This window comes from Saccharothrix sp. S26 (genome assembly GCF_021390395.1).
Lineage (GTDB): Bacteria > Actinomycetota > Actinomycetes > Mycobacteriales > Pseudonocardiaceae > Actinosynnema.
The window spans coordinates 1-112,841 of record NZ_JAJUWT010000002.1 but is presented as its reverse complement, the minus strand read 5'-3'; the positions used below and the strand labels follow the sequence as shown (position 1 = coordinate 112,841).

Sequence of the window (112,841 nt, the reverse complement as noted above, 5' to 3'; positions counted from 1 at the left end):
CCAGCACGCCGACCGCGCCTTGGGCGACGGCCTGGGCGGCGAAGTCGTGGCCGTCGACCCGTGCGCCGGGCAGCGCCAGGAACAGGCCGCCGGGCGTGACCTTCCGGGTGTCGAACTCGACGCTGCCGGTGACGACCTCCGCACCGGTGGCGTTGTGCAGGGTGCCGCCGACGACCTCGGCGATCTCGGCGAGGCTGAGCTGGATCACCGGGTGGCTCCTCGGATCGCGTCGGTCAGTGCGTCCACGTCGGAGAAGGGGTGCACGACGCCCGCGATCTCCTGGCCGGTCTCGTGGCCCTTGCCCGCGACGACGACGACGTCGCCGGCGCGCGCCAGGGACACCGCGTGCTCGATGGCGCGACGACGGTCGCCGATCTCCACGACCTCGCCGCGTTCGCCGTCCGGCACGGCCAGCGCGCCGTCCAGCATCGCGGCCCGGATCCGCGCCGGGTCCTCGCTGCGCGGGTTGTCGTCGGTCACGACCAGGACGTCGCTGCGCCGTGCCGCCTCCTCGCCCATGAGGGGCCGCTTGGCCGTGTCGCGGTCGCCGCCGCAGCCCAGGACCGTGATGACGCGACCGGTGGCGCGGGCCCGGACGGCGTCGAGGGCGAGCGCGACGGCGGCGGGCTTGTGCGAGTAGTCCACGACGGCGGTGAAGTCCTGGCCCTCGTCCACCCGCTGCATGCGCCCCGGAACTTGCACGTCGCGCAACCCAGTGCGGATGGCGTCCAGGTCGACGCCCTGGCTGTGCAGGCACGCGATGGCCAGCAGGGCGTTGGCGACGTTGAAGTCACCGGGCAGGCTGAGCCGCACGTCGAGCGTGACGCCGTCCGGGCCGTGCGCGGTGAACGCCTGCTCGCCGGTCGCGGAGACGGTGACGCCGGTGGCGGTCCAGTGGGCGGGCTTGGTGGTCGCGACCGTGACGGTGGCGTCCTTGACCAGGCGCGGGCCCCAGTCGCCGTCCACGCAGACCACCTCGGTGCGGGCCCGGCCGTCGAACAGCTCGGCCTTGGTCCGGAAGTAGTCCTCCATGTCCGGGTGGAAGTCGAGGTGGTCCTGGGAGAGGTTGGTGAACGCGCCGACCGCGAACCCGACGCCCCCGACCCGGCCCAGGCGCAGCGCGTGGCTGGAGACCTCCATGGCCACGTCCGTGGTGCCGCACTCGACCATCACGGCGAGCAGGGCCTGGAGGTCGGGCGCCTCGGGCGTGGTGAGGGCGCTGTCGAGCCGGCGGTCCGCGAGGCGCGTCTCGACCGTGCCGATGAGCCCGGTCCGACGACCGGCCGCGCGCAACGCCGAGTCGATCATGTAGCTGGTGGTGGTCTTGCCGGACGTGCCGGTCACGCCCCACACGGCGAGCTTGGTCGAGGGGTCGCCGTAGACGCGTGACGCCAGCCGGCCCAGGACCGCGCGGGGGTCCGGGTGCACCAGCACGGGCACGCCGTGGACCTTGTCGGCCCCCTCCGCGTCGGTCAGCACGGCCACCGCGCCGTGCTCGACGGCCTGGGCGGCGAAGTCGGCGCCGTGCACCCGCGTGCCGGGCAGCGCGGCGAACAGGTCGCCGGGCCGCACGTGCTGAGCACGCAACGTCACGCCGCTGACCTGGACGTGCGCCCGGTCGGGGGCGGTCAGGTGCGCGTCGACGGTCGTGGCGAGCTCGGACACGGCAACGGGCTGGGTGCGGGAAGGGCGAGGCGGAGCGGTCGCGACCTTGCCCTCTAGCTTGGCAGGCACGCGCGGAAGGCTACCGGCGCACGGAGAGTGTTCGTCCGGCACGTCCACTCCGGACGAGTTCCCCCGGTCCCGTGACACCACGGAACCTGAATTGTTTGCGCGTTGGGGAAGGTGAGGGCGTGGATCAGCAGTCGCCTCGGTAGGCGACGGCGGTTTCCCGGGCGGCGGTCACCTGGTCGTCGGTCAGGGCCGCGATCGCCTCGGCGGCGGGCACGCCGTCCGCCAGCTTGCGCTTCGCCTCCGCCGCCGCCAGGGCGACGGTCCGGTACGTCGCGCCCATCTCGGGGTGGTCGGACAGCAGCACGCCGTGCAACGCCATGCCGTGCACGTAGACGCTCACCGTCCGCCGCTCCTCCGGCGTCTCCCCGTCGGCCAGCGCGAACCTGGCCAGGTCGAACACGGGACCGGCGGCCGCCGTGAAGGCGTACAGGTCGGAGCACACCTCGGCGGTGGACTCGCCACTGGGCGCGGGCGACGACGCCGGCACGTCGGCGGTGTCGGAGCGGGCGGTCGCGGAACCGGGAACGGAGCCGGAACCGGAACCGCACGCCGCCAACGCGACCACCGCCGCACCCGTCATCGCCGCCGACGTCACCCGGCCGAGTTTTTCCATGCCGTGGACGGTATTGCCCCGGCGCAGGCGTCCGGCCGCCGCTGGCAGCAACCGGCCGTCACTGCACCAGCGGCACGATCGGGCTCTGCTCGGCCGACATCGGGATCTGGTAGCGCTGGGTCAGGTAGGACGCGATGTCGTGGAACAGCGGCGCGGCCGACTGGGGGTTGCCGGTCGGGTTGTCGAGCATGATGCCGACCACGAACCGGGGGTTGTCGGCGGGCAGGATGCCCGCGAACGTGATCCAGTACTGGGAACTGCTGTAGCAGTCGCACTTCGGGTCGATCTGCTGCGCCGTGCCCGTCTTGCCGCTGACCTGGTAGCCCGGCAGGGCCGCGGGCGTGCCCGTGCCGCTCTGCGCGAACGAGTTCGGCCCCGGTACGTTCTGCACCACCGCGCGGAACATGTCGCGCACGGTCTTGGCCGTCTGCGGCGACACGACCCGTTCGGTCTCCGCCGGGTCGACCTCCTTGCGGCTGCCGTCGGCCGACACCTCGGCGCGCACGATCCGCGGCGCGATGCGCACGCCGTCGTTCGCGATCGCCTGGTACATCCCGGTCATCTGCAACAACGTCATGTTCAGGCCCTGGCCGATCGGCAGGTTGCCGAACGTCGAGCCGGACCACTGGTTCAGCGGCGGCACGTAGCCGGGCTCCTCGCCGGGCAGCCCGGACTGGGTCCGCTTGCCCAGCCCGAACTTGCCCAGCATCTCCGAGTACCGGTCCTGGCCGATCTTCTGCGCGGTCAACAGCGTGCCCACGTTGGACGACCGCGCGAACACACCGGTGAACGTCATGTCCAGCGGGCCGTGCTGCCACCAGTCCCCGATCACCCGGTCGGCGACCTTGATGCTGCCGTCGACGTGCAGCACGCTGTCCGGCTGGTAGATGCCGTCCTCGATGGCCGTCGCTGCGGTGACCAGCTTGTTCACCGAGCCGGGCTCGAACACCGACGTGACGGCGAGGTTGCGCAACTGGTCCTCGGTGGCCCGGCCGAAGTCGTTCGGGTCGAACGTCTTGTCGTTGGCCATGGCCAGGATCTCGCCCGTGCGGCGGTCCAGCACCACCGCGGACCCGCTGCGCGCCGCCGTCTTGCGCGTGTAGTCGGTGACCATGCGCTGCACCGCGTACTGCGTGTCCACGTCCAGCGTCAGCTCGAGGCTCTTGCCGGGCGTCGCGGCGGCCAGCTCGCGGGAGCGGCCCGGGCCGGGGATGACCACGTCGTCGTTGCCCTGCATGGTGTCCACGACCCGCAGGCCGTTGTTGCCGGCGAGCAGGTTGTCCTGCGCGATCTCCAGCCCCAGCAGGCCGTGCGTGGCGGGCGGCTCGGTGTCCTTGCGCCAGTTCGCCGCGCCGATGATGTTGGAGGCCAGCTCGCCGTTCGGGTAGACGCGCACGGCCCGGTACTCGGAGCCGATGTCGACGTACTTCTCCGTGATGACGGCGGCCTTGCCCGGGTCGACGTTGTCGACCAGCTCGACGTAGGTGGTGTTCTGGGAGAGCTTCGCCAGCATGGTGTCCCGGTCGGTCTTCTGCCCGGCGACCTCCTTGCCCAGCGTCTGCTCGATGAACGCGGCGATGTCGGCGATGCGGTCCTCGAAGCTGCCGATGTCCGGGTCGGCCTCCAGTGCCTTCGCCCACTCCTTGCGCATCCGCTGCGGCACGACGTAGAGCGCGCGCGCCTCCACGCTGAACGCCAACTGGTTGCCGTTGCGGTCGAGGATCGAGCCGCGCGGCGCCGGGATGTCGATCTGCGTGGCGCGTTGCTGCTCGGCCTGCGCGGACAACGCCTCCGCCTGGAAGCCCTGGACCTGCACGAGCTTGATCCCCGCCAGGAGCAGCGCGCCCACCAGCAGAAGCCGGCCCACCGCGAGGCGGACCCGGCTGTTGCCGCCGCGTCGTCGGCGGGGGGCGGGCCCCCGGACGGACAACGGGCGTCGCACGGGTCTGCCCCGGCTGGGCCCCGGCATCACTGACCTCCTGGTACCGGCTGTTCCACGGTGTCGCTGGCGTCGTGCTCGCTAGCCCTGCGGCGGCTGCTGACCGGTCGGTTGCTGACCGGTCGGTTGCTGACCGGTCGGTTGCTGACCGACCGGTTGTTGACCGGTCGGCTGCTGACCCGTCGGCTGCTGGCCCTGGGCGGGCGGCTGGCCGCCCGCGTCCTGCCCGGCCTGGCCCTCCGGCGGCGGCTGCTGCCCCTGCGCGGGCGGGGTGGTCTGACCGGCGGGCGGTGGCGCGGTGGACGACGAGGGGGGCGGCGGCTGGACCGCGGACGGCTTGCCGTACACCTCGATCGTCCCGTCCGGCAACTGCCGCAACCGGGCCGGGTCGCCGGCGGGCACCAGGCCGAGCTTCGCCGCGGCCTCGGCCAGGCTCTGCGGCGACTCCGCCAGCGCGACCTCCTGCCGCAACTGCTCGACCTGCCGCGCGAGCCGGGTCTCCTCGGCGCGCGCGTCCTGCAACCGGTAGGAGTCCGCGGTCGCCTGCGTCGCCAGCCACATGATCGCCGCGATGCCCACGCCGAGCACGACCATCACCATCACCACGAACGGCGCCTTGGGCGCCACCGTCGGCTGACGGGTCACCGCCGGGCCGCGCTTCGAGGACGTGCGCTGGGCCCGCCGGGCGTAGGCGCGTTCCGCCGCGGCCGAACGGCGTCGTTCCGCGGGCACGGCCTTCAGCGCGCGCTCGCGGGGCTTGGCCGGACGGGACGAGGACGGCACGCCGCCACCGGTCCGTGCCGGTGCGGTCATGTCGCCTCCCGGACGCGTTCCGCCGCTCTCAGTCGCACCGAGGCGGCCCTGGGGTTCTGCTCGATCTCCTGCTCGTTCGCCTGCTCCGCGCCCCTGGTCACCAGCTTCAGCTGGGGACCGTGGCCGGGCAGCTCGACCGGCAGGTCCTGCGGCGAGGTGGACGTGGCCAGCGCGGTGAACGCCCGCTTGACCATCCGGTCCTCCAACGACTGGTAGGACTCCACGACGATCCGCCCGCCGACGGCCAGCACCGACAGCGCGGCGGGCAACGCCAGGCGCAGGGACTCCAGCTCCTGGTTCACCTCGATGCGCAACGCCTGGAACGTCCGCTTCGCCGGGTGGCCGCCCGTGCGGCGGGTCGCCGCGGGCACCACGTCGTAGAGCAGCTCGACCAGCCGGCCGCTGGTGGTGAACGGCTCGCGCTCCCGTTCCCGCGCCACGGCGCCGGCGATCTTGCGGGCGAACCGCTCCTCGCCGTAGTCGCGCAGGATCCGGGTCAGGTCGTCCACCGAGTACGTGTTCAGCACGTCCGCCGCCGTCATCCCGGTGCCCGCGCTCATCCGCATGTCCAGCGGCGCGTCCTTGGCGTAGGCGAAACCGCGCTCCTCGGCGTCCAGTTGCAGCGAGGACACCCCGAGGTCCATCAGGATCCCGTCGACCTTCGCGCCGCCGACCGCCTCGACGATCCCGTCGTAGGTCGTCTGCACGAACCGCACCCGGTCGCCGAACGGCTCCAGCCGCCGCCGGGACAGCTCGATCGCCTGCGGGTCGCGGTCCAGCCCGACCAACCGCACCCTCGGGTGCGCGCGCAGGACCGCTTCGGAGTGCCCGCCCAGGCCGAGCGTGCAGTCCACGAACACGGCGTCCCGATCGGCCAACGCGGGGGCCAGCAGGTCCAGGACGCGGTCGAGCAGCACCGGCACGTGACGCGCCTGCTCCACCATGTCCCCTTCCTTGATGGTCCCCCCTCACAAGACAAGAAATTCGGGTGTCGTCAGGTCCCCGCCCGCCCGTCGGACCTGGCGCCGGGGAAGGTGCGCCAGGGCCGAAAGCCGAGCGGACCGAGGCCTCACGGCACCCGAAACCTCGAAACAACGGCCGAGCCAGCCGATCTAGAAGACGCCGGGCAGCACCTCCTCGCGCGCCGTGGCGTAGCTGTCCTCGTGCTCCTCGAGGTAGCGCTGCCACGCCTGCGCGTCCCAGATCTCCAGGCGGTTGATCGCGCCGATGACCACGCACTCCTTGGTCAGCCCCGCGTACCGCCGCAGCTCCGGTGCGATCGACACCCGGCCCTGGCCGTCCGGCCGCTGCTCGTCGGTCCCGGCGAACAGGTAGCGCTGGTAGGCGCGGACGGCCTCGTTCGTGAACGGAGCCTCCGCCACCTTGCGCGCCATCTGCTCGAACTCGGCCCGCGGGAACACGTAGAGGCAGTGGTCCTGGCCCTTGGTGACCATGAGACCCCCCGCTAGCGCGTCCCGGAACTTCGCAGGCAGCGTCAGTCGGCCCTTGTCGTCCAGCCTCGGGTAGTGCGTGCCCAGGAACACGGCGCCCACCTCCCGACGCCGGAAGCTCCACTTCCGACCGGCAGTGAGGCCCCCGTCTGCCCCACCGGCCGCCACAGTACCCCACTTTTCACCACAGTCAACGCTGAAACGGGTGGTTGCACAGCTGGTCCTGGAACGTTTACGCAGGTAGAGCGAAGATGGCCGGGGTGGAGCACGGTGGGGGACGCCGGCCGCGACCACCTCCGCGGGTGAGCCCGACAGGCCCGAACTCCACCCGGATGGCCCAGCGAAATCGGGCAAAACCGGTTCATCGGTGCCCGTGGTGGGGAGTCGTGGTGGGGCGGGGTGGAGAGGGTGGTCGCGGCGGCCGTGGAAACCCGGTCCGCGAAACTGTTCAATCGGTGTAGGGCGCTTCGCCCTGGTTTGACACACTGCGTGAAACGCTCACCGCCACCGCGAACCGGTCGCGGTAGGGCCGCGCCCTGCTCCAGGAGGTCGAGTGACTCCGAGTACACAGCCAGCCGCGCTGCCAGAACACTCCTACGGGGGCGGCAACGGCGCGCCCGCGGTCAACCAGGGCACCACCACGGGCGGCGACAACCGGGCGGCGCACGGCAACCACGCGCCGGTCCGCGAGGAAGCGCTCGGGGAGCTGCACGCCGCGGTCGGCCGGATCGCCGCCAACGTGGAGAAGGTCATCGTCGGCAAGCCCGACGTCGTCCGGGTCGCGCTGGTCACCCTGCTGGCCGAGGGCCACCTGCTGGTCGAGGACGTGCCGGGCGTCGGCAAGACGTCGCTGGCCAAGGCGCTGGCCCGGTCCATCGACTGCACCGTGAGCCGCATCCAGTTCACCCCGGACCTGCTGCCCAGCGACATCACCGGCGTGTCGATCTACAACCGCCAGGACAACGACTTCGAGTTCCGCCCCGGCCCGGTGTTCGCCAACATCGTGGTGGGCGACGAGATCAACCGCGCCTCGCCGAAGACCCAGTCGGCGCTGCTGGAGTGCATGGAAGAGCACCAGGTCACCGTCGACGGGCAGACCTACCCCCTCGGCTCGCCGTTCATGGTGATCGCCACGCAGAACCCGATCGAGATGGAGGGCACCTACGCCCTGCCCGAGGCCCAGCGCGACCGGTTCACCGCGCGGGTCTCCATCGGCTACCCGGACCTGCAGGCCGAGCTGGCCATGGTGGACGAGCACGCGGGCCACGACCCGATGGCCGACCTGCGGCCGGTCTCCGACGCCGAGCAGGTGCTGCGGCTGGTCAACGTGGTGCGGCGGGTGCACCTGTCGCCGGAGATCCGCCGGTACGCGGTGGAGCTGGTCGGCGCCACCCGCCGGCTGCCCGAGCTGCGGCTGGGCGCGTCGCCGCGCTCGACGTTGCAGCTGGTGCGGGCGGCACGGGCGCAGGCCGCGCTGGCCGGGCGCGACTTCGTCGTGCCCGACGACATCCACGCCGTGGCCGTGCCGGTGCTGGCGCACCGCCTGGTGCTGACCGCCGAGGCGCAGGCGGCCCGCCGCTCGCCCGCCGACCTGGTGCGCAACCTGCTGCAACGGGTGCCGGTGCCGCAGGCGGCGCACGATCCGACCGGACAGTTCCTGCACAGCGTCAACCCGAACCACCACCGCTGACATGCGCGGAGCCCTGTCCGGGCTGACCACCCGGGGCCGGTGCCTGTTGGCCGCGGGGTTCGCGGCCGGCCTGTGCGCGATCGTGCTCAACGAGCGGGACCTGCTGCGCGTGGCGGCGTTCGTGGTGGCCCTGCCGCTGCTGGCGGCCTGGCTCGCGCAGCGCGCCAGGGTCGGCCTGCACGCGACCCGGCTGCTGCACCCCAGCCGCGTCCAGGTGGGTTCGGCCACGGACGTGCGGGTGGAGCTGCGCAGCGCCGGTCGGCTGCCGACCGGCGGGCTGCTGCTGGAGGACGCGGTGCCGTACGCGCTGGGCGCGCGCCCGCGGTTCCTGGTGGAACGGCTGCCGCGCAACATCGTGACCGTGCTGCGGTACCAGCTCAAGCCCGTGATGCGCGGCGTGCAGCAGGTGGGCCCGCTGATGGCCCGGATCACCGACCCGTTCGGCCTGGCCGAGTTCGACCGCGAGATGGCGGGCCGCAGCCGGCTGGTCGTGGTGCCCCGCGTGGTGGCGCTGACGGGTCTGCCGAGCGGGTCGGGCATGGGGTCGGGCGACGACGGCTCGATCCGGCTGCGCGCCGGGCAGGGCGAGGACGACGCGGTGGTGCGGCCCTACCGGCACGGCGACGACCTGCGGAAGGTGCACTGGCGCTCGACCGCCCGGCGCGACGAGCTGATGGTGCGCGTCGAGGAGCGGCCGTGGCGCGGCGGCACGACCGTGCTGCTGGACCACCGGCTGGTCGCGCACCGCGGCAGCGGTCCCGGCGCGAGCCTGGAGTGGGCGGTGTCGCTGGCCGCCTCCATCTGCCTGCACCTGCACCGCTACGGCCACCAGGTGCGCCTGGTCGGTGACGACGGGCGGGTGCTGGCGGGCGGGCCGGGCGACAGCGGGTACAGCGACGCGGTGGTGCTGGACGCGTTGGCCGCGTTGCAGCCCTCGCACCGCCGCGAGCCCGCCGCGGGGCTGGACCCCGGCGCGGGCCAGGAGGTCATCGCGATCCTCGGCGGCAGCACGCCGGCCGTGGTGGACGCGCTGGTGCGCAACCGGCCGCGCGGGACGCGCAGCCTGGCCGTGGTGATGGACGTCGGCGCGTGGGGGTCCGCGTCCACGTCGGAGGAGCCCGCGCCGGATCCCACCGAGGCGCAGCGGTTGCTGAGCGGCGCGGGGTGGGGCGTGGTGGTGGCGCGGCCGTCGACCCCGATGGGGCAGGTCTGGCAGGAGCTGTGCCACAGCGCGGGCAACCGCGGCCCGGTGGTGCGCACGGAGGTGGGCTGATGACCGGCAGGACGGCCGCGGCGGGCGAGGGCAACTGGGTGGTGAGCGCGACACCCGCGGTCGCCGGCCTGGCCACGCTGTGCGCCGCGACGGCGTTGTCCAGCGTGATCTCCGGCGTGCTGTGGCTGGTGTACCTGGCCGTGGCGATCGCGGTGGTGGGCGGCACGGGCGTGCTGCTGCGGGCGACCCGGTTGCCCGCGCCGGTGACCGCCCTGGGGCAGGTGCTGGCGCTGACGTGCCTGCTGGTGACGATCTTCACCCGCAGCGGCGTGCTGGTCGTGCTGCCCGGCCCGCAGTCGTTGCAGGACCTGCTGGGCGTCCTGGGCGAGGCGTTGTCGGAGGTGCAGACCGGTGTGCCGCCGGTGCCCGACAGCCCGGCCATGCGGTGCCTGGTGATGGTGGCGATCGGGCTGGTCGCGATCCTGGTGGACACGCTGGCGGTCGGCCTGGCCGCGCCCGCCGCGTCCGGGCTGGTGCTGCTGTGCGTGTTCGCGGTGCCGGCGTCGTTGGCCGACGAGATGCTGCCGCTGTGGACGTTCGTGTTCGGCGCGGGGGCGTTCGCGCTGCTGCTGGCCGTGGACGGGCAGCACCGGCACGAGGCGTGGCGCGGCAGGCGGTCCGGTGCCGGGAACAGCGGGTCGGGACCGGCGGCGACCGCGGTGGCCGGGCTGGCCGTGGTGGTGGCGTTGCTGGCGGGCGGGAGCCTGACCCTGGTCGGCACCGTCGGCAGGCTGCCGGGCACCGGTGACGAGATCGGCGGTGGCAGCGGCGGGCTGGGCATCGACCCGATGACGCAACTGCGCGGCATGCTCAACCAGGGCGCGCCGCGCGAGCTGTTCCGGGTGCGGGACATGCCGGCCACGTCGGCGTACCTGCGGGCGATGACGTTGCGCCAGTACGTGCCGGACAAGGGCTGGGAGCTGGGCGGGAACATGCCGGAGGGCGTGCCCGCGAACGGGCCGCTGCCCGAGCAGCCCGGCGACCCCGGCAGTGGCGAGGTCACCAGCGTCCGGATCGAGCCGGTGAACTGGGTGGACAACTGGCTGCCGGTCTACGGCCGGCCGCGTGCGGTGCAGGACGTCGACGAGAACTGGAGGTACGACCCGGGCCGGGGGATGATCTACAGCGTCCGACCGCGCAAGTCGGAGCCGTACCGGCTGGAGACGGTGTTCGACACGCCGTCGGCGGACACGCTGCGCAAGTCCCTCGGTCAGCTGGACGTCGACCCCGCGTACCTGGAGGCCCCGGGCGTCGAGGGCCCGGTGGCGGAGTTGGCGCAGCAGATCGTCGCCGGGTACGACAACCAGTTCGACCGGGCGACCGCGCTGTACCGGCACTTCACCGACGGCACGCAGGGCTACCAGTACACGACGCAGACCGCGGACAGCAACACGTCGGTGGACGCGTTGGAGGACTTCGTGCTCAACGGCCGCAAGGGGTTCTGCGAGCAGTACGCGTCGGCGATGGCGATCATGGCGCGGTCGGTCGGCATGGCCTCGCGCGTGGCGTTGGGCTTCACGGCCGGTTACGCCACCGGTGAGGTGCAGACGATCACGTCGCAGGACGCGCACGCGTGGGTGGAGATCTACTTCCCCGGCTACGGCTGGATGACGTTCGACCCCACGCCGCTGTCGGACGGGCGCGGCGTGACGCCGCCGTACATCGCCGGCCTCGACCCGGACGACGAGGAGGACGGCTCCAGCACCGGCCAGACGACCACGACTACCACCACCACGACCGTGGGCGCGTCGGCCTCGGCTTCGGCCGCGCCGGACGCGCAGGGGCAGGACGGGACGACGCAGGAGGCGGAGCCGACGCCGGCGTGGCACTTGGTGGCGCTGTGGGTCGTGGGCCTGATCGCGCTGCTGGCGACGGTGGCCGTGGGCGTCGGCGGGGCCCGGAAGGAACGGCCGGCGTGGCTGGCGCGGCTGCTGCGGCTGCCGTGGCTGCGTCCGGCGGCCTTGGCGGCCGCGGTGGTCGGGTGGGCCGTCGTGCTCGCGTTGGCGGTGGCGCTGCTGTCGTGGCCATTGGCCGTGGTGGTGCTGCTGGTGCTGGCGGCGGGGACTCCGGCGGCCGTGCGGGCCTGGCGGCGGCGGCAGCGGTTGCGCGCGGTGGCCGGGCTGGGGCCGGACGCGGCCGGCGCGGCCTGGCAGGAGCTGGTCGCCGAGTCCGTGGACCGGGGCACGAGGGTGCCGCGCACGGAGACCGTGCGGGTGGCCGCGCGGCGGTTGGTGCGGGCGCACAACCTGGACGAGCAGGGCCGTGACGGGCTGCGCGCGGTGGTCGGCGCGGTGGAGCGGTCCTGGTACAGCACGCAGGCGGCGGCGGACCCGTCCCTGCCCGGCGCGGTCGACAGCGTGCGCCAGAGCCTGAACCGCAACGCGCCGTTGGCGTTGAAGGCGAAGGTGCTGCCCCGGTCGGTGCTCCAGCCGAAGCCGCCGGCGGAGCTGGACTCCGACGGGTGATCGGGAACCACCGGTTGGTGGGGTGACGCCGGGGCACTGCGCCCCGGCCCACTGACCAGGACGACACGCACACGGCCCGCCCCGAAGTTTCCGGGGCGGGCCGTGTGCGTTGTTCAGTCGTTCGGTCGGGCTGTCGCGCGGACTACTCGTCCTCGAAACGGCGACGGAAACGTTCTTCCATCTTCTGTGAGAACGAGCTGCGGCTGGGCCGGCTTCCCTCCTCGCTGGGTTCCTCGGCACCCTGGTCACCACGACGCAACGTCGTCACGGTGAGCAGCACGCCGAAGAACATCAACAGGAAGCCGACCACGCTCACCACCGGGATACCAGCGAGCTTCGGCAACATCACACCCGTCACCAGCAGCGCCACACCCACGGCGAACAACGCGATGCCCTGGATGCGACGCCGTCGTGACGGCTTGCGCAGCTTGGCACCGCGCACAGTGGATGCGAACTTCGGGTCCTCGGCGTAGAGCGCGCGCTCGATCTGGTCGAGCAGTCGCTGCTCGTGCTCGGAGAGTGGCATGGCTCCTCCTCCGGCACAGCGGTCGCGGGCGCCGGGTAATCACGGTTGCCGCCGGTCCCGGCGGACGCCCCGCCCGGGGGGCGTCACAACCAGGATACGATTCGCGAGGCTCGGCGACTACCCAGTCCGTGCCCCTAAGCGGTTCGTTCTGTCACCATCATCCTCACGGGTCAACGGTCAGACCACCGTGAGGTCGCGCGAGTCGACCCGAGGCCAACTGTCAAGGCCCCGGAAAGCCCAGGTGTTCACTCCCCTGCACGGGTGATCGAGGGCCCAGGATCACTGATTCGTGACCCGAAGCGTCCCGCAACTTTCGCGCCACCCTCCCTTCATCCCACGTTCGCCACTGTCTGACTACGCCGTGTAGTCGCACTCCGACGCATCCCACCACACCAATCGAGACCGAAATCACAACCACTCGCGGCCGGGTTGATCTTGTTCGCGAACACGCCGGCGGTGCCACCGGAGGCCGGATACGGGATCACGAAGCCACCCCTCGATCCCCCTATCACCGAGCGTGCCCACACCACTGCGACTGGTGATCATCCGAGCGCCGGCTAGCTACCAAGCGCATGCCTCGCGCGCTCGGTCGGCTCCTCCTTCCTTGTGGGTCGACGCGACGGATCCGATGGCAGCGGGCAGCCAGCGGATCGGGGCCGCGTTGGGTTGGGACCTCCAGCCGGTCGGTCGGGGCAGGCCCGGTGTCGGGGTTGGGCCACGCCCGGCCGGTTCGGCGGGGTCGCTGAGTTGGGTGCGTCGGTTGGGCGTGGGCGATGGGTGTCGGTTGCGGCCGGTTGGGTGGTGCTGCCGGACCGAGAGCCGTGGATCGTCGGGGGCCGGTACGGATGGTCGGGCAGGGGCAGGCGGGCAAGGGCGGTGAGGTGCAGGCGAGCGGGGACGGGTGGCCGGCGCACGGGCGTTGGGCGCACGGCTGTCAGGCCGGCGGACGGGCAGGCGCAGGCGGGCGGTCCCCAACACGGCGGTCCGGCACATGTTCGTCGGACGTGGGTGGTGGGGGCGGGTAGGCAGGCGCACGCCAGCCGATTCCGCGCATGTGGTCGGGGTGCACGGCGGTTCGGGGTGAGTTGGTCGGGAGTGGGCGGGCAGGAGGACGCCGGGGGTCCCCTCGCATGGTGGTCGCGCGCACGGCGACTGAGGGCCGGTGGTTGAAGTGGGTAGGCAGGCTCACGCGGGCCGGTCCCGCGCGGGTGGTCCGGCGCACGGCAGGCGGGCAGGCGCAGGCCGGCGATCCCGCGCGTGACGGACGGCAGTTCAAGGCAGAGGTTGAGGTGAGCCAGCAAGCGCAGGCTGGCGGTTCCGCGCATGGTTGTCGGGGTGCACAGCGGCTGGGGGTCCGTGGTTGGGGGTCGGTGGTTGGACGGGTAGGTGGGCGCACGCAGGCCGGTCCGCGCGGGTGGTTGGGCACACAGCAGGCCGGCAGGCGCAGGCTGGCGGTTCTCCGCGTGGTGGTCGGGTGCACAGCGGCTGGGGTCGGTGGTTGGGAGTCCGTGGTCGGGAGTCCGTAATTGGGAGTTCATGGTTGGAGTTCGTGTCAGGCGCAGGTGGGCCGGTCCCGAGTACGGCGGGCTCGAGTGCGGGTCGGGTGAGTGGTTCGGGAGGGGTGGAGTGGGGTGGGCGTGGAGTGGGGGTGGGGTGGGGTGGGAGTTGGGCAGGCGCGGCCGGGTGCCGTGCGACGAGGCCAGGCGCTGAGGGTCCTGCGCTGAGGGTCCTGCGCCGGAGGCCAGGCGCCGGAGGGCAAGCGCCGGAGGGCAAGCGCCGGAGGGCAAGCGCCGGGGTTAGAGGTGGGTTGGTGGCTTCCTTGGATGGTGGTAGGTAGGGGTTATTCGGGGCCTCGGGCGGGTGGTGGCTTCGATGGCGGCGTGGAGGAGGGCCGTCGCTACGGAGGTTCGGGATTGGCGCAGGTCGGTCGGGGTGGTGTGCAGGACTGTCGCGCCGGCGGCGGTCAGCAGGTCCGGGATTCGGGTTGCGGTGTTGAACTGCCAGGCCAGGGCGCGGTCGTTCCACCAGGCATCGGCGGTGCCCAGGGGGCGGCCCTCCGGGGTGGACAGGCGCACGCCCCAGGCCGGTGGCGGGAGCGGCAGGTCGTCCAGCACGGCCCTGGCCCAGGCTTGGGGGACCGAGCGGACGCCGTCGGCCAGTTCGGAGAGGACTTGCCGCGCCGGTTCGGACGCCCTCGCCAGGCCCGCTCTCAAATCGGCGAGCGGGACGCCACCGTGGCGGACGACCTCGGTCAGGACGGCCCGGATGTCGTCACGCGCCCTCAGCGCCCGGGCGGTGTCCACGGCGGCCCTCGCCAGGGGGACGGTCAGGAAGCCGCGGCGCAGGACCGGGTCCGGTGCACGGCGCACGCGGGTGATGCGGACCTTGGCGGTCGGTTCGAGCGGGCGGTTGACGAGGACGTGGACCGGGCCCGTGGCGGGCAGTGCCCGCAGGCCGTGCAGTTGCAGGGCGTCCAAGCCGGTCAGGAGTGCTTGCGGGCCGCCGTAACGCAGGGCCGCCCGCACGAGTTGGGCACGGGTCGGCGGTGTTCGGGCCAGCAGCAGGATGCCGGGCAGGACGTGCTGCCAAGGCCCCTGCGGTCGGCAGCGGAAGGCCAGTTCCCCGCCGGGCAGGCCCAGGGCCAGCAGCTCCGAGGCCGTGGCGACGCGCTCGGGGAACAGGCCACCCAGGGCGTCGAGGTCGATGGTGGTGCGGTTGGTGGTGCGCATGTGTCCACCATCGGCCAGTCGGGCGGTGCGGTCGACAGCCGGATCGCGAACTGTGGACAACTCGGTGGCCTGTGGACAACTCACGGAAAAAGGGGGCCTTCCGCGGACCCGACCAGTCCGCGAAAGGCCCCGGAGAACGGCAGCCACCCCTCGTTGGCCGCCGCTTGGTCTACAGGCGGACCAGGTCCTCGTGGATCTCCACGTCCAGCTCGCGGCGGACGGAGCGCACCTCGCGCCAGGCGTCGTACACCGCCACCAGGCCACCCGCGAGGACGAACGAGACGGCGAGCGCGACCACGCCGTCCACATCGGACTTGACGATGATCACCACGGCCGCCCACAGCATGACGGCGGTGAAGACGAGGGTGCTGGCGAGGCGCTCGGTGAACCGCCGGCGAGACCTGGCGGGCTCTTCGATGTGGTTCATGACTCCCCCTCTGAACTCGGCTGACACCTCATTTGTAGGAGGTTCGGAGGCCGCGCTCTGCGTCAGATGACGCACACGGGGAAATCAGTTGGTGAAGTCGTAGAGCCGGCTCACCCGGTGGATGTCGATCTTGCGCCGCCCCGTGCTGATGATGCCCTCTTCACGCAGCGCGCGCAGCACCCGCACGAGCGATTCCCGGGACGTGCCCGCGATGCCCGCCAGCTCCTCCTGGCTCAACGCGATCGCGCCCTGGTCGGCGATCCCGCGTTCCAGCGCCATGTCGATGAGCACGGCCGCGACGCGCTGCGTGGCCGTGCCGCTGATCTGCATCCGCTGCCGGTCCGTGTCACGCTGCCGAGCCACCACGACGATCAGCACGGTCCACGCGATGCGCGGGTGCCGCTGGCACAGGCTCGCGAACGAATCGGCCGACAGCACCAGCGCCCGCACCGCGCCCAGGGCCCGCACCGTCGCCGAACGCGGCCGCCCGTCGACCGCCGAGCGCTCGCCGACGATGTCGCCCGCCCCGCGCACGGCCAGCACCTTCTCGCTGCCGTTCGCCGTCGTGGCGGTCACCCGCAGCAGGCCGCGGCGCACGACCAGCACGTGCCGCGTCACCTCGCCCTCGTGGCAGATCACCGCGCCGGACGGGTAGTCGCGCTCGACGCCCGCCGCGGTGAGCACCTCGTGCTCGGAGGGTGCGAGCAGGCCCCAGAAGCGGTCCACGGCTCCACTGTGCCGGGTGATCGGCGCGCGCAGCCGGCGATCAGGCCCGTGACCACCCGAACGGCTCGGTCACGGAGGTCGGGAAGCCGTATCGCCCCGGTCCGGTTTCGGTTCCTTGAGGCCCGAGCGGGTCGGGCCCTGCTTGAGCAGGGAGGCCGGGCGGATCGCCGCCGTGCCGAACCGCGACCGCGCCTGGTCGGCCGCCTGCTCGGCCTCGCGCCAGCCCCGTTCCGGCGCGTCGAACATCAACTGCTCGCCGTCGTCGCCCTCGACCAGCTGCTCGATCCGCACTCCGATCAACCGCACCGCGCCGGGCGGCACCTGCTCGTCCAGCAGGGTCGACGCCGTCCGGTAGACCTCCTGCGCCACGTCCGTGGCCACCCGCAACGTCTTCGACCGGGTGATCGTGGTGAAGTCGGCGAACCGCACCTTGATCGACACCGTGCGCCCGCGCAGCCCGCGCGCCCGCAACGTCGCCGCCGAACGCTCCGACAGCCGCAGCAGCTCCCGCCGCAGCAGCTCGCGGTCGAAGTGGTCGACCTCGAACGTCTCCTCCGCGCCGATCGACTTCTCCCGCGTGGACGGCACCACGGGCCGGTCGTCGTGCCCCTGCGCCAACGCGTGCAGGTGCTCGGCCAGCGCCACCCCGATCAGCCTGCGCAGCCGGGGCAACGGCACCGCGGCCACGTCCGCCACGGTCTCCAGCCCCACGCGGTCGAGCTGCTCGGCCGTCCGCTGCCCCACGCCCCACAGCGCGGACACCGGCAGCGGGTGCAGGAACGCCAGCACCTCGTCACGCGGCACGACCATCAGGCCGTCCGGCTTGCACATCCCCGACGCGAGCTTGGCCAGGAACTTCGTCGGCGCGACGCCCACCGAGCAGGTGATGCCGTGCGCCTGCTCCACCTGCTCCCGGATCAGCTTCGCGATCTGCGCCGGGCCCAGCCGCATCCGCTTCAGCGCACCGCTCACGTCCAGGAACGCCTCGTCCAGGCTCAACGGCTCGACCAGCGGCGTGATGTCGCGGAAGATCGACATCACCCCGCGCGAGACCTCCTGGTACCGGGCGAAGTTCGGCGGCACGAACACCGCGTGCGGCGCGAGCCGGCGGGCGTGCGAAGTGGGCATGGCGGAGCGCACGCCGAACTCGCGCGCGATGTAGTTGGCCGACGCGACGACGCCCCGGTTCGCCGTGCCGCCCACGACCACCGGCTTGGTCGCGAGCTCCGGCCGGTCGCGGATCTCGACCGACGCGTAGAAGGCGTCCATGTCCACGTGCAGCATCGAGCAGCCGGTGTCGTCCGGCCAGACGTCGCCACGCGCGCGGAAGCGATCCACCAGCCCGCGCGGCAGGTTGGCGCTGCGGCCCACAGACCACCCCCGTCCAGAGCCGAACACCCGTTCGAGACTCTACTCCAAGCGGTAGACCCGGTGCGCGTTGCGCCACCCGATCAGGTGCGCGATCCGTTCCGCGTCCGCCAGGGCGAAAGCATGCTCCCGCAGCCCGGCCGACAGGAAATCCGACAGCGCGCGGCGGAAGAACACCGCGCCCAGGTAGTACAGCTCGGCCAGGGCGAACGCGTCGGTGGAGAACAGGAACTTGCCGAACGGCACGATCTCCAACGCCTCCGCCAGCACCCGGCTCGCCTGGTGCGCCACGGCGTGCGTGGCCAGCCCCACGTCGACGAACACGTGCGGGAACACCTGGGCCAGGTACCCGGCGTGGCGGTGGAACGGGTAGTTGTGCAGCAGCACGACCGGCACGCCCAGCGGCGCGGTGGCCCGCAGCAGGTCGGTGAGCAGCAGCGGGTCGCACCGGTGCAACGCCAGGTCGGCGTCCCCGTAGCCGACGTGGAACTGCACGGGCAGCCCGCGGTCCAGCGCCTCCCAGACCAGGAACCGGCTGATCACGGCGTCCGCGCACCGGGTCGAGCCCGAGGTCAGCCACCAATCGGCCGCCGCGACGACCTCGGCGTCGGACGGTCGCGCCGGGTCGAGGTCGAGCCCCACCCGGTAAGCCGCGATCGACTTCACCGCCACCGCCGTCGTCGAGTCCAACGCCTCGCGCACGCGCGCCGGGAACCCCGAGGCCCCCTCGGGCACGACGTCCTCCGCCAACCGCTCCAGCCGCAGCACGGCGAGTTCACGCGAACCGGTGAACACAGCGGGCCCCACGAACCCCTCCGGCCACGTGCCGCGGTCCACCAGGAACGTCGCGATCTCGGCCGCCGACACCAGCGTCCGGTTCACCTCGGTCGCGCCCAACGACCGCCGACGCGCCACGTACTCCTCGGCCGGCGCCATGGGCGGCAGGTCCAGCAAAGGCCCGCACCAGCGCCGCACCGCCAGGCCCAACGAGGAGTCGAACAGCGTCGTGCCCAACGGCGACGGTGACTCGGCCTCGGTCAGGTTCGACTCGAAGCCGGCCCGGTCGAGGTCGGCGCCCAGCACCCCGTGGCAGTGGTGGTCCACGAGGCGCAACGACCCCACGCAAGGCAGCAACCGGTCCACTTGTTGAACAGTAGTGAGCTGGTGTAACCACGCCAGATGGACACAGCGGAACGGGAGCACCGGCGTGCGCTGGCGGCCGAGCTGGTGGACGACCTGCTGGAGCAGGACGTGGTCGCGGTCGCGCTCACCTGGGTCGACCACAGCGGCATCACGCGGGCGAAGTCCGTGCCGCTGGCCGGGCTGCCCAGAGCCGCCGCGGACGGCGTGGGCGCCTCGCCCGTGTTCGACGCGTTCCTGCTGGACGACACGATCGTCGCCGGGCGGCACGCGGGCGGTCCGGTCGGCGACCTGCGGCTGCGCCCGGACCTGGACCGGCTCACCGTGCTCGCGGGCCAGCCCGGCTGGGCGTGGGCCCCGGCCGACCGCTTCGACCAGCAGGGGCAGCCGCACCCGCAGGACGAGCGCGGGCTGGCGCGGGCGGTGACCGACCGGCTCACCGTGCACGGCTACGAGGTCCAGGCGGGCTTCGAGGTGGAGTGGGTCGTCGGGCAGGGCGACACCGACGAGTTCCGGCCCGCCGCCACCGGACCCGCCTACGGCCACGCCCGGCAGGTCGAGCTGTCGGACTACGCCGCGGACCTGCTGTCGGCGTTGGCCGAGCAGGACGTGGAGGTGCTCCAGTTCCACCCCGAGTACGCGCCGGGGCAGTTCGAGCTGTCGACCACGCCCGAGGACCCGGTGCACGCCGCCGACACGTCGGTGCTGGTGCGGGAGACGATCCGGGCCATCACGCTGCGGCACGGCCTGCGCCCGTCGTTCTCGCCGAAGGTCACCGCGGACGGCGTCGGCAACGGCGGCCACCTGCACCTGAGCCTGTGGCGCGACGGCCGCAACCTGTTCGACGGCGGCGAGGGCTGGTTCGGCCTGACCGAGGACGCCGAGGCGTTCGCCGCCGGTGTGCTGCGGCGGCTGCCCGCGCTGTGCGCGATCGGCGTCGGGTCGGTGGCGGGCTACCTGCGGCTGGTGCCGGGGCACTGGGCGGGCGCGTTCGCGGTGTGGGGGCTGGAGAACCGCGAGGCGGCGTTGCGCCTGGTCGCGGGGCGTGACCTGGAGGTCAAGTGCTACGACCTGTCGGCGAACCCGTACCTCGTGGTGGCGGCCACGATGGCGGCGGGGCTGGCCGGGATCGTGGACCGGGCGCGGCTGCCGGAGCCGGTGGGCGTCGACCCGGCCGCGCTGCCGGGCGCCGAGCGCCTGCCGACGTGCCTGGAGGAGGCCGTGGCGGCGTTCGAGGCGGACGAGGTGCTGACCGAGGCGTTCGGCGCGGAGTTCGCCGCGACCATCGTCGACGTGCGGCGCGGCGAGGTCGCCCGGTTCGCCGGTTGCTCACCGGAGGAGATCGCCGCGCGGACCCGCTGGCGGCACTGAGGGACGCTCACCCGCCCCGCTGCGCCTCGTCCAACGCCTTGCGCAACCGGGTCAGGGCCCGGTGCTGCGCCACCCGGACCGCGCCGGGCGTGGAGCCGACCACCTCGGCGGTCTCCTCGGCGGACATGCCGAGCACGACGCGCAGCACCAGGATCTCGCGCTGCCGGTCCGGCAGCACGGTGAGCAGCTGCCCCATGCGCTCGGACAGCTCCCCCTGCAACGCCCGCTGCTCGGGACCGGGTTCGGCCCCCGCGCTGTCGGGCAGTTCCGGCACGGACTCGGCGCGGTTGCGCGCCGACGCCCGGTGCGCGTCGGCGACCTTGTGCGCCGCGATCCCGTACACGAACGCCAGGAACGGCCTGCCCTGCTCCCGGTAGTTGGGCAGCGCCTTCAGCACGGCGAGGCAGACCTCCTGGGCCACGTCCTCCGCCGACGCCGACGACCGCTGCCCGTGGCCGACCCTGGCCCGGCAGTACTTCACCACCACGGGCCTGATCTCGGCCAGCAACGCCTCGACCGCCCGCCGGTCTCCCCTGACCGCCGCTTCGACGTGCGCCTCCGGACCTCTTTCCCACCGCGTCGGCGAGGACGTGACGTCCTCGCTCGGCACCGACACCACCGCCCTCCCCGCGTTGCCACGAACCCTCGGCATAGCTGAAAACCCGACCACCACTGCTGTCATCGCGAGCTCCTCGGCGTCCGCGCGCTGGACGACCCTCGGGGGCACATGCGAACGCGACGCCGGTCCCACGCAGGGATGACGCGACTCACTCGAAGTTACTCCGAATGGACGCGTTTGAGGCGCGAACGGACCAGTTGACACCCACTACCGGATGCGTTGAGTGATGAGGGAGCGCTCGACTTCCCTGCGTAGCCGGCTGAGCGCGCGGTGCTGCGCGACCCGCACTGCGCCGGGCGTCGCGTCGACGGCGTCGGCGGTCTCCTCGGCCGTCAGCCCCACCACCACCCGCAGCACGAGGATCTCCCGCTGCTTGTCCGGCAGCAGCCGCAGCAGCTCGCCCATCCGCTGCGCCAGCTCCACCCGCAACGCCGACTGCTCCGGGCCGACGTGGTCGTCGTCCGGCGCGTCGGGCAGCTCGGGCACGGGCTCGACGCGGTTGCGCAACGCCGCCCGGTGGGCGTCGGCGACCTTGTGCGCGGCGATCCCGTACACGAACGCCAGGAACGGCCGACCGTGGTCCTTGTACGTCGGCAACGCGGTCAGCAGGGCCAGGCACACTTCCTGGGCCACGTCGTCGGCGGAGGCGGCCGACCGCTCCTGCCTGCCCACGCGGGCGCGGCAGTAGCGCACCACCAGCGGGCGCACGGCGGCCAGCAGCGACGAGATCGCCCGCCGGTCGCCGGCGATCGCGGCGCGGACGTCGTCCTCCAGGTTCTCGGGCGCGGTCGGGGCCATCAGCCGGCCCCGGCTAAGTGCGGGTCTCCCATGACGGATCCTCTGCGGTAGGCGGCGGAGAGTCCGTTCTACCGCACTCAGGCCGGCTTTCGGCCCAGGACGTGCAACCGGGCGGCCACGTCCCGCAGCGGCGGGCGGGTCGAGGCGGCCAGCTCCAGCTCGGCCAGTGCCTCCGCCGCGCCCGGGCTCGACTCCAGCACCGAGCCCGGCACCAGGTCCGACACGACGCCGTGGCCCTGCACCAGCTCGACCTCGAGGCCCGCGGCCGACACCAGCGCCTCCAGCCCGGCCACGTCGAACCGGCGCAGCAGCGGGTCGCGGGTGCCGACCAGTTGACCGGCCTCGTCGTCCAGCAGCCGTCGCGCGTCGACCAGGCGTCCGGCGATGGCCCGGTGCAGCACGGCCGCGTACCGGTTCGCCACCAGCAACGACACCGCGCCGCCCGGCGCCGTCGCGGCCGCCAGCGCGGCCAGCGCGGCGGCCACGTCGTCCACGACCTCCAGCAGGCCGTGCCCCAGGACGAGGTCCGCCGAGCTGTCGGGGTCCAACGCGTCGGTGTCGCCCTGGACCGCGGTGACGCGGTCGAGCACGCCCTCGTCGGCCGCACGGCGGTGCAGCGTCGCCAACGCGTCCGGGCTCGGGTCGACGACCGTCACGGCGCACCCGGCCACGGCCAGCGGCACGGCCCACACCCCGCTGCCGCCGCCCACGTCGAGCACGCGCGGCGGTTCACCGCCCCGGCGGTCCCGCGCGGCGGTCAGCTCGGCGTCGAGCACCCTGTGTACGGCGTCCGGTCGCATGGACGTAGAGCGTAAGGGCCGTAGGCTGCACTACGTGCATACGGTGGCGGTGCTCAGCCTCAAGGGTGGCGTTGGGAAGACGACGGTCGCGCTCGGTCTGGCGTCGGCCGCGCTGCGGCGCGGTGTCCGCACGCTGGTCATCGACCTCGATCCGCAGTGCAACGCCACCTCCACCCTGGAGCCGGGTGACACCGAGGCCAGCATCTACGACGTGTTGCAGGACCCGAGCCGCGACACGCTGGACCGGGCGATCGCGCCCAGCGCGTGGGGCGACGGCGTGGACGTGCTGGCGGGTTCGGAGGACGCGGAGTCGCTGAACCACCCCGATCCCGGCGAGACGCGGCTCGGCCGGCTGCGCGAGGCGTTGCGGCTGCTCCAGGACGACGAGGAGCCCTACCAGCTGGTGCTGCTGGACTGCCCGCCGTCGCTGGGCCAGTTGACCCGGTCGGCGCTGGTGGCGGCGGATCGCGCGCTGTTGGTGACGGAGCCCACGATGTTCGCGGTGGCGGGCGTGCAGCGGGCGTTCGAGGCGGTGCAGGCCGAGCGGGAGCACAACGAGAACCTCCAGCCGCTGGGCGTGGTGGTGAACCGGGTGCGGCCCCGGTCGCACGAGCACCAGTTCCGCATCGACGAGCTGCGCGACATCTTCGGGCCGCTGGTGATGCCGGTGGCGCTGCCGGACCGGTTGGCGGTGCAGCAGGCGCAGGGCGCCTGCATGCCGATCCACGAGTGGGGCACGCCGGGCGCGCGCGAGGTGGCGTTGGCGTTCAACCTGCTGCTCGCCCGGATACTGCGGATCAGCCGGAGCAGACGCCGGGCGGTGCACCACGACTTCGACGACGACGAGATCGAGGAAGCGGTGGACGCGTGAGCGCGACCGCCCTGCTGGCGTTCACCGTCGCGGCGGTCCTGCTGACGATCACGCCCGGCCTGGACACCATGATGTTGTTGCGCATGGTGCTCGGCGGCGGGCGCAAGGCCGGTGTGGTCGGCGGGTTGGGCACCACGCTGGGCTGCCTGGTGTGGGGTGCGGCGAGCATCGCCGGGCTGACCGCGCTGCTGGTGGCGTCCCGCTTCGCCTACGACGTCGTGCGGTACGCCGGCGCCGCGTACTTGCTGTGGCTGGGCGGGTCGGCGTTGTGGAAGTCGTGGCGCGGCACGCCCGACCGGCCGGCGGACGTGCCGTCGACCACGCCCGCGCAGGCGTTGCGGATCGGGTTCACCACGAACCTGCTCAACCCGAAGATCGGCGTGTTCTACCTGAGCCTGCTCCCCCAGTTCCTGCCGACCGACCAGGCGTCGGCCGGGTGGGGCGCGCTGCTGGTGGGCGTGCACGTGGCCGTCGGCCAGGTGTGGCAGCTCGTGGTGGTGTGGCTCGCCGGGCGTGCGGTGGTCGTGCTGACCAGGCCCGCGGTGCGGCGGTGGACCGAGCGGCTGACCGCGACCGTGCTGGTCGGGTTCGGCCTGAGGCTGGTCTTCGACAGCGGTGCCCGAGGGTGACACGGTCTTCCTGGCCGGGCACCGCCTCAACGAGGCGCTGGCCGGCCGCCGGCTCCTGCGCGGCGAGCTCCGCCACCCCAAGTGGGCCACCGCGGACCTGAGCGGCCGGGACGTGCTGGCGGTGCGTTCGGTCGGCAAGCACCTGTTCACCCGGTTCTCCGGCGACCTGAGCCTGCACAGCCACTTCCGCATGGACGGCGCCTGGCACCTCTACCGGCCCGGCGAGCGCTGGCGGCGGCCCGGCCACCAGGTGCGGGCGCTGCTGGAGGTGCCCGACCGGATCGCGGTGGGTTTCGCGCTGCACGACCTGGAGCTGCTGCCGACCGGCGAGGAGTCTCGGCTGGTCGGGCACCTGGGACCGGACCTGCTGGGCGAGTGGGACGACGACCGGGCCGCCGAGGCGGTCGCCCGGCTCGTCGCGGACCCGGACCGCGAGCTGGGCCTGGCCCTGCTGGACCAGCGCGTGATGGCGGGCGTGGGGAACCTCTACAAGGCCGAGGTGTGCTTCCTGCTCGGCGTCTCGCCGTGGAGCCCGGTGTCCGCGGTGGACCCGGCGGAGGCGGTGCGGCTGGCGCGCAAGCTGCTGCTGGCCAACGCGTGGCGGCCGGAGCAGAACACGACCGGGCTCATGGGGCGCGGGCGGCAGCACTGGGTATTCGAGCGGGGCGGCAAGCCGTGCCTGCGGTGCGGGACGAGGGTGTGCGTCGGCGGGCAGGGCGCGGGCGTGCTGGAGCGTCCCGCGTACTGGTGCCCGCGCTGCCAGCCAGGGCCGATCGCTTAGGGTTGCCGGCGTGGTCTACAAGAACGTGGTGCGCAAGGCGTTGTTCCGGATGCACGGCGGGGACGCGGAGCGGGTCCACGAGACCACTCTCGGCGTGCTGGAGAAGCTGAGCCCGGCGGCGAAGCTCGTCCGGCGCAAGCCCGCCTGCGAGCGCACGGTCTTCGGCGTGCGGTTCCCCAACCCGGTCGGCCTGGCCGCGGGGCTGGACAAGAACGGCCGGGCGCTGCCCGCGTGGGGCGCGCTCGGGTTCGGGTTCGTCGAGGTGGGCACGGTCACCCGGCACGCGCAGCCGGGCAACCCCAAGCCGCGCCTGTTCCGGCTGCGCGACAGCGAGGCGATCATCAACCGGATGGGCTTCAACAACGACGGCGCGCTGGAGCTGGCCAACCGGCTCGACCGCCTCGGCCCGCTGTCCGTGCCGCTGGGCATCAGCCTGGGCAAGTCCAAGGTCACGCCGGTCGAGGACGCGGTGGAGGACTACCGAACGTCCCTGCGCGCGCTCTACCGCCACGGCGACTACTTCGCGATCAACATCAGCTCGCCGAACACGCCGGGTCTGCGCAGCCTCCAGGACCGGGGCGCGTTGACCGAACTGCTGTCCGCGCTCAACGCCACCGCGCGCGACCTCGCCGGGTCGAAGCCGGCCAAGCCGATCCTGGTCAAGATCGCGCCGGACCTGACCGACCCGGCGATCGCCGAGCTGCTGGAGGTGTGCGCGGCGCACGAGGTCAGCGGCCTGATCGCGACGAACACCACGTTGTCGCGCGACGGCCTGGCCCCGGCCGACCAGCGCCTGGCGCACGAGGCGGGCGGGCTGAGCGGCAAGCCGCTGGCCGCCCGCGCGCGCGAGGTGGTGCGGTTCGTCAGCCGGGAGACCGACGGGCGGCTGCCGATCATCGGCGTCGGCGGCATCGCGAGCGCGGACGACGCCAAGCGGATGCTGGACGCGGGCGCGAGCCTGGTCCAGGTCTACACCGGGTTCATCTACGAGGGCCCCGGGCTGGTGCGCCGCATCACGAGCGCGCTGCGGTGACTCACCCGTCCAACGCGTCCTCGTACGCCTTGAAGGTCTCCACGAACACCCCTCGCTGATCGGGCGTCAACGGCTCCAGCGCCGCCCGCCACGCCCGCGCGCCAGCGTGAACCAGGCGATCATCGACGAGTTCCGGGCCGACGGCGGCCTGGTGGGCGGTCCCTTCGAGGGCGGGGACCTGCCACCCCGACTGGTACCGCAACCTGCTGGCCGACCCGCAGGTCATGATCGCGATCCGCGAGGACGGCGTGCTGCGCAGGCACGCCGCGCGGGCCGTGCCGCTCGAAGGGGCCGAACGCGACCACTTCCACGAGGTCCAAGCGCGACGGGACCCGGCGTTCCGCGGCTACGTCGAGGTCACCACGCGGGTGATCCCGGTCGTCGCGCTCACCGTGCTGCGGCTCGACCCCGAACGGGTCGCGGTGCTCGGGGCCCAGCTGCGCCGCCACCACGAGGACCTGAGGGCCGAGCTGCGCCGGCTGCGCGCGGACCCGACCGCCCGCCGCGACCTGCGCGACCACTGCCTGGCGTTCTGCGACAACCTGCGGATGCACCACATGCGGGAGGACGGCGCGTTCACCGCGTTCGAGGGCCACGACCCCGCGCTCGCGCCCGTGCCGGCGAAGCTGCGCAAGGAGCACCACGTCGTCGCGGACGTGATCGAGCGGATCACCGCCCCGGCCGACGACCCGGACCGGCTGCGCCCCGAGCTCGACCGGCTGGAGCAGGACTTGGAGGCGCACTTCGCCTACGAGGAGGCGCACCTCGGGTGACGGCTACACCCCGCGGGCGGTCCGCAGCCAGCGCAGCACCGGGTGCAGGATCACCACCAGCAGCGAGCCCCAGACCAGGCCGCCCAGCTCCATGTCGCCCACCACCAGCGTGAGGTCGCCCACCCCGGCGACCAGGGCCGCGCCGCCGACCAGCGCGTTGCCCGGGTTGGTCAGGTCGACCCGGTTGTCCATCCACACCCGCACGCCGACCAGGCTGATCAGGCCGAGCAGCACCAGCGTCGCACCGCCGACCACGCCCGCCGGGATGCTCGCCAGCACGGCGACGGCCTTCGGCGAGAACGAGATCAGCACCGCGGCCACCCCCGTCACCGCGTACGCGGCGGTGGAGAAGACCTTGGTCACGCCCATCACGCCGATGTTCTCGGAGTAGGTGGTGGTGCCGGACCCACCGCCGAAGCCGGCCAGCGCGGTGGACACGCCGTTGGCGATGATCGAGTCGCCGACGTTGCCGTCGAGGTTGCGGCCGGTCAGCGCGCCGACCGCCTTGACGTGGCCGACGTTCTCCGCGACCAGCACGATCACCACCGGCAGCACCAACAGGGTGACCGACGGCCGCAGCTCCGGCGCGTGGAACTCGGGCAGCCCGAACCACGCGGCCCGGCCCACGGCGGCGGTGTCGACCAGGCCCAGCCACAGGCCCAGCGCCCACCCGGCGGCCACGCCGATGAGCACGGAGAAGCGGAACGACGAGCCGCGGCCGAGCACCCCGCACAGCAGGATCACGCCCAGCGTCACGGCGGCGGGCAGCGGCTGCTGGGCGAACGAGTCGGTGGCCCGGTGCGAGAGGTTCAGCCCGATCAGCACGACCACCGCGCCGGTCACCACCGGCGGCATCACGGCCTCCAGCAGCCGCACGCCCAGGGCCTTCACCGCGACCCCGATGATGATCACCAGCAGGCCGGCCGCGAGCACACCGCCGAGCTGCGCGGCGATGCCCTCGTCACGGGCGGCGGACAGCGGCGCGATGAACGCGAACGACGCGCCGAGGTAGCTGGGCACGCGGTTGCGGGTGATCAGCAGGAACAGCAGGGTGCCGACGCCGGAGAACAGCAGGGTGGTGCTGACCGGCAGGCCGGTGGTGGCGGGGACGAGGATCGTGGCGCCTGCCATGGCGACCAGGTGCTGGGCGCCGAAACCGATGGTGCGCGGCCAGCTCAGCCGCTCCTGCGGCGCGATGGCGTCGCCATCGGTGGGGCGGCCATCACCGCGCACGGTCCACAACGCCACTCAATGACCTCCCCGGCGACCAGGACGGACCACGCTGTCCGACCCAGGGATCCTGCCACGCCAAGTAGTGGCTGCGGCTATATAACGGTCTGATAATCACACGATCGCAGCAGCGTACGCCACTACGGCTGCGAGGTTAGCCCAAACCCGCTACGCAACGTGATGTAATCCCGGTTCGTGCAGATGGCGGCGAGGTCCTGCGCGCCCGGTCCGCGACGGCTCAGCGCGACAGCTCGCGCAGCGCCGACGACAGACCCGCCAGGTGGTCCGTCGCGTCGGCCAGCACCTGCCGGGGGTTCGTCGCGGTGCTCTCGGCGAGCACCCGGCCGGCCGCGGCGACCAGGCCGCAGTAGCCGTCCACGCCCTCGTCCAACTGGGCCCGCAGTCGTCGCACGCCCTCCACGAGCGGGGCGCGGTCCAGCGGCGGGGCGGTGTCGCGCGCGCGTTCCACGGCTTGCAGTTGGCGTGACACGGCCCGGATCGCGGACGACGCCTCCGCGCCGGTGGCGCGGGCCTGCTCGACCGAGTCGGTGGGGATGGAGGTCAACGCCGCCGAGTCGAGCTGGCGCAGCAGCTCCCGCAGCGTGTCCTCGGCCTCCTCCAGCCGTTCCATCGGCTGGCGCGCCGCCGAGGAGCGGGCGGGCAGCGGCTCGTGCACGGGCACGGCCGCCAGCTCACGCCGCTGGGCGTTGATGTCGCGCATCTTGAGGTTCGTGCGCACGGCCAGCACGGACGTGCCGGCGAACCCGAGGGCCGCGCCGACGCCGATGCCGGGCGTGATCACACCCAGGATGGCCAGCGTGCCGACCGCCGTGAGCAGGGCGAGCACGATCAGCCAGAAGGTGAGCACGCGGCTCGACCGGCGGTAGCGCCGGTCGAGCTTCGCGCGCGGGTCGTTCCACGCGGCGTAACGCCGCTTCACCTGGTCCGCGAGTTGCCCTTGGAGCTGGCCACCGATGATCTGGGCGATCTCGCCGGCCACCTTCCGCCGGGGTTCCATCGCGGACACCATCCTCTCAGCCCTGGTTCGCCGGCGGGTTCTGCTGCATCTGCTGGGTCGGCTGCGCCTGCGTCTGCTGCACCCGCTGCTGGATCTCCTGCTGGATGCTCGCGCTCGCACTGGCCGGCTGACCGCTGGTGACCTCGCCGGCGACCTTGCCGCCCGCCATCGAGGCGCGGATCTGCTCGAGCCGGGACTGGCCCGCCATCTCGGTGGTCGACTGCTGGACCTCCAGCATCCGGCCCTGCACCGAGTTCTGCGCGAGCTCCGCCGAGCCGAGCGCGGTGGTGTACCGCTTCTCGATCTTGTCACGGACCTCTTCCAGCGACGGCGTGTTGCCCGGCGCGGCCAGCTCGGTCATCTGGCGCAGCGAGTTGGAGACCTGCTCCTGCATCTTCGCCTGCTCCAGCTGGCTGAGCAGCTTGGTGCGCTCGGCGAGCTTGGACTGCAGGACCATCGCGTTGCGCTCCACCGCCTGCTTGGCCTGCGTGGCCGCCTGCAACGCCTGGTCGTGCAGCGTCTTGAGGTCCTCGATGCTCTGCTCCGCGGTCACCAGCTGGGTGGCGAAGCCCTGCGCGGCCGACTCGAACTGCGTCGCCCGCTGCTCGTCGCCCTTCGCGCGGGCCTCGTCGGCGAGCACGAGCGCCTGGCGTGCGGATGCCTGGAGCTTCTCCACTTCGCCGAGCTGGCGGTTGAGCTTCATCTCGAGCTGGCGCTGGTTGCCGATCACCGCGGCGGCCTGCTGCGACAGCGCCTGGTGCTGCCGCTGCGCCTCCTCGATGGCCTGCTGGATCTGCACCTTCGGGTCGGCGTGCTCATCGATCTTGGACGAGAACGCCGCCATGAAGTACTTCCACGCCTTCACGAAAGGGTTGGCCATCTCCTACGCCTGCCTTCTCCGCACTTCCCTGGCTCGCGCTCGTGATTGGCAACGACCCGGTGCCGGTGTTGGTTCCATCGTGTCAGTTGTCCCGCGCTGCTTCCACCGACCTGGGGAGATATCCGGGATCACCCTGAGTCACCCCCGACTTTCGTCGGCATGGTCATCCTGCCCGCCCGCCACCGATGGGGACGCGGCGACCCCGCACGGGGTTGCCAAGTCGTTGCACGACGAACCTCGCGGCAACGCCGAAAGCCGAGCCGGTCGGACCGGCTCGGCTTCGGCACGTGTGGTTCGGGTTACGCCGCCACCACCGCGTCGCGCGGCTTGCTGATCGAAGTGGACAGCCGGTGCGTGAGCACGGGCTGCAACCGCAGGTCGGACAGGTCGTTGCCGATCACCGCAGGCACCATCGCGCCACCCTCCAGGCCCGCGGACGCGGACGCGGGTGCCCGCTCGGCGAGCTCGGCCGCGGTCGGCACGGGCCGCTGGACGGCGCCGATGTCCGAGGCGACCAGGTGCAGCAGCTCCGACAGGGGCAGGTCCAACGCCTCGCAGATCGCGGCCAACAGCTCGCTGGACGCCTCCTTGCGGCCACGCTCCACCTCGGAGAGGTACCCGAGGCTGACGCGTGCGGTCCTGGAGACCTCGCGCAGCGTGCGGCGTTGGGTGGTGCGGGCATGGCGGAGCCGATCACCGATCGCCTCGCGTAGCAGCACGGTCATCGCGCGCCTCCTTCCGGCCGGCCGTGCCACCACGTTACCGACCCGTCCCGTCGACGGGCAGTGACTTCCCGACACGTCCGCCAAGGGCGAACGAGTGAACTCGCGGGTAAGTTCCCGCGTGTGTGTTCGGGTGTGACCGGGAACGCGCTGCTCACGTCACTCGACCGGGAGCTCCAGGTGGTCACGCAGGAGGTCCAGCGCGGCCGTTGTCGAACTCTTGCGGACTTCGTCACGATCACCACCCAGAGTGAGCGTCGAGACGAAGGAACCGGACGGACCGGACAAACCGATGTGGACGGTGCCCGGCGCGACCCCGTCCTGGGGGTCGGGGCCCGCCACGCCGGTCAGCCCGAGGCCCCACGTCGCGCCGCAGCGCTCCCGTGCGCCCTCGGCGAGTTGCCGGGCCACCTCGGGGTGCACGGCGCCGTGCTGGGCCAGCAGCGCCGCGTCCACGCCCGCGAGCGCGTGCTTGAGGTCGGTCGCGTACACCACGAGCCCGCCGCGCACCACCGCGCTGGAGCCCGGCACGTCGGTCAGCGCGGCGGTCACCAGGCCGGCGGTCAGCGACTCGGCGGTGGCGACCGTCTCACCACGCCCCTTGAGGGCCTCGACGACGTCGGCGGCGCTCACGCCCCGGCCACCGCCCGCTTGCCCCTCGCGCGCAGCCGGAAAGCGCGCACGACGTAGTCGACGCCCGTGACGACGGTCAGCACCACGGCCGCGCCCATCGTGGCCACCGAGACCACGTCCAGCCACGAGGGCAGCGGCAGCACGTACAGGCCGATGGCGACGATCTGCACGAGCGTCTTGGCCTTGCCGCCGCGGCTGGCCGGGATCACGCCGTGGCGGATCACCCAGAAGCGCAGCAGCGTCACGCCCAGCTCGCGGACCGCGATGAGGATCGTCACCCACCAGGCCAGCTCGCCCAGCAGGCTCAGGCCCACCAGCGCGGCCCCGGTCAGCGCCTTGTCCGCGATCGGGTCGGCGATCTTGCCGAAGTCGGTGATCAGGCCGTGCTTGCGGGCCAGGTTGCCGTCGACGTGGTCGGTGACCGAGGCCACCGCGAACACCCCGAAGGCGGCCAGCCGCCACCACGGCTGGTGGCCGTCCTCGGCGAACAGGAGGTAGAGGAACACCGGCACGAGCACCAGCCGGGACATCGTCAGCACGTTGGCGATGTTCAGCACCGGCACGCGCGCGGGTTCGGTCACCTCGGGAGCACCTCGATCGCGGAGACGACCAGGTCCACGCCCTCCGAGGCGTCGACCCGGCAGCGCACCAGGTCGCCGACCCGCAGGCCGTCGGCGTTGGTGATGACGCACTCGCCGTCGACCTCGGGCGCCTGGTGGGCGGCCCGGCCGACGCAGTCGTTCTCGTCGTCCTCCGCGGTCTCGACCAGGACGACGACCTCCTCGCCCACGCGCTCCTCGGCGCGCTGGGAGGTGAGCTCCTCGACCAGGTTGGAGATGCGGGCGACGCGCTCGGCGATCGTGTCGGCGTCCACCTTGTCCGGCAGGTTCTCGGCCTCGGTGCCGTCCTCGTCGGAGTAGCCGAACACGCCGACCGCGTCCAGCCGCGCGGCGGTGAGGAAGCGCTCCAGCTCGGCCACGTCCTCCTCGGTCTCGCCGGGGAAGCCGACGATGACGTTGCTGCGGATGCCCGCGCGCGGCGCGAGCGAGCGGATCTGCTCGACCAGGCCCAGGAACGACTCGGTGGAGCCGAAGCGGCGCATCCGGCGCAGCACGCGCTCGCTGGAGTGCTGGAACGACATGTCGAAGTAGTCGGCGACGCCGTCGGTGGTGGCGATGGCCTTGACCAGCGTGGGCTTGGTCTCGGCGGGCTGGAGGTAGGACACGCGGACGCGGTCGATGCCGGGCACCTTCGCCAGCCGCTGGAGCAGCAGCTCCAGGCCGCCCAGCTCCCGGGGCAGGTCCTTGGCGTAGGAGGTGGAGTTCTCCGAGACCAGGAACACCTCGCGCACGCCCCGCTCGGCCAGCCACATCGCCTCGGCCACCACCTCGTCCGGGTGGCGGGACACGAACGCGCCGCGGAAGGACGGGATCGCGCAGAACGAGCAGCGGCGGTCGCAGCCGGAGGCGATCTTCAGCGGCGCGACGGGGGTGTCGGCGAGGCGGGTGCGCAGCACGCGCGGGCCCCACCCGTGCCCGGGCACCTGCACCTCCTCGGCCGCCTGGGGCCGCTGCACGGGGGTGAGCGGCAGCAGCGTGCGCCGGTCGACCGGCTTGTGCGACTCGATGCTCTGACCGGCCAGGACGTCGTCGAGGCGGTCGGCGAGGTCGGTGTAGTGGTCGAACCCGAGCACGGCGTCGGCCTCGGGGAGGCTCTCGGCCAGCTCGGCGCCGTAGCGCTCGGCCATGCACCCGACCGCGACCACCTTCGCGCCGCTGTCGGCGGCGGCGAGCAGCGTGTCCACGGAGTCCTTCTTGGCGGACTCGACGAAGCCGCAGGTGTTGACCACGACCACGTCGGCTTCGTCGTCGACCAGCTCCCACCCGCCGGCGGTGAGGCGGCCGGCGAGCTCTTCGGAGTCGACTTCGTTGCGGGCGCACCCGAGGGTCAGCATGGCGACGCGCTTGGACGTGGTGGGGGAAGACACGGTGCTCAGCGTAACCGGCGCCCGCCCCTCCCCCACCCGCCCGTGCGCCGTCCGCGTGGTGAGCGACCCGCCGCGCCATGACACGGCTCACCTGAGCGTTCGTCGCACAACGGCTGGGCATAGCGTTTGCACCGTGAACGACTCGATCAACGTGCGGCGCGCCCGCACCGGCGACGTTCGGGCGATGAAGGCCCTCATCGACGCCTACGCCGGCAAGGTGCTGCTGGCCAAGCCGCTCGTCACGCTGTTCGAGGACATCCAGGAGTTCTGGGTCGCCGAGGAGGACGGCGTGGTCCTCGGGTGCGGTGCGCTGCACGTGCTGTGGGAGGACCTCGCCGAGATCCGCTCGGTCGCGGTGTCGCCGCACGCGTTGGGGCGGGGGATCGGGCACCGGATCGTGCACCGGCTCATCGAGACCGCGCGCGAGCTGCAGTTGGAGCGGTTGTTCGTGCTCACGTTCGAGACCGAGTTCTTCGGCAGGCACGGGTTCGTGGAGATCGACGGCACGCCCGTCTCCCCCGAGGTCTACGAGGAGATCATGCGGTCGGCCGACGAGGGCGTCGCGGAGTTCCTCGACCTGTCGTACGTGAAGCCGAACACCCTGGGCAACTCGCGCATGCTGCTGCACCTGTAACTCTTCGAGTATTCACTCGAAGAGTCTTGACTCCACGAACGTCGAACGTCAAGATCGGCGTCGTGGAGCAGTTGACGGTCGACGAGCTGGCGGTCCGGGTGGGCCTGCCCGGCAGCACCATCCGCATGTACCAGACCAAGGGTGTGCTGCACCCGCCCCGGCGGCAGGGGCGCGTCGCCTACTACGACGCGTCCCACCTGGAACGCCTCACGCTCGTGCAACGACTCCAGTCCCGCGGCTTCTCCCTGCCCGCCATCGCCGAGCTGGTGAAGGCGCGGGAGAAGGGCGCGAGCGTCGCGGCCGTGCTGGGGGTGGGCGAGGCGGAGGGCCCGGACGACTGGGTCCGGCTCCGGGTGCGCGACATCAGCCGCCTGGTGCCGCTGGGCGACGTGCGGCCGCGCGTGCTGCGCCGGGCCGTGCAGCTCGGCCTGGTCCGCTGGCGGCGCGGCTGGCCGCACGCCCGCCGCTGGGCGCTGGAGGCCGGCAACCGGCTCGCCGCGCTGGCCGTCCCCTGCGACGACGTGCTGGACAAGTTCGCCAACCTGCGCACGGCCACCGACGGCATCGCGGCCGACTTCGTGGAGGTCTTCGAACGACGGCTGTGGCCGCAGTTGGCCGACAACGCGGGCCAGGACGACCAGCTCGACCGGATGCGCGCGCTGCTGGTGGAGCTGACCTACACCGCCGAGACGGTCGTCGTCGGCACGTTGCGCGAGTCGATCCGCGAGGCCGCCGAGGAGTTCGCCCGCCGCCACCAGTTGCTGCCCAGCGACGACTTCCACCCGGCGTGGGTCGAGGAACCGGTGCCCATCGCGGAACGTCTCATCGAGACCGACGAGGACGACGAGGTCCCCGACGAGCCGACGATCCAGCGGTTCCTCGACCGGGGTGACGAGCACGACGAGCTGGTCAGGTGATCGCGCTCGGGCTCGCCCCGGCGTGGCGGGACGGTCGTCCCGTCGTGCGTGCCGGGGTGCGGGTGTCGGTCGAGCGGTTCGAGCCGGTGCGGAGGGGTTCGGCTCGCCCGCTCGACCGGGGCCGGCTCGCCGGTCCGCGGGAGCTGGGCGCGGTGGGTCCGCTGACCGCTTCCCGCCCCGGAGGATCCCCGGCCGGCCCGTTCGACGTGCGGAGGGCCGGGGCGTGATCGCGCTGGTCGGCGGGCTGGTCGGTCTGCGCGCGGGGTACCGGTACGACCGGTCGATCGGCAGGCGGCCGTGGTGGCCGGGGGTGAAGCGGCTGGCGTTCTGGGCGCTGTTGTTCGTCGCGGAGTGGCTGCTGGTGCCGCGGGCGGCCACGGCGTTGGGTCCGGTGGTGGTCGTGGCGGTGTACGCGTACGTGATGGCGGTCGGCCTGAGCGGGCCGTGGGTGTCGGAGTACTACCGCCGGCGTGCGACGTGATCACGCCTGGGGTGCGGCTGCGCGAAGCGGCACGCGGGGATGCCGAACTCGTGACGCGATCGGCGGTCGTGCTCGCGGACCAGCCGGTGTTGCGGAGGCACGCGTAACGCGGTGGGCGGTTCGGGGTGGGCGGAGGGGGCGGGTCGGCGCAGGCGGTCTGCCCCCGGATGGCCTGGCCGGGGTGATCGGCGGGCGTGATGACGTGTCGCGCGACGTTCACCCGTCGTTGCCGCGGTATGAGCCGATCGGGGCTGTTGTGCGTTGATCTCCGGCCGGTAAGAACCCCTCAAGCCCGAAAACCGAGGGGAACAACAGTGCTCGCGAAATCCCTGCGCAACGCTTTCGCCGTCGTGGTCGCCTCGCTCGCCCTGCTGGCCGGCGCCGGTGTCGGCCAGGCGGCCATCAACGCGCCCGCCGTCACCGACGACTACCTGTTCAGCAAGTCCCTGTCGCAGTTCAGCGCGCTGCGGACGCAGCGGCCCTACAGCGACCAGCTCGACTGGTCGTCGGACGGCTGCTCGTGGTCGCCGGACAACCCGTTCGGCTTCAAGTTCCTGCCCGCCTGCCACCGGCACGACTTCGGCTACCGCAACTACAAGCGGCAGGGCCGGTTCAACGAGACGACCCGGTTGAGGATCGACAACAACTTCAGGACCGACCTGTACAACCAGTGCGCCGGCAACTGGTCCTGCAACCGGACTGCGGACCTGTACTACCAGGCGGTGCGCGAGTTCGGCGCGAGCTGACCACTCCCGGCGCGCAACGCTGCACCGGCGTTCCGCGCGGGGAACCCGCAATGCCCGGCAGGGGTCCCCGCCAAGGGGACCCCTGCTTTTATTCTGCCCGAAGGGTCTGACAATTCCGGCGGTCCCAAGCCGGCGCGACGGCGGCGCGGCCCAGGATCACGTGGTCATCGAGTAGCTGTTCGCGATGAAGTTCATGCCGCCCGACGACGACGTGATCTCGAACCCGAACTGCGCGTCGCCGACCGTGACGTCGCCGTACCAGCCGCGCGCCTGGATCCACCTCAGCACCGCGAGCACGTCGACCGTGCCGGCGTTGGTGTTGCTGGTCCGCACGAACGAGAACACGGCGTTCGCCCCGTTGGAACCCCGGTACACGTCCCAGGTGTGGCCGCCGACGGTCGCGGTGGTCTGCTTCGACCCGATAGGACCGACCGCGCCCTGCTTGTTCACCCAGATCATGATCTCGTAGGCGTTGTTGTTGGCCCAGATGTCATAAGCCGTCGCGTAGGCGCCCGCGCTCGGCCGGGACACGTTGAACGAACTGGAAAGCCTGCCCAGCGAGCTGAGCCGCTGGTTGATCATCTTCCCCGCGTGCGGGTAGGACTTCACGCCACCGGTGTTGGGGTGGTTGGCCCACACGCCCCAGTTGCTGTAGGAGTTGGCCCAGATCGACTGGGGCCCCGCGCCGGAGCCCCAGATGTTGTTGCGGATGGTGTACCCGCCGTTGGACCAGGTGGCCCACTGGTCACTGGAACCCCAGGTCGCGGCCTGCGCGATCCCGGTGGAGCCGAGGAGAAAACCGACCAGAGCGACCGCGACGGCGGCCGTGCGCATCCTGTTCATGACGCTTCTTCCCGGGCAACGCTGCCCACTCGGCGCAGCGAGTCGAATCGCTTCGACTCGAACCGCGCGGGGATGATCGGCGACGGAGTCGGATGCACGGACTATTGCAGCCGAATGGCCCGGCAGTCAATGACGTGAACCATTCGGGACGCGTTCGACCGATTCGACCGCGCTATTCGACCACGCATTCGACGTGCGCTTTCCGCCGGAAAAGTCAGTCGTCGTCCGCGTCGTCGTCGCCCGGACCGGAGCCGCCGCGGATCAGGTGGACGACCGAGTCCAGCTCGTCCGGCTTGATCAGCACCTCGCGCGCCTTCGAGCCCTCCGACGGGCCGACCACGCCGCGCGTCTCCAGCAGGTCCATGAGCCGACCGGCCTTGGCGAACCCGACCCGCAGCTTGCGCTGGAGCATCGACGTCGAGCCGAACTGCGACGTCACGATCAGCTCGGCCGCCTGGATCAACAGCTCCAGGTCGTCACCGATGTCGGCGTCGATCTCCTTCTTCTCGCCCGCCTTCGCCGCCGTGACGCCGTCGGTGTACTCGGGCTGCGCCTGGTCCTTGGTGAAGTTGACGATCTCGGCGATCTCGTCGTCCCCGACGTACGCGCCCTGGATGCGCACCGGCTTCGACGCGCCCATCGGCAGGTACAGGCCGTCGCCCATGCCGATCAGCTTCTCCGCGCCCGGCTGGTCGAGGATGACCCGCGAGTCGGTCAACGACGACGTGGCGAACGCCAGCCGCGACGGCACGTTCGTCTTGATCAGACCCGTGACGACGTCCACCGACGGGCGCTGCGTCGCCAGGACCAGGTGGATGCCCGCCGCACGGGCCTTCTGGGTGATCCGGACGATGGCGTCCTCGACGTCGCGCGGCGCGGTCATCATCAGGTCGGCCAGCTCGTCCACGATGGCCATGATGTAGGGGTACGGGCGGTACTCGCGCTCGCTGCCCGGCGGCGCGGTGATCTCGCCCGACCGCACCTTGCGGTTGAAGTCGTCGATGTGCCGCACCCGGTTGACCTGCATGTCCTGGTAGCGCTGCTCCATCTCCTCGACCAGCCAGGCCAGCGCGGCGGCGGCCTTCTTCGGCTGGGTGATGATGGGCGTGATCAGGTGCGGGATGCCCTCGTACGGCGTCAGCTCGACCATCTTCGGGTCGATGAGGATCATCCGGACCTCGTCCGGCGTGGCGCGGGCCAGCAGGGACACCAGCATCGAGTTGACGAAGCTCGACTTGCCCGAACCCGTGGAACCCGCGACCAACAGGTGCGGCATCTTGGTCAGGTTCGCGGTGACGAAGTGGCCCTCGATGTCCTTGCCCAGCCCGATGACCATCGGGTGGTTGTCCTTGACCGTGGACGGCGAGCGCAGCACGTCGCCCAGCCGCACCATCTCGCGGTCGCTGTTGGGCACCTCGATGCCCACGGCGGACTTGCCCGGGATCGGGGCCAGCAGCCGCACGTTGTCCGTGGCCACGGCGTAGGCGATGTTCTTGGTCAGCGCGGTGATCTTCTCGACCTTCACGCCGGGCCCCAGCTCCACCTCGTACCGGGTGACCGTCGGGCCGCGGGTGAAGCCGGTGACCTGCGCGTCGATGGAGAACTGGTCGAGCACGCCGGAGATGGCCTCGATCATCAGGTCGTTGGCCTTGCTGCGGGCCTTCGGCGCGTCGCCGTCCTTGAGGATGGTCGGCGGCGGCAGCCGGTAGTCGCCCTCGACCGCGCGCACGGCGATCGCGGCGGCCTTGGGCGTCTCCGGGGTGGCCTTCGGCTTGGGCGCGGGCTTGGCCGGGGGCGGCGGCGGGGGCGGCTCCTCGTCCAGCGGCAGCTCGGGCTGCTCGTCGACGTCGGCGGTCACGGCCTGGCGGCGGCTGCGCGACGGGCGGCGCGGCTTCGCCGGCTTCTCCTCGACCTCCGGCTCCGGCTCGAGGTCGTCGGCGTCGAAGCCGTCGAGCTGGTCACCCCTGCGGTGCAGCAGGCCGCCGAGCTTGCCGGGCACCTCGCGGATCGGCAGGTGCACGAGCAGCAGGACGCCGTAGGCGAAGATCAGCACGAGCAGCGGCCCGGCGACCCACGACGTGAGGCCCTGGGCGAGGAACCCGCCCGAGAGGTAGCCCAGCGCGCCACCGGCGTCCCGGCGGGCGACCGGGTCCATCGGCAGGCCGCCCGCGAGGTGGAACATGCCCAGGAAGCCGACCATGACCAGGATCGAGCCGATCACCAGGCGCGGTCGGGCCTCCGGGTTCGGGTCGGTGCGCATCAGCGCCACGCCGATCGCCAGCAGCACCACGGGCACGATCACCGCGGGACCGCCGACGGAGCTGCGCACGGCCACGTCGACCCACTGGCCGACCGGTCCGCCCGCCTGCCACCACACGCCCGCGGCGGTGATCACGGCCAACGAGATGAGCACGAGCGCCAGGCCGTCACGGCGGTGCGCGGGGTCGAGCTCCTTGCCCCGGCCGACCGCGCGGACCACCGACCCGACCCCGCGGCCGAGCAGGCCCCAGACCCTGCCGACGGAACCGGAGGACCTCCTCGCCGGCGGCCGCCTGGCGGGTGCGCGCTTCGCGGCCGGTCGGGACGCGCCGGAGCGGGGCTTCGACCCTGATCCGGTGCGACGGGTCGTGCCCTTGCGCGAGGTCCCAGTTCGGCCGGCCATGGTGTATACGGTAGTCCCTTGAGCCCCAGCGACCCCACCGTTCACAGGGGGACGTGACGTGCGCTGCTCGACGCCCATGGTTGCCCCGAACCGGCTGCGTCGACACGTCGACACGCCGTAGCCTTTCGCGCTGTGCCCACACCACTGCTGTGGCGCGTGCTGACCGCCGTCGACCAAGGGTTCGTCGGTCTCAGCGGACGACTCGAAGTCACCGGCGACATCCCGGCGGACCTCAGGGGACGTCCCCTGCTGCTCGCGTCCAACCACATCGGCAACCTCGACCCGTTCGTGCTGATCGCGGCGTGCCGCCGGATCGGTGTCGCGCCGCGCTTCCTGCTCACCGGCGGGTTGCTCGACGCGCCGGTCATGGGGCCCGCGCTGCGCGCCTCCGGCCACCTGCGGGTGGACCGCGCCGCGGCGAACGTCGGCGACGCCTACCACCGCACCGTCGAGGCGTTGCGGCGCGGGGGCGACCCGATCGCGATGTACCCGGAGGGGCGGATCAGCCTCGACCCGGGCCTGTGGCCGGAGCGCGGCAAGACGGGCGCGGCGCGGCTCGCGCTCAGCGGTGGGATCCCGGTGGTGCCGGTGAGCCAGTGGGGCGCGCACGAGGCCGTCTACTGGGGCAACACGCGGGTGAGCGGCTGGGACGACTTCAAGCCCTACCTGACGTCCTACGTGCGCGGGCTGCGCAAGCGGCCGACGTTCAAGGTGCACTTCGGCAAGCCGGTGGACCTGTCCGGGCTGGAGGACGGCAAGCCGGGCGACGCGCGGCGCGCGCACGAGCGGATCATGCGCGCGATCACGGCGGGCCTGGTGCCGCTGCGGATCGACGAGCCGGACCTGCCGAAGTTCCACGACCCCACGCGGCCGACCACCGGCGGGAGTCCTTGGCGCGCGGAACTCGGGTGAACGCGCGGCGGTGGCGGAGGCCGACCGGCGCCGCGCGCTCCACCCTCCGATGTGGACGGTCACCGGCTGACCTCGCCGCGGTGGCGCGGCGCCTGGTCCAGGAAGGCGAGCACGCGTTCCATGGCTGCTCTTGCGCCACCGCGCTGCCACCCGATGTCCTCGGTGGTCAAACGTGGCACGTGGCACGGTCAGAAGATCTCTCGCGGTCCGGACGCGCGGTGAGCCTCGGTTATCGTTGCTCCCGTGCCCACTCACACCGATCCGGAGCGTCTGGCGGCGGTCCGCCGCTACCACATTCTGGACGCGCCCGCCGACGGTAGTTTCGACAGCGTCGCCCAGGTGGCCGCGCTGGTGTTCGGCACGCCGATCGCGACCGTGACGATCGTGGACGTCGACCGCGTGTGGTTCGCGGCCTGCCACGGCCTGTCGGGCGTGACGCAGATCGGCACCGAGCCCGGCCTGTGCGCCTCGGCCGTGCTGCAGGACGAGGCGTACGTGGTGACCGACGGTGCGGTCGACCCCCGCACCCTGGACCACCCGCTGGTGCGCGGCGAGCTGGGCCTGCGCTTCTACGCCGCCGCGCCGATCATCACCGGCGACGGGCACCGGTTGGGCACGGTCAACGTGATCGACCGCGAACCCCGCGAGGTCACCGACGCCCAGGTCGCGACGCTCACCGCGCTCGCCGGGATCGTCGCCGACCAGTTGGAGCTGCGCCTGGCCGCCATCCAGGCGGTGCGTGCCGAACGCGGCTTGGACGAGACGTCCGGGACGCACGCCACCGCGTCGGCGAAGCTGGCAGGCCAGTTGCGCCACCTCGCGGCCGGCCACCTCGACGGCGAGCACCCCAGGACGTGCCAGCTCGGCTTGTCGAGCCCCTGCGACAACCCCGTCGAGGTCAAGGTCGCCGATCCGTGGGGCGACTCCGCCTGGGCCTGCATCCGGCACGCTGAGAACATCATCATCAACGAGCGGTCCACGTTCATCGCCGACCAGAAGCTCAACGGGCTGGAGCGCTACCTGCGAGCCGCGAAGTGGCGCACCGCCGGACCGGCGCGCACGCCCTAGAACCCGGCCTGTCCCACCAGCAGCTCGGACGGCGACCGGGTCGAGAACGCGGTGCTGCCCAGGATCGGGATGCGGCGCTAGTTCAGGAAGGCGAGCACGCGTTCCATGAACAGCGCGGCGGCCACCTCGTCGTAGGTCGACAGGCTCTCGTCGGCGAACAGGTGCTTGTCGCCGGGGTAGAGGAACAGCTCCCCGTCCGCCGCGCCCGCCACGAGGTCCCGCGCCGCGTCGATGTCGCCGTCCCGCACGAACGACGCGTCGTCGGCCATGGCGTGCACCTGCACGGGCACACCCGCGGGCCACGGGCCGAACTCCGACACCGGGACGCACGCGCTCACCAACAACGCACCCGCCGCGCCCGGCTTGGTCTGGGCCAGCATCTGCGCCGGCAGCACGCCCAGCGAGAACCCCGCGTACACGACCCCGGCGGGCAACCCTTCGGCGGCGAGCCGGCCGCGTTCGGCGATCGTGGCGAACCCGACCTCGCCGACGTAGTCGAGCCCGTCGCCCAGGTCCACGAAGATCCGCCCCTCGAAGAGGTCGGGCACGTGCACGGTGTGCCCGGCCGCCGCCAACCGCTCGGCGAAGACCTCCACGCCGGGCGTCACCCCGTGCGCGTGGTGGAAGAGCACCACCTCAGCCATGTCACGTCCTCCCGACGAGCGGCACACGCACCGCGTGGAACCCTAACCGGCACCGCGCCCGCCGAGGCGCACCGCCGCGGAAGTCGGGTGCCGCACCGGGGGTGGGCGGCCGACCGTAGCCGCCCACCCCCGCGCGTCAGTCCACCGGGATGATCGTCGGCACGATCATCGGCCGGCGGCGGTAGGTCTCGGCGACCCAGCGGCCCACCACGCGGCGCACGGCCTGCGCGATGCGGTGCGAGTCGGTGATGCCCTCGGCCTCCGTGCGCGAGAGCTCCATCTCCACCAGGGACACCGCCTGGTCCAGCGCCTTCGGGTCATCGGAGAACCCCCGGCCGGACACGGTCGGCGGGGCCACCGCGCGGCCGCTGTTGGAGTCCACGGCCACGGTGATCGCGATGAAACCGCCCTCGCCGAGCACGAGCCGGTCCGACAGCGTGGACTCGCCGACGTCGCCGACCGACAGGCCGTCGACGTAGACGTGGCCGACCTCGACCTTGCCGCTGATGGCCGCCTTGCCGTCGACCATGTCCACCACCACGCCGTCCTCGGCGATGACGACCCGGTCGGGGTTCACGCCCGTCGCCACGGCCAGCGCGGCGTTGGCGCGCAGGTGCCGCCACTCGCCGTGCACCGGCATCACGTTCGACGGCCGCACCGCGTTGTAGAGGAACAGCAGCTCGCCGGCCGGCGAGTGGCCGGACACGTGCACCTTGGCGTTGCCCTGGTGCACGACCGTCGCGCCCAGCCGGGCCAGGCCGTTGACCACGCCGAACACCGCGTTCTCGTTGCCCGGGATGAGCGAGGACGCCAGCACGATCGTGTCACCGGCCTTGATCGAGATCTGCCGGTGCTCGCCGCGGGCCATCCGCGACAACGCCGACAGCGGCTCGCCCTGCGACCCGGTCGACACGAACATCACCTGGTCCTCGGGCATCTCCATGGCCTCGTTGAGGTCCACGAACAACCCGTCCGGCACGTTCAGGTAGCCCAGCTCGGCCGCGATGCCCATGTTGCGCACCATCGACCGGCCGACCAGCGCGACCCGCCGCTGGTACTGCACGGCCACGTCCAGCACCTGCTGCACGCGGTGCACGTGCGAGGCGAAGCACGCCACGATCACGCGCTGGTTGGCCTTGCGGACCACGTTCTCCAGCACCGGCCCGATCTCGCGCTCCGGCGCGACGAACCCCGGCACCTCGGCGTTGGTCGAGTCGACCAGGAACAGGTCCACGCCCTCGTCGCCGAGCCGGGAGAACCCGGCCAGGTCGGTGAGCCTGCCGTCCAGCGGCAGCTGGTCGAGCTTGATGTCACCGGTGTGCAGCACCAGGCCCGCCGCCGTGCGGATCGCGACCGCGACCGCGTCCGGGATGGAGTGGTTGACCGCGAAGAACTCCAGCTCGTACGGCCCGAACGCGCGCCGCTCGCCGTCGGTGATCTCCATCAGCTTCGGCGTCTGGCGGTGTTCCTTGCACTTGGCCGCGAGCAGCGCCAGCGTGAACCGCGACCCCACCACCGGCAGGTCGGGGCGCAGCTTGAGCAGGAACGGCACCGCGCCGATGTGGTCCTCGTGCCCGTGGGTGAGCACCAGCGCCTCGATGTCGTCCAACCGGTCCTCGATGGCCCGGAAGTCCGGCAGGATCAGGTCGACGCCAGGCTGGTCGTCCTCGGGGAAGAGCACGCCGCAGTCCACGACGAGCAGCCGGCCGGCGTGCTCGAACACCGTCATGTTGCGGCCGACCTCGCCGATGCCGCCCAGTGCGACGACGCGCAGACCTCCGTCGGGCAGTGCGGGCGGGGGTGAGCTCGGGTTGATCACGCGTTGACTCCCAATTCGGCCTCGACGGCCTTGATGTCCTCGGTTGAAGCGGGTACCAGCGGCAGCCTCGGGTCGCCCACGTCGAGGCCGCGCAAACGCAGCGCGGTCTTGGCGTAGGTCACGCCGGGCATCCGGCTGAAGGGCCGCAGCAGCGGCAGCAGCGACTGGTGGATCGCGGTCGCGCCGGCGACGTCGCCGGACTCGAACGCGTCGAGCAGGTCGCGCAGCCGGTCCGCGGCGATGTGCGAGATGACGCTGACGAAGCCGACCGCGCCGACCGACAGCCACGGCAGGTTCAGCGGGTCGTCACCGGAGTAGTAGGCCAGGTCGGTGGCGGCGATGACCTTGCTGCCCGCGAGCAGGTCGCCCTTGGCGTCCTTCACCGCGAGGATACGCGGGTGCTCGGCCAGCCGCAGCAGCGTGTCCACCTCGATGGGGATCACCGTGCGCGGCGGGATGTCGTACAGCATCACGGGCAGACCGACCTGGTCGGCCACGGCGGTGAAGTGCGCGAGCACACCCGCCTGGGTGGGCCGCGAGTAGTACGGGGTGACCAGCAGCAGGCCGTGCGCGCCCGCCGCCTCCGCCTGCTTGGCCAGGTGGACGCTGTGCGCGGTGTCGTACGTGCCCGCGCCGCTGACCACGGTGGCGCGGTCGCCGACCGCCTCGACCACGGCGCGGACCAGGTCCGCCTTCTCCGCGTCGGTGGTGGTGGGGCTCTCGCCGGTGGTGCCGTTGACCACCAGACCGTCGTTGCCCAGCTCGACCAGGTGCTCGGCGAGCCGTTGCGCCTTGCCCAGGTCCACCGCCCCCTCCGCGTCGAACGGGGTGACCATGGCGGTGAGCACGCGGCCGAAGGGGCGGCCGGGCGAGGCGGTAGGACTTCCGGTCATGGGCGGAAATCTACCGCGTCACCCTCGGCAAGCTGCGACTACATGCTCCGGTCGAGGCCGCGCACCAGGCGCACGGCCTCGTCCGCGCCGTCGTACTCCACGCGCGCGGCGGCCCGGCCGAACACGTGCACCAGCAGTTCCGAGACCTGTCCGGTCAGCACCACGGGGTTCGGGCCGCGCTTGGCCACGACCACCTCGCCGTCCGGGCGGCGCAGCACCACCCCGACGGGGCTCTTGCGGTACATCATCCGGGCGGTCGGCGCGAGCCGCCGCCACAGCACCGCGTCTCGTACCGGATCGGGTGAACGCGGCTCCCAGCCGTCGCGGGCCCGGCGCACGTCCTCGTGGTGCACGAAGTACTCGACGGCGTTGACCAGCTCGTCCGCCACGGCGTAGGGCGAGAACCGGGGCGGGCCGGAGCGGACCAGCCCGACCAGCTCGTCCCACGGCTTGGCGGCGTAGGCGTCCTGGACCTTCCGCGTGTGCCCGGCCAGCGGCTTGACCAGGATGCCCGCCGCCGCGTCCGGCCGGCGTTCCCGCAGCACGAGGTGCGCGGCGAGGTCGCGGGTGCGCCACGGGTCGCACAGCGTGGGCGCGTCCGGCCCGACCTCGGTGAACAGCTCGGTCAACAGCCTGCGTTCGTCCCGTGCCACGCCCATGGCCTCACGTTACTTGGCGTAGACCTGGTCGTTCAGCGCGGTGCCGTCCTTGTTCCACAGCACGCACACCACGTCGCGGTAGCGCTTGTCCGAGGACGACGACTTCGACGGGTCCTCGTTCCACACGCCGGAGGTCGGCACGATCGCCACGTACCGGAGCTTCGACTCCTTGTCCTCCACCGGCACCCGGTCGGACATGAAGTGCAGCGTGCAGAAGTTCTCCGCGTAGCCGCGCAGCCACTCGTCGCCCGGGTAGGGCATCTTGGCCGACCCGAACGGCTCCGCCGCCGCGAAGACCTCGACCCGGTGCGGCTCCTCGCAGTCGGTGTAGTTGACCGTGGTGGTGGGGTCGACCAGGTTGTCGCCGCACTGGCCGTCACCCGGCTTGAACTGGGACGGCTCGATCGTGCCGCCGGGACCGTAGGTGATCGTCCCGGCCATCGCGGCGGGCGGCTGGTCGGTGAACCACCAGCGGCCCAGGAAGACGCCCGCGACCAGCAGCGCCACCGCGGCCACCGCCGTGCCGGTGATCAGCAGGCCCTTCAGCCACGGCTTCCGCACCGCGGTCGGCGCGGTGTAGTGCATGGTCGCGTTCGGCGGCGGCGCGCCGAACCCGGTCGGCGGCGTGGGCTGGGCGACCGCGCGTTCGAGCATGGCGCGGGCCTGCGGGCCGGTCAGCCGGGCGTTCGGGTCGGGCATCATCAGGCCGGTGATCACCGCGCCGAGCACGCCGTGCGCCCTGGTCAGCCGGGGCATCTCGTTCATGATCGCGTGCAGGGTGGACGCGGTGGTGGAGCGCTCGTAGGGGTTGGCGCCCTCCACGGCGTAGCAGAGCGTCGCGCCCAGCGCCCACAGGTCGGAGGCGGGCGAGGCCTCGTTGCCGTGGATGCGCTCGGGCGACATGTACGCGGGCGAGCCGATGAGGCTGCCGCTGGTGGTCAGCCGCGGGTCGTCCACGGCCTGGGCGATGCCGAAGTCGGTGAGCTTGACCCGGCCGTTGGGCGTGACCATGAGGTTGCCGGGCTTGACGTCGCGGTGCACGATCCCGGCCTGGTGCGCGGAGTCCAGCGCGGACAGCGCCTGGATCGCCATCGACACGACCCGGTCCTGCGGCATGGGGCCGTGCGCGCTGATCAGGGTGGACAGGGTGGCGGCCTCGACCAGCTCCATCACGATGAAGTTGGTGCCGTGCTCGGCGACCACGTCGTACACGGTGACCACGCCGGGGTCGTTCAGCCTGCCCGCGGTGCGCGCCTCGCGCAGCACCCGCTCCTCCAGCACCCGGCGCTCCTCCGGCGCGATGCCGTCGGGCAGGTGCAGCTCCTTGATGGCCACCTGGCGGCCGATCACGTTGTCCTGGGCCCGCCAGACGACGCCCATGCCGCCGCGCCCCAACTCGGCGAGCAGCGTGTACCTGCCCGCGATCACGCGGGGTCGGGCGCTCACACCTTGCGTCGGACCAGTCACCGTCACTCCTCGAAACCCCCACCGCGGACCGGGCGGAACGCTACTTCAGACCCCGCGCCGCCCGATCCGGTTTCACGGTTTCGTGACTTCGTGCCCCGAGGCGCGCAACGCCTGCACGGCGCGCGCCAGGTCACCGGCCTTGACCAGCAGGTGGTCGGTGTCGTAGGTGGACAGTGCGAACAGGCTCACGCCCGCCGCGGCCAGCTCGCCCGACAGGGCGGCCATGATGCCGGTGAGGGTGAACTCCAGCGGACCGCGCACGGTCAGCAGCCGCCAGCCGGTCTGCGCGGTGCCCGCCTCCGGCGCGTGCTCGCTCGGGCACACGACGGACAGCTCGTCCGGCGTCCTGGTCACCGAGACCAGGCCCGGCGCGTCGAGCAGCCCGGCGGGCACGGGGGCGTCGGCGGGCAGTCGGGCGACGGTGTACTCACCCGGCCGGACGTCGACGATCAGCCGCTTCACCGGCCGTCAGCCTTCGGTGACCAGCGGGCTGGAGGCGACCTCGGTCCCGTCGGACAGGGTGGAGATGGTGAAGTCGGCGAACACGTTGGCCGCCGCCTTCTGCAGTTGGCGCAGGCACTCGACGGCCAGCGCGCGGATCTCCACGTCGGCGTGCTCGGTGGCGCGCATCGCGATGAAGTGCCGCCACGCGCGGTAGTTGCCGGTCACCACGATGCGGGTCTCGGTGGCGTTGGGCAGGATCGCGCGGGCCGCCTGGCGCGCCTGCTTGCGGCGCAGCGTGGCGCTGGGCACGTCGGAGAACTTCTCCTCCAGCCCCTTGAGCAGCTCGTTGTAGGCGTCGACGGCGGCCTGGGCGGCGGCGAGGAACTTCTCGTGCAGCTCGGGGTCGTTGGCGATGACGTCCGGCTCGACCATGGCGGCGTTGCGCTCGGGCACGTACCGCTGGGACAGCTGCGAGTACGAGAAGTGGCGGTGCCGGATCAGCTCGTGGGTGAGCGACCGCGAGATGCCGGTCAGGTAGAAGCTGACCGAGCCGTGCTCCAGCACGGAGAGGTGGCCGACCTCGATGATGTGCTTGATGTAGCCGGCGTTCGTGGCGGTGGCGGGGTTCGGCTTGGTCCACGACTGGTAGCACGCGCGGCCGGCGAACTCGGCCAGCGCCTCGCCGCCGTCGGCGTCGGTGGACCACGGGACGCCGTCCGGGGGGAAGAACTCCGTCTTCGCGATCAACTGCACCTTCGGCGACACCGTCTCAGCCATGGCTCGAACCCTAACCGAAGCCGTCGCGCGCGCCGCTGTTCGGTCGACCGGCCTGCGTCCGTTCGCGCACCACCGCGTGCCGTCATGAACGACATCACCGGTTTCCTTGACTGATGTCAGATTTGACGTCATGGTGGTGTCATGGATCTGTCGCCGTACATCGCAGCACTGCGCGAGGACCTCGCGACGGCCGCGTCCGCCGGGGACGACAACACCCGGCGCACCGCGGCCCTGTTGTCCGCGGCCCTGGAGCCCGCCGCGCGGCTCGCGCTCATGAACGCACTGTCCGACCTGGCCGCGGAGGTCACCGCGGCCCTCGACGGCCCCGTCGTCGACGTGCGGTTGGACGGACGGGACGTGCAGGTGGTCGTCACCGGCGCGGCCGCCCGGGAGGAACGCGAACCCGAGCCGCAGGAGGTTCCCCGGCCCTCCGCCGGTGACGCCACGCGCGTCACGCTGCGGCTGCTGGACGAGCTGAAGACCAAGGCCGAGCAGGCCGCCGCGGCGCAGGGGATGTCGCTGAACACCTTCGTCGCGCAGGCCGTGCAGGGCGCGGTCGGCGGCCGTCGTGGCGGTGGCCACAAGCACTGGGGGCCGTTGAAGGACCAGCCGGGCGGCGAGTCGTCGTCGTCCTCGCGCGTGCGCGGCTGGGTGCAGGGCTGAGGGGGGATCATGGAATCGGACGTGGTTCGACAGCAGAGCTTCGAGGTCGACGGTGTGGTGGAGGTCGACGTGGCGCTGCTCGCCGGCCGGGTGCGGGTGCACCTGGTCGACGAGCCGGGCGTGCACGTCGAGGTCAAGCACGACCCGTCGCCGGGCGAGTCGTGGACGGCCGGCCTCAACGGGCTGCTGACCTGGGTGAACAACCAGTTCGGCGGCGCCCAGGGACAGCCGACGGGCCCGGCGGACGCGGTGCGGGACGCGCGCGTCGAGCTGGCCGGCGGCCGGGTGAAGGTGCACTCGTCCAAGGCGCTGCCGTTGCGCGCGGTGCCGTTGAGCGTCACGGTGCGCGCGCCGTCCGGCTCGCACGTGATCGCCAAGGCGGGTTCGGCGGACGTGACCGTGACGGGCGCGGCGGGCCGGCTGGAGCTCCAGACCGGCACCGGTGACGTCACCACGGACGGCGCGGACGCCTCCGCGCAGGTCAACTCGGGATCGGGCAAGCTGAGGCTCGGGCCGATGCTCGGCGGGCTGCGGGCGAAGACCGGCAGCGGTGCCGTCGAGGTGTCGGAGGTGGGCGGGAACACCGTGATCTACACGGGCACCGGTGACGTGTGGCTCGGCGCGGTGCAGAACGACGTGCAGGTGCGCACGGGCGGCGGTGACGTCACGATCGCCGACGCCGCGTCCGGCCGGATCCAGCTCGGCACCGGCTCGGGCGACGTGCGCGTGGGCGTGCGGCCCGGCGTGGCGGCGCAGGTCGACCTGGTCTCCAGCTCCGGCTCCGCGCGCAGCGACCTCGACGTCTCCGACACACCGCCCACCGACGAGCCGGGCCTGTTCATCACCGGCCGGACCGGCAGCGGCAACGCCTTGGTCACCACGGCGGCCACGGCCTGACCGCGAGGACCCGCCAGACCGAGCCGCGGCGTGCGCACCCCCGATGCGCGCGCCGCGGCCTTCCTCGTCAGCCGGCGTTGCGCAGTCCCGCCACCAGCAACGACACCACCGCGTCGAAGTTGGCGTCGACGTCGGGGGCCGACCAGCCGGGCGCGTGGACCGGGTCGTGGAAGCGGGCGGTGGCGGCCAGGACGGCCGTCGCGGTCCGCCGCGGGTCGTCGGTGGTGAAGTCGCCGGCGGCCACACCGTCCTCGACGATCCGGGTCACGTCCTCGACCAGCGTGGCGACGTGGGCGTCCACCACGGCACTGCTCTCCCGCACCAGCACGGAGTACGTGGCGAACAGCTCCGGGTCGCCCAGGGCCTTCTTGCGCTTGGCCTCGAACAGCGCCGCCAGCCAGTCGCGCAGGCGCCGCGGCGCGGGGGTGTCGGCGGCGGCCAGCTCGGCCAGGCCCGCGTGCGCGCGGTCGAGCCAGCGCTGCGTGACGGCCTCGCGTAGCGCCGCCTTCGTGGGGAAGTGCCGGTAGACGCTGCCGTGGCTCACGCCCAGCGCACGCGCCACGTCCACCACGGTCGCCTTGGCCGGGCCGTAGCGGCGCAGGACGTCCTCGGTGGTGCTGAGGATGACCTCAGCGGTCAGTGCGCCGTCCGCCACGTGCCGCTCCCTGGTGTCGCCTGCCGTCCGGTCAATTGTGCGCGCACCGGAGGCGGCCGGCGGACCTCGGTCAGCGCTCGCTGTCCAGGTGCGCCATCAGGGCCGGCGCGTAGCGGTCGCCCGCCGCGGCGTCGGCGGGGACCGCCGCCTCGATCCGGGCCAGGTCCGACTCGGTGAGCGTGACGTCGAGCGCGCCCAGCGCCTCGGTCAGGCGGTCACGGCGACGCGCGCCCACGAGCGGCACGGTGTCGTCGCCCTGCGCCAGCACCCAGGCGATGGCCAACTGGGCGACCGTCGTGCCCTTGTCGGCGGCCACCGCGCGCAAGGCCTCCACCAACGACAGGTTGTGGTCGAGGTTCTCGCCCTGGAAGCGCGGCGAGACGGCGCGGAAGTCGTTCGCCTGCCGTGACGCCGTCCAGTGGCCCGAGATCAGGCCGCGTGACAGCACGCCGTACGCGGTGACGGCGATGCCGAGCTCGCGGGCGGTCGGCAGGATCGCCTGCTCGATGCCGCGCGAGATCAGCGAGTACTCGATCTGCAGGTCGACGATCGGGTGCACGGCGTGCGCCCGGCGCAGCGTGTCCGCGCCGACCTCGGACAGGCCGATGTGGCGGACGTGGCCCTTCTCGACCTCGTCCTTGATCGCGCCGACCGTCTCCTCGATCGGGACGGCCGGGTCGAGGCGGGCGGGCCGGTAGACGTCGACGTGGTCGGTGCCGAGCCTGCGCAGGGTGTAGGCGAGGAAGTTGCGCACGGCCTCCGGTCGGCCGTCGTTGCCGTGCCAGCCGCCGTCCGCGTCGCGCAGCGCGCCGAACTTGACGCTGATCACCACGTCGTCGCGGTCGCGCTCGCGGAGGGCCCGGCGGATCAACATCTCGTTGTGGCCCATGCCGTAGAAGTCGCCGGTGTCCAGCAGCGTCACGCCCGCGTCGATGGCGGCGTGGATGGTGGCCACGCTCTCCGCCTCGTCGGCCGGGCCGTACAGGTCGGACATGCCCATGCAGCCCAGGCCGAGCGCGGACACCTCCGGGCCGGTGCGGCCCAGGGTGCGCCGACGGGTCACGCGGTGGGTGGAGTTCGTCATGACTCCACTATGGGACTTGGACTGACAGATTTCAACTTCTGTCAGTCCATCGGGTGGCGGGTGTCACCGCACCACCGCCGCCAACGCCGGGGCCAGGTCCCCCTTGGGTGCCACGACCACGTCGTCCAGCTCCAGCCAGTCCGCCATGTGCCGCAGCTCGGCGGCCAGCTCCACCGCGACCCGCCCCACGTCCGCGGTCGGCTCGGAGTGCGCCGCCTGCACCCGCAGCACGCCCGCCGCCCGGTCCGCCTTCAGGTCCACCCGCCCGACCAGCTCGCCGTCCAGCAGGAACGGGAACACGTAGTAGCCGTGCACCCGCTTCGGCGCGGGCACGTAGATCTCGATCCGGTAGAAGAAGTCGAAGATCCGCTCGGTGCGGTCCCGCTCCCAGATCAGCGGGTCGAACGGGCACAGCAGCGCCCGCCCGGTGATCCGCCTCGGCACGCGCGCCTCGACGTGCCGGTACGCGGGCACGCCCCAGCCCCGCACCTCGACCGGCTCCAGCACGCCCGCGTCCACCAGCTCGGCCACGGCCTGCCGGCTGCGCGCCGGCTGCAAGCGGTAGTAGTCCCGCAGGTCGGGTTCCGTCGCCACGCCCAACGCCGTCGCCGCACGGGCCACCAGCTCCCGCGCGCCCTCCTCCGCCGGGATCGACAGCCGCCGCGCCAACACCTCCGGCGGCAGCACGCGCTCGCTCAGGTCGTAGAGCCGCTCGAAGCCGCGCCGCGTCCCCGTGGTGAGCACGCCCTCGCCGAACAGGTACTCGCAGACCTTCTTGACCTCCGACCAGTTCCAGCCCCAGTGGTCCTTGGCCCGCGGCCCACCGCCGGCCAGCGCCTTCTCGATCGCGCCCGCGCCGACCGGCCCCAGCTCCTTCACCACGGCCAGGATGTCGTCCACCAACTGCGGCGAACCCTCGGCGACCGCCGTGTAGTTCTTCCACCAGCCGGGCCGCTTGGCCCCGGAGTGCAGCAGCGGCCAGTCCTCCACCGGCACCAGGCTCGCCTCGTGCGCCCAGTACTCGACCAGCAGCCGCGGTCGGCGGGCGCTGTGGGACCACGCCGCTTCGTCCACCAACGACGGCGCGTACGCGCCCAGCCTGCTGAACAGCGGCATGTAGTGCGCGCGGACGGCGACGTTCACCGAGTCGAGCTGCAACAGCCGGATGCGCGACAACGCCTTGAGCAGGTGCCGCCGGGTGGGCGCGGAGGTGGGCCGTGGATCGGCGAAACCCTGTGCCGCCAGCGCGATGCGGCGGGCGACGTCAGCGCTCATCTTCTGCACGGGCCGATCCTCCCACCGGGGTACGACACTTCCGCTCGGCCCGGACCACCAGCACCACCGCGGCCACCACCAGCAGGCCGCCGAGCAGTTGGAACGGCCCGAACCGCTCGTCGGCCAGCCACACCCCGAGCACCACCGCGATCACCGGGTTCACGTACGCGTAGGTCGCCACCGTCGACACCGGCAGCTCGCCCAGCACGTAGACGTACGAGCTGAACGCCAGCAACGAGCCGAACACCACCAGGTAGCCCCACGCCAGCCAGGACGAGGTGGTGATCGCGCCGAACGACACCCGCTCCCCCGCGACCAGCCCGACCACCGCCAACGCCGTGCCGCCGGCCAGCATCTCCACCGCCGACAGCGCGAACGGGTTGGCGGGCGTGTCCAGCCGGTTGCTCAGGAAGGACCCCAGCGCCCACCCGAACGCCGCCAGCAGCACCACCCACGGCCCCCACCACGACGACTCGCCCACGTCGTCCAACAACAACGCGGCCAACCCGACCAACCCGATCACCACCCCCGCGTACGTCACGCCGTGCGGCCGTTCCCCGGCGAACCTCCGCATCAGCACCACGTACAGCGGCACGGACGCCACCAGCAGCGCCGCCAACCCCGACGCCACCGACTGCTCGGCCAGCACCACGAGCCCGTTGCCCCAGGCGGGCAACAACAAGCCGAGCACCACCGCCGACCCGAACTGCCGCCGCGTCATGCGCAACCCACCACGCCACCCCACCACCGCGGCCAGCACGGCACCGGCCACGAGGAACCGCGTGCCACCCGACAGCAGCGGCGGCATCGACTCGATGGTGAACAGGATGGCCAGGTAGGTCGAACCCCAGACCACGTACACGACACCCAACGCTGCCCAACGCACCCACCGACGCTGTCACGCCACCCCGCCCGGAATCACGCGGATTTCGGCCACGGACACCCGGACGGCGGCCACGTGGACCGTTCAGCCCAGTCGGAACCACCGCACGGTCCAGCCCGCCATCCCCCTTAACCAAGGAAATCGAATCAGTCCAGAATTTTCGCCCATCCGCCGCACCTCGTCCCGCGGTCTCGCCGGCGGGACGCGGAGAACTTGACCGACCCGGCCACGGGTCGCACTATTCACCACGCCATCCAGGCTCTCGAAAGAACCGATCAGGGGGGATTCAACAGATGCGAAAGAATGTGTCGACACTGCGTAGAGCAGGAGTGTTGGCGGTCATTTCCGCCGCACTCGTGGCATTGGTGGCACCGGGGTCGGCGTCCGCGACCGGTGAGGACGGGGATTTCGCGGGCGCGCCCGCGCTCTCCGCGGAGGCCGCCTGGGCCCAGTACGAACTGGACTCGAAGAACGGCCGCGGCGCGGAACTGGCGAAGCTGAAGAAGTCGGAATCACCGGCGAACAACCGCACCGACGCGGCCACCCGGTCACGGGTCGCCGCCAAGGACAAGGCCGCACTGGCCCACCTCGAGGAGAAGAAGGGCTCCTTCTCCGCGCTCGGGGTGCTCACCCTGTGGTGGCAGCAGCAGGAGACCGACTTCTGGTGCGGCCCGGCCACGGTGTCCATGATCACCAACGCGCGCGGCGTCGGCATGGGCCAGGACGAGGCGGCGCGGCAGCTCGGCACCACCGTCGACGGCACGCCGTGGTCGTCGTGGGGCGGCTTGGGGTCCCCGGTCCGGTCCGTCCTCAACTCGCGCCTGAACACCGGCTGGTACGAGGTCAAGCCGCTGAGCAGCTGGCCGACGGGCTCGGAGATCCGGACCTATGAGGCCAACCTCGTCTACAACATCGACCGGGGCTGGCACCTGGCGGGCAACGTGTACGAGGTGAAGGGCAGCCAGTACCGGCTGAACGGCCACCCCTCGGACCGCACGATCTGGCACTGGGTTCCGATGTACGCCTACGACCACAGCGGTGAGACGACCTACTACGCGGACCCCGCCTCCGGTACCGGCAACGGGTTCCAGAGCGTGGCGCAGTACAACTACATCAGTTCCCTGACCATCGCGGTCGCCATGGGCGAGCGGGGCTACATTGCGTAAACGCCATGTGCTCATCATGGCGTGCGTCCTGGCGGGCACCTTCGGGTGCTCGCCAGGCTCGTCCACGCTCCCCTCACCGCATTCCGCCGCACCGGGGCCGAGCCGCGCTCCGAATCAACCTCCGGACCGCGCACCGCTGGGCGCGGGCGCACTGCTCTCCTGCGGTGTCGACCTGCCCTCGGAATGGCGGGGACGGATCGAGGCGGCGAAGCTGGAGAAATCCTCGGCCGACGAGGTGCTGAACGTGGAAGCGGTCAGCGACGACGCCTCGAAGGTGTTCGCCGGCGCCACTTCGGGCAAGCAGACCAGCCTGGTGGTGATCACCGGTCACGAGCGGCGCACCATCATGACGTTGAACGCGCCCGAGCAGTTCTACGGCGCTTCCTTCGACGGGCGCTGGTTGACGTTCGGCGTCGGCCACCACCCCGGCAACCAACACCTGTGGACCGTGCACGCCTGGGACTCCGAGTCCGCCGACGAGCCCTTCCAGGTCGGCGACAACCGGGCGGCGGTGCGGAGCCCGTGGCTGTTCACCCGCGCGCACCGCGGCAAGGTCACGTGGGTGCAGGGCACCGGCAAGCCGGACCAGTCCAACGGCATCCACCTCTACGACCTGGCCACGAGGACCGACCGGGTGGTCGTGGAGGGCCGGGTGGACGGCCCGGTGTTCTTCGGCGACCTGCTGCTGTGGCGCGAGTACGACGAGGCGAAGACGGCCAGGTTCACCGGCGTCTCGGCCTCGGACGGCACACCCGCCGCACTGCCGCCCGCGCTGCGCGACAGCCGCCCGGACTGGTACGCGACGGCCGACGAGAAGACCCTCGCCTGGACCGACGGCGACCAGAAGGCCATCCACGCCTGGCGCGCGGACTGGCCGGGGGTGCGCGAGCTGGCGAAGATCGAGCCGGGCGTCGAGCTGCCGGGGATCAGCTTCCCGCAACTGTCGGGCGACCTGATCGCCTGGACGTCCAAGCTGAGCTCCGTCACCGACATCCGGACGGGCAGCACCTATCGCGCGGACGGGATGTCCACCGCGCTGTCGATCTCGGGTGGCGGTCTGGTCGTCACCGGCGGCGGGGTCACCCCGTCGGTGGTCCCGATCACCGACCTGCCGCCGCTGCCCGCCTGCTGAGCGGTCGATAGGGTGCCCGGCATGGCCGACGCCACCGTGCGCACCGCGCAGCCCGACGACGTGGCGGAGATCGCCCGCATCCACCGCGACACCTGGCGCACCGCCTACCGGGAGCTGGTCCCGGCCGAGGTGTTGGGGGCGATCGACGTCGACCGGACGGCGGCGGCGTGGGCCGAGGCGGTCGCGCACGGGCAGGTGTTCGTGGCGGCCGAGGGGACGTGGACGGTCGGGTTCTGCGTGGCCGGGATGGCCCCCGAGGACGACGTGGCCCGCGCGGACGGCTCGTTGCCGGCCGACGCGGCGACGACGGCGTTGGTGAACGTGCTCGTGGAGCCGCGGTGGGGACGGCGCGGGCACGGCGGCAGGCTGCTCGCCACCGCGGCCCTGCACCTGCGCGAAGCCGGTGCCACCAGGGGTGTCGCGTGGGTCCCGGAGGCGGACAAGGCGTCGATCGGCTTCTACGGCAAGGCGGACTGGGAGGCCGACGGCACGGTGCGCACGTTGGACGCGGGCGGGCGTCCGTTGCGCGAAATCAGGGTGACAGGGGGGTTGTCCCTACTGCTCGAACCTTGACCGCGAGGGTAGCTTGGCCGAGTGCTCGGGTGGTTGTGCCTCACGTTCAGCGTCGCTTTCGGCTCCGCTCTGTTACCCCTGATCAGCATCGAGATCTTCGTGATCGGCCTGGTGACCCAGCAGCCGGGCATCTCGTGGTGGTGGATCGGGCTCGCCGTCGCCCTGGGTCAGGTGCTGGGCAAGATGCTGTACTTCCTGGCCGCCCGCGGGTCGTTGCGGCTGCCCCCGCTGCTCAAGCGCCGGGAGAAGGAGCCCAAGCCGCTGTCGCCGCGGCGGCTGAAGTGGCGGGCCCGGCTGGAGTGGGTGCGCGTGCGCTGCCACCGGCACCCCCACTGGATGTTCGGCACGCACGCGGTCAGCTCGGTGGTCGGGCTGCCGCCGTTCATGTTCACCACCGTGCTGGCCGGGCTGGCCGGCATGTCGTCCTGGCTGTTCATCTCGACCAGCGTGGCCGGCCGGTTCGCCCGGTTCAGCGTGCTCGCCGCCTCGCCTGCCGCGGTGGCTGGCTGGTGGGTGCACTAGCTCCGCGCTCGTGGCGCACGAGGCGCTGCTCGGGCAGCGTCAGCCCGTAGTGGTCGTGCAGCTCGGCCTGCTCGGCGTCCGACAGCTCCCGGTCGCCGACCTTCGGCGCGTCCTCGACCTCCCGCTTGTCCACCGGCACCACGAGCCTGCGGTCGCGCACCTGGGCACCCCGGATCGGGACGAGGGTGACCCCGCGGTCGCTGCGCACGGAGGCCCACAGCGGGCGGCCACCGGCCAGCCACAGCTCCGCGACCGGTCCGATGGGCCTGCCGTGCCGATCCAGCACGTCGCACTCGTAGAGGCGGTCCACCGCTGAGCGATCCATGCCTCTTCGGCTACCCGGCCGTTCGGGTGATCGCACGGTGAACCACCCGGTCGTGTGACTACCGTTCGATGCACGTCGAGGTGGTCGCGGCAGCCCGGGTGACCTAAGGTCGCTCGCCCGGGCGCTCACCCACCCGCCGGAGGTGGCGGCGCACCACGAGCAGCACGGCGACGCCCACGGCCGCCACGAGCAGGCTGATGACCAGGCCCAGGCGCAGCGCGTCCACCCCGCTGTCCGGGCTCACGTCCGCCGACAGCACGACCGCGGGCTTCGGTGACGCCGTCGGCCAGTCGAACGTGCCGGAGGCGGCCGACGACTCCGACACCGCGGTCGTGGACCGCACCGAGGACGAGGACGCCGAGCTGACGGTCGTGGTGGTCGTCGTGGTCGTCGTGGTGGTGGCGGCGGCGGACGGCGCGGTGGTGAGCGACGGCGGGGACGACGGCTCCGGCGCGCGGGTCGTCGACCCGGCGGTCACCACCGACCCGGTGCACGGCACGCCGTCCACGCTGAACGACGTCGGTTCGGGGTTGCTGTCCGACCAGGTGCCGTTGAAGCCGACCGTCACCGACCGGCCGGTCGCCACCGCACCGTTGTGGGAGGCGTTCTTCACCCGCACGGTGCTGCCGGACTGGGTGAACACGCCGTTCCACGTCTCGGAGCTGATCCGCTGCCCGGCGGTGAACGCCCACTCCAGCGTCCAGCCCGACAGCGGGTCGCCCAGGTTCGTCATCGTGACGCGCGCGCCGAACCCGCCGCGCCACTGGTCGGTGATCGCGTAGTCGACGGCGCAGCCGGCCGCGGCGCGCGCCGTGGCGGCCGGGATCACGACACCGACCGCGGCCAGGGCCGCGACGACGGCGAGAACGGCCCGGACGATCCGAGCGAAGTGCATGCGTACTCCTGGGGACGTGCGGCGCTTCGCCTGATTCTTCCCCAGAAGTCGGCGAGGTCAGCCGAGCGTGAGCGCGATGCCCAGCGCGAGGACGACGAGCAGGCAGGAAACGGTCAGCCGCAGGTTCTCACAGGTTCTCACCACGCCACCCACGGTAACCACGACCACCGGAAGATCCAACGCAAGAGTGCCTTAAGACCGGATGAATCGTGTCTCACTCGACTGGTCTACGCCCGATTCGTCGGCGCAGCGAAGAGGTCGATCGCCTTGCGCATGGTCTCCCGCGCCCGGCCGCGGTCCCCGGCCAGGTCATAGGCCTGCGCCAGCAGGAACCACGCCCGCCAGTCCCGCGGGCGCGCCTCGACGTCGGCCTTGCGCTGCTCGAACCACGCGTCGGCCGCCTCGCGGTCCACCCGGCCGGACGGGCGGCGCGGCAGCCCGGACGTGTCCAGCAGACCGCCCTCGGCGTCGAGCTGCCGCGCCATCCGCTCGGTGGTGAAGCCGAACCGCAGGTTGGTCCACGCGATCCACGCGCCGATCAGCGGCAGCACGAGCACGCCGACGCCCAGCCCGATGCCGACCGGGTCACCGGTGCCCAGCAGCACCGCGGCCCGGCCGCCGAGCAGCACGAAGTACACCGCCAGCGCGGCGGTGATCAGGAACGCGACGGTGCGGGTCTTCACCGGGGCCCGATCAGAGGTCCATGTACTTGTCGAGCCCCACGGACAGCCCCGGGTGCTTCGCGATCGACCGCACGGCCAGCAGCACGCCCGGCATGAACGACTTGCGGTCCAGCGAGTCGTGCCGCAGCGTCAGCGTCTCGCCCTCCGTGCCGAACACGACCTCCTGGTGCGCGATCAGCCCGGCGACGCGCAGCGAGTGCACCCGCACGTCGTCCACGAGCGTGCCACGCGCACCGGGGGCCTCCTGCGTCGTCGCGTCCGGCATCGGGCCCACGCCCGCCGCCTCCCGCGCCTGCGAGATCAACCGGGCGGTGTGCGCGGCCGTGCCCGAGGGGGCGTCCACCTTGCGCGGGTGGTGCAGCTCGATGACCTCGGCCGACTCGTAGTACGGCGCGGCCAGCTCGGCGAACCGCATGGACAGCACCGCGCCGATGGCGAAGTTCGGCGCGATCAGCACGCCCAGCTCCGGCTTGCGGTCCAGCCACTCCGACACCGCGCCCAGCCGCCGCGCGTCGAACCCGGACGTGCCGACCACCGCGTGGATGTCGTTGTCCACGCAGAACCGGAGGTTGTCCATCACCACGTCGGGGCTGGTGAAGTCGACCGCGACCTGCGCGCCCGCGTCGGCCAGGGTGGCCGGCCGGTCACCCGCGTCGACCATCGCGACGACTTCCATGTCCGGCGCGGCCTCGACCGCGCGGCACACTTCCGCGCCCATGCGGCCCTTCGCGCCGAGGACGCCTACGCGGAGTGGTTCAGCGGAACTCAAGAGATCACCTCGTGCACCTGGGACGGCAGATCATCGGCGTGAGCGTAAGGGCCGACCACGGCGGCGGCGACGGGGCGTCGCAGCAAGTCCCGCGCCAACGTCGCGACGTCGTCCGCGGTGACCGCGTCGATGCGCGCCAACGTCTGCTCCACCGACAGGTAGTCGCCGTAGTTCAGCTCGCCCTTGCCGATGCGCGACATCCGCGAGCTGGTGTCCTCCAGGCCCAGCACGAGCCCGCCGCGCAGCTGGCCCTTGCCCCGGGCCACCTCCGCGTCGCTCAACCCCTCGCGGGCCACGGTGGACAGCACGTCGCGCACCACGCCCGCCACGTCGCCGAGCCGGTCGGGCTGGCAGCCCGCGTACACCGACAACGTGCCCGCGTCCGCGTAGAGGCCCACCGACGAGTACACCTGGTAGGCCAGGCCGCGCCGTTCCCGGACCTCCTGGAACAGCCGCGAGCTCATCCCGCCGCCCAGCGCGGCGTTGAGCACGTTCAACGCGAACCGGCGCTCGTCGTGCCGGTCCAACCCGCGCACGCCCAGCATCAGGTGCGCCTGCTCGGTGTCGTCGGAGTGCAGCACCAACTTGCGCGAACCGGGGATGCGGGCCCGGCCTGCGCGCGGCGCGACGGGCGTGCCGACGCGGTCGAGCCGGTCGCCGATCTGCTTGCGCACCAGGCGCATCACCTGCGCGTGGTCGATGTTGCCCGCCACCGCCAGCACCATCCGCGGCAACGTGTAGCGCTTCTTGTAGAAGCCGAACAGCGCGTCGCGGTCCATGTCCCCGATGGACTGCTCGGTGCCCAGCACCGGCCGTCCCAGCGCGTGCTCGCCCAGCAGGGCGTCCAGGGACGCGTCGTGCAGCAGGTCTTCCGGGTCGTCGTCGCGCATGGCGATCTCTTCGAGCACGACACCGCGCTCGGTCTCGAAGTCGCGCGGCTCGCACAGCGCGTCGAACACCACGTCGCACACCAGGTCCATGGCCAGCGGCAGGTCCTCGTCCAGGACGTGCGCGTAGTAGCAGGTGTGCTCCTTGGCGGTGAACGCGTTCAGCTCGCCGCCGACCGCGTCGATCTCCTCCGCGATCTGCGCCGCCGTGCGGTTCGCCGTGCCCTTGAACAGCAGGTGCTCCAGGTAGTGCGCGGCGCCCGCGACCTCGACGCGCTCGTCGCGCGAGCCGACCTGCACCCACAGGCCCACCGACGCCGACCGCACGCCGGGGATCCGCTCGGTGATGACCCGCAGCCCCGACGGCAGCACGCTGCGGCGCACGGCCACGCCCGCGTCACCGCGTTCCAGCGACACCGTGCTGCCGGGTTTCTGCAGGTGACCCAGCCTGCGCGTAAGCGGACGGCCGCGAGTGCCAGAAGCACTCGCGGCCGTCCCGTTGACGCTCGTCGTCACTGCGCGGAGGCCTCGGCCTCGGCGGGTGCGGCGTCCTTGGCGGGGTTGTCGGCGGCCGGGGCCGCGTCCGCGTCCTCGTTCACCAGCACCAGGCTGATCTTGCCGCGCTGGTCGATGTCGGCGATCTCGACGCGGAGCTTGTCGCCCACGTTGACCACGTCCTCGACCTTGTTGATGCGCTTGCCGTTGCCCAGCTTCGAGATGTGGATCAGGCCGTCCTTGCCCGGGAGCAGGGACACGAACGCGCCGAACGCCGCGGTCTTCACCACGGTGCCCAGGAAGCGCTCGCCCACCTTCGGCAGCTGCGGGTTCGCGATCGCGTTGATCAGGCCGATCGCGGCCTCGGCCGACGGGCCGTCCGCCGCGCCGACGTAGATCGTGCCGTCGTCCTCGATGGAGATGTCGGCACCGGTCTGCTCGGTGATCGAGTTGATCATCTTGCCCTTCGGGCCGATGACCTCGCCGATCTTGTCGGTCGGGATCTTGACCGACGTCACGCGCGGCGCGAACGGGCTCATCTCGTCCGGGCTGTCGATGGCCTCGGCCATGACCTCCAGGATGGTCAGGCGCGCGTCGCGGGCCTGGCCCAGCGCGCCCGCGAGCACGTCGGACGGGATGCCGTCGAGCTTGGTGTCGAGCTGGAGCGCGGTGACGAACTCCTTGGTGCCGGCGACCTTGAAGTCCATGTCGCCGAACGCGTCCTCGGCGCCGAGGATGTCGGTCAGCGCGACGTACTCCGTCTTGCCGTCGACCTCGTCGGACACCAGGCCCATCGCGATGCCCGAGACCGGCGCCTTCAGCGGCACGCCGGCGTTGAGCAGCGACATCGTGGACGCGCAGACCGAGCCCATGGACGTCGAGCCGTTGGAGCCCAGCGCCTCGGACACCTGGCGGATCGCGTAGGGGAACTCCTCGCGCTTGGGCAGCACGGGCATCAGCGCCCGCTCGGCCAGCGCGCCGTGGCCGATCTCGCGCCGCTTGGGCGAGCCGACGCGGCCGGTCTCACCGGTGGAGAACGGCGGGAAGTTGTAGTGGTGCAGGTAGCGCTTGTGCGTCTCGGGGGACAGCGAGTCGATCTGCTGCTCCATGCGCAGCATGTTCAGCGTGGTGACACCCAGGATCTGGGTCTCGCCGCGCTCGAACAGCGCCGAGCCGTGCGCCCGCGGGATGACCTCGACCTCGGCCGACAGCGACCGGATCTCGGTGAGGCCGCGGCCGTCGATGCGCACCTTGTCGCGCAGGATGCGCTGGCGCACGAGCTTCTTGGTCAGCGAGCGGAACGCCGCGCCGACCTCCTTCTCGCGACCCTCGAACTGCTCGGCCAGCTTCTCCAGCACCGACGCCTTGATCTCGTCGATGCGGGACTCGCGCTCCTGCTTGCCCGCGATGGTCAGCGCCTGGGCCAGCTCGCCCGCGCCGGCCTGCTCGACGGCCTCGAAGGCGTCGGGCTGGTAGGCCGGGTAGGTCGGGAACTCGCCGGTGGCCTTCGCCGCGACCTGCGCCAGCTGCGCCTGCGCCTCGCACAGCGACTTGATGAACGGCTTGGCGGCCTCCAGACCGGCGGCCACGACCTCCTCGGTGGGCGCCTGGGCACCGTCGCCGATCAGGTCGATGACGTTCTCGGTAGCCTCGGCCTCGACCATCATGATCGCGACGTCGTCACCGACCACGCGGCCGGCGACGACCATGTCGAACACGGCCTTCTCCAGCTGCTCGTGGGTCGGGAACGCCACCCACTGGCCCTCGATCAGCGCCACCCGGACGCCGCCGATGGGGCCGGAGAACGGCAGGCCCGCCAGCTGCGTGGACGCCGACGCGGCGTTGATCGCCACGACGTCGTACAGGTCGGCCGGGTTCAGGCTCATCACCGTGATGACGACCTGGATCTCGTTGCGCAGACCGTCCACGAAGGACGGGCGCAGCGGCCGGTCGATCAGGCGGCAGGTCAGGATCGCGTCGGTCGACGGGCGGCCTTCGCGGCGGAAGAACGAGCCGGGGATGCGGCCCGCGGCGTACATGCGCTCCTCGACGTCCACCGTGAGGGGGAAGAAGTCGAAGTGCTCCTTGGGGTGCTTCGACGCCGTCGTCGCCGACAGCAGCATCGTCTCGTCGTCCAGGTAGGCGACGACCGAGCCCGCCGCCTGGCGGGCCAGGCGACCGGTCTCGAAGCGGATGGTGCGCGTGCCGAACCGACCGTTGTCGATCACAGCTGAAGTCTCGTGGACCTCGATGTCCGTCATATGGGTACTCCTCGTCATGCGGGTCACAGCGCGCTCGTGGCGCGGGATCGCGGTTCGGACGAGGCCGGTCTTCGATCGAAGTCCCCTGGGTGTCGTCCACCAGGGGGCCACTACCGAGGACCGGCGAACTGTCGTCCCGTTCGCCGCGCGTGCTTCCCTCGTCTTTGATTTCGATAACGCCGAAGGGGAGTGACCGGACGGTCACTCCCCCTCGGCACGTCTCACCTGCGCAGGCCGAGCCGCCCGATGAGGGCGCGGTAGCGCTGGATGTCCACCTTCTGGAGGTAGTTCAGCAGCCGGCGACGCCGGCCGACCAGCAGGAGCAGGCCACGACGCGAGTGGTGGTCGTGCTTGTGCTTCTTCAGGTGCTCGGTCAGGTCGGCGATGCGCTTGCTCAGCAGCGCGACCTGGGCCTCGGCCGAACCGGTGTCCGTGTCGTGGACGCCGTACTCGGCGAGGATGGTCTTCTTCTCTTCGGTGGTCAGTGCCACGTGCTCGCTACTCCTTGTACTGGTTAAGTGCCGTGCGGCCCCGCCCGTGGACGGGGTAGTCGGTGCTGGCCGCCACGGACCGCAGCCAGACCCAACTGTCGAGGCTACCAGCAGTGGCCGCGCGTCACGCGTTTGACGTGCTCAAGGGCACGCGGTCGAGCACCGCGTAGCCCTCCGCCGGGCGGCTGCGGACCAGCGCGACCTCGGTGGCGGTCCACTCACGACCGGTGAACTCCACGTGCGGCAGCCCCGCCCCGCGCGCCACGGTGAGGTGCGGTCGCCAGTCCGGCGGCACGCGCGCCGCCTCACCCAGCTCGGCCAGCGGGCCGTCCACGCCGATCCACAGCACGTGGCGGAACGTGCCGCTGCCGCGCAGCCGCAGGACGGGCGCCGTGACGCGGTCCAGGCCGTCGAGCGGGCGGGTGGGCTCGACCTCGCCGAAGAACCGGACCGTGACGTGCCAGCGGGCCGGGCGCACCCAGCGCAGCCGGGGGTGCGCGGCGCGGACCGGGCGCAGGGCGTCGTGCAGCTCCTCGACGACGTCGTCGGGCGGGAAGATCGCGGAGAAGAAGCTCACCGGAGGGCGGTCAGGCGTCGCGGCCCTTGCCCGCGCGGCGCAGCAGCTCGGCCAGCGCCGGGAAGTCCTCGCCCAGCACGTCGGCGGCCTGCGACAGCTCGTGGCGGTCGGCCAGGCGGCGCAGGAACGGGAACACCACGGCCTCGTCGTCCGGGCTGCCGTTCACCGGCAGTGAGTCGCGGCTCACGGTGGGCTTCGACTGCCGCACGTCCTCCAGCGCGCGCTGCAACGCCTCGGGCGAGCCGGAGGCCACGTCGGGGGTGAGGACCTTGCGCTCCAGCATGATCATCCGGGCCAGCACGGAGGGGTTGCCGATCTTGGCCCGACGTCCGCTCATGACCTGGCTCAGCATGGGGGCGCTGATGCCCAGCACGTCCGCGAGCTGGGCCTGCGAGACGTTGAACGCGACCACCAGCCGGCGCACCCGGTCGCCCAGGGGTTCGCCGTACCACTCCCGCTGCAACGCGAGATTGCGCTGGACGATCTTGTGGTCCTCCACCTTCGCCTCTCCCCTGACCGACGGACGTGTCAGGCATCTTGCCAGGTCGTCAGGCGTCGCACGGCGGGTTCCACCCACCTGGTTCAACCGGTCAGGCGTCACCGGGATCCGTCAGGAGGTCACGGGCCGTGTCCACGTCGCGGTGCATCTGCGCGAGCAGCGACTCGACGCTGTCGAACTTCTCCATGTCCCGCAGCCGGTCCACGAAGTCCAGCGCCACGCGCTGGCCGTAGAAGTCCTCGTCCACGTCGAGCACGAACGCCTCCACCCGCCGTTCCCGGCCGGAGAACGTCGGATTGGTGCCCACGCTGACCGCGGCCTTGAGGCGGCGGCCGGAGCCGTGCACGAACCAGCACGCGTACACGCCGTCCGCGGGCACGGCGGCGAACCGCGTGGTGGACAGGTTGGCCGTGGGGAAGCCGAGTTCCTTGCCCCGGCCGTCGCCGCGCACCACGATGCCCTCCAGCCGGTGCGGCCGGCCGAGCGCCTGCGCCGCCGCGGCCACGTCGCCCGCGTCGATGCACGCCCGGATGTAGGTCGACGAGTAGGTCACGCCGTCGTCGGTCACCAGATCCGCCCCCTCGGTCACGAAACCGAACCGCTTGCCCAACGCGCGCAGCAGCTCCACGTTGCCCGCCGCCTTGTGGCCGAACGTGAAGTTCTCCCCCACCACCACGGCCGCCACATGCAGCCGGTCCACCAGCACCTCGTGCGCGAACTCGTCGGCGGGCGTGCGCGCCACCTCGGCGGTGAACGGGATCACGCAGAACACGTCCACGCCCAAGCCCTCGACCAGTTCGGCCCGCCGGCGCAGGCTGGTCAGCTGCGCCGGGTGGCTGCCCGGCCGGACCACTTCGGACGGGTGCGGGTCGAAGGTGATCAGGACGCTCGGCACACCCTTCTCCTCGGCCAACCCGACCGCGCGGTTGATCAGCGCCTGGTGCCCGCGGTGCACCCCGTCGAACACGCCGATGGTCACCACGCAGCGGCCCCAGCCGCCGGGCAGGTGGTCGAGCCCTCTCCAGCGTTGCACGCGGGCAAGCCTAGGCGGTCGTCCTCCGCGCGCGGGCCGAGGTCGGGCTAGTCGCGGCGGATGTCGCGGCCCGCCTGGTGGACCGTGCCGCCGTCACGCGCGATCGCGGTCTGGTTGACGGTGGTCGGCGAGTTGATCGTGAGGCCGCCCAGCGTGCCCGCCTGCACCACGGGACCGTTGACGGTGCCGCTGATGCTGTTGTGCACGTCGGGCGTCGGCGGCGTGGGCGTGGCGGCCGGTGGTTCGGGGCGGGCGGTGGCCTGCACGCGCAGGGCGACGACCACCCCCAGCACGGTGAGCAGCACGACCGCTACCCAGGTCCACGGCTTCGCCCCGCCGTCCGTGGCCAGGTTGATCGCCACCCCGGTGGCCGACGTCACCGCACCGGCCGCGGCCGGCCACACCCACTTCGCCATGACCCCACGGTAAGCCCTAGCCGACCGGCGCGAGTACCACCAACGGCTTGGCGATCGGGCCCTCGTCCTTGGCCAGCGCGACCACGTGGCCGTCCGGGCCGAAGACGCCGTAGGTGCCGTCCAGCCCGCCGGCGGCCAGGCGTTGGCCGTGGGAGAGGGCGATCGCCTCGCGCGGCGCGATCTCGCGGCGCGGGAAGGCGGTGGACACGGCGGCGTCCAGGTCCAGCGACAGGCCCGGCGCGCTCTCCAGCTGCTCCAGGGTCTTGGCCACGCGCAGGTCGAACGGGCCGACGCGGGTGCGGCGCAGGGCCGCCAGGTGGCCGCCGACGCCCAGGTCCGCGCCCAGGTCGCGGGCCAGCGCGCGCACGTAGGTCCCGGACGAGCACTCCACCATCACGTCCAGCTCGGTGACGCCCTCGCCCTCGCGGCGGATCGCCAGCACGTCGAAGCGGTGCACGGTCACCGGGCGCGCCGGGATCTCCACCACCTCACCGGCGCGCACCCGCGCGTAGGCGCGCTTGCCGTCGATCTTCACCGCGCTCACCGCGCTGGGCACCTGCTCGATCGCGCCGGTCAGCTTCGCCACGCCCGCCCGGATCGCGGCCTCGTCCACATCGGACGCGTCGGCCGTGGACAGCACCTCGCCCTCGGCGTCGTCGGTGGTGGTGGAGGAACCCAGGCGGATGGTCGACAGGTACGCCTTGCTGTCCAGCGCGAGGTGGCCGAGCAGCTTGGTGGCCCGCTCGATGCCGAGCACGAGCACGCCGGTCGCCATCGGGTCGAGCGTGCCCGCGTGCCCGACCTTGCGGGTGCCGAGGATGCGGCGGACCTTGGCCACCACGTCGTGGGAGGTCATGCCGTCGGGCTTGTCGATGACGACGAGACCGGGCGGGACAGGGGGACGAGAGGTTGCGGACACGGTGGAGGATCCTAAGCCTCGACCAGGGCCCGCCTGTCGGCCGTGGCCACGTCCCACCGACGGCGGCGCAACTGCACGGGCACCGGCTCGCCGCGGTCCTCGGCGGCGAACACCGCGGCACGCGCGCGACGCCACCACACCACCGTGCGCCACACACCCACCAGCAGCACGGCGACCACGGACGTGAACGCGACCCGGTACGCCTGCGGCGCGGCCAGATGCGGCTCGACGACGTCCAGCAGCACGCCCACGACCAGCGCGGTGAACGTGACCGCGCCGAACCCGCCGACGTTGGCCACGCCGGTCGCCGTGCTCACCCGGTGCAGCGGGTTGTAGTCGCGCACCAGCGCGAACGCCACGCCGGACGCCGGGTTGCCCAGCGCCAGCACGGCGAACAGCACGTACAGCGCGGGCGTGGGCAGCACGCCGCCGGGCCAGCCCAGCAGCACGGCCCAGCACAGCACGGCCGCGGCCAGGTAGGTGCCGACGATCGGCATCCGCCACTCCGGCCGGCCGCCGATCACCGTGCCCATCACCGGCCCGCTGACGATCGCCACCAGCACGAGCGTGCTCAGCACCGCCGACGCCGACGGCCGCGACAGGCCCTGCGCCTCGACCAGGTACGGGAAGCCCCACAGCAGGCCCAGCACGGCGGGCGCGGACATCGACGTGAAGTGCACCCAGAACCCGAGGCGCGTGCTCGGCTCGCGCCACGCGTCGCGGACCTTCGCGCCCACGGCGCGCAACGGCACCGGCTCGACCACGGGCTGCGGCACGCCGTCGGGCACCTCGCGCACCCGCCAGGACACCACCGCCGCGTACGCCGCCGTGGCCAGGCCCGCGATCAGGAACGTCACCGTCCAGCCCGCGTCGTCCAGCAGCAAGGTCAGCGGCACGGTCGCGACCAGGTTGCCCGCGCCGCCCAACGCCGCCGACAGGGTCATGACCAGCGTGAACCGGCGGGGCGGGAAGTGGGCGGCGGCCAGCCGCAGCACGCTGACCCACGTCATGGCGTCACCGACGCCGAGCACGGCGCGCGCGGCCAGGCCGAGCGGGTAGGACTCGGCGATCGCGAACAGGGTCTGGCCGAGGCCCATGAGCAGCGCGGCAGCGGTCAGCACGCGACGCGGGCCGAAGCGGTCCACCAGCAGGCCGGTGGGGATCTGCATCAGCGCGTAGAGGCCGATCTGCAGGACGGTGAACGTGCCGAGCGCGGCGGGCCCGACGGAGAAGCGGTCGCCCGCTTCGAGGCTGGCCACGCCCAGCGAGGTCCGGTGGAACAGGGCGGCGATGTAGACGAGGACGGCGGTTGACCAGATCAGCCACGCTTGCTTCGTGGCACGATCGACCGGCAAGGCGGATCTCCTAGGCTTGCGTGCGGCAGCACTCCCAGTATCGAGAAACACTTGCCTGGTGTTAACGATTCCTCGGGGTGCCGCTCACCACAACACGCCTGGTCACACCACGCCTACGCGCGCCCACTGCCCGGAACGGGTGCGGGCGAGCACCAGCACCAGCCGCAGGACCATGAACGCCGACAGGCCGCTCCAGATGCCGACCAGTCCCCAGCCGAACCCGTAGGACGCCCACACCAGCGGCAGGAAGCCCAGCGCCGCCGACGCCAGGGTCGCCGTGCGCAGGAACCGCGCGTCGCCCGCGCCGAGCAGCACGCCGTCCAGCGCGAACACCACGCCCGCGATCGGCTGCAAGCCGACGAAGAACCACCAGGCGTGCGGCACCTCGTCCAGCACCGCCGGGTCGCTGGTGAACACCGTCGGCAGCGGGCCGGACAGCGCCGCGAACAGCACGCCCAGCAGCACGCCGAACCACAGCCCGTACCCGGTGACCTGCCAGGCGAACCGGCGGGCCTGCTCGCGGCGGGCCGCGCCCAGCGCCTCCCCCACGATCGACTGCGCGGCGATCGCCAGCGAGTCGAGCACGAGGGCGAGGAACGTCCACAGCTGCAACACGACCTGGTGCGCGCCGACCGCGCCGACCGACGTGCGCGCCGCCACCGAGGCGGCCGACAGGAAGCACGCCTGGAACGCCAGGCTGCGCAGCACCAGGTCGCGGCCGAGGCCGAGCTGGGCCCGCATCCGACGCCCGTCGGGCCGCAGGCTCACCCGCTCCGAGCGCAACGCCCGCAGGAACAGCCCGGCCGACAGCACCTGCGCGATCACGTTCGCGACCGCCGAGCCCTCCAGACCCCAGTCCGCGCCGTGCACGAGCAGCGGGCACAGCACGGCCGAGATGCCGTTGCCGACCAGCACGTACCGCAGCGGGCGACGGGTGTCCTGCACCCCGCGCATCCAGCCGTTGCCGGCCATCGTGACCAGCACGAACGGCGCGCCGAACAATGCGATCCGCAGCCACGAGACGGCGTTGTCGGCGACCGCGCCCTCACCGGCGAGCAGCCGTGCGGCGGGACCGGCCAGCACCTGCCCGAGCACGATCACCAGCGCACCGACCGCGAGCGCGAGCCACGTGGCCTGCACGCCCTCCTCGACGGCCTCGGACCGCCGCCCGGCCCCGAACAACCGGGCCGTGCGCGCCGTCGTGCCGTAGGACAGGAACGTCAACTGGGTCGCGACCTGCGTGAACAACACGCCGCCCAACGCGAGCCCGGCCAGCGGCAACGCGCCGAGGTGCCCCACGACGGCCGTGTCCACCAGCACGTACAACGGCTCGGCCGCCAGCACCACAAGCGCCGGCGCGGCCAACCCGACCACCCGCCGCGCCGGAACCCGCTCCTCCACCCGATCCCCTCACTGCACGACACGCGCGTCCCGAACGTAGGACTCACGCGCGAGTCCTACGTTCAGAACGCGAGAGTCCTACGTTCGGAACACCCGAATTCAACGCTCAGGACGCCGCGGTCACGGTCTCCAGGGCCGCGCGCAGGTTCGCCAGCACCTCGTCGGCCGCGCCGGTGGCGGTGAAGCCCGCGGCCAGCCGGTGGCCACCGCCGCCGAGCAGCTGCGCCACCTCGCGCACGTCCACCCGGCTCACCGCGCGCAACGACACCGACCACGACGACGGCCGCAGCTCCTTCAGCACCGCCGCCACCTCGGCCTCGGCCGTGGTGCGCACCAGGTCGACCACGCTCTCCACCTCCTCGGGCCGCAGCCCGGAGGCGTCCTCCAGCGTCACGACGGCGTGCACGAACCCCAGCCCGCCCGCGGCCTCACGCTCCAGGCACGCCCGGCTGAGCACCTTCGCCAACATCCCGAGATACCCGAACGGGTGAGAGTCCATCAACGGCCGGGCCACCGCCTCGGCGTCCACCCCGGCCGCGAGCAGCCGGGCCGCCACCTCGTGCGTCGTCGCCGACGCGTGCCGGAACGACCGCGTGTCGGTCACCAGGCCCGCGTACACGCAGCGGGCCACCGGCTCGTCCAGCTCCACGCCCAGCTCGTCCAACAGCCGAAGCACCACGAGCGCGGTCGCCTCGGCCCGGTCGTCCACCACGTTCACGTGCCCGAACCGGGGGTTCGACACATGGTGGTCCAGCACCACGACCACACCGGCGGTCGACACCCGATCGGCCAACGGACCGAGCCGCCCGACACTGCCCGTGTCCAACGCGACCAGCACGGGCGGCGCGGCGGGCACGGCCGACGCCGGCACCAGCAGCCCGGCCACGTCCAGGCCGCGCAACGTCTCCGGCACCTCGTCCGGCGCCCCGAACGACACCCGCACGGTCACCCCGCGCCGGTGCAGGGCCAACCCCAGCGCCAACGCGCTGCCCAACGCGTCCGCGTCGGGGTTCACGTGCGCCAGCAGCGTCACGTCGGTGGCGGCGGACAGGACGCGGGCGGCCTCGGCGAGGTCCGCGCCCAGGTCGTCGACCGGGCGGACGGCGCCGACCGCGCGGTCGGGCGGTCCCGGGTCGATCAAGCTCGGATCGTTGTGCACGACGAGAACGCTAGTCGGCGTCCTCGGCCTCGCGCGGAGGCTTGTACGGGTCCGGCTCGCCCGCGGGTTCGGCACCGTGCGCGATGCGCGCCACCTCGGCGTCCAGCTCCCGTGCCCGGGCCAGCAGCTCGTCCATCCGACGCGCCTCGTCGGGCACGGTGTCGGTGACGAACGACAGGGTCGGCGTGAACCGGACACCGGTCTGCTGGCCGACCATGGTGCGCAGCACGCCCTTGGCGCTCTCCAGCGCCGCGGCCGCGCCCGCGAGATCCGGCTCGGAGTCCAGCCGCTCGCCGAGCACGGTGTAGTAGATCGTCGCGTCGTGCAGGTCGCCGGTCACCCTCGTGTCCGTGATGGTGACGCGGGCCAGCCGCGGGTCCTTCACCTCGTGCTCCAGCGCGGAAGCCACGATCTGCGAGATCCGCTTGGCCAGCTTGCGAGCCCGTGCCTGGTCGGCCACGGCGCTCCCCTCCTGTCGTTGCGATGTGCCGCCACCAGGGGCGGCGTTCTGCTAGTCGTCCTCCGGCCCGACCAGCCTGTGGCGGGCGGAGAGAAGTTCCAACTCGGGCCGTCCGGCCACCAGCCGCTCGCAGGCGGCCAGCACGTCCCTCACATGCTCGGCGTCGGCGGCGACGGCCGCCACTCCGATCAGGGCCCGGCGGTGCAGGTCCAGATGACCCGCCTCGGCGACCGACACCTCGAACTTGCGGCGCAGCTCGGCCACGATCGGCCGGACCGCGGACCGCTTCTGCTTCAACGAGTGGACGTCGCCCAACAGCACGTCCAGCTCAAGGGCACCGACGAACACAGATGATCACCAGGGGTGTCCGGGGGTGGGGGGCCGCCGGTCTCGACGGCCCCGCACCTCACGTCAGGACGATCAGACGCGCGGCTTCTCGCGCATCTCGAACGTCTCGATGATGTCGCCGACCTTCAGGTCGCTGTAGTTGCCGAGCGTCAGACCACATTCGAAGCCCTCGCGGACCTCGGTCGCGTCGTCCTTGAACCGGCGCAGCGAGCTGATCGGCAGGTTCTCCTGCACGACGTTGTTGTCGCGCAGCAGGCGGGCCCGGGCGTTGCGCCGGATCTCGCCCGACATCACGAGGCAACCCGCGATCGTGCCGACCTTGGAGGACTTGAAGACCTCGCGGACCTCCGCGCGGCCCAGCTGGACCTCTTCGTACTCCGGCTTGAGCATGCCCTTGAGGGCCTGCTCGATCTCGTCGATCGCCTGGTAGATCACCGTGTAGTAGCGGACGTCCACGCCCTCGCGGTTGGCGAGCTCGGTGGCCTTGCCCTCGGCCCGGACGTTGAAGCCCAGGACGATGGCGCTACCCGCGACGGCGAGGTTGATGTCGCCTTCGGTGATGCCACCGACACCGCGGTGGATGACCCGCAGCTCGACGTCGTCGCCGACCTCGATCTTCATGAGCGCGTCCTCGAGGGCCTCGACGGTACCCGAGTTGTCACCCTTGATGATCAAGGTGAGCTGGCTGGTCTCCTTCAGCGCGGCGTCCAGGTCCTCCAGGCTGACGCGCTTGCGCTTCGCGGCGTTCATCGCGTTGCGGTTGCGGGCCTGGCGGCGCTCGGCGATCTGCCGCGCCACCCGGTCCTCCTCCACCACGAGGAACGTGTCACCCGCGCCGGGCACCGACGTCAGACCGATGACCTGCACCGGACGCGACGGGGTCGCCTCGGTGACGTCCACGCCGTGCTCGTCCACCATGCGGCGCACGCGACCGTAGGCGGCGCCCGCCACGATCGAGTCACCCACGCGGAGCGTGCCGCGCTGCACCAGCACCGTGGCGACCGGACCGCGACCGCGGTCGAGGTGCGCCTCGATGGCGACGCCCTGCGCCTCCATCTCCGGGTTGGCCCGCAGGTCGAGCGAGGCGTCGGCGGTCAGCAGGATCGCTTCCAGCAGGCCGTCGATGTTGATGCCCTGCTTCGCCGAGATGTCGACGAACATGGTGTCGCCGCCGTACTCCTCGGCGACCAGCCCGTACTCGGTGAGCTGCTGGCGGATCTTGGCGGGGTTGGCCCCCTCCTTGTCGATCTTGTTGACCGCGACCACGATCGGCGCGTTGGCCGCCTGGGCGTGGTTGATCGCCTCCACCGTCTGCGGCATCACGCCGTCGTCGGCCGCCACCACGATGACCGCGATGTCGGTCGAGTTCGCACCACGCGCACGCATGGCGGTGAACGCCTCGTGACCCGGGGTGTCGATGAAGGTGATGAGGCGCTCGTTGCCCTCCAGCTCCGTGCGGACCTGGTAGGCGCCGATGTGCTGGGTGATGCCACCGGCCTCGCCCTCGGCGACCTTCGCCTTGCGGATGGTGTCCAACAGGCGCGTCTTGCCGTGGTCGACGTGACCCATGACGGTCACGACCGGCGGACGGATCTGGAGGTCCTCCTCGCCGCCGGCGTCGTCGCCGTAGGTGATGTCGAACGTCTCCAGCAGCTCGCGGTCCTCCTCCTCGGGGGACACGACCTGCACGTTGTAGTTCATCTCGGAGCCGAGCAGCTCCAGGATCTCGTCGGAGACGGACTGCGTCGCGGTGACCATCTCGCCGAGGTGGAACAACACCTGCACCAGCGAGGCCGGGTTGGCGTTGATCTTGTCGGCGAAGTCGGTCAGCGAGGCGCCACGCGGCAGGCGGATCGTCTCGCCGTTGCCCTTGGGCAGGCGGACGCCACCGACCGACGGCGCCTGCATGTTGTCCATGTACTCCTGCCGCTTCTGCCGCTTCGACTTGCGGCCGCGACGCGCCGGACCACCGGGACGGCCGAAGGCACCCGCGGCACCGCCGCGTCCACCGGGACCGCCACCACCGGGACGACCGCGGAAACCGCCGCCACCACCGGCCGGTGCGCCACCGCCGCCGCCACCACCGCCGCCGGGACGGAAGCCACCGCCGCCGCCACCGCCACCACCGGGGCGGAAGCCGCCACCGGCGCCACCGCCACCACCGGGACGGAAGCCGCCGCCACCGCCACCACCGGGACGACCGCCGCCGCCACCGGGACCGCGGCCACCGCCGCCGCCACCGGGACCACCGGGGCCACGACCGCCGCCGCCGCCACCGGGGCGGGGCGCCGGGCGACCGGGCATCATGCCCGGGTTCGGCCGGGGCGGCATGTTGCCGGGGTTGGGCCGGGGACCGCCGGGACCGCCGCCGGAGCCACCCGGACGGGGGCCTGCCGGACGCGAGTCACCGGGCTTGGGGCCGGACGGCCGCTCGCCGCCACCCGGCGCGGCCGGGCGCGGTGCCTGCGGACGCGGCGCGGGAGCGCCACCGCCGACGCCGAACGGGTTGTTGCCCGGACGCGGGGGCCGCGGGCCGGCGGGCTTGGGAGCCTGCGGGCGCGGCGGGACCACGGACGGGGTGTTCTGCGCGGCCGCGGGCTGCTGCTGCGGCGCGCGGGGGCCGGGCCGAGGGCCGGGACCACCGGTCTTCGGCGCCTGCTGCGGCTGCTGGGGCTGCTGCGGCTGCGGCACGACGGCCGGCTTCGGCGCCTGGGTGGGCGCCGGGGCCGAGGCCGCGGCCGGGGCCTGGGGCTGCGCGGCGGGCGCGGCCGGGGCCGCGGGCGTCGCGGGCGCCGGCGCGGCGGGCTTGGCCACCGGCTTGGGCGCCATCGGCTTGGGACCGGGCACGGGACGCGGACCCGGCTTGCCGGCCGGGACCTGCGGGCGCGGGGTCGCGTCGGTCCGGGTCTCGCCCGAGCCGCCCGTCGCGGACGGGGCGGGCTTCGGCGGGGCCGGGCGGGCGCCCGCCGGCTTGGGCTTCGACTCGCCCTTGGCGTAGGCGTCACGGAGCCGTCGGGCCACCGGGGCCTCGACGGTGCTGGACGCGGACTTCACGTATTCGCCCTGGTCGGCGAGCTTGCTCAGTAGTTCTTTACTCGTGACACCGAGCTCTTTGGCGAGCTCGTGCACGCGGGCCTTACCTGCCACTGCACTCCTCTGTGAGGGAGGCCGGCGGGCAAGTCCCGTCGACCTCGTCTTAACGTCGCGCGTTCATGTCTTCAGCTTCACGGCTGACTCATGACGGGTCGACCTGCTTCCTTGCTTCCTGCTGGTCGCGGGGCGATCCCGCGACCTCCTTCCCCACCTGCGCGAGGTGTCCGCGCACCCGGTCCACGTCGAGCGGACCCTGGACCCGGAAGGCCCTGGGGAACGCTCGCCGCTTCTCGGCGTTGCGGAGGCAGTCCGGATCGGGGTGCAGCCATGCACCCCTACCGGGCAACCGTCGTCGTGTGTCCGGGACCACAGCCCCGTCCACGACCACCACGCGCAGCAGCTCGGAGGGCAACGTCCGAGCGCGGCATCCGATGCACGTACGAACCGGGCCGATGTGCGTGAGATCCGATCCCCGACGTTGAACCACTGAGAAGTCTATCCCCTGTTGCCTATTCAGCCGAACCGGATGTCGCCGCGCCCGCCGGAGCGGACCCGCCGGCCTCCGCATCACTGCGGATGTCGATGCGCCAACCGGTGAGCCGAGCGGCCAGCCGGGCGTTCTGGCCCTCCTTGCCGATGGCGAGGGAGAGCTGGAAGTCCGGGACCACGACCCGTGCCGTCTTGGCGCGCTCGTCGAGCACCCGCACGGATACAACCTTCGCCGGTGACAAGGCATTCCCGACGAACGTGGCCGGGTCGTCGGAGTGGTCGATGATGTCGATCTTCTCACCGGCCAGCTCGCTCATGACGTTGCGCACCCGGGCACCCATCGGGCCGATGCACGCGCCCTTGGCGTTGACGCCGGGGACGGTGGTGCGGACCGCGATCTTCGAACGGTGACCTGCCTCACGTGCCACCGCGGGGATCTCCACGGTGCCGTCGGCGATCTCGGGCACCTCGAGCGCGAACAGGCGGCGCACCAGGTTCGGGTGGGTGCGCGACAGGGTGATCTGCGGGCCGCGCGCGCCGCGCGACACGCCCACGACGTAGCACTTGAGCCGCGAGCCGTGCTCGTAGGACTCGCCGGGCACCTGCTCGGCGGGCGGCAGCACGCCTTCGGTGTCCCCTATCTGGACGACGACCATGCCGCGCGCGTTGGCGCGGGCGTCGCGCTGCACCACGCCCGCGATGATCTCGCCCTCCTTGGCGGAGAACTCGCCGAACGTGCGCTCGTGCTCGGCGTCGCGCAGGCGCTGGAGGATGACCTGGCGGGCGGTGGTGGCGGCGATGCGGCCGAACCCCTCGGGGGTGTCGTCCCACTCCTCGGCCACGGTGCCGTCCGGGTTGAGCTCCTGCGCGAGCACGCGCACCACGCCGGTCTTGCGGTCGATTTCCACGCGCGAGTGCGAGTGGTGGCCCTCGGTGTGCTTGTAGGCGGTCAGCAGGGCGGTCTCGATGGCTTCGAGGACGGTGTCGAAGGGGATGTCCTTGTCCCGTTCGATCGCCCTGAGAGCGGCGATGTCGACGTTCACTCCGACTCCTCCTCCAGGTGCTTGCCTTCGAGGAGCGCGAGCTCTTCGACCGGCGGCTGCTTGAACTCGACTTCGACGACGGCGCGCTCGATCGTCCGGTACTCGACGCGGCGCAGCTCGCCCTTGACCAGCAGCACGACGCCGGTGTCGTCGGCGTCGCCGACCCGGCCGAACCACTCAACCTGCTCCGGCTGCTTGACCTTCACCAGGCGCAGCCGGTTGCGCTTCCAGTGGCGAGGCTTGGTGAGCGGGCGGTCCGCGCCGGGCGAGGTGACCTCGAGCGTGTACGGCCCGGCGATCAGGTGCTCGTGGGCGTCGAGGGCGGCGGACACGGCGCGGCTGGCCTGCGCCACCTCGTCCAGCCCGATCCCCTCGTCGCCGTCCACGACCACCTTGACCAGCCTGCGACGCCCAGCCTGGTTCACGTCGAGCGTCTCGAGGTCGAAGCCGATCGCCTCGACCGCCTCGCGCACGACGGGTGCTAGCTGCGCGGCGAGTTCTCCGCGCGGCGGGCTGGACACGTGGTGACTCCAAGTTCTCTTCGAGTGCAGAGGGCACGGCAACCCCGGCCGACGCTGCACTTCGCCGGCCGTGGTCGCCCAGACTATCTCGTTCGGCGGGCTCACACGTGCCACGGGCGATCGCGCGGCGGCGACCGGAGGGCCGCGCGGCTCTGGCAGGATCGGGACACGTGATCGGAAGAACGGCGTTCAGCAGGCGCGCGGTGCTGCTGGCGACGGCCACGGCGCCGTTGGCAGTCGCGTGCACCACATCCCCTCCCCCTCCGCCGCCACCGGACCCGCTGGCGGAGTTGGTGAAGGCGGCGCTGTCGGACGCCGCGCTCGCCGCGGCCGTCGGGGCGAGCGAGACGGCCGCCGCGCGCACCGAGCACGCCACCCGGTTGCAGGCCGAGGTCGACCGCGCCACGCCGCGCGTGCCGGGGTCGTCCGCGCCGCCCACGACGTCGGCCGCCGCGGCACCGCCGGCCGGTGCGACGCGGGAGGCGTTGGTGCCCGCGTTGCGGGCGGCGCAGAAGCAGGCGGGTGACCTGGTGGCGTCGGTGGAGCCGCACCGGGTGGGGTTGGTCGCCTCGGTGGCGGCCGGGTGCGCGAGCTTGGTGGAGGCGTTGTCGTGAGCGTGGACGCGGTGCAGGACGCGTTGGCGGCGGAGCACGCGGCGGTGTGGACGTACGGGTTGGTGAGCGCGTTCATCACGGTGCCGCAGCAGTCGGCGGCGGTGGCGGACGGCGCGACGGCGCACCGGGCGCGGCGGGACGCGACCGAGCGGTGGTTGCGCGACGCGGGCGCGACGCCCCGGCCCCCGGCGGCGGCGTACCTGCCGCCCCAGCCGGTGGACAGCGCGGCGTCGGCGATCGCGGCGTTGATCACGGTGGAGACGGACGCGTGCGCGGCGTGGCGCGGGGTGTTGGAGCGGACGGGTGACGCGGCGTTGCGGACGTCGGCGTTCGACGCGTTGACGGTGGCGGCGGTGCGGGCGACGCGGTGGCGGAAGGTGGCGGGGGTAGCGCCCACCTCGATCGCGTTGCCGGGGATGGGCGTCGGCTGAGGACGAGGGTCCTCGCCGGACGGGCGGGCTTATGAGGTCAGGTCGGCGGCGAGGCGGAAGGCGTCGTTGCTGATCCGCTTCATCAGTGCGTTGTGGGCGGCTTCGTCGGGGGCGTGCTTGACCGAGTCCGACTCGATGATGATCACGTCGCGGTCCTGCTGGCGGGCGGCGAAGCCGCCGTTGGCCAGGGTGGTCAGGTTCGGGACGCGGACCGCGCCGTCCTTGACGAGGTCGTTGACGTTGCCGGTGCCGTCGCGGGTGGTCAGGTCCTTCAGCTTGGCGGCGTCCTCGGTCGTCTTCATCCGCACGACTGACACGGACGTGTAAACCGTCAACCCGTCCGGGGTGGTGGTTGTGTACAGGCCGCGAGTGAGCTGTTGGCACGGCGTGTTCGTCAGGAACGTCTTGGTCTGCCCGTAGGCGTGCGGGGCGCAGTCGCTGTCCTTCAGCGGCTCGGGCACGTCGGGGGACGGGGTGAACGCGAACTCGCCCACCGGCGTGGACGTCGGCGCCGGCGTGCCGGTCGGGGTGTCCTTCGGCATCACGACCAGCCACACCAGGCCGGACACCACGGCTACGCCGAGCAGGCCCAGGCCCTTGAGCACCAGGCCGCGACGCGAGCGCACCGGGGCGGGCGCGGGGCGGCGGGGTGGTGGTGACCCCAGCAGCGAGTCCAACTGCCCGATCTCCGACCGCCACAGCGGCGCGGTGTCCGCGGGACCGATGGGCGGGATCCGCTGGGTCACCTCTTCGGGTGATTCGGGAGGAACCGACACAAAGACCCACGGTAACGGACGAGGGTCAGTTGAGCGCCCTGAGCACCTGCTCGACGTCCTCGGCCGTGTTGTACAGGTGGAACGCCAGGCGGACGCGGCCGGCGCGGACGCTGGAGCGCACCCCGGCGCTGGTCAGGCGGTCGCCGGGGAGGTCCAGGGACACGATCGCCGAGTGGCGCGGCGGCAGGCCCAGGGCGGTGAGCAGGGAGTCGGCCAGCCCCACGTTGTGGTCGCGGACGGCCGCCAGGTCCAGCGAGGCGAGGTAGGGCAGGGAGACGGCCGCGCCGAACTGCGCCAGCCAGACCGGGGAGAGGTCGAAGCGGCGGGCGTCGCGGGCGAGCCGGAGCGGGAGACCGTAGACGGTGGCCCACGGGTCCTCGCCGGCGTGCCAGTTCGCGGCCACGGGCACCGTGCGTTCCAGGGCCGACGGGGAGCAGGCGAGCCAGGCGCAGCCGCGGGGAGACAGGAGGAACTTGTAGCCGATGGCCACGACCCAGTCGGCCCAGTGCAGGTCCAGCGGCAGCCAGCCGACGGCTTGGGAGGCGTCCAGCAGGACCGGCACGCCGGTGGCGCGCAGGCCGTCGAGGTCGACGACGCGTCCGTCGGCGGACTGCACGACGCTGACGGCGACGAGGTCGTGCGCGCCGGCCTCGGCCACGATCTCGTCGAGATCGACTTCGGTGACCCGCAGGCCGCGGGCGGCGAAGGGGAACGTGAGGCTGGTGAACTCGCCGCGGGCGACGAGGACCGAGGCGTCGGCGGGCAGGCCGGCGGCGACCAGCGAGACGAGCTGGGACGCCGACGCGCCCATGGCGACGCGTTCGGACGGCACGCCGACGAGTCGGCCGAACGCCTCGCGGGCGGTGGCGGTGTGTTCGTCGGCGGCGCCGGGGCCGTCCGCGCCCGCGGTCCACCGGCGCACGGCGTCCGCGACGGCGTCGGCGGTGGGGGTCGGGGGGACGCCGACGCCGGCCGTGTTCAGGTAGCCGAGGGGGACGTCGAAGGTCGTGCCGAAGGCGGAACGCATGGGATCATCACACGGTCTCGGCCACCCCGTCGTCCACCGATTTGCGGTTCTTGCGGCGGGCGTAGACCTGCTTGCGGGTGCGGGCGACGACGTCGCCGCTGGAGTCCACGACGTCGGTGGAGAACCAGAGCAGGGCCTTGGTGCTGGTCGCGGCCTGGGAGCGCAGCTCGTCGAGGTGCTCGTCGGTCAGGTGGAACTCGGCGTGGACGGTGCCGCGGCCGGGCTTGACGAACTCGATCTCGCCCGCCCGGTCCCACACGAGGTGCTCGCGGCCGAGGTGGTGCAGCACCAGCAGCATCCAGAACGGGTCGGTCATCGCGAACAGCGAGCCGCCGAAGTGGGTGCCCACGTAGTTGCGGTTCCACCAGTGCATCCGCATCCGGACCCTGGCGTGGCGGTAGTCGTCGGACAGCTCGACCACGCGGATGCCGGCGAACAGGAACGGTGGCCACAGGTTCATGCCGCGGCGCAGACGGGATGCCTTCACGGCGGCTATGTTACCAGCGGGTAATGTTGCGTTAGTGCAGGGTGATGACGTTCTTCGTCACCTTGGCGGCGGCGTCGGAGCACAGGAACGCGATCACCTTGGCGACGTCCTCGGGTTGGGAGACGTCGTGCTGGGCGCGGACGGCGTCGTTGACCCAGCCGGTGTCGGTGACGCCCGGCTTGACGACGTTGGACGTGACGCCGTGCGGCCAGAGCTCGGTGGCCGCGGACATGGCGTAGTTGTCCAGCGCCGCCTTGGCCGCGCCGTAGGACACCTCGCTGGGGAACCCGAGCGGGCCGCCGGAGGTCAGGCCCACGATGCGGCCCCAGTTGCCGCCGCGGGCGATGTGGCGGCGGGCGAACTCGGCGATCAGCAGCGCGCCGGCGCGGGCGTCGACGGCGAACTGCGCGTCGAACGTCTGGGGCGTCACGGCTTGCAGCACGCGGCCGAACTGGTCGGTCTCCACGGCCAGGAACGTGTCCTGCACCCAGCTGGAGGCGTTGTTGACCAGGATGTCGACCGGCCCGAAGACCCGTTCCGCGGTGTCGAACAACGCGGCCGGTGCGAGCGGGTCGGTGAGGTCGACCTCCAGCGCGTGCGCCCGGCCGCCCGCTTCGGTGATGGCGGCGACCACGTCGTCGGCGTCGGACTCGCGGGCGGTGAAGTACTCGCGCGGCAGGCTCGGGTCCGGCGCGGGTGCGAAGCGCAGGAACGTGATGAGGACGTTGACGCCCTGGGCCGCGAGGGCCTTGGCGGTCGCGGCGCCGATGCCCTGGTTGGCCCCGGTGACGATCGCGGTGTGGATCACGACCGGCATCGTGCCCGATCAGGCGGTGGGTGCGCACCGCGTTTTAAGCTCTCCAGGCATGCGCAGCGAAGAGATCGAGATCCGCACCGGCTCGACGGAGGTCGTGCACGACCTCACCCGCGCCTGCGAGGACTTCCTGGCCGACGTCGAGGGCGACGGGCTGCTGCACGTCTGGGTGCCGCACGCGACCGCGGGCCTGGCGGTGCTGGAGACCGGTGCGGGCAGCGACGACGACCTGCTGGCCGCGTTGCGCGACCTGCTGCCCGCCGACGGGCGGTGGCGGCACCGGCACGGGACGCCCGGTCACGGCCGTGACCACGTGCTGCCCGCGCTCGTGCCGCCCTACGCGACGATCCCGGTGCTAGGCGGTGTGCTGGCGCTGGGCACCTGGCAGTCGGTGTGCCTGGTCGACACCAACGTCGACAACCCCGTCCGCAAGGTCCGGCTGTCCTTCCTTCCCGGGTAGCAGGAGCACCACCAGGCCCGCGGCGGCGAGGCCGACGAACACCCACAGCTGGGCCGGCTGGAGCGACCCGCCGTGCAGCAGGGCGCGCAGGCCCTCGGTGGAGAACCGGAACGGCGTCCAGGACCACAGCAGCGCCCGGTAGACGGGGTCGAGCAGCTCGGGCACCTGGCCCGCGACGGCGGGCGCGATCAGGTACAGCGGCCCGAGCAGCGCCATCGCGCGCAGGCCGAGCAGCCTCAGCAACGCGCCTTGGACCAGCGCGAACGCGGCCGCGACCAGGGCGAGGTAGCCGAGCACGGCGGCGTCGAGCGGCAGGGACGAGTCCCAGAGGGCGAAGAAGCCCGCCACCACGGCGACGCCGAGCACGGTCGTGGTGAGCGCTCCCGCCACCCGGCCGGTGCCCGTCGCCCCGCGCGCGAGGACCGTCAACGCCGCACCGGCGACCAGGCCCGCGATCCACAGCAACGCGGACGCGGCGAGCGGAGCCGTGCGGCCGGCGGCCGAGGACGGGTCGAGCGTGACGACCTTCGCCTGCGTTCCCGCACCTTGCGCGACGCCGGTCAGCATCTGCTGGGCGACCTGCGTGCCGGACGGGTTCACCGCGCCGGAGAGCAGCACCGTCGCGCCGGAGGGCGCGAGTTCGAGCACCCCGTAGACCTCTTGGCGGGACAGCAGATCCCGTGCCTGGTCGGGCGTCGCCACCCGCCACGCGACCTCCGTCGCGCCACCGCCGGCGAGCTTGTCGGCGACCCCGCGCAGCTGGGGCGGCGCGTCGGCGGGGACGGCGACCGCGAGCGGCACGCCGTCCGGGTGGACCGTCGCCTGGACGCCGAACGTCACCAGCCCCAGCACGAGCGCGATCACCGCGCCCACGACGGCGGTGGCCACCGCGATGACCGCCGGCGGCCGGTCGTGCAGTGCGGCCATGGTGCCCTCCTCAGTAGTTCATCATTTGTTGAATTTGAGGCTACGTCCGATCGGGTGACGAAGTCAACGCGTGCTGAATTAATCGGAGCGCTCCGGCCCGTCACCCGCACCAGGTACGGTTCGGGCCGTGACTTACCCAGGTGACGGGCAGTCCGGCTGGGGCGGCCAGCCCAACCAGGGCGACTGGGGCCGGCAGGACCAGGGCTACCCGCAGCAGGTCTACCCGCAGAACTACGGCGGCTCCTACGGCGGTCTCGGCGTGTTCTCCGGCGGTGACGAGCCGCCGCCCAAGAAGGGCAAGGCCAAGCTGTGGCTGGCGATCGGCGCGGTCGTCGTCGTGCTGGTCGGCGGCGGCGTGACCGCGTACGTGCTGACCCGGCCGGACGGCTCGACCCCGGTCGGCCAGAGCACCAGCGGCACGACGACCACCACGACCAAGCCGTCCACCACGACGAAGTCGACGACGTCCAGCGCGCCGGCGCCCACCTGCGAGGCCGCCAAGCCGGGCTGGAACTGCCTGCCCGTCCCGGCCCTGTCCTACAGCTACGACGTGCCCAAGGGCTGGTCGCCCGTGGCCGGCACCGCGCCGGTCGAGGGCATCGACGACGTGAAGCTGACCGGGCTGACCGTCACCGGCGCCTACGACTGCGAGAGCCGGGACTTCACCCGCGGCGGCGCGGGCGGTGTCGTGGTGCCGCAGACCGACCTGACCGCGGTGGCCAAGGACTTCGCCCAGAAGCTCGCCACCCAGTACTACAAGTCCGCGCCCAAGTCCGAGGTCAAGCTCGGCGAGCCGAAGCCGGTCACGGTGGCGGGCGACATCGAGGGCGTGCAGGTCGACGCCGTCGCCACCACCTCCGGCGACGCGTGCCTGGCCACCAAGGGGATGGTGAAGGTGCTGGTCCTCAAGGGCGACAAGGGCTTCCACGTGTTCATGGCCAACGGCGACCTCGAAGGCGGGCCGGCCGAGCCGAAGCCGCCGACGGAGGCCGACCTGCAGGCCATGGTCGACTCCGTCAAGCCGTTGAGCCGGTGAGCTACACCGGGCTGGGCGTCTACCAGCAGCAACCGCCGAAGCGGCCCAGCCGGGCACCCCTGTGGATCGCGTTGGCCGCGGTCGTCGTGCTCGTCGGTGGCGGTGTGACGACCGCGGTGCTGCTCAACTCCGGCGACGACCGGGCCGCGCCCACGACGACCTCGACCTCGACCTCGGCCGAACCGGACTGGCGGCCGGTGGACGACTCGCAGTCCGGCCTGGCCTACGAGCTGCCGCCGACCTGGGAGTCCAGCGGCGGCGGCGCGTCCGGGCGGATCAGGCTGACCACGTCGTACGTGTCGCGGCCGTTCCAGTGCCAGGGCCGCAGCATGATCCAGGCGCAGGCGATGGCGGGCTCGGTCGTGGACGACGACCCCGAGCAGGTCGCCACCGAGCTGGTCGACCGGATCGTGGCCGGCGGGTACACCGTCGCCGGCGCGCCACCCGCGATCGGGGAGCCGCGGGTCGAGTCCTCCGACGACGAGGGGGTCCGGCTCAGCGTCGAGGTGACGCCCAAGTCCGCCAACGCCTGCTACGCGCCCAAGGCCACGGTCAGCGCGGTCGCGCTGCGCAACGGACCGAAGGTGTCGGTGTTCGTGCTCAACGTCGCGGAGGGCGGGCCGCACGTGGCCGAGGGGCCGTCCGAGGACGACGTGAAGCGCATCCTGGGGAGCGTGCGGCTGTCGTGAACACGTTGGTGCTGTGGGACATCGACCTGACGTTGATCGACGCGCGGGGCCTCGGGCACGACTGGTACCGCACCGCGTTGCGCGCCACCGCGGGCCTGGACCTCGTGCACGTGCCGAGCTTCCCCGGCCGCACCGAGCGCGCCATCACCCGCGAACTGCTGACCGCGCACGACCTGGAGCCCACCGAGGAGCTGGTGTCGCGCCTGCACGCGGCGCTGATCGACGTGGCCACGCGGGAACGGGAACTGCTGCCGGCACGGGGGCACGCGCTCCCGGGCGCGGCGGCGGCGTTGACGGCGTTGGCACGGCGGCCCGACGTGGTGCAGTCGCTGGTCACCGGGAACCTGGTGGAGATCGCCCGGTTCAAGCTGGCCGCGTTCGGCCTGGACGAGCACCTGGACTTCGAGATCGGCGGCTACGGCTCGGTGTCCGAGCACCGGCCCGAGCTGGTGCTGGAGGCGGTGCGGCTGGCCACGGCCAAGCACGACCGCGAGTTCCGGCCGGTCGTCATCGGCGACACGCCGCACGACGTGGACGCCGCGCTGCGCCACGGCGCCGTGGCCATCGGCGTGGCGACGGGCCGCAGCAGCGCCGCCGAGCTGCGGGACTCGGGCGCGCACGTGGTGCTGGACGACCTGTCCGACACGGCGAGGCTGCTGGCGGCCGTGGTGCCGCGGGGCTGAGCCCGGACAGGCGTAATCGCCTGCCCGGGCGGGTGGTCCTCAGCCCTTGACGACGGCCAGCAGGTGCGCGACCGCGCCGTCGACCGGCACCTCTTCGCGCTCGCCCGTGCGGCGGTCCTTGACCTCGACCAGGCCGTTGGCCAGGCCGCGGCCCACCACCAGGATCGTCGGCACGCCGATCAGCTCGGCGTCGGCGAACTTCACGCCGGGGCTGGCCTTGCGGTCGTCCAGCAGCACCTTCAGGCCCGCCGCGGACAGCTCGCCCGCGAGCTTCTCGCCGCCCGCGAGCAGCGTCTCGTCCTTGCCCGCCACGACCACGTGCACGTCGGCGGGCGCGACGTTGCGGGGCCAGACCAGGCCGCGCTCGTCGTGGCTCTGCTCGGCGATCGCGGCGACCAGGCGGGACACGCCGATGCCGTAGGAGCCCATGGTGATCCGGATGGGCTTGCCGTCCGGGCCCAGCGCGTCCAGCGAGAACGCGTCGGCGTACTTGCGGCCGAGCTGGAAGATGTGCCCGATCTCGATGCCGCGCGCGGCGACCAGCACGCCCTTGCCGTCCGGCGACGCGTCACCCTCGCGGACCTCGGCCACGTCGATCGTGCCGTCGGGGGTGAAGTCGCGGCCCACGACCAGGTCCACCACGTGGTGGTCGGCCTTGTCCGCGCCGGTCACCCACGCCGTGCCGCGCACCACGCGCGGATCGACCAGGTACCTGACCCCGTTGGCCTGCAGCGCGCCGGGGCCGATGTAGCCCTTGACCAGGAAGGGGTTGCGGGCGAAGTCCGCCTCCTCCAGCATCGCGACCTCGGCGGGCTCGATCGCCGCCTCCAGGCGCTTGAGGTCGACCTCGCGGTCGCCGGGCACGCCGATGGCCAGCAGCGTCCAGGCGTCGCCACCGGGCTCGCGGGTCTTGACCAGCAGGTTCTTCAGCGTGTCCGCGGCGGTGAAGGTGCGGTCGGTGTTGGCGTTGAGGTAGTCGACCAGCGTCTCGATGGTGGGCGTGTTCGGCGTGTGGTGCACCTGCGCCTCGGGCTGCGCCGCCGGGTCCCGCTCGGGGGGCGCGGGCGTGACGACGGCCTCGACGTTGGCCGCGTAGTCCGACTCCGTGCTGCGCACGAAGGTGTCCTCGCCGGTCGCCGCGACCGCCAGGAACTCCTCCGACGCCGAGCCGCCCATCGCGCCCGACGTGGCCGAGACGATCACGTACTCCAGGCCGAGCCGGTCGAAGATGCGGATGTAGGCCTCGCGGTGCTGCTGGTAGGAGCGGGCCAGGCCCTCGTCGGCGAGGTCGAACGAGTAGGAGTCCTTCATCAGGAACTCGCGGCCGCGCAGGATGCCCGCGCGGGGACGCGCCTCGTCCCGGTACTTGGTCTGGATCTGGTAGAGCGTGACCGGGTAGTCCTTGTAGGAGGAGTACTCGCCCTTCACGGTGAGCGCGAACAGCTCCTCGTGCGTGGGGCCGAGCAGGTAGTCCGCGCCCTTGCGGTCCTTGAGGCGGAAGAGGTTGGGCCCGTACTCGGTCCACCGGTTCGTCGCCTCGTAGGGCTCCTTCGGCAGCAGCGCGGGGAACTGGATCTCCTGCGCGCCGAAGGCGTCCATCTCCTCGCGCACGACCTGCTCGATGTTGCGCAGCACCCGCAGCCCCAGCGGCAGCCACGAGTAACCGCCCGGCGCGACGCGGCGGACGTAGCCGGCGCGGACCAGCAGCTTGTGGCTGGGTACTTCGGCGTCGGCCGGGTCCTCGCGCAGCGTGCGCAGGAACAGCGACGACATCCTGGTGATCACGGTGGGCGCTCCTCGGGGGCGGGGTGTCCGGGAAAGGGTAGTGAACGGGCCCTGATCAGTTCCAACGGGTTCCACCCCGGCGCGAGGGAGGGGAATTGTCGGTGGTCGGGTCTAGCGTGCCGGGCCATGACGTTCAGCATCGGCATGATCACCATCGACACGGCGGACCCGCAGCGGCTCGCGGACTTCTGGACCAAGGCGCTGGGCACGTCGGTCCAGCACGACTGGGGCGAGTTCCTGATCCTCGCGCCGACCGCCGAGGGCGGGCCCCAGCTGGGGTTGCAGCGCGTCGACGACCCGACGCCGGGCAAGAACCGGGTGCACCTCGACGGTCACGTGCCCGACCGCGCGGCCGAGGTGGCGCGGCTGGTGGCGCTGGGCGCGACCGAGATCGCCGAGCACACCGTGCCGGGCCTGACCTGGACCGTCCTGGCCGACCCGGACGGCAACCAGTTCTGCGTCGGCCAGAGCGGCTGACCGGCGTGCCGGGCGGGAGCGGTCCGCGCGCGGCCGCCTAGGCTTGCCCGTCGTGTTGGTACTGCTCCCCCCGTCGGAGACCAAGGCCCTCGGCGGCTCCGGCGCGCCGCTCGACCTCGACCTGCTGTCGCACCCGGAGCTCACGCCGGTGCGCGGCAAGCTGGTCGACGCGCTGGTCGACCTCGCCGCCGACGTCCCCGCGAGCCTGGCCGCGCTCGGCCTCTCCGAGCGCCAGGCGGGCGAGGTGGGGCGCAACGCCGAGCTGCGGCGCTCGCCCACGCTGCCGGCGCTGGCCCGGTACACGGGGGTGCTGTACGACGCGCTCGGGCTCGACGGGTTGACGAAGGCGGAGCGGTCGCGGGCGTTCGCCCGGCTCTCGGTGGCCTCGGCGTTGTTCGGCGTGGTCGGCGGTGGGGACCCGATCCCGGCCTACCGGTTGTCCGGCGGCAGCGTGCTGCCGTCCGTGGGTCCGTTGGGCGGGTTGTGGCGTCCCGCGCTGGAGCCGGTGCTGGCCGCCGCCGACGAGTTCGTGGTCGACCTGCGGTCCAGCCCGTACACCTCGCTGGCGCGCATCCCGGGCGCGGCCGTGGTCCGCGTCGTCACCGAGGACGGGAAGGGCAGGCGCAACGCGGTCAGCCACTTCAACAAGGCGCACAAGGGCCGGCTGGCGCGGGCGCTCGTCCAGTCGCGGTCCGAGCCCGGCGACCTCAAGGGGTTGATCAGGGTCGCGGTGCGGGCCGGGCTGCGGGTGGAGCCGACCGGCCCGAAGACCGCCGACCTGGTCGTCTAGCCGACCCGCGGCGGACTAGCAGGCGGGGCTCACCGAGCGGGCGGGGGTGACCGCGGGGCGGTGGGTGGTGCGCGCCGTGGGCCGATGGGCGGCCGCGGCGCGCAGGTCGCCCGCCAACCGGGTCACGTCGCGGTCTTCGACGTCGGTGCTGCCGGCCATGCGGGAGCCGAGGCGGGGCTGACGACGGTGGTTGCGCTCCAGGCCGTAGACGACCAGGGCGGTGACGGCGAGGGCGAAGAGGATCGATGTCATGGCACCAACTGTGCGATGCACAAGAATCCGCCACAATTGGCAGGCTTGCCGTTGTTCGTCGATATCCTGCCAAGTACGGTGACGTCATGCTGCGCACCGTTGCCGCCGTCGTCATGGACGGCTTCGCGCCGTTCGAGTTCGGCGTGCTCTGCGAGGTCTTCGGCGTCGACCGCACCGACGACGGCGTGCCGCCGATCGAGTTCCGGGTGTGCGGCGAGCGCCCCGGCGAGCCGATCCGCGCGGACGTCGGCGCGTCCCTGATCGCCGACCACGGGCTCGACGCGCTGGTCGACGCCGACCTGGTCGCCGTGGCCGCCGTGAAGCTGCGCGACGAGTACCCGCCGCGCCTGCTCGAAGCGCTCCGCGAGGCCCACGAGCGCGGCACCACGCTGCTGTCGGTGTGCAGCGGCGCGTTCGTGCTCGGCGCGGCGGGCCTGCTGGACGACCGCCGCTGCACCACCCACTGGCGGCACGCCGGCACGCTCGCCGAGCGCTTCCCCCTCGCCAAGGTCGACCCGGACGTGCTGTTCGTCGACGAGGGGGACATCGTGACCAGCGCGGGCACGGCCGCGGGCATCGACGCCTGCCTGCACGTGGTCCGCCGCGAGTTCGGCGCGGCCGTCACGGCGACCATCTCGCGCCGCATGGTCGTCGCGCCCCAGCGCGAGGGCGGCCAGCGGCAGTTCGTGGAGCTGCCCACCCCGCCCAACCGGGCCGACAGCCTCCAGCCGCTGCTGGCGTGGCTGGAGGACCGGCTCGACGAGGAGCACACGGTCGCCGGCCTGGCGGAGCGGGCGAAGATGTCCGAGCGCACGTTCGCCCGCCGCTTCGCCGCCGAGACCGGCACGACGCCGCACCGCTGGCTGACCACCCAACGGGTGCTGCGCGCCCGTCAACTGCTGGAGGAGACCCGGCTGAGCGTGGAGGAAGTCGCCCAGCGCTCCGGCTTCGGCACCGCCGCGTTGCTGCGCCACCACTTCACCACCGTGGTGGGTGTGCCGCCGAAGGATTACCGACGGTCCTTCGCCCACCGTTGACCGCCGTTTGCGTGACGCAGCGTCGGGATTGTCACCCGTCGTGAGGGTGATGTCAGAATGACCGGGTGACTCCCGACACACCCGCCGACACCTCGGTCACCGCGTCCGGAGAGCCGGTCACCCCGGCCCTGCTGCGGGGGATCACCGAGGACCTGCGCACCGACGCGCTCGACGCGCCGGAAGCCCTCAAGCGGGTGTGGTCCGGGCTGTGCGCGGCCCGCCTGCTCGGCCTGCGCCTGGCCCAGGTGGACCAGACCTGGCGGCAGCGGCAGGTGAACGCGGAGTCCGTGGAGCACCAGCTCGCGCACGACCTGGGCACGACGGCGACGTACGCGGGCACGAAGCTCGTCTTCCCCGACACCGGACCCCCCACACCGCTCCCGGCCGGCGAGGTGGACGAGGCCGTGGCCGCGTTGACCGACTTCAGCGCCACGGCCCGGCAGCGGATGCTCGCGGTGGCGCCGCAGGCCGAGCAGTGGCACGACGAGCGGGTGCTGAGGCACGACTCGCTGGTGATCCGCCAGCTCGGGGCGGCCTGGCTGGGCGAACGCGCCGGCTACCGCCTGGAGTCGCGCTGAACCCGGTCGCGTGAATCGGTGGCGGTGAGCCCGCGACGCGGTGAAGCCGGGACGTGGCGAACCTGGATGTGGTGGACCCGGGTGGCGGTGAAGCCGGGTCGCGGTAAATCGGTTGCGGCCGAGCCCGGCAGCCGGGCACCCTGCTGCACGTACGCGCACAGCGCCGGTGGTGGCAGACCACGGCGGACCCGAGGAGGTGCCAGATGGCGACAGCTGTCCGGGACGTGGCACCGACCCGTCCGCTCGCCCCGCTCGCCTGACGCGAACCCGCGCGAAGGACCACACCGCGCCGGGTGGGGGCGATCACTCCCACTTCACCTGGAGCACATCCAGTGCGCGAGCACGAGCAGTACACCCATTTCGAGACCGAGTTCGACCACGCCGACGACCTCCGGTGGCGTGCCAAGAAAGCGAAGAAGGCCGCCGCGCGCAGCGACGGCGACGTCGAGCCGGGCCGTCGCGGCCGGCTCACCGAGGAGGCCAAGGACCGGCTCGCCCAGATGCGGGAGGACGCCGTCGCGGCGGACGTCCCGCAGGACGGCGACCGCTGGTCCACCTGGGGCGACGCCGACCAGGGCCCGAAACCGCACCCGGACTGGCTGGTCACGGACCTGTCCGCGGTGGACCGCGAGCTGGGGATCGTGAAGACCGGCAAGGAGGCGGACGTCTTCCTGCTGGAACGCGCGATGCCCGGTACCGACCGGTCGTGCCTGCTGGCCGCCAAGCGGTACCGCAGCAACGACCACCGGCTGTTCCACCGGGACGCGGGCTACCTCGAAGGCCGCCGGATGCGGCGGTCGCGCGAGATGCGCGCGATGGCGAACCGCAGCGCGTTCGGCCGCAACCTCATCGCCGAGCGGTGGGCGGTGGCCGAGTTCGCCGCGCTGACGACGTTGTGGCAGCTCGGCGCACCGGTGCCCTACCCGGTGCAGCGCGACGGCACCGAGTTGCTGCTGGAGTTCGTCGGCGCGGACGGGGCGGCGGCGCCGCGGTTGGCGCAGTTGCGACCGGAGCCCGACGAGCTGCTCGACCTGTGGCGGCAGCTCGTGGACGCGCTGGGCGTGATGGCGTCCGCCGGGCTGGCGCACGGCGACCTGTCGGCGTTCAACCTGATGGTGCACGACGGGCGGCTGGTCGTGATCGACCTGCCGCAGGTGGTGGACCTGGTGGCGAACCCGCGCGGACCCGAGTTCCTGGAGCGGGACGTGCGCAACGTGGCCGGGTGGTTCACCGCGCACGGCCTGTCGCCGGAGCTGGCCGAGCCGCGCGAGGTCACCGAGATGCTGCTGGATCTCGCCGGCCTGCGCTGAGGGGCGGTCGGTCCGGACAGCGGATGGCGCACGAGCTCCGGGTCGACACCGGCCCGGAGCTCGCCGGCGCGGGCACCTGCGGGAGGTCGAAGTCTTCCGGTCGGTGTCCACGCGGGTCCGGCCTCGCTGTTGCGGGTATACGCCCGGAGCTGTCACCGCGCCATCCGTCGTTGCTCCGTTCAGTTGGTGCGCGCGGCGGTGGCACACGAGCGCCGACACCCCCGTAAACCCGCCGTAACGTGCACTTTTGCGGTTCGCGATGATCATCGGCGCGGTGCTTGGGATCACCCGGTCCACCACCCGTGTGCGCGAGAACACCGCCGGGATGGCGAACCACGGCGCGTGATCAGCTAGACTGAGTGGTGCACCGCCCGGTGGCGCCACCGAGTGCCCCAGGCCGCCCGAGTGGCCGGCGGTGCTTCCCAACCACTATCGGCGCGATCCGCGCGCCGGGCCCGTCCCCGCGATCGCGCCTGCTCAAGCAGAGCAATCCTCGAGACGTGCCGTGTCCCGGAGGTTTGTTTTGCCGACAATGTCCCAAGGCCGTTCCGAGCGCCAGCAGTTCCGCAAGCCCCGCAGCAACAGGCGCCCAGGCCAGGGCAACCGTCGTCCCGCTCCCAGCGCGGAGCTGACGACCACCATTCCCGAACACGTCGAGAGCACGATGCCCGAGGGCCCGCTGCCCTCGTTCGCCGAGCTGGGCCTGTCCGACGAGCTGCTGCGCGCGCTCGAGCAGGCGGGCATCACCGAGCCGTTCCCCATCCAGGCCGCCACGCTGCCGGACGCCATGGCGGGTCGTGACCTGCTCGGTCGCGGTCAGACCGGCTCCGGCAAGACGCTGGCGTTCGGCCTGGCGCTGCTGTCCCGCCTGACCGGTGGTCGGGCCAAGCCGCTCAAGCCGCGCGCGCTCGTGCTCGTGCCCACCCGTGAGCTGGCGATGCAGGTCGAGGAGGCCCTCAGCCCGTTCGCCAGGTCGCTGGGCCTGTGGTGCCGCACGGTCGTCGGCGGCACGTCGTTCCCGCGCCAGGTCGACGCGCTGCGCCGAGGCGTGGACCTGCTGATCGCCACCCCCGGTCGGCTGTCCGACCACGTGCGGCAGGGCACGGCCGACCTCTCCGAGGTCATGTTCACCGCGTTGGACGAGGCCGACCAGATGGCCGACATGGGCTTCATGCCGCAGGTCCGCGCCATCCTCGACCTGACCCCGCAGAACGGCCAGCGCCTGCTGTTCTCCGCGACGCTCGACGGCGACGTGGACAAGCTGGTCCGCCAGTACCTGCACGACCCGGTCGTCCACTCGGTCTCGCCGCCCACCGGCAGCGTCACCACGATGGACCACCACCTACTGTTCGTGTCCGCCGAGGACAAGCAGAACGTGGTCACCGAAGTCGCCGCGCGCGAGGGCCGCACGATCATGTTCGTGCGCACCAAGCACCACGTCGACCGGTTGGCCAAGAAGCTGCGGTCGATGGGCGTGCACGCCGGCGCGTTGCACGGCGGCAAGGCGCAGAGCGCGCGCACGCGCGTCCTGAGCCAGTTCCGCGAGGGCACCACGCCGGTGCTGATCGCCACGGACGTGGCGGCGCGCGGCATCCACGTGGACGACGTGAGCCTCGTGGTGCACGTCGACCCGCCGGCCGACCCCAAGGACTACCTGCACCGCGCCGGTCGCACGGCGCGCGCCGGCCAGTCCGGCACGGTCGTCACGCTGGTCACGCACGACCAGCGGCGCACCGTGCAGGGCCTGACCGCGCGGGCGGGCGTTCGACCGACGTCGACCAAGGTCCGCCCCGGTGACGAGGAGCTGGTCCGCATCACGGGCGCTCGCGTGCCCAGCGGCGTCCCCGTGGTCGAGCCGGAGGTTCCCGTCCGCGCCCGTCGTGGTGGCGGCGGTGGGCCTCGTCGCAGCGGCGGCAGCGGTGGCGGTGCCGGCTTCGGCGGCTTCCGCGGCGGTCGTTCCGACCGGGACCGCGGCGGCTCGGGTCGTCCGCGCCGGGCGGCTCAGCACTAGCCCGTCAGTTTCACGTTCGCGTCAACGGCACCTCGCCCGTCGGGTGGGGTGCCGTTGTCGTGTCCGGGTCACAGGCCGTTGGACACCGGGCGGACGGTCTTGTGGGGGAAGCGTTTGCGGACGTGCGCCTCGGCGGGTGAGCCCGGGACCACGTAGACCGGTTCTTCCTTGTCCTGCAGTGGTTTCACGACGTCGGCGAGGAACCCCTTGCGGTCGTCCAGGAACGGGCCGATGACGTCCTCCCCCGCCGGGCACGCGGCCATGCAGTAGGCCGCCTTGTAGTTCGGGCGGAACGCCAGGCTCTGCCACATCGACGCCGACTCCGCCGGTGAGACGCGACGGCGGTAGTCCTCTCGGTCGGTGCTGTCGGCGACGTTCTCCACCCAGTCGGTGAAGCCGCTCATGAACTCGCGGTAGTTGTGGGTGTAGCAGTCGAGGAAGTTGAAGCCGCCGTCCTTGGAGATCGCGCCCACCGGGCACGCGGCGACGCACAGCTTGCACTCCAGGCACGGGTTGAAGTCGGTCGGCGACGAGTGCTCGTCCACCTCGAAGTCCACCACCACCGTGCCGAGCAGGATGAAGTTGCCGAACTTCGGGTGGATCAGGTTGCGGTGGATGCCGATCCGGCCCAGCCCGGCGGCCTGGGCCACGAGCTTGTGCGAGATCACCCAGCCGCGGCCGGGGAAGTCGTCCATCTCCTGGGGGAAGGCGGCGGCCGGGTGCACGGCCCGGTGGCCCGCTTCCTGGAGGGCCTTGGCGAGTCGGTGCCCGACCGCGTCCGCGTCGTCCAGGGTCTGGTGGAACTCGGTGTTGGCGATGCTGCGCAGCGGGCTGCGGACGTTGTCGCGGTTCATCCGCACGCAGAACGCGATGTAGGTGCGGGCGCGTGGGAGGGCGGCTCGGGCTCGTTCGCGGTCCACGGCGAGGTCCGGGAGGTCGACCGGGGCGAAGCCGACGTCGTCCGCACCGGCTTCTTCGGCGATGGTTCGCAGCCAGGCGGTGCTGACGGGTGAGGTGGGGGTCGGTGGTGGGTTGGCGCGGAGGTGACGCACGGTCGGGTGGTCTTCGATTCGCATGGCTTGTCCTTGGCGGGAGGCTGAGTTCGTTGGGGGAACTTAGCGCGGCTGGGTTTCGTTGGGCAACCCTGAGGTAGGGTGGGGGCATGGGAGTCGTCATCGACAATGACCGGTGTTCGATCGCGCGAGCCCTCGGGTTGCTCGGTGAGCGGTGGTCGTTGCAGATCGTGCGCGACATCTCCAACGGGGTGCGGCGGTTCGAGGAGTTGCGGGAGCACCTCGGGGTCGCGCGGAACGTGTTGAGCAACCGGTTGTCGGCGTTGGTGGACGCGGGGTTGCTGGAACGGGTGGCGTACCAGGAGTTCGGGTCGCGGCAGCGGCACGAGTACGCGTTGACGTCGGCGGGGCGCGAGCTGTGGCCGGTGTTGATGGCGTTGATGGCTTGGGGTGACCGACATCTGGCCGACGGGCCGCCGCCGGTGGAGCCGGAACACGTGGGGTGCGGGGGGAAGGTGGCGTTGGTGCCGGTGTGCGAGCACGGGCACGTGGTGGAGGCGGGGCGGGAGCTTGGGCTTCGACTTGGGGCCGGTGGGGTGTGAGGGGTGTTGGGGTGTCGGGGTTCGGGCAGCTCGGTGGTTGAGGCCGGCTCGATCTGACATGGGGCCCGTACAGGCACTCCAGGCAGGCCAAAGCCGGCAGGCTCAAAGCACCCGAACCCATGTCAAATCGGGCCTCTGTGGGCTGGCGGCGGGTCCGATGTGGGTGTCACTCGGGTGGGCGAAGCATGCAACCTTTGACAACCTGAATCGCATTTCTCACGTTAGCCGGATAAAACGGCCGGCCCGGCGGCGAGGAGGCGTGGGCAGGGCGTGGGCGTGGGCGTGGGCAAGGACAGGGGCAGGGGCAGGGGCAGGGGCAGGCGAGGGTAGGGCAGGGGGAGGGTCAGTCGGGGTCAGGTCAGCAGGGAGTCGGCGCGGGTGGTGCGCATGTGGAGGACGTGTCGGCCTTCGCGGCGGGTCGTGACCAGGCGGGCGGCGCGCAGGATGTTGAGGTGCTGCGAGACCGCGCCCGCGGTGATGCCCAGGGTGGTGGCCAGGTCGGTCGTGCTTCTCGGGGCTTCGAGCAGGGTGAGCAGGTGGGCGCGGGTGCGGCCGATCAGGGCGGACAGGTCGTCAGGCGTCCCGCGGTCCTCCCACAGGGTGCCGATGCCGCGGGCGGGGTAGCGCAGGACGCCTTGGCCCACGGGGTCGATCGCGATCCACGCCTTCGGCCAGCAGAAGGCGCTGGGGCACAGGACCAGGCCGTGCTCGGCCAGGTCGACCCGGTGCTCGGGTTTGCGGTGGAGGATCAGTTCGCCGTTGGACCAGGTGACTTCCGGGTGGAGGTCTTGGAACACCGCTTCCACGCCCTTGTCGGCCAGGGTGGCGGCGCGGGTGGCGATGTCGGCTTCCAGGACCGTGGTGATGCGCTTCCAGTGGGGGGCGATGAGCAGGTCGTGGCAGCGGCGGATGATGTCGGCTTCCGGTGGGGCGACCTGGCGGAGCTCGGTGTCGAGGTCGGGCATGCGGACGTCCGGCACGGGCATCAGGTCGGCCGGTTTGGCGGGCCCCTCCAGCCGGGCCAGCAGTGTGTCGAGGCCCGGGATGTCGGCGACCCGGTCCCTGGCCCAGCGCACCCACGGCAGGTGGACGGCGTGGGCTCCCGGGGTGCGCAGGCCGTCGACCGCCATCACGGTCTCGAACACCGGGGAGTAGGCGAACCGCACCTTGGCCAGGCCCACCCCGGCGAGCCGCACCCACACCGCCACGACGTCCCCGTTCCCCGTGCCCCGCCGGCGATTGTCCCACCCGGACGGTGGCCTGCCCCACCCCGCGTTGGCGGGTCGGCACCAGTGATCTCGGTGGGGTGACGGCCGAGGCTGGTGGGCATGACGAAGACGTGGCACCGGCCCACCCTGTGGTTGGCCGTGGTGATGGCGGTGGGTGCGGTGGCGTGCGCGGTGGCGATGGTGGTCGACGGGCGGGTGTTGCAGGGTGCGCCGCTGTGGGCGAAGCCGTTCAAGTTCGCGGTGTCGTTGGCGGTGTACTCGGCGACCCTGTCATGGCTGCTGGCGCTGCCCCACCGGGGCCGGAAGTGGACGTCGGGCGCCGGGACGGTGATCGCGGGGATCATGTTCGTGGAGGTCGGGCTCATCGCGGTGCAGGCCGGGCGGGGCATGTTCACGCACTACAACAGCTCCGACGACCCGTTGAACCAGTTCGTGCAGATGACGTTCGGCACGGCGATCCCGGCGATGTTCCTGGCGAACGTGGTGCTGGCGCTCGTGCTGTCGTTCCAGCGCTTCGCGGGGCCGGACGTGCGCTGGGCCGTGCGCGCCGGGCTCTACCTGGCCATCCTCGGCATGGCGTCGGGGTACCTGATGGCGTTCCAGCGCAAGCCGGTCACGGCGGTGGACGCCGGCGGGCGGGAGGTCGAGCTGGTGGCCGGGCACAGCGTCGGCGTGCCCGACGGCGGCCCCGGGTTGCCGATCACGGGGTGGAGCACGACGGGCGGTGACCTGCGGGTGCCGCACTTCTTCGGGATGCACGGCTTGCAGGTGATGATCCTGCTGGCGCTGGCCCTGGCGGGGTTGGGGCTGGCCGAACGGGTCCGCACCCGGCTGGTCGTGGTGGCCGCGCTCGGCTACACCGGGTTGTTCGCGCTGCTGGTGTGGCAGGCGATGCGGGGCGAGCCGTTGGTCCACCCCGGCGGCACGACGTGGGCGGCCCTGGGTGGGCTGGTGGTCGTCGTGGCCGCCGGGGCGGGGTTGGCGCTCAGGAGTGGAACGGCAGTTCCGCCGCCAGTGCGGCAACCGGTCCCGCAACGATGATCGCGGGCGGGCGGATGCCGTGCGCGGCGATGTCGTCGGCGAGGGAGGCGAGCGTGGAGCGCACGACCTTCTGGGTGCGGGTGCTGCCCTCCTGGATCACCGACACCGGGGTGTCGCCGGGGCGGCCCGCCATGAGGGCCTCGGCGAACGCCGCCGCACGCTCCACGCCCATGAGGATCACGACCGTGCCGGTGAGCCGGGCCAGCGCCGACCAGTCGACCAGCGACCGCTCGTCGTCCGGGGCGACGTGCCCGGACACGACGACCACCTCGTGCGCCACGCCCCGGTGCGTCACCGGCACGTCGGCCAGGGCGGGCACGCCGAACGCGCTGGTCACGCCGGGTACGACGGTGACCGGGACGCCCGCCTCGGCGCAGGCGATCAGCTCCTCGAAGCCGCGGCCGAACACGTACGGGTCGCCGCCCTTGAGCCGGACCACGAACCGGCCCGCCTTGGCGTGGTCGACGAGCGTGGTGTTGATGAAGTCCTGCGTGGCCGCACGTCCGTAGGGGATCTTCGCCGCGTCGACCACCTCGACGTGCGGTGGCAGTTCGTCCAGCAGTTCGCGCGGGGCGAGCCGGTCGGCCACGACGACGTCCGCCCTGGCCAGCAGCCTGCGCCCGCGCACGGTGATGAGGTCGGGGTCGCCCGGTCCGCCGCCGACGAGCGCGACGCCGGCGGGTTGGTCGTGGTGGTCGGCGATGGAGCCGTCGCGCAGCGCGGTGAGCAGGCCGTCGCGGACGCCGGCGGATCGGCGGTGTTGGCCGCCCGCGAGGACGCCGACGAGCAGGCCGTCGTGCTCGCCGACCGCCGGTGTCACGGCGGTGCCCTTCACGGCGACGTCGGCGCGCACGCAGAACACGCGGCGCTCCTCGGCGTCGGCGGTGATCCGCGCGTTCACCTCGGGTGAGGAGGTGCAGGCCAGCACGTACCAGGCGCCGTCGAGATCGCCGTCGGCGTACTCGCGGGCGTGCCAGACGGCCTCGCCGCCGTCGACGATGCCCTGGACGGCCGGGGTCACCTCGGGTGAGATCACCTCGACCCGGGCGCCCGCCGCGACCAGCCTGGGGAGCCTGCGTTGCGCGACCGTGCCGCCGCCCACGACGACGACGCGCCGGCCGGTCAGGTCCAGACCCACGAGGTAGTGCTGTTCACCGTGCATGGGTAGAAGCATCCACACCAGACATGCCCTGTCCAACCCGGGTGCTTCACATCACGGATCACCGTAGGTCGATGCGGGCGTGCACGGCGTCGGTCTGGCAGCGGACCTTGGTGGTGCCGGTGCCGTTGCCGATGGTCAGCCAGGAGCTGTCGACGGTGGTGCCGTCGGCGCAGGAGGCGACGAGGCGGAACGTGCCGCGGCCTTCGCACCGGCCCAGGGCGGTCTTGCCGTCGACGGCGGTGGAGCACGAGTGCAGCCCTTCGGCCGCGGATGCCACGCCCGGCGCGGTGGTCAGCACGAGCAGCATCGGGATCACGAGTAGTCGGCGCATGGCACCGGATCGAACCCGGTGGAGGTGCCCACGACCGGGAGTACACCCGGTCGTGGGCACGTCGCGGTGGTTACAGCTGGGCGGTGATCACGGAGTAGTACGAGGCGATGCGCGCGTAGACGCCGGGGTAGCCGGCGAGGGCGCAGCCGCGGCCGAACGAGGTGGCGCCGATCAGCTTGCCGCCCGCGACGAGCGGGCCGCCGGAGTCGCCCTGGCAGGTGTCGGTGCCGCCCTGGGGGTAGCCGGCGCAGACCATGGAGGTGGGGCTGTAGTTGGAGTAGGCGGTGCGGCAGGTCGAGTCGGACGTGACGGGCACGGTCGCGCCGAGCAGGTAGCGGGAGGCGGAGCCGCCGGAGGACGTGGTGCCCCAGCCGTAGATGCGGGCGCTGGTGCCGGCGGCGTACAGGGCGGTGTCGCTGGGGGTGGCCAGCGGCAGGTAGGTGGAGCTGATGCTGGTGCCGAGGGTGAGCACGGCGACGTCGTAGCCGGAGCTGGCGGTGCGGTAGCTGGGGTGGACCCAGATGGAGGTCACCGTGGCCACGGTGCCGGCGGTGCTCTGCTTGTCGTCGCGGCCGTGCACCACGCGGGTGCTCGACGCGCTGCGGCCGCTGACGCAGTGGGCGGCCGTGACGACCTTGTTGGCCTTGACGAGCGTACCGCCGCAGAACTGGCCGCCGGTGCTGGTGGCCAGGTACACGACCCACGGGTAGGTGCTGGTGGAGACGCGGGAGCCGCCGACGATGAACGGTGACACGCCGGTGTCGGAGGTGGTCTGCGCCGAGGCGGGCGCGGTGGTCATCAGACCGACCGCGGCCACGGTCGAGGCGAGGACGGTGAGCAGGCGACGCAGGGTTTTCGCCATGTCGATCCTTCCGGTGCAGGGACGCCCTGTGCGGGCGCACCTCCCAGCTAGGACCAAGACGACGAAAGCGACAACCGCCTTTCGACGGGCCCTCGGCGCTTCACAGTTGACGAGTGACGCCGGTCACGCGGATGACATCGGCGCGTATCGGCCCGGAAACGACCGGTCCGGCGCCGGTGTCCACGTAGGCCACGGCCGCGCCGGCTTCGGCGAGCCGCACCGCGCCGTCGGCGGCGACCTTGGTGCCGGGTCGCAGGAGGTGCCGCACCTGGGCCACGCATTCGGCGCTGCCGACGACGACGGAGGCGCGTCGCAGCTCGGCTTCGGCGCGCGGTGTGCGTTCGTCGGCGTCGCCGGGGCCGAGGCCGACGAGGGCGAGCCGGCCGCGTGGCAGGACGCGTGCGGCGGCGACGGTGACGCCGTCGCCCTTCACCTTCTCCGCCGCGATCTCGACGCGGCCGCCGGCGGAGAGTTCCATCGCGCCGCGCAGGGCCGCCGCTTCGGCCACGCTCGGGATGCCGATGGCGAGCTCGGCCGGGTTGGGCACGGGGATCACGGCGAGTTCCTCGCCGGGATAGGCCAGCAGCGGCGCGGTGGTCGAGTCGTGCCAGAAGCCCCAGTCCTCCAGGGCGTCGGCGATGCCCTGTTCGGCGACCTTGCGGTCGAGCGTGGCGAACGCCCTGATGGCGCGCAGGTCGAGCCCGCGCCGGTCCTGGAGCTGGGCCAGCGCGGCGGACACCGCGGTCGCCGACACGCCGGTGCTCGACCCGACGCCGACGACGAGGGTGCGCGGCACGACGCGGACCACGCGGTCGTCGGCCGGTCCCTTGGGCACGCGGTCGTCCACCAGCACGGTCCAGGCGGTCTCGTGGCCGCCCGTGACGACGTTGTCCGGCAGGGCGGGCAGCGGGAAGCCGAGCGGATTGGCCAGCAGCACCGGCTCGCCGAGGCGGACCGCCTCGCCGCACGCGGCCAGGTCGCCCTCGACGGTGGCGTCCAGCAGCTCCACCAGTTCGTCCAGGGGTGAGCCGGCTGACGCCGAGGTGGTCACGGGCTGCGCGTCGAGCACGTCGGCGACCCGTTCGGCGAGGGCTTCGGCGCCGCCGAGCAGCGCCACGGCGAACCCGCCGTCCACGCACACCACGCCCGGGTCGGCCCGTTCGTCGCGCAGGAGGGGTGCGACCAGGCGCACGGTCGGCTCCGTGCCGAGGAAGAACACCGCCGATCCCAGTCGTGGCCACAACGCGCGCAGCGCGGGTCCGATGGGGCCGTCGGGCACCACGGCGTCCGGGCCGAGGAACCCGGCCAGCTCGACCGCGGCGCGACGCCCGCGCTCGCCGGCGGCGAACACCCCGATCACGCCTTCTTCACCCCCCACAGCACGGTCACCGGGTTGGTGGCCAGGAGGGTGCCGCCGGTGAGCCGCGCGGCGGTGACCTGGCTGCCCTCGACGGCGTACCCGGCCTCGTGCAACGCGTCCCGGGCGGGCAGGACGCGGTCGAGGTCGGCGGTCGCCACCACGACGCGCCGCGCGCCCGATCGCACGCTCTGCCGCACCACGTCCGCGCCGCCGCCGCCGACGTGGACCGCGTCGGGCCGGGGCAGCTCGCCCGCTTGGTCCAGCTCGGCTTCGACCACGCGCACGTCCACGCCGTGCGCGGAGGCGTTGGCGATGATCCGCACGCACTGCACCGGGTCGCGTTCCACCGCGACGACGGCCGCGCCGAGCCGGGCGCACTCGACGCCGATCGCGCCGGGGCCCGCGCCGACGTCCCACACCAGCACGCCGGGGCGCGGGGCGAGCCGGGCCAGCACGAGCGCCCGCACCTCGGCGACGGCGGTCATGCCGTCGCGTTGGGCGAAGTCGCCGTCGGGCAGGGCCCAGCCCTCGCCGGTGGGCGCGAAGTTCTGCTCGGCCAGGCACAGGATCGCGCCGGGCTCGGTCCAGCGGCGGGCGACCGCGTCCGCGGGGTCCACCGTGGCCAGGCCGGCGGCGGACTCGACCACGAGGGTGCGCCGCCACCCGGCCAGGTCGCGGGCCAGTTCGGCCGGGTCGGCGCCGGAGACGACGACGGCGGGCCGGGCGCGGCACACGTTCACCGCGTGCCGCGGGCCGACCGCCTCGGCGTCCACGACGGTGACGTCGTCCCAGGAACGACCGGCTCGGGTGACGAAGCCGTGCAGCGCGACGACGTCCATGTCAGTTCGCGCGCTTGTTCTTCTTGGCCCGCGTCCCGGTCGGCTTGCGCGGTGTCGTGCTCGCCTGCACGGTGGCGGTGCGCTTGGTGGCGGCGGCGACCACGGGCTTGGGCTTCGGCTTGGCCGCGTCGTCCGCCGGCGCCGCTTCGGCCTGCTCCGGCGCGTCGGCGACCAGGTGCAGCAACGGTTCGCCGACCGGTTCGGCCTTCGGCTTCGCCGCGGCGCGCTTGGTGCGCGCCGTCTCCTGCCAGTCGTGCACCGCCGACCACGCCGCCGCCGACGGCGACTCGACCGACCGCGCCACGGGCCGGCTCGCGCGCTTGGCCCACTTCGACGGCCGCGCCCGGCGCACCGGCTCGTCGCCCTCGACCGCGGTGACGCGGCGGCGCGACGGGGGCTGCGCGAGCACCTTGCCGACCAGGAACAGCGTAGTGCGGTAGAGCTTGCGCTCCTTCACGCACGACTCCAGCTCCCCCACCGTGGTCTGCACGACCGTCTCGTCGGGCAGGGACACCTTGTACGCCACCACGACCGGCGTGTCGTCGGCGTACCCGCCCGCGCGCAGCCGTTCGACCAGCAGGCCGGCGCGGGCGCCGGAGGCGGAGATCGCCATGGTGGTGCCGTGCGCCGCGAACTCCTCGACGTGCTCGGCGCTCTCGGGCCCGACCAGCAGCAGCGAGTGCGCGACCTCCGAGGTGGTCAGCTCCCGGCCGACGGCGGCGGCCGCGGCGGACACCTGCGACACGCCCGGCACGACGTCGGTTTCCAGGCCCAGCCGCTGGCAGGTGTCCTGCTGGTCGCGCAGGCCGCCCCACAGCGACGGGTCGCCCGCGTGCAGCCGCACGACCTTGAGCTTGCTCACCGACGCCCGCCGGTACACCTCGACCACGTCGGCCTCGGTGACGCGGGAGAAGTCGACCAGCTCGGCGTCGGGGCGGGCGTGCTCGCGCACGCACTCGACCTCGACCACGCCGGGCGACCACAGCACGACGTCGGCCTCGGCTATCCGCTTCGCGCCGCGCACGGTGATGAGATCGGCGGCGCCGGGACCGGCGCCCACGAAGGAGACCCGACCAGTCATCACAACTGCTCCCCACGACGTGTTCGGCTTGGTGGGCAAGGACCGTACCGCGCGAGCGCGATCCACTAACGAGTGGCCTCGGAGCGCACGGACTCGCTCGCGCAGGCCGCCACGAAGCGCGTCACGGCCTCCGGCGCGGACGCCGGGTGGGTGTGCAGGTACGACGCGTGCACCCGGCCGAGGACGAATCCCTCGGCCACCGGGCGCAGGTCGTGGCCGCGCCACTGCCAGGCCGGTTTCGGGCCGTGCGGGACGCTGAGCGCGGTGCGGTGGAACTCGTGGCCGGTGACCCGGGAGCCCGCGCGGGCCAGCACGGAGTCCTGCGGGGCGACGGCGTCGCGGTAGCCGAGGGTGAGCCGGGGCGTCATCGCGCCGTCGGCGTCGATCACGCCGCACATGGGCGCGCCGTCGAGGGAGTTCGCCAGGTACAGCAGGCCGCCGCACTCGGCGTGCACGGGCGCGCCGGCGCGGGCCAGGGCGGCGACGGCGTCGCGCAGGGGCGCGTTGGCGGACAGCTCGGCGGCGTGCTGCTCGGGGAAGCCGCCGGGCAGCACCAGGCCGGCGGTGCCGTCGGGCAGGGCCTCGTCGCGCAGCGGGTCGACCACGACGACGTCCGCGCCCGCCGCGGTGAACAGTTCGACCTGCTCGGCGTAGCCGAACGTGAACGCCGCACCGCCCGCGACCGCGATCGTCGGGCGGCCCGGCACGGGCTCGACCTCGGCGCGCGGGTCCCAGGTGGGCACGGCCATCGCGGGCACCTCGGCGGCGAGGCGGCGCACCGCGTCGAGGTCGACGTGCCGGGCGACGGCCTCGGCGATGGCGTCCACGGCGGCGGTGGCGGCGGGTCCGTGCTCGGCGGCCGTGACGAGGCCGAGGTGGCGTGACGGGAGGGCGAACTTGTCGTCGCGCGGCAGCACGCCCAGCACCTCCAGGCCGACCTCGGCGCACGCGCCGCGCAGCACCTGCTCGTGCCGGGCGGAGCCGACCTGGTTGAGCACCACGCCGCCGAGCCGCACGGTCGGGTCGTAGCCGCGGAACCCGTGCAGCAGGGCGGCGAGGCTGCGGCTCTGGCCGCGGGCGTCGACGACGAACAGCACGGGCGCGGACAGCAGCTTGGCCACGTGCGCGGTGGACCCGATGCCCTCGGTGTCCACCCGCCCGTCGAACAGGCCCATCACGCCTTCCACCACGGCCAGGTCGCAGCCACGCGCGCCGTGCGCGAACAGCGACGCCACCCGGTGCTCGCCGACCATGACCGGGTCGAGGTTGCGGCCCGGCCTGCCGGTGGCCACCGAGTGGTAGCCGGGGTCGATGTAGTCGGGGCCGACCTTGAACGGCGCGACCTTGTCGCCCGCCCGGCGCAGCGCCGCCATCAGGCCGGTGGCCACGGTGGTCTTGCCGCTGCCGGACGCGGGCGCGGCGACCACCAGCCGGTTCACCACTCGATCCCCTTCTGCCCCTTCTGGCCCGCGTCCATGGGGTGCTTGACCTTGGTCATCTCCACCACCAGGTCGGCGGCCTCGACGAGCGCGTCGGGCGCGTACCGGCCGGTGATGACGACGTGCTGGTGTCCGGGCCGGTCGCGCAGCGCCGCGACCACCTCGTCCACGTCGATCCAGCCCCAGTGCAGCGGGTAGGTGAACTCGTCGAGCACGTAGAGGCCGTGCTGTCCGGCGGCGAGGCGTCGGGCGATCTCCTGCCAGCCCTCGCGCGCGGCGGCGGCGTGGTCGTCCTCGGTGCCCTGCTTGCGGGTCCAGGACCAGCCCTCGCCCATCTTGTGCCACTCGACCGGTCCGCCTTCGCCGGTCTGCTCGTGCAGCCGGCCCAGCGCGCGGAACGCCGACTCCTCGCCGACCTTCCACTTGGCGGACTTCACGAACTGGAAGACGCCGATGGACCAGCCCTGGTTCCACCCGCGCAGCGCGAGGCCGAACGCGGCGGTGGACTTGCCCTTCATCTCGCCGGTGTGCAGCACGACCAGGGGCCGGTTGCGGCGCTGGCGGGTGCTGAGGCCGTCGTTCGGGACGACGGACGGTTGACCTTGGGGCATCTCGGTGCTCCTACGCGGCTCGGGCCGCGCGCACCACGCCGGCCACCTGGTCTGCGGACAGTTCTTCCAGGCGCACGCACGCCGCTCCCAGCGCGCCCGCCACCCGGGCGGCCAGGTCGAGCCGGACGGGGCCGTGCTCGCAGTCGACCACGACCGAGGCCACCCCGTCGGCGGCGAGCAGCCCGGCGGCGCGCAACGCGTCGCGGAGCGGGTCGCCGCCGGTGCCGGTCGCCGTGGCGCGGCCGTCGGTGAGCAGCACCAGCAGCGGGCGGCGGCGCGGGTCGCGGACCCGTTCGGCGGCCAGCACGCGGCGGGCGCGCAGCAGGCCGTCGGCCAACGGGGTGCGGCCGCCGGTGCGCAGGGCGCGCAGCCGGGCCGCCGCGGCGTCCACGGAGTTCGTCGGCGGCAGTGCGACCTGGGCGTCGCGGCCGCGGAAGGTGACCACGCCGACCTTGTCCCGCCGCTGGTAGGCGTCGCGGAGCAGGGAGATCACCGCGCCGCTGACCGCGGACATGCGCTGCCGGGCGGCCATGGAGCCGGACGCGTCGACGACGAACAGCACGAGGTTGCCCTCCTTGCCCTCGCGCACGGACAGCCTCAGGTCCGGGCCGCGCAGCTCCAGGCCGGGACCGCGGCGGCCGCGGGCGGCCTGGTGCGGGGCGGCGGCGGTGAGCGTGCCGACGACGTGCAGGCCCGCTCCGTCCACAGTGGACGACCGGACGACCCGGCCGGTGCGGGCGCGGGCACGGGACCGCTTGCCCGGCGCGCCCTCGCCGACGCCCGGCACCTGCAACAGCCGGGCGCGGAACGCGGGCGCGGGCGCGTGGGACCGCTCCGCCGAGCCCGCACCCTGACCGTCCGAAGTGGACTCCGATGGTTCGTCGGGCAGCGACGAGCCGCCGCCGTCGTCGTCCGGGCCTTCGGGTTCGGGCTCCGGTTCCTGAGCGGCTTCCGCGCCCTGCTGGAGGGCGTCGTCGAGCTGCTCCTCCTCCAGCCCCGGCTCGTCGAACGGGTCGCGGCGCTTGCGGTGCGGCAACGCCAGCCGCACGGCCGCCTCCACGTCCTGCTCGGCCACCTCCGCGGCGCCGCGCCAGGCCGCGTGCGCGGTCGCCGTGCGGGCCACCACGAGGTCCGCGCGCATCCCGTCCACCTCGAACGCGGCGCAGATCGCGGCGATGCGGCGCAGTTCCGCGTCCGGCAGCACCACGTCGGCGAGCCGGTCGCGGGCGGCGACGATCCGCCGGGCGAGCTCCCGGTCCGCCTCGGCCCAGCGGGCCGCGAAACCCTCCGGGTCGGCCTCGTAGGCCAACCGCCGCCGCACGACCTCGGTCCGCGTCGGCACGTCCCGCGAAGCGCGCACCGAGACCGTGAGGCCGAAGCGGTCCAGCAGCTGCGGGCGCAGCTCGCCCTCCTCCGGGTTCATGGTGCCCACCAGGAGGAACGACGCGGCGTGCGAGACGGACACGCCTTCGCGCTCGACGTGCGCGCGGCCCATGGCGGCGGCGTCGAGCAGCAGGTCCACGAGGTGGTCGTGCAGCAGGTTCACCTCGTCCACGTAGAGCACGCCCCGGTGCGCGGCGGCCAGCAGGCCGGGCTGGTAGGCGCGGACGCCCTCGGTCAACGCGCGCTCCAGGTCCAGCGAGCCGACCAGCCGGTCCTCGGTCGCGCCCACCGGCAGCTCGACCAGCCGCGCCGGACGCCGGTCCGCGCCGCCGTCGTGCGGCCCGTCGGGGCAGTCGGTCGGCACGGCCGGGTCGCAGCCGAACCGGCAGCCCGGGACCACGTCCAGCTCGGGCAGCAGCGCGGCGAGCGCGCGGACCACGGTCGACTTCGCGGTCCCCTTCTCACCTCGGACGAGCACCCCGCCGATACCGGGGTGCACGGCGTTGAGCAGCAGTGCCGTGCGGAGGTCGTCGTGGCCGACGACTGCGGAAAAGGGGAAACGCGCGCCCATGCGGCGGTGTCCTTCCTCGGGTGTCCACGCCCGTGTCCGGTCGACGAGTCGGGGGTCGAGTTCCTGACTCCCGGCTCCTCGGTCCGGTCACAGTGGCGGGACCGTGCCGGATTCGCACCGGCTTCCTCGCGCACCCCCTCTACAGCCTGGGCATCGTCGCACTTCCCCCGGCGTGCTCCAAGTCCCCGGCCAGCACGCCGCGCGCGAGCGAGATCACACCGGCGCGCACCCGGGGCACGCCCAGGCCGCACTGGTGGACCAGGTGGCGCAGCACGTCGGCGCGCAGCTGGGCCAGCAGGGCGTGGGCCAGGAACTCGGCGTCCGCACCCGGTCTGACCTGCGCGATCAACGCGGCCAGGCGGTGGTGGGTGAGGTCGGAGTTCGAGTCGCACGCGATGCTGCGCGAGGACACCCGTTCCAGCGCGGTCACCAGGGGCAGGGCGGCGATCACGTGGTCGAACAGGGTGGCCACGAACGTGATCACCCTCTCGTCCGCCGGGACGTCGTCGGCCTCCAGCAGGGCCGCGGACTCGGCCCGCCAGCTCTGGGAGGTCTCGTCCACGACGGCTCGCACGAGCCCGTCGCGGTCGCCGAAGCGGCGGAACACCGTGCCCTTGCCCACGCCCGCGGCGGCGGCGACGTCCTCCATCGAGAACCCGTCGGGGCCGTGTTCGGCGATCAGCCGCGCGGCGGTGGCCAGGATGGCGGCGCGGTTGCGCTCGGCGTCCTTGCGCATCGCCGACCTCCCGACCTTGACAGAAGCGGACCGACAGTCCGTATCGTAGCCGACAAGAAACGGACCGTCAGTCCGTTTGAGTTCCGGGAGGCGTTGTGCGAGCGGTGCGGTTCCACGAGTTCGGTCCGGCGGACGTGCTCGAGGTGCGGGAGGTGCCCGACCCGACGCCGGGACCGGGCCAGGTGCTGGTCCGCGTCACGGCGATCGGCGTGAACTACGGCGAGACGCTGATCCGGTCGGGCCGGGCCACCGAGGTCGTGCCCTGGTACGACCTCGCGCCCGGCGCGCTCGGCGGCGAGGTGGTCGGGGTGACCGACGACGGCAGGCGGCTGATCGGGTTCGCGCTGGGCGAGGGCTACGCCGAGCGGGCCGTGCTGCCCGAGGACGCCACCGAGGTGCCCGACGGCGTGTCCGACCACGAGGCACTGGCCCTGTACCTCCAGGGCGCGACGGCGATCGCGGCCGTCGACGCGGTCCGGCCGGCCGCGGGCGAACGGGCGCTGGTCGAAGCCGCGGCCGGCGGCGTGGGCAGCCTGCTGGTGCAGGTCGCGGCACGGGCGGGCGCGACCGTCGTGGCCGCCGCCCGGGGCGAGCGGAAGCTGGCGCTCGCCCGTGAGCTGGGCGCGCACGAGGTGGTCGACTACGGCGAGCCGGACTGGTCGAGCCGGGTCGACCCGGTCGACGTGGTGTTCTCCTCGGTCGGCGGCGCGGTCGGCAGGCAGTCGTTCGAGCTGCTGCGCGACGGGGTGGGCAGGCTGGCCGTGTTCGGCTTCGCCAGCGGCGAGCCGCTGGACGTGACCGCCGTCGACGCGTTCCGCAAGGGCGTCGCGGTGCTCGGCTTCGGCAACCCCCTCACCCCCGACACCGTGCGGCGGGCGTTCACGCTCGGGCTGCGCCCGGTGCTGGGCGAGGCCCTACCGCTGGCCGACGCCGCCCGGGCCCACCAACTGCTGGAGGACCGCGCCACCACCGGCAAGGTCGTCCTGGTCCCCTAGCTCGACCCGCACGCTCAGCGGCGCGCGGAACGACAGCAGGCCCAGCATCGGCGGGGGCTCGGCCGAGGCCAGGCGCAGCCGCGGGAACCGCCGCGCGGTCTCCCGCAGCACCACCTCCGCCTCCAGCCGGGCCAGGCCCGCGCCCAGGCAAAAGTGCCTGCCGAAACCGAACGCCAGGTGCCTGCGCGCGTTCGGCCGGGCCGGGCAGAACCGCTCGGGCTCGTCGAACACGTCCGGGTCCGAGCCGCTGCCCGCCAGCATCAGCAGCACCGGCGCGCCCGCCGGGAGGTCCACCCCGGACAGCGTGACCGGCTCGGCGGTGACCCGCCGCCACGTGCTCACCGGCGGGTCACGCCGCAGCACCTCCTCCACGCACGCGGCCGCCACGCCCGGCTCGCCCAGCCGCGACCACAGCCCGTCCTCCCGCAGCACCGCGTGGAACGCCGCGCACAGCAACTGCGTCGTCGTCTCCTGCCCCGCGATCAGCAGGAAGTAGCACAGCCCGGCCGCGTCCCGGATCGGCACGCCGTGCGCCCGCAACGCGGCGAACAGGTCGTCACCCGCCGGGTCGGCGGCCTTGATCCGGGAGGTCAGCCACTGGTGGAACGCGGCGGCGGGCCGGGCCAGCTCGTGCTGCCGCGCGGTCGTGACGTCACCCCAGAACAGCTCCAACGACGCCGTGCTCCACGCCTTGAGCGCGTCGACGTCCACGTCCCGGATGCCCAGGACCTCCAGCAACACCAAGGCGGGCAGGTCCCGGGCCAGCGCCGGGTGCAGGTCGGCCCGCCCGGTGAGCCGGTCCAGCCGTTCGGCGGCCAGCTCCGCGATCCGCGGCCCGACCGCCGCCACCCGCGCCGGGGTGAGGAACCGGGCCACCAGCCGGCGCAGGTCGGCGTGCGTGTCCGTGCCGTTGTTGGCCAGCGTCGGCGGCAGCGAGAAACCGGCCCTGGCCAGCACCCGCAGCACCGGGCGCGGGATCGGGACCACCGCGGTCAACGCGTTGTCCGGGCGGAAGCGGCGCGGGTCGGCCAGCACGGCGCGCACGTCGTCGTACCGGCTGACCAGCCACAACCCGGTGCGCTCGTCGCGGTGGACCGGCGCGTCCTCCCGCAACGAGCGCAACTCGGCAGGCTCCGGCTGGAAGAGGTCCACGCCGGCACCGTAGCCGTCGGATGCGACACTGCCGGCGTGAGTGTGCGCACAGGTGAGTCGGTGTTCGACTGGATCGACACGCGTGCCGAAGCCCGCGCGAAGGCGGGCCTGGCCCGCCGGGTCCGGCCCCGACCGGCCGACTCGACGAACCTCGACCTGGCGTCGAACGACTACCTGGGCCTGGCCCGCGACAAGCGGGTGACGGGCGCCGCCGCGGCGGCCTCGCTGCGCTGGGGCGCGGGTTCGACCGGCTCGCGACTGGTCACCGGCTCCACCGAGCTGCACACCGAACTGGAGTACGAGCTCGCGAACTTCTGCGGCGCGCAGTCCGCGCTGGTGTTCTCCTCGGGCTACGCGGCGAACCTGGGCGCGCTGACCGCGCTGACCGGCCCCGGCACCGCGATCGTGGCCGACCAGCACATCCACGCCTCCCTGATCGACGGCACCCGGCTGTCCAAGGCCGACGTGGTGGTCGCCGGGCACTGCGACGTCGGCCAGGTCGCGCACGCCCTGGCCACGCGCGGCAAGCGGCGGGCGCTCGTGGTGACCGACTCGGTGTTCTCCGTGGACGGCGACCTCGCGCCCCTGGCCGAGCTGGCCGCCACCTGCCGCGAGCACGACGCGGCGCTGGTCGTGGACGACGCCCACGGCCTCGGCGTGGTCGGTGACGGCGGCCGCGGCGCGGTGCACGCGGCGGGCTTGGCCAAGGCGCCCGACGTGGTGACGACCGTGACGCTGTCGAAGTCGTTGGGCGCGCAGGGCGGCGCGGTGCTCGGGCCGAGCCGGGTGATCAAGCACCTGGTCGACACCGCGCGCACGTTCATCTTCGACACCGGGCTCGCGCCGGCCAGCGCGGCGGCGTCCCTGGCCGCGTTGAAGGTGCTGCGGGAGGAGCCGGACCGACCCGCGCGGGCGCTGGACGTGGCCCAGGACCTGGCGTTCCGGCTCAAGGAGAAGGGGCTGCGGGTCAGCACGCCGACCGCGGCCGTCGTGTCGGTGCAGGCGCCGTCGCCCGAGGCCGCGTTCGACTGGGCCGAGGCGTGCCGGGCGCAGGGCGTGGTCGTGGGGTGCTTCCGGCCGCCGTCGGTGCCCGACCGGATCTCCCGGCTGCGCCTGACCGCGCGCGCCGACCTGTCCGAGGCCGACATCGAGCGCGCGGTGCGGGTGATCACGGAGACCGGCGCATCCGCAGGTGCGGTATCCCGTCCTCGATGAACTCCGCGCCCTGCGGCCGGAACCCGAACGACGCGTAGAAGTCGGCCACGTAGGTCTGCGCGTCCAGCACGCACTCGGCCTGGCCGACCTCGGCCAGGGCCGCTTCCATCAACCGGCGGCTGTAGCCGCGGCCGCGGGCGGCGCGGGCCGTGCAGACCCGGCCGATGCGGAACGTGCCGCCGGGCTCCTCCAGCAGCCGCAGGTAGGCCTGCGGCCCGGCCGAGTCGTCGGACTCCAGCCAGAAGTGCCGGGTGCCCGGTTCGAGGTCACGCCCGTCCAGCTCCGGGTAGGGGCAGTTCTGCTCCACGACGAACACGTCGGACCGCAGCTTGAGCACGTCGTAGAGCTGGTCGGCGGTCAGGTCGGCCGACCACTGCCGGCGCAGCGTCGCCGGGTACGGGTGTGAGCGCACCCCACTGTGGTACCACAGTCTCAGATTTGGTCCCGGTAGCGGCTCAGCCGCGTGTAGACGCCCGGTTGGCCGGGTCGGGCGCAGCCGCGACCGTAGGACACCAGGCCCACCAGCTCGCCCGCCACGGTGAGCGGCCCGCCGGAGTCGCCCTCGCAGGCGTCCTTGCCGCCCTCGGGGTAGCCCGCGCACAGCATCCCGCCCGGCTGGTAGTCGGGCACGGCGGCGGCGCACTCGGCGTCGGTCCTGATCGGCACGTCGACCTCCAGCAGCCGCCGGCTCGGCGCGCCCAGCTCACCGGTCCGGCCCCAGCCGTAGACGGTGGCCAGGCCCGACGTGGCGTCCGCGACGCGGACCGGCCGGTACGGCACCGGGGCGGCCAGGGTGAGGGTCGCCACGTCGTCGCCGGCGGAGACCTCGGTGAACGCGGGGTGCCGCCACAGCGCGGCCACCTGCACCGCCCGGCCCTCGGTCGAGTCGAGGTGGGCGCGGCCGACGACCGCGGTCAGGTCGGCGGGACGCCGGTCACGGGTGCCGAGCGCGCTGCGCGCGACCGTGCAGTGGGCGGCCGTCACCACCTTGTCCGGCGCGACCAGCGCGCCGCCGCAGAAGAACGCGCCACCGTCGAACAGCGCCACGGCCCACGGTGTCGAGGGCGCTTCCCGGCCACCCACGATCGCGTCCGCGGGCAACGCGGACAGGACCAGCACGAGAACGGCGAAGATCGGCGCGCTGATGCGCATGGAGCACCTCTCTACGACATGTGGTCGAACCGGCACCGACCGTAGCGGAGCCGTCCCACCCGAGGCAGCGGGGTATGAGATCCGGAAAATCTGTTGTTAGAGTGCTGTAGCGCCGAAGATTTAACGGCCAGTGAGGCAGATCACGGAGATCTGTCCGGAACATGAGGGAGGTTTCCATGCACCTGGACTTCACCCAGCTGCCGGCGTTCCTGATCGCCTGCGCGGTGGTCGTGCTGACCCCGGGCGTGGACGCCTTCCTGCTGCTGCGCACGTCGATGCGGTCCGGCACCCGCGCCGGGCTGCTCGCGCTGGCGGGCATCCACACCGCCGCGCTCGCGCAGGTCGCCCTGGTGATCTCGGGCGTGGGCGTGGTGATCGCCCGCTACCCCGCCGTGCTGACCGGGCTGCGCTGGATCGGCGCGGCATACCTGCTCTACCTGGCCGTGACGATCACCCGCGGGCTGCTGCGGCGCGCGCCGGACGAGGTGGCGGCGGTCGCGACCCGACCGTTCCGGCAGGGCTTCCTGACCAACATCACCAACCCCAAGATGCTGCTGTTCTCCCTGGCGTTCCTGCCGCAGTTCATCGGCACGGGCGACCCGGCGCCGCAGCTCGGGATGCTCGCCGCGGTGTTCCTCGGGCTGGCCGCGCTGTGGGAGCTGACGATCGTGGTGGCCGCGGCGCGCGTCGCCGGATCGCTGCGGCGACCCGGCGTGACCACGGCGCTGGACGCGGTGTGCGCGGCGGTGTTCCTCACCATGTCGATCGGTCTCGTGCTCTAGATCGGCCCCGCCTTCTGATCGAAAGCCTCAGGAGGAGGTTAGCCAGAACAGCCGAATCCGCTGGGCCGAAAAGGCTAGTCCGCCCCGGTGAACTTGCTGCGCACCTTGCCCGCCGCGCCCACCAGCA

At 72.7% G+C, this 112,841-nt stretch carries 119 protein-coding genes and 1 riboswitch (1 of these 120 running past the window's edge); of the genes, 39 read left to right on the top strand and 80 right to left on the bottom strand.

All coding sequences use genetic code 11. The features are described from left to right. The 7 genes from murF to mraZ form a co-directional block, all read right to left on the bottom strand. Positions 1–208, bottom strand: the 5' portion of a protein-coding gene (gene murF / locus LZG04_RS02965; protein ID WP_233812811.1) for a UDP-N-acetylmuramoyl-tripeptide--D-alanyl-D-alanine ligase. 1,253 nt of this gene lie to the left of the window's left edge; the window shows 208 of its 1,461 coding nt (coding positions 1–208); it begins with the start codon at positions 206–208; its stop codon lies off the left edge, out of view. Continuing rightward, entirely contained in the window at positions 205–1,734 is a 1,530-nt protein-coding gene (locus LZG04_RS02960) for a UDP-N-acetylmuramoyl-L-alanyl-D-glutamate--2,6-diaminopimelate ligase (RefSeq protein ID WP_233812809.1), read from the bottom strand. Before LZG04_RS02960 ends, murF begins: the two co-directional genes overlap by 4 nt. Positions 1,735–1,858: 124 nt before the next feature. Next, entirely contained in the window at positions 1,859–2,347 is a 489-nt protein-coding gene (locus tag LZG04_RS02955; protein ID WP_233812807.1) for a hypothetical protein, read from the bottom strand. 58 nt (positions 2,348–2,405) lie between these two features. After that, on the bottom strand, positions 2,406–4,316 hold the full coding sequence (locus tag LZG04_RS02950; protein WP_267934790.1) for a penicillin-binding protein 2: 1,911 nt from the start codon (positions 4,314–4,316) through the stop codon (positions 2,406–2,408). Positions 4,317–4,367: 51 nt separating this feature from the next. Continuing rightward, positions 4,368–5,099, bottom strand: coding sequence for a hypothetical protein (locus LZG04_RS02945; protein ID WP_233812803.1), 732 nt, complete (start codon positions 5,097–5,099; stop codon positions 4,368–4,370). Beyond that, the gene (gene rsmH, locus LZG04_RS02940; RefSeq protein ID WP_233812801.1) at positions 5,096–6,043 is read right to left on the bottom strand and encodes a 16S rRNA (cytosine(1402)-N(4))-methyltransferase RsmH; all 948 of its coding nucleotides are present in this window, start codon (positions 6,041–6,043) and stop codon (positions 5,096–5,098) included. The genes LZG04_RS02945 and rsmH overlap by 4 nt, the downstream gene beginning before the upstream one ends. A 168-nt stretch (positions 6,044–6,211) precedes the next feature. Then, positions 6,212–6,643: a division/cell wall cluster transcriptional repressor MraZ gene (gene mraZ / locus LZG04_RS02935; RefSeq protein ID WP_073899631.1), complete on the bottom strand. Its 432-nt coding sequence runs from the start codon at positions 6,641–6,643 to the stop codon at positions 6,212–6,214. Positions 6,644–7,103: 460 nt separating this feature from the next. Between mraZ and LZG04_RS02930 the strand changes: the two genes are divergently transcribed. The 3 genes from LZG04_RS02930 to LZG04_RS02920 are packed head-to-tail and all read left to right on the top strand — an operon-like array spanning position 7,104 to position 11,978. Further along, positions 7,104–8,240, top strand: a complete 1,137-nt coding sequence (locus LZG04_RS02930) for a MoxR family ATPase (RefSeq protein ID WP_233812799.1) — start codon at positions 7,104–7,106, stop codon at positions 8,238–8,240. A 1-nt stretch (position 8,241) separates the two neighbouring features. Further along, on the top strand, positions 8,242–9,513 hold the full coding sequence (locus LZG04_RS02925) for a DUF58 domain-containing protein (RefSeq protein ID WP_233812797.1): 1,272 nt from the start codon (positions 8,242–8,244) through the stop codon (positions 9,511–9,513). Beyond that, entirely contained in the window at positions 9,513–11,978 is a 2,466-nt protein-coding gene (locus tag LZG04_RS02920; RefSeq protein WP_233812795.1) for a DUF3488 and transglutaminase-like domain-containing protein, read from the top strand. The genes LZG04_RS02925 and LZG04_RS02920 overlap by 1 nt, the downstream gene beginning before the upstream one ends. 142 nt (positions 11,979–12,120) lie before the next feature. Here the strand turns inward: LZG04_RS02920 and LZG04_RS02915 are convergent, their stop codons facing one another. From LZG04_RS02915 to LZG04_RS02890, 6 genes are all read right to left on the bottom strand, one after another. Beyond that, on the bottom strand, positions 12,121–12,504 hold the full coding sequence (locus LZG04_RS02915) for a DUF3040 domain-containing protein (RefSeq protein WP_033437744.1): 384 nt from the start codon (positions 12,502–12,504) through the stop codon (positions 12,121–12,123). 1,796 nt (positions 12,505–14,300) lie between these two features. Further along, positions 14,301–15,233, bottom strand: coding sequence for a hypothetical protein (locus LZG04_RS02910; RefSeq protein WP_233812793.1), 933 nt, complete (start codon positions 15,231–15,233; stop codon positions 14,301–14,303). A 169-nt stretch (positions 15,234–15,402) separates the two neighbouring features. After that, positions 15,403–15,660, bottom strand: coding sequence for a hypothetical protein (locus LZG04_RS02905; RefSeq protein WP_233812791.1), 258 nt, complete (start codon positions 15,658–15,660; stop codon positions 15,403–15,405). An 84-nt stretch (positions 15,661–15,744) separates the two neighbouring features. Continuing rightward, entirely contained in the window at positions 15,745–16,386 is a 642-nt protein-coding gene (locus LZG04_RS02900; RefSeq protein WP_233812788.1) for a Crp/Fnr family transcriptional regulator, read from the bottom strand. Positions 16,387–16,455: 69 nt separating this feature from the next. Continuing rightward, positions 16,456–17,724 (bottom strand): DNA polymerase IV, encoded by a 1,269-nt coding sequence (locus LZG04_RS02895; protein ID WP_374202789.1) that lies wholly within the window; start codon positions 17,722–17,724, stop codon positions 16,456–16,458. Between the two features lie 72 nt (positions 17,725–17,796). Further along, positions 17,797–18,897 carry an amidohydrolase family protein gene (locus tag LZG04_RS02890; RefSeq protein WP_233812784.1) on the bottom strand — a complete coding sequence of 367 codons (1,101 nt, stop codon included), beginning with the start codon at positions 18,895–18,897 and terminating at the stop codon, positions 17,797–17,799. A gap of 36 nt (positions 18,898–18,933) precedes the next feature. Here LZG04_RS02890 and LZG04_RS02885 point away from each other — a divergent pair, with 36 nt between their 5' ends. Continuing rightward, complete coding sequence (locus LZG04_RS02885) at positions 18,934–20,265, top strand: glutamine synthetase family protein (RefSeq protein ID WP_233812781.1); 1,332 nt, start codon at positions 18,934–18,936, stop codon at positions 20,263–20,265. A 7-nt stretch (positions 20,266–20,272) separates the two neighbouring features. Here LZG04_RS02885 and LZG04_RS02880 read toward each other — a convergent pair whose 3' ends face one another. From LZG04_RS02880 to LZG04_RS02870, 3 genes are all read right to left on the bottom strand, one after another. Beyond that, positions 20,273–20,881 carry a sigma-70 family RNA polymerase sigma factor gene (locus tag LZG04_RS02880; protein WP_374202782.1) on the bottom strand — a complete coding sequence of 203 codons (609 nt, stop codon included), beginning with the start codon at positions 20,879–20,881 and terminating at the stop codon, positions 20,273–20,275. Between the two features lie 210 nt (positions 20,882–21,091). Further along, positions 21,092–21,682, bottom strand: a complete 591-nt coding sequence (locus LZG04_RS02875; protein ID WP_233812776.1) for a sigma-70 family RNA polymerase sigma factor — start codon at positions 21,680–21,682, stop codon at positions 21,092–21,094. Positions 21,683–21,759: 77 nt separating this feature from the next. Then, positions 21,760–22,482: a bifunctional 2-polyprenyl-6-hydroxyphenol methylase/3-demethylubiquinol 3-O-methyltransferase UbiG gene (locus LZG04_RS02870; RefSeq protein WP_233812774.1), complete on the bottom strand. Its 723-nt coding sequence runs from the start codon at positions 22,480–22,482 to the stop codon at positions 21,760–21,762. A gap of 34 nt (positions 22,483–22,516) precedes the next feature. Between LZG04_RS02870 and LZG04_RS02865 the strand changes: the two genes are divergently transcribed. Genes LZG04_RS02865 through LZG04_RS02850 form a run of 4 tightly spaced genes read left to right on the top strand, consistent with a single transcriptional unit; the run spans position 22,517 to position 25,796 of the window. Continuing rightward, positions 22,517–23,353, top strand: coding sequence for a ParA family protein (locus tag LZG04_RS02865; RefSeq protein WP_233812772.1), 837 nt, complete (start codon positions 22,517–22,519; stop codon positions 23,351–23,353). Next, positions 23,350–23,982 carry a LysE family translocator gene (locus LZG04_RS02860; RefSeq protein WP_233812769.1) on the top strand — a complete coding sequence of 211 codons (633 nt, stop codon included), beginning with the start codon at positions 23,350–23,352 and terminating at the stop codon, positions 23,980–23,982. The genes LZG04_RS02865 and LZG04_RS02860 overlap by 4 nt, the downstream gene beginning before the upstream one ends. Continuing rightward, positions 23,969–24,763 (top strand): DNA-formamidopyrimidine glycosylase family protein, encoded by a 795-nt coding sequence (locus tag LZG04_RS02855; protein ID WP_233812767.1) that lies wholly within the window; start codon positions 23,969–23,971, stop codon positions 24,761–24,763. Before LZG04_RS02860 ends, LZG04_RS02855 begins: the two co-directional genes overlap by 14 nt. Before the next feature lie 10 nt (positions 24,764–24,773). Continuing rightward, on the top strand, positions 24,774–25,796 hold the full coding sequence (locus LZG04_RS02850; protein WP_233812765.1) for a quinone-dependent dihydroorotate dehydrogenase: 1,023 nt from the start codon (positions 24,774–24,776) through the stop codon (positions 25,794–25,796). Position 25,797: 1 nt separating this feature from the next. On the opposite strand, the gene LZG04_RS02845 is transcribed toward LZG04_RS02850, so the two are convergent. Further along, positions 25,798–26,022: a hypothetical protein gene (locus LZG04_RS02845; protein WP_233812763.1), complete on the bottom strand. Its 225-nt coding sequence runs from the start codon at positions 26,020–26,022 to the stop codon at positions 25,798–25,800. Here LZG04_RS02845 and LZG04_RS02840 point away from each other — a divergent pair. Beyond that, a complete protein-coding gene (locus LZG04_RS02840; protein ID WP_308198951.1) occupies positions 26,000–26,569 on the top strand; it encodes a hemerythrin domain-containing protein in 570 nt (189 codons plus the stop codon). The genes LZG04_RS02845 and LZG04_RS02840 overlap by 23 nt on opposite strands. A gap of 3 nt (positions 26,570–26,572) precedes the next feature. Here LZG04_RS02840 and LZG04_RS02835 read toward each other — a convergent pair whose 3' ends face one another. The 7 genes from LZG04_RS02835 to rimO all read right to left on the bottom strand — a co-directional run bounded on the left by LZG04_RS02835 (position 26,573) and on the right by rimO (position 33,006). Next, positions 26,573–27,817, bottom strand: a complete 1,245-nt coding sequence (locus LZG04_RS02835; RefSeq protein WP_233812761.1) for a uracil-xanthine permease family protein — start codon at positions 27,815–27,817, stop codon at positions 26,573–26,575. Between the two features lie 220 nt (positions 27,818–28,037). Next, on the bottom strand, positions 28,038–28,817 hold the full coding sequence (locus tag LZG04_RS02830; protein WP_233812759.1) for a hypothetical protein: 780 nt from the start codon (positions 28,815–28,817) through the stop codon (positions 28,038–28,040). Positions 28,818–28,833: 16 nt separating this feature from the next. Next, complete coding sequence (locus LZG04_RS02825; protein ID WP_233812757.1) at positions 28,834–29,697, bottom strand: PspA/IM30 family protein; 864 nt, start codon at positions 29,695–29,697, stop codon at positions 28,834–28,836. Between the two features lie 299 nt (positions 29,698–29,996). Further along, positions 29,997–30,422, bottom strand: a complete 426-nt coding sequence (locus LZG04_RS02820; protein WP_233812755.1) for a helix-turn-helix domain-containing protein — start codon at positions 30,420–30,422, stop codon at positions 29,997–29,999. 156 nt (positions 30,423–30,578) lie between these two features. After that, the gene (locus LZG04_RS02815; RefSeq protein WP_233812753.1) at positions 30,579–31,052 is read right to left on the bottom strand and encodes a CinA family protein; all 474 of its coding nucleotides are present in this window, start codon (positions 31,050–31,052) and stop codon (positions 30,579–30,581) included. Then, positions 31,049–31,633 carry a CDP-diacylglycerol--glycerol-3-phosphate 3-phosphatidyltransferase gene (gene pgsA / locus LZG04_RS02810; RefSeq protein WP_308198922.1) on the bottom strand — a complete coding sequence of 195 codons (585 nt, stop codon included), beginning with the start codon at positions 31,631–31,633 and terminating at the stop codon, positions 31,049–31,051. Before pgsA ends, LZG04_RS02815 begins: the two co-directional genes overlap by 4 nt. Then, a complete protein-coding gene (rimO, locus tag LZG04_RS02805) occupies positions 31,630–33,006 on the bottom strand; it encodes a 30S ribosomal protein S12 methylthiotransferase RimO (protein WP_233813491.1) in 1,377 nt (458 codons plus the stop codon). Before rimO ends, pgsA begins: the two co-directional genes overlap by 4 nt. Positions 33,007–33,172: 166 nt before the next feature. Between rimO and LZG04_RS02800 the strand changes: the two genes are divergently transcribed. From LZG04_RS02800 to LZG04_RS02780, 5 genes are all read left to right on the top strand, one after another. Further along, positions 33,173–33,673 carry an amino-acid N-acetyltransferase gene (locus tag LZG04_RS02800; RefSeq protein ID WP_241829176.1) on the top strand — a complete coding sequence of 167 codons (501 nt, stop codon included), beginning with the start codon at positions 33,173–33,175 and terminating at the stop codon, positions 33,671–33,673. A 62-nt stretch (positions 33,674–33,735) separates the two neighbouring features. Continuing rightward, positions 33,736–34,590, top strand: coding sequence for a MerR family transcriptional regulator (locus tag LZG04_RS02795; RefSeq protein ID WP_233812751.1), 855 nt, complete (start codon positions 33,736–33,738; stop codon positions 34,588–34,590). After that, positions 34,587–34,817, top strand: a complete 231-nt coding sequence (locus LZG04_RS02790) for a hypothetical protein (RefSeq protein WP_233812748.1) — start codon at positions 34,587–34,589, stop codon at positions 34,815–34,817. Before LZG04_RS02795 ends, LZG04_RS02790 begins: the two co-directional genes overlap by 4 nt. After that, on the top strand, positions 34,814–35,071 hold the full coding sequence (locus LZG04_RS02785; protein ID WP_233812746.1) for a hypothetical protein: 258 nt from the start codon (positions 34,814–34,816) through the stop codon (positions 35,069–35,071). The genes LZG04_RS02790 and LZG04_RS02785 overlap by 4 nt, the downstream gene beginning before the upstream one ends. Positions 35,072–35,385: 314 nt before the next feature. After that, on the top strand, positions 35,386–35,817 hold the full coding sequence (locus LZG04_RS02780; RefSeq protein WP_233812744.1) for a phospholipase: 432 nt from the start codon (positions 35,386–35,388) through the stop codon (positions 35,815–35,817). Between the two features lie 156 nt (positions 35,818–35,973). Here the strand turns inward: LZG04_RS02780 and LZG04_RS02775 are convergent, their stop codons facing one another. Further along, entirely contained in the window at positions 35,974–36,651 is a 678-nt protein-coding gene (locus tag LZG04_RS02775; protein WP_308198950.1) for a hypothetical protein, read from the bottom strand. Positions 36,652–36,874: 223 nt separating this feature from the next. Further along, on the bottom strand, positions 36,875–39,322 hold the full coding sequence (locus LZG04_RS02770; RefSeq protein WP_233812740.1) for a DNA translocase FtsK: 2,448 nt from the start codon (positions 39,320–39,322) through the stop codon (positions 36,875–36,877). A 132-nt stretch (positions 39,323–39,454) separates the two neighbouring features. Here LZG04_RS02770 and LZG04_RS02765 point away from each other — a divergent pair, with 132 nt between their 5' ends. Then, entirely contained in the window at positions 39,455–40,234 is a 780-nt protein-coding gene (locus LZG04_RS02765; protein WP_233812738.1) for a 1-acyl-sn-glycerol-3-phosphate acyltransferase, read from the top strand. Positions 40,235–40,477: 243 nt separating this feature from the next. Further along, positions 40,478–41,302, top strand: coding sequence for a GAF domain-containing protein (locus LZG04_RS02760; RefSeq protein ID WP_233812736.1), 825 nt, complete (start codon positions 40,478–40,480; stop codon positions 41,300–41,302). A gap of 77 nt (positions 41,303–41,379) precedes the next feature. On the opposite strand, the gene LZG04_RS02755 is transcribed toward LZG04_RS02760, so the two are convergent. From LZG04_RS02755 to thyX, 7 genes are all read right to left on the bottom strand, one after another. Continuing rightward, positions 41,380–41,946, bottom strand: coding sequence for a dienelactone hydrolase family protein (locus LZG04_RS02755; protein WP_233812734.1), 567 nt, complete (start codon positions 41,944–41,946; stop codon positions 41,380–41,382). 136 nt (positions 41,947–42,082) lie between these two features. Further along, positions 42,083–43,765 carry a ribonuclease J gene (locus LZG04_RS02750; RefSeq protein ID WP_233812732.1) on the bottom strand — a complete coding sequence of 561 codons (1,683 nt, stop codon included), beginning with the start codon at positions 43,763–43,765 and terminating at the stop codon, positions 42,083–42,085. Continuing rightward, the gene (dapA, locus tag LZG04_RS02745) at positions 43,762–44,658 is read right to left on the bottom strand and encodes a 4-hydroxy-tetrahydrodipicolinate synthase (protein WP_233812729.1); all 897 of its coding nucleotides are present in this window, start codon (positions 44,656–44,658) and stop codon (positions 43,762–43,764) included. The genes LZG04_RS02750 and dapA overlap by 4 nt, the downstream gene beginning before the upstream one ends. 38 nt (positions 44,659–44,696) lie before the next feature. After that, the gene (locus LZG04_RS02740) at positions 44,697–45,317 is read right to left on the bottom strand and encodes a TIGR03085 family metal-binding protein (RefSeq protein WP_233812727.1); all 621 of its coding nucleotides are present in this window, start codon (positions 45,315–45,317) and stop codon (positions 44,697–44,699) included. Between the two features lie 9 nt (positions 45,318–45,326). Beyond that, the gene (locus LZG04_RS02735) at positions 45,327–46,784 is read right to left on the bottom strand and encodes a serine/threonine-protein kinase (protein ID WP_233812725.1); all 1,458 of its coding nucleotides are present in this window, start codon (positions 46,782–46,784) and stop codon (positions 45,327–45,329) included. Between the two features lie 72 nt (positions 46,785–46,856). Continuing rightward, on the bottom strand, positions 46,857–47,246 hold the full coding sequence (locus LZG04_RS02730) for an ACT domain-containing protein (RefSeq protein ID WP_233812723.1): 390 nt from the start codon (positions 47,244–47,246) through the stop codon (positions 46,857–46,859). 6 nt (positions 47,247–47,252) lie between these two features. Then, positions 47,253–48,005, bottom strand: a complete 753-nt coding sequence (gene thyX / locus LZG04_RS02725; protein WP_233812721.1) for an FAD-dependent thymidylate synthase — start codon at positions 48,003–48,005, stop codon at positions 47,253–47,255. 141 nt (positions 48,006–48,146) lie between these two features. Here thyX and LZG04_RS02720 point away from each other — a divergent pair, with 141 nt between their 5' ends. Both LZG04_RS02720 and LZG04_RS02715 read left to right on the top strand, forming a co-directional pair. Beyond that, positions 48,147–48,668, top strand: coding sequence for a toxin-antitoxin system HicB family antitoxin (locus LZG04_RS02720; RefSeq protein WP_233812719.1), 522 nt, complete (start codon positions 48,147–48,149; stop codon positions 48,666–48,668). A gap of 9 nt (positions 48,669–48,677) precedes the next feature. Further along, positions 48,678–49,565: a DUF4097 family beta strand repeat-containing protein gene (locus LZG04_RS02715; protein WP_233812717.1), complete on the top strand. Its 888-nt coding sequence runs from the start codon at positions 48,678–48,680 to the stop codon at positions 49,563–49,565. 67 nt (positions 49,566–49,632) lie between these two features. On the opposite strand, the gene LZG04_RS02710 is transcribed toward LZG04_RS02715, so the two are convergent. The 4 genes from LZG04_RS02710 to LZG04_RS02695 form a co-directional block, all read right to left on the bottom strand. Continuing rightward, a complete protein-coding gene (locus tag LZG04_RS02710; RefSeq protein WP_233812715.1) occupies positions 49,633–50,220 on the bottom strand; it encodes a TetR/AcrR family transcriptional regulator in 588 nt (195 codons plus the stop codon). 70 nt (positions 50,221–50,290) lie between these two features. Beyond that, positions 50,291–51,304 carry an aldo/keto reductase gene (locus LZG04_RS02705; protein WP_233812713.1) on the bottom strand — a complete coding sequence of 338 codons (1,014 nt, stop codon included), beginning with the start codon at positions 51,302–51,304 and terminating at the stop codon, positions 50,291–50,293. Positions 51,305–51,367: 63 nt separating this feature from the next. After that, a complete protein-coding gene (locus LZG04_RS02700) occupies positions 51,368–52,579 on the bottom strand; it encodes a winged helix-turn-helix domain-containing protein (protein ID WP_233812710.1) in 1,212 nt (403 codons plus the stop codon). Then, positions 52,569–53,465, bottom strand: coding sequence for an EamA family transporter (locus LZG04_RS02695; protein WP_233812708.1), 897 nt, complete (start codon positions 53,463–53,465; stop codon positions 52,569–52,571). Before LZG04_RS02695 ends, LZG04_RS02700 begins: the two co-directional genes overlap by 11 nt. 329 nt (positions 53,466–53,794) lie before the next feature. Here LZG04_RS02695 and LZG04_RS02690 point away from each other — a divergent pair, with 329 nt between their 5' ends. From LZG04_RS02690 to LZG04_RS02675, 4 genes are all read left to right on the top strand, one after another. Continuing rightward, a complete protein-coding gene (locus LZG04_RS02690) occupies positions 53,795–54,628 on the top strand; it encodes a C39 family peptidase (protein WP_233812706.1) in 834 nt (277 codons plus the stop codon). A 244-nt stretch (positions 54,629–54,872) separates the two neighbouring features. Further along, the gene (locus tag LZG04_RS02685) at positions 54,873–55,760 is read left to right on the top strand and encodes a hypothetical protein (RefSeq protein ID WP_233812704.1); all 888 of its coding nucleotides are present in this window, start codon (positions 54,873–54,875) and stop codon (positions 55,758–55,760) included. Positions 55,761–55,781: 21 nt separating this feature from the next. Continuing rightward, a complete protein-coding gene (locus LZG04_RS02680) occupies positions 55,782–56,333 on the top strand; it encodes a GNAT family N-acetyltransferase (RefSeq protein ID WP_233812702.1) in 552 nt (183 codons plus the stop codon). Between the two features lie 21 nt (positions 56,334–56,354). Next, on the top strand, positions 56,355–56,855 hold the full coding sequence (locus LZG04_RS02675; protein ID WP_233812700.1) for a VTT domain-containing protein: 501 nt from the start codon (positions 56,355–56,357) through the stop codon (positions 56,853–56,855). Here the strand turns inward: LZG04_RS02675 and LZG04_RS02670 are convergent. The 21 genes from LZG04_RS02670 to rimP all read right to left on the bottom strand — a co-directional run bounded on the left by LZG04_RS02670 (position 56,803) and on the right by rimP (position 76,974). Continuing rightward, positions 56,803–57,180 carry a hypothetical protein gene (locus tag LZG04_RS02670; RefSeq protein ID WP_233812698.1) on the bottom strand — a complete coding sequence of 126 codons (378 nt, stop codon included), beginning with the start codon at positions 57,178–57,180 and terminating at the stop codon, positions 56,803–56,805. The two genes, LZG04_RS02675 and LZG04_RS02670, sit on opposite strands and share 53 nt — an antisense overlap. Before the next feature lie 103 nt (positions 57,181–57,283). After that, positions 57,284–58,075, bottom strand: coding sequence for a cellulose-binding domain-containing protein (locus tag LZG04_RS02665; protein ID WP_233812696.1), 792 nt, complete (start codon positions 58,073–58,075; stop codon positions 57,284–57,286). Positions 58,076–58,302: 227 nt separating this feature from the next. Next, positions 58,303–58,758 (bottom strand): tetratricopeptide repeat protein, encoded by a 456-nt coding sequence (locus LZG04_RS02660; RefSeq protein WP_233812694.1) that lies wholly within the window; start codon positions 58,756–58,758, stop codon positions 58,303–58,305. A gap of 10 nt (positions 58,759–58,768) precedes the next feature. Beyond that, complete coding sequence (gene dapB, locus LZG04_RS02655) at positions 58,769–59,527, bottom strand: 4-hydroxy-tetrahydrodipicolinate reductase (RefSeq protein WP_267934775.1); 759 nt, start codon at positions 59,525–59,527, stop codon at positions 58,769–58,771. Beyond that, on the bottom strand, positions 59,524–60,861 hold the full coding sequence (locus LZG04_RS02650) for a M16 family metallopeptidase (protein ID WP_374202788.1): 1,338 nt from the start codon (positions 60,859–60,861) through the stop codon (positions 59,524–59,526). The genes dapB and LZG04_RS02650 overlap by 4 nt, the downstream gene beginning before the upstream one ends. Before the next feature lie 65 nt (positions 60,862–60,926). Continuing rightward, positions 60,927–63,170, bottom strand: a complete 2,244-nt coding sequence (locus tag LZG04_RS02645; RefSeq protein WP_233812690.1) for a polyribonucleotide nucleotidyltransferase — start codon at positions 63,168–63,170, stop codon at positions 60,927–60,929. A gap of 221 nt (positions 63,171–63,391) precedes the next feature. Beyond that, positions 63,392–63,661: a 30S ribosomal protein S15 gene (gene rpsO, locus LZG04_RS02640; RefSeq protein ID WP_233812688.1), complete on the bottom strand. Its 270-nt coding sequence runs from the start codon at positions 63,659–63,661 to the stop codon at positions 63,392–63,394. A 124-nt stretch (positions 63,662–63,785) separates the two neighbouring features. Beyond that, positions 63,786–64,238, bottom strand: a complete 453-nt coding sequence (locus LZG04_RS02635; protein ID WP_233812686.1) for a 2'-5' RNA ligase family protein — start codon at positions 64,236–64,238, stop codon at positions 63,786–63,788. 10 nt (positions 64,239–64,248) lie between these two features. Then, positions 64,249–64,737 (bottom strand): helix-turn-helix domain-containing protein, encoded by a 489-nt coding sequence (locus tag LZG04_RS02630; RefSeq protein WP_233812684.1) that lies wholly within the window; start codon positions 64,735–64,737, stop codon positions 64,249–64,251. Positions 64,738–64,828: 91 nt separating this feature from the next. Then, the gene (locus tag LZG04_RS02625; RefSeq protein WP_233812682.1) at positions 64,829–65,770 is read right to left on the bottom strand and encodes a bifunctional riboflavin kinase/FAD synthetase; all 942 of its coding nucleotides are present in this window, start codon (positions 65,768–65,770) and stop codon (positions 64,829–64,831) included. A gap of 47 nt (positions 65,771–65,817) precedes the next feature. Continuing rightward, positions 65,818–66,186: a hypothetical protein gene (locus tag LZG04_RS02620; protein WP_233812680.1), complete on the bottom strand. Its 369-nt coding sequence runs from the start codon at positions 66,184–66,186 to the stop codon at positions 65,818–65,820. Between the two features lie 16 nt (positions 66,187–66,202). Continuing rightward, positions 66,203–67,105, bottom strand: coding sequence for a tRNA pseudouridine(55) synthase TruB (gene truB, locus LZG04_RS02615; protein WP_308198919.1), 903 nt, complete (start codon positions 67,103–67,105; stop codon positions 66,203–66,205). An 11-nt stretch (positions 67,106–67,116) separates the two neighbouring features. After that, positions 67,117–68,460, bottom strand: coding sequence for a nitrate/nitrite transporter (locus LZG04_RS02610; protein WP_233812678.1), 1,344 nt, complete (start codon positions 68,458–68,460; stop codon positions 67,117–67,119). 102 nt (positions 68,461–68,562) lie between these two features. After that, entirely contained in the window at positions 68,563–69,861 is a 1,299-nt protein-coding gene (locus LZG04_RS02605; RefSeq protein ID WP_233812676.1) for an MATE family efflux transporter, read from the bottom strand. Positions 69,862–69,967: 106 nt separating this feature from the next. Next, positions 69,968–70,945, bottom strand: a complete 978-nt coding sequence (locus LZG04_RS02600) for a bifunctional oligoribonuclease/PAP phosphatase NrnA (protein ID WP_233813483.1) — start codon at positions 70,943–70,945, stop codon at positions 69,968–69,970. Positions 70,946–71,030: 85 nt separating this feature from the next. Beyond that, entirely contained in the window at positions 71,031–71,480 is a 450-nt protein-coding gene (gene rbfA, locus LZG04_RS02595) for a 30S ribosome-binding factor RbfA (protein WP_233812675.1), read from the bottom strand. Positions 71,481–71,531: 51 nt separating this feature from the next. After that, positions 71,532–71,828: a DUF503 domain-containing protein gene (locus LZG04_RS02590; RefSeq protein WP_233812673.1), complete on the bottom strand. Its 297-nt coding sequence runs from the start codon at positions 71,826–71,828 to the stop codon at positions 71,532–71,534. 72 nt (positions 71,829–71,900) lie between these two features. Next, positions 71,901–74,975, bottom strand: coding sequence for a translation initiation factor IF-2 (gene infB, locus LZG04_RS02585; protein WP_233812670.1), 3,075 nt, complete (start codon positions 74,973–74,975; stop codon positions 71,901–71,903). An 88-nt stretch (positions 74,976–75,063) separates the two neighbouring features. Further along, positions 75,064–75,489, bottom strand: coding sequence for a YlxR family protein (locus tag LZG04_RS02580; RefSeq protein ID WP_308198918.1), 426 nt, complete (start codon positions 75,487–75,489; stop codon positions 75,064–75,066). Further along, a complete protein-coding gene (gene nusA, locus LZG04_RS02575) occupies positions 75,431–76,453 on the bottom strand; it encodes a transcription termination factor NusA (protein ID WP_073899520.1) in 1,023 nt (340 codons plus the stop codon). The genes LZG04_RS02580 and nusA overlap by 59 nt, the downstream gene beginning before the upstream one ends. Next, positions 76,450–76,974, bottom strand: a complete 525-nt coding sequence (rimP, locus tag LZG04_RS02570) for a ribosome maturation factor RimP (RefSeq protein WP_233812666.1) — start codon at positions 76,972–76,974, stop codon at positions 76,450–76,452. Before rimP ends, nusA begins: the two co-directional genes overlap by 4 nt. A gap of 170 nt (positions 76,975–77,144) precedes the next feature. On the opposite strand from rimP, the gene LZG04_RS41430 reads away from it, so the two are divergent. Then, the gene (locus LZG04_RS41430; RefSeq protein WP_308198917.1) at positions 77,145–77,588 is read left to right on the top strand and encodes a hypothetical protein; all 444 of its coding nucleotides are present in this window, start codon (positions 77,145–77,147) and stop codon (positions 77,586–77,588) included. Continuing rightward, a complete protein-coding gene (locus LZG04_RS02560; RefSeq protein WP_233812664.1) occupies positions 77,585–78,019 on the top strand; it encodes a ferritin-like domain-containing protein in 435 nt (144 codons plus the stop codon). Before LZG04_RS41430 ends, LZG04_RS02560 begins: the two co-directional genes overlap by 4 nt. Positions 78,020–78,048: 29 nt before the next feature. Here LZG04_RS02560 and LZG04_RS02555 read toward each other — a convergent pair whose 3' ends face one another. From LZG04_RS02555 to LZG04_RS02540, 4 genes are read right to left on the bottom strand one after another with little or no spacing between them, the layout of a single operon-like run. After that, the gene (locus tag LZG04_RS02555) at positions 78,049–78,795 is read right to left on the bottom strand and encodes a hypothetical protein (RefSeq protein ID WP_233812662.1); all 747 of its coding nucleotides are present in this window, start codon (positions 78,793–78,795) and stop codon (positions 78,049–78,051) included. Positions 78,796–78,820: 25 nt separating this feature from the next. Continuing rightward, the gene (locus LZG04_RS02550; protein WP_233812660.1) at positions 78,821–79,822 is read right to left on the bottom strand and encodes an aminotransferase class V-fold PLP-dependent enzyme; all 1,002 of its coding nucleotides are present in this window, start codon (positions 79,820–79,822) and stop codon (positions 78,821–78,823) included. 7 nt (positions 79,823–79,829) lie between these two features. Then, a complete protein-coding gene (locus LZG04_RS02545; protein WP_233812658.1) occupies positions 79,830–80,309 on the bottom strand; it encodes a DUF4442 domain-containing protein in 480 nt (159 codons plus the stop codon). Positions 80,310–80,340: 31 nt separating this feature from the next. Then, positions 80,341–81,126, bottom strand: a complete 786-nt coding sequence (locus LZG04_RS02540) for an SDR family NAD(P)-dependent oxidoreductase (protein WP_267934771.1) — start codon at positions 81,124–81,126, stop codon at positions 80,341–80,343. Positions 81,127–81,175: 49 nt separating this feature from the next. On the opposite strand from LZG04_RS02540, the gene LZG04_RS02535 reads away from it, so the two are divergent. Continuing rightward, positions 81,176–81,583, top strand: coding sequence for a YjbQ family protein (locus tag LZG04_RS02535; protein WP_233812654.1), 408 nt, complete (start codon positions 81,176–81,178; stop codon positions 81,581–81,583). Here the strand turns inward: LZG04_RS02535 and LZG04_RS02530 are convergent. Beyond that, positions 81,479–82,510 carry an ABC transporter permease gene (locus LZG04_RS02530; protein ID WP_233812652.1) on the bottom strand — a complete coding sequence of 344 codons (1,032 nt, stop codon included), beginning with the start codon at positions 82,508–82,510 and terminating at the stop codon, positions 81,479–81,481. The two genes, LZG04_RS02535 and LZG04_RS02530, sit on opposite strands and share 105 nt — an antisense overlap. A gap of 127 nt (positions 82,511–82,637) precedes the next feature. Here LZG04_RS02530 and LZG04_RS02525 point away from each other — a divergent pair, with 127 nt between their 5' ends. The 3 genes from LZG04_RS02525 to LZG04_RS02515 are packed head-to-tail and all read left to right on the top strand — an operon-like array spanning position 82,638 to position 84,918. Then, a complete protein-coding gene (locus LZG04_RS02525) occupies positions 82,638–83,546 on the top strand; it encodes a hypothetical protein (RefSeq protein WP_233812650.1) in 909 nt (302 codons plus the stop codon). After that, positions 83,543–84,235, top strand: a complete 693-nt coding sequence (locus LZG04_RS02520) for a hypothetical protein (RefSeq protein WP_233812648.1) — start codon at positions 83,543–83,545, stop codon at positions 84,233–84,235. Before LZG04_RS02525 ends, LZG04_RS02520 begins: the two co-directional genes overlap by 4 nt. Continuing rightward, positions 84,232–84,918, top strand: a complete 687-nt coding sequence (locus LZG04_RS02515) for an HAD family hydrolase (protein ID WP_233812646.1) — start codon at positions 84,232–84,234, stop codon at positions 84,916–84,918. The genes LZG04_RS02520 and LZG04_RS02515 overlap by 4 nt, the downstream gene beginning before the upstream one ends. A gap of 39 nt (positions 84,919–84,957) precedes the next feature. Here the strand turns inward: LZG04_RS02515 and LZG04_RS02510 are convergent, their stop codons facing one another. Next, positions 84,958–86,703, bottom strand: a complete 1,746-nt coding sequence (locus LZG04_RS02510; protein ID WP_233812644.1) for a proline--tRNA ligase — start codon at positions 86,701–86,703, stop codon at positions 84,958–84,960. A 126-nt stretch (positions 86,704–86,829) separates the two neighbouring features. Between LZG04_RS02510 and LZG04_RS02505 the strand changes: the two genes are divergently transcribed. Next, positions 86,830–87,180 (top strand): VOC family protein, encoded by a 351-nt coding sequence (locus tag LZG04_RS02505; RefSeq protein WP_233812642.1) that lies wholly within the window; start codon positions 86,830–86,832, stop codon positions 87,178–87,180. 52 nt (positions 87,181–87,232) lie between these two features. Continuing rightward, positions 87,233–87,970, top strand: a complete 738-nt coding sequence (yaaA, locus tag LZG04_RS02500; protein WP_233812640.1) for a peroxide stress protein YaaA — start codon at positions 87,233–87,235, stop codon at positions 87,968–87,970. Positions 87,971–87,985: 15 nt separating this feature from the next. Here the strand turns inward: yaaA and LZG04_RS02495 are convergent, their stop codons facing one another. Then, the gene (locus tag LZG04_RS02495; RefSeq protein WP_233812638.1) at positions 87,986–88,222 is read right to left on the bottom strand and encodes a hypothetical protein; all 237 of its coding nucleotides are present in this window, start codon (positions 88,220–88,222) and stop codon (positions 87,986–87,988) included. Positions 88,223–88,308: 86 nt separating this feature from the next. On the opposite strand from LZG04_RS02495, the gene LZG04_RS02490 reads away from it, so the two are divergent. The 4 genes from LZG04_RS02490 (at position 88,309) to LZG04_RS02475 (ending at position 93,158) form a co-directional block, all read left to right on the top strand. Further along, positions 88,309–89,259 (top strand): helix-turn-helix domain-containing protein, encoded by a 951-nt coding sequence (locus LZG04_RS02490; RefSeq protein WP_233812636.1) that lies wholly within the window; start codon positions 88,309–88,311, stop codon positions 89,257–89,259. 65 nt (positions 89,260–89,324) lie between these two features. After that, a complete protein-coding gene (locus tag LZG04_RS02485) occupies positions 89,325–89,837 on the top strand; it encodes a hypothetical protein (RefSeq protein ID WP_233812634.1) in 513 nt (170 codons plus the stop codon). Between the two features lie 332 nt (positions 89,838–90,169). Next, complete coding sequence (locus LZG04_RS02480; RefSeq protein WP_233812632.1) at positions 90,170–91,147, top strand: serine protein kinase RIO; 978 nt, start codon at positions 90,170–90,172, stop codon at positions 91,145–91,147. A 532-nt stretch (positions 91,148–91,679) separates the two neighbouring features. Beyond that, a complete protein-coding gene (locus tag LZG04_RS02475) occupies positions 91,680–93,158 on the top strand; it encodes a DEAD/DEAH box helicase (protein ID WP_374202781.1) in 1,479 nt (492 codons plus the stop codon). Positions 93,159–93,226: 68 nt separating this feature from the next. On the opposite strand, the gene LZG04_RS02470 is transcribed toward LZG04_RS02475, so the two are convergent. Then, positions 93,227–94,234 carry a 4Fe-4S binding protein gene (locus LZG04_RS02470; RefSeq protein ID WP_233812628.1) on the bottom strand — a complete coding sequence of 336 codons (1,008 nt, stop codon included), beginning with the start codon at positions 94,232–94,234 and terminating at the stop codon, positions 93,227–93,229. 86 nt (positions 94,235–94,320) lie between these two features. Here LZG04_RS02470 and LZG04_RS02465 point away from each other — a divergent pair, with 86 nt between their 5' ends. Beyond that, the gene (locus tag LZG04_RS02465) at positions 94,321–94,773 is read left to right on the top strand and encodes a helix-turn-helix domain-containing protein (RefSeq protein WP_233812626.1); all 453 of its coding nucleotides are present in this window, start codon (positions 94,321–94,323) and stop codon (positions 94,771–94,773) included. A gap of 353 nt (positions 94,774–95,126) precedes the next feature. Here the strand turns inward: LZG04_RS02465 and LZG04_RS02460 are convergent, their stop codons facing one another. Next, a complete protein-coding gene (locus LZG04_RS02460) occupies positions 95,127–95,981 on the bottom strand; it encodes a DUF5937 family protein (RefSeq protein WP_233812624.1) in 855 nt (284 codons plus the stop codon). A 120-nt stretch (positions 95,982–96,101) separates the two neighbouring features. Here LZG04_RS02460 and LZG04_RS02455 point away from each other — a divergent pair, with 120 nt between their 5' ends. Then, a complete protein-coding gene (locus LZG04_RS02455; RefSeq protein WP_233812622.1) occupies positions 96,102–97,043 on the top strand; it encodes a hypothetical protein in 942 nt (313 codons plus the stop codon). On the opposite strand, the gene cobA is transcribed toward LZG04_RS02455, so the two are convergent. The 10 genes from cobA to LZG04_RS02405 form a co-directional block, all read right to left on the bottom strand. Continuing rightward, positions 96,988–98,205: a uroporphyrinogen-III C-methyltransferase gene (gene cobA, locus LZG04_RS02450; protein ID WP_233812619.1), complete on the bottom strand. Its 1,218-nt coding sequence runs from the start codon at positions 98,203–98,205 to the stop codon at positions 96,988–96,990. The genes LZG04_RS02455 and cobA overlap by 56 nt on opposite strands. A gap of 58 nt (positions 98,206–98,263) precedes the next feature. Then, positions 98,264–98,536 (bottom strand): hypothetical protein, encoded by a 273-nt coding sequence (locus LZG04_RS02445; protein WP_233812617.1) that lies wholly within the window; start codon positions 98,534–98,536, stop codon positions 98,264–98,266. A 70-nt stretch (positions 98,537–98,606) separates the two neighbouring features. Continuing rightward, positions 98,607–99,398: a trypsin-like serine protease gene (locus LZG04_RS02440; RefSeq protein ID WP_233812615.1), complete on the bottom strand. Its 792-nt coding sequence runs from the start codon at positions 99,396–99,398 to the stop codon at positions 98,607–98,609. Positions 99,399–99,498: 100 nt separating this feature from the next. After that, complete coding sequence (locus LZG04_RS02435; protein ID WP_233812613.1) at positions 99,499–100,758, bottom strand: cobalamin biosynthesis protein; 1,260 nt, start codon at positions 100,756–100,758, stop codon at positions 99,499–99,501. Beyond that, entirely contained in the window at positions 100,755–101,597 is an 843-nt protein-coding gene (locus tag LZG04_RS02430; protein ID WP_233812610.1) for a hypothetical protein, read from the bottom strand. Before LZG04_RS02430 ends, LZG04_RS02435 begins: the two co-directional genes overlap by 4 nt. Position 101,598: 1 nt before the next feature. Then, positions 101,599–102,678: a cobalt-precorrin-4/precorrin-4 C(11)-methyltransferase gene (locus LZG04_RS02425; RefSeq protein ID WP_233812608.1), complete on the bottom strand. Its 1,080-nt coding sequence runs from the start codon at positions 102,676–102,678 to the stop codon at positions 101,599–101,601. 65 nt (positions 102,679–102,743) lie between these two features. Continuing rightward, entirely contained in the window at positions 102,744–104,117 is a 1,374-nt protein-coding gene (locus tag LZG04_RS02420; protein WP_233812606.1) for a cobyrinate a,c-diamide synthase, read from the bottom strand. Then, positions 104,114–104,728 carry a cob(I)yrinic acid a,c-diamide adenosyltransferase gene (cobO, locus tag LZG04_RS02415; protein WP_233812603.1) on the bottom strand — a complete coding sequence of 205 codons (615 nt, stop codon included), beginning with the start codon at positions 104,726–104,728 and terminating at the stop codon, positions 104,114–104,116. The genes LZG04_RS02420 and cobO overlap by 4 nt, the downstream gene beginning before the upstream one ends. A gap of 10 nt (positions 104,729–104,738) precedes the next feature. Beyond that, entirely contained in the window at positions 104,739–106,682 is a 1,944-nt protein-coding gene (locus LZG04_RS02410) for a putative cobaltochelatase (protein WP_233812602.1), read from the bottom strand. A 56-nt stretch (positions 106,683–106,738) separates the two neighbouring features. Continuing rightward, positions 106,739–106,835: riboswitch (cobalamin riboswitch) on the bottom strand. After that, entirely contained in the window at positions 106,822–107,418 is a 597-nt protein-coding gene (locus LZG04_RS02405) for a TetR/AcrR family transcriptional regulator (RefSeq protein ID WP_233812601.1), read from the bottom strand. Its footprint overlaps the riboswitch before it by 14 nt. 95 nt (positions 107,419–107,513) lie before the next feature. Here LZG04_RS02405 and LZG04_RS42300 point away from each other — a divergent pair, with 95 nt between their 5' ends. Then, positions 107,514–108,413: a zinc-binding dehydrogenase gene (locus LZG04_RS42300; protein WP_233812600.1), complete on the top strand. Its 900-nt coding sequence runs from the start codon at positions 107,514–107,516 to the stop codon at positions 108,411–108,413. Here LZG04_RS42300 and LZG04_RS42295 read toward each other — a convergent pair. Then, on the bottom strand, positions 108,333–109,565 hold the full coding sequence (locus tag LZG04_RS42295) for a cytochrome P450 (protein WP_233812599.1): 1,233 nt from the start codon (positions 109,563–109,565) through the stop codon (positions 108,333–108,335). The two genes, LZG04_RS42300 and LZG04_RS42295, sit on opposite strands and share 81 nt — an antisense overlap. Before the next feature lie 36 nt (positions 109,566–109,601). On the opposite strand from LZG04_RS42295, the gene LZG04_RS02390 reads away from it, so the two are divergent. Then, positions 109,602–110,780 (top strand): 8-amino-7-oxononanoate synthase, encoded by a 1,179-nt coding sequence (locus tag LZG04_RS02390; RefSeq protein WP_233812598.1) that lies wholly within the window; start codon positions 109,602–109,604, stop codon positions 110,778–110,780. On the opposite strand, the gene LZG04_RS02385 is transcribed toward LZG04_RS02390, so the two are convergent. After that, a complete protein-coding gene (locus tag LZG04_RS02385; RefSeq protein ID WP_233812597.1) occupies positions 110,734–111,192 on the bottom strand; it encodes a GNAT family N-acetyltransferase in 459 nt (152 codons plus the stop codon). The two genes, LZG04_RS02390 and LZG04_RS02385, sit on opposite strands and share 47 nt — an antisense overlap. 20 nt (positions 111,193–111,212) lie before the next feature. Beyond that, positions 111,213–111,932 carry a serine protease gene (locus LZG04_RS02380; RefSeq protein WP_233812596.1) on the bottom strand — a complete coding sequence of 240 codons (720 nt, stop codon included), beginning with the start codon at positions 111,930–111,932 and terminating at the stop codon, positions 111,213–111,215. A gap of 176 nt (positions 111,933–112,108) precedes the next feature. Between LZG04_RS02380 and LZG04_RS02375 the strand changes: the two genes are divergently transcribed. Beyond that, the gene (locus LZG04_RS02375; protein ID WP_233812595.1) at positions 112,109–112,714 is read left to right on the top strand and encodes a LysE family translocator; all 606 of its coding nucleotides are present in this window, start codon (positions 112,109–112,111) and stop codon (positions 112,712–112,714) included. The last annotated feature ends 127 nt before the right edge of the window (positions 112,715–112,841 follow it).

Coding starts and splice junctions, on each gene's coding strand:
- LZG04_RS02405 (WP_233812601.1), bottom strand. CDS start 107,418: ATGCGCAAGGACGCCGAGCGCAACCGCGCCGCCATCCTGGCCACCGCC.
- LZG04_RS02665 (WP_233812696.1), bottom strand. CDS start 58,075: ATGCACTTCGCTCGGATCGTCCGGGCCGTTCTCGCCGTCGTCGCGGCC.
- LZG04_RS02740 (WP_233812727.1), bottom strand. CDS start 45,317: ATGGGCGTGGCACGGGACGAACGCAGGCTGTTGACCGAGCTGTTCACC.
- LZG04_RS02910 (WP_233812793.1), bottom strand. CDS start 15,233: ATGCGCACCACCAACCGCACCACCATCGACCTCGACGCCCTGGGTGGC.
- LZG04_RS02620 (WP_233812680.1), bottom strand. CDS start 66,186: ATGGCGAAGTGGGTGTGGCCGGCCGCGGCCGGTGCGGTGACGTCGGCC.
- LZG04_RS02870 (WP_233812774.1), bottom strand. CDS start 22,482: ATGCGACCGGACGCCGTACACAGGGTGCTCGACGCCGAGCTGACCGCC.
- LZG04_RS02645 (WP_233812690.1), bottom strand. CDS start 63,170: ATGACGGACATCGAGGTCCACGAGACTTCAGCTGTGATCGACAACGGT.
- LZG04_RS02505 (WP_233812642.1), top strand. CDS start 86,830: ATGACGTTCAGCATCGGCATGATCACCATCGACACGGCGGACCCGCAG.
- cobA (WP_233812619.1), bottom strand. CDS start 98,205: ATGCACGGTGAACAGCACTACCTCGTGGGTCTGGACCTGACCGGCCGG.
- LZG04_RS02530 (WP_233812652.1), bottom strand. CDS start 82,510: ATGGCCGCACTGCACGACCGGCCGCCGGCGGTCATCGCGGTGGCCACC.
- LZG04_RS02920 (WP_233812795.1), top strand. CDS start 9,513: ATGACCGGCAGGACGGCCGCGGCGGGCGAGGGCAACTGGGTGGTGAGC.
- LZG04_RS02845 (WP_233812763.1), bottom strand. CDS start 26,022: ATGACCTGCGGGTCGGCCAGCAGGTTGCGGTACCAGTCGGGGTGGCAG.
- LZG04_RS02445 (WP_233812617.1), bottom strand. CDS start 98,536: ATGCGCCGACTACTCGTGATCCCGATGCTGCTCGTGCTGACCACCGCG.
- LZG04_RS02775 (WP_308198950.1), bottom strand. CDS start 36,651: ATGCGCACGGCCGCCGTCGCGGTCGCTCTGGTCGGTTTTCTCCTCGGC.
- LZG04_RS02430 (WP_233812610.1), bottom strand. CDS start 101,597: ATGGACGTCGTCGCGCTGCACGGCTTCGTCACCCGAGCCGGTCGTTCC.
- LZG04_RS02375 (WP_233812595.1), top strand. CDS start 112,109: ATGCACCTGGACTTCACCCAGCTGCCGGCGTTCCTGATCGCCTGCGCG.
- LZG04_RS02425 (WP_233812608.1), bottom strand. CDS start 102,678: ATGACTGGTCGGGTCTCCTTCGTGGGCGCCGGTCCCGGCGCCGCCGAT.
- rsmH (WP_233812801.1), bottom strand. CDS start 6,043: ATGGTGGAGCAGGCGCGTCACGTGCCGGTGCTGCTCGACCGCGTCCTG.
- LZG04_RS02915 (WP_033437744.1), bottom strand. CDS start 12,504: ATGCCACTCTCCGAGCACGAGCAGCGACTGCTCGACCAGATCGAGCGC.
- LZG04_RS02705 (WP_233812713.1), bottom strand. CDS start 51,304: ATGACGAACTCCACCCACCGCGTGACCCGTCGGCGCACCCTGGGCCGC.
- LZG04_RS02925 (WP_233812797.1), top strand. CDS start 8,242: ATGCGCGGAGCCCTGTCCGGGCTGACCACCCGGGGCCGGTGCCTGTTG.
- LZG04_RS02535 (WP_233812654.1), top strand. CDS start 81,176: ATGCGCAGCGAAGAGATCGAGATCCGCACCGGCTCGACGGAGGTCGTG.
- LZG04_RS02680 (WP_233812702.1), top strand. CDS start 55,782: ATGGCCGACGCCACCGTGCGCACCGCGCAGCCCGACGACGTGGCGGAG.
- LZG04_RS02550 (WP_233812660.1), bottom strand. CDS start 79,822: ATGCGTTCCGCCTTCGGCACGACCTTCGACGTCCCCCTCGGCTACCTG.
- LZG04_RS02955 (WP_233812807.1), bottom strand. CDS start 2,347: ATGGAAAAACTCGGCCGGGTGACGTCGGCGGCGATGACGGGTGCGGCG.
- LZG04_RS02475 (WP_374202781.1), top strand. CDS start 91,680: ATGTCCCAAGGCCGTTCCGAGCGCCAGCAGTTCCGCAAGCCCCGCAGC.
- LZG04_RS02580 (WP_308198918.1), bottom strand. CDS start 75,489: ATGCGGAGGCCGGCGGGTCCGCTCCGGCGGGCGCGGCGACATCCGGTT.
- dapA (WP_233812729.1), bottom strand. CDS start 44,658: ATGACCGGAAGTCCTACCGCCTCGCCCGGCCGCCCCTTCGGCCGCGTG.
- LZG04_RS02380 (WP_233812596.1), bottom strand. CDS start 111,932: ATGCGCATCAGCGCGCCGATCTTCGCCGTTCTCGTGCTGGTCCTGTCC.
- LZG04_RS02720 (WP_233812719.1), top strand. CDS start 48,147: ATGGATCTGTCGCCGTACATCGCAGCACTGCGCGAGGACCTCGCGACG.
- LZG04_RS02905 (WP_233812791.1), bottom strand. CDS start 15,660: ATGAACCACATCGAAGAGCCCGCCAGGTCTCGCCGGCGGTTCACCGAG.
- cobO (WP_233812603.1), bottom strand. CDS start 104,728: ATGCCCCAAGGTCAACCGTCCGTCGTCCCGAACGACGGCCTCAGCACC.
- LZG04_RS02410 (WP_233812602.1), bottom strand. CDS start 106,682: ATGGGCGCGCGTTTCCCCTTTTCCGCAGTCGTCGGCCACGACGACCTC.
- thyX (WP_233812721.1), bottom strand. CDS start 48,005: ATGGCTGAGACGGTGTCGCCGAAGGTGCAGTTGATCGCGAAGACGGAG.
- LZG04_RS02540 (WP_267934771.1), bottom strand. CDS start 81,126: ATGCCGGTCGTGATCCACACCGCGATCGTCACCGGGGCCAACCAGGGC.
- LZG04_RS02700 (WP_233812710.1), bottom strand. CDS start 52,579: ATGAGCGCTGACGTCGCCCGCCGCATCGCGCTGGCGGCACAGGGTTTC.
- LZG04_RS02755 (WP_233812734.1), bottom strand. CDS start 41,946: ATGGCTGAGGTGGTGCTCTTCCACCACGCGCACGGGGTGACGCCCGGC.
- LZG04_RS02495 (WP_233812638.1), bottom strand. CDS start 88,222: ATGACATCGATCCTCTTCGCCCTCGCCGTCACCGCCCTGGTCGTCTAC.
- LZG04_RS02825 (WP_233812757.1), bottom strand. CDS start 29,697: ATGGCCAACCCTTTCGTGAAGGCGTGGAAGTACTTCATGGCGGCGTTC.
- LZG04_RS02465 (WP_233812626.1), top strand. CDS start 94,321: ATGGGAGTCGTCATCGACAATGACCGGTGTTCGATCGCGCGAGCCCTC.
- LZG04_RS02440 (WP_233812615.1), bottom strand. CDS start 99,398: ATGGCGAAAACCCTGCGTCGCCTGCTCACCGTCCTCGCCTCGACCGTG.
- LZG04_RS02820 (WP_233812755.1), bottom strand. CDS start 30,422: ATGACCGTGCTGCTACGCGAGGCGATCGGTGATCGGCTCCGCCATGCC.
- LZG04_RS02945 (WP_233812803.1), bottom strand. CDS start 5,099: ATGACCGCACCGGCACGGACCGGTGGCGGCGTGCCGTCCTCGTCCCGT.
- LZG04_RS02490 (WP_233812636.1), top strand. CDS start 88,309: ATGCTGCGCACCGTTGCCGCCGTCGTCATGGACGGCTTCGCGCCGTTC.
- LZG04_RS02715 (WP_233812717.1), top strand. CDS start 48,678: ATGGAATCGGACGTGGTTCGACAGCAGAGCTTCGAGGTCGACGGTGTG.
- LZG04_RS02670 (WP_233812698.1), bottom strand. CDS start 57,180: ATGGATCGCTCAGCGGTGGACCGCCTCTACGAGTGCGACGTGCTGGAT.
- LZG04_RS02875 (WP_233812776.1), bottom strand. CDS start 21,682: ATGGCCCCGACCGCGCCCGAGAACCTGGAGGACGACGTCCGCGCCGCG.
- LZG04_RS02830 (WP_233812759.1), bottom strand. CDS start 28,817: ATGGAACCCCGGCGGAAGGTGGCCGGCGAGATCGCCCAGATCATCGGT.
- LZG04_RS02455 (WP_233812622.1), top strand. CDS start 96,102: ATGACGAAGACGTGGCACCGGCCCACCCTGTGGTTGGCCGTGGTGATG.
- LZG04_RS02470 (WP_233812628.1), bottom strand. CDS start 94,234: ATGCGAATCGAAGACCACCCGACCGTGCGTCACCTCCGCGCCAACCCA.
- LZG04_RS02885 (WP_233812781.1), top strand. CDS start 18,934: ATGGACACAGCGGAACGGGAGCACCGGCGTGCGCTGGCGGCCGAGCTG.
- LZG04_RS02770 (WP_233812740.1), bottom strand. CDS start 39,322: ATGGCCGGCCGAACTGGGACCTCGCGCAAGGGCACGACCCGTCGCACC.
- rimO (WP_233813491.1), bottom strand. CDS start 33,006: ATGCTGACCCTCGGGTGCGCCCGCAACGAAGTCGACTCCGAAGAGCTC.
- LZG04_RS02950 (WP_267934790.1), bottom strand. CDS start 4,316: ATGCCGGGGCCCAGCCGGGGCAGACCCGTGCGACGCCCGTTGTCCGTC.